We start from the raw sequence: 107,063 nt of genomic DNA on the forward strand, positions 1-107,063 counted from the left end.
TCTGGTGAATGAAGCAGCGACTTCCGAGGCCAGAGAACTGATGAAGTACTTGGCGGAGCGTTATAGAAAAGGGATACTGTCGGGTCAGCAGGATTACGGCAATCTGAACTGGATTAATGAGAATACAGGCCGCAAGCCGGCGGTGATCGGATTCGATCTCATGGATTATTCTCCATCAAGGACAGAACGCGGCGCAATCTCCCAGGAAATTCAGGATGCGATGGCATGGCACCGGCAAGGCGGAATTGTGACATTGTGTTGGCATTGGAATGCACCTACTCATCTGATTGTTGAACCAGGGAAGGAATGGTGGCGCGGTTTTTATACCGATGCGACCACCTATGATCTTGCATCAGCGCTGGCTCATCCTGAGTCGGAAGAGTATACCCTATTGATTCGGGATATCGATGCTATTGCAGTACATCTGCAAGAACTAAAGGACGCTGGGGTGCCTGTGTTATTCCGGCCGCTTCATGAAGCGGAAGGAGGCTGGTTTTGGTGGGGAGCCAGAGGACCTGAAGCTGCCATGCGGTTATATCGCCTGCTGTATGATCAATTGGTCAACACGTATGAGCTGGGTAATCTGATCTGGGTCTGGAATTCCGAAAAGCCGGAGTGGTATCCGGGTGACGATGTAGTGGACATTGTGAGTGTGGATGTGTATCCAGAAGCAGGCGATCACAGCCCAATAGCTGAACGTTATGATAATCTGCGTGCACTGGTGAATGACAGCAAAATCATTGCCTTAGCCGAGAACGGCTCCATTCCTGATCCAAAGCAAATGAAAGAGCAAGGTGTGCATTGGAGCTGGTTCTGTACCTGGACGGGAGAATTCTTAAAGGGTGGTAATCATAATACCGTGGCGTATTTGAAGGAAGTATATAATAGTGAAGAAGTAATTACGCTGGATCAATTACCGAAGTGGAGTTGGAGAGAGGGCTGTAATTTGAACTTATATTAACTTGAAAACAAGGGGTGTCCCAAAAGTCATGAACATGACGGTGGACGCCCCTTGTTCGCGTTAATTTGGCCTAACGAACCTGACACATGTCATTCGCTCTCATTTACACCGTTCTGAGATGTAACGAATCCCAGAGACGTTATTTTATCAATGAGGTGTCGATTTTTAGCTCAGATGCTTTGTTTTCACCGAAATAACGTCACTGAAGTTCGTTAAAATTGGCATACCTTGAGAATCGGACGTTTAAGGTGCGCTAGGTTCGTTAGCACGTTGCAAGTTTGGCGCATTCCGCTAACCTGCATTATTGGTTAGCATGGCACTGATTTTTGGAAATAAAGCCTCATTGGAAGTAAACAGGATGTAGGATTGATGGGTTGTGCGAATTAGAATTGTTTCGGAAGCGCCATACGCTGCGCCGATTCGAACGGCTGTAGGCTCACTTCCACCATATGTATCATCAAGGGTAACTGCTTTAATATCTGAGATGGGAATTTCTATTTTGGAAAGCTGCCAACGGATGATTAGTTGATTCTCGACTTGCTGTACTCTGATTCCTAACATAATAAAGCCCTCCTTATATGCCTTAGCATATGAAGTAATCTCTCTTATATTAGTTTATCATTTGTTGGTTAATATTTCCTTAATAATAGCGAATCTTGCGAATGAAGTGCACTGTGTGAATTTCATCCAAACGAATTATTTTGCTGCTGATATTTTCACTACTGTTGACATGGATGTACATTATGAGTAGATGTAAGCAGTTGTTATGTATCTGAATAAGACCTAGAATGTACGAATAATAAACTCTGGCATTTGTGAATGAGTGTGTATTTACATCGTTGAAAAAGAGGCGGGATCCGTATGCCAGACCTGAACGCGTATCATTATTTTGAAAAAAATGTTGGACCATTCCGTAATCTCTCCAGTCTGTCCGAACAGGATGCAGAAGCGGTTGCGCAGCGTATCCGGCAGGAAGGTCGGAATTTTTCCAGTCAGCGTTCAGCAGATTACATGATGATTCGAAGAGAACTTGAGCTAAAAGCGTACGAACAGTTTATCTCAAAAGGTGGGAAACCGACCAACCGTTATCCTCACTATATGACCCTGGGTGCATGCGCGTGGTTGGAATCATGGTATACCGAACCGGAATGGGTCACGATTTTATGGGAGGATCTGCCTGCTGATTCCGTAAGTTTCACCTACGGCGATTTGTTTCCAACGATGCGTTATATGGACGATAAACCTTACCGTAAACAGATATACACGAAAGATGAAATTCTGGACCTTATCCAATCCTACGGATGGCCTCAGGAATGGAATCGACAGGGTGATCTCGGACCGGAGCGTTATATCGAAGTACAGGTGTGGAGTGAGGAAATCATCAGACCATATCGTCAAAGGTATTGACAACACCACCGTATCCGAATATTCGCCCTGCCGTGTACAATGGGGAGAACGAGTCTTAAACCTAACCATAGAAGGGGATGCTTGAGATGCATGATCAGCTGCCAAAGAAACCTTCTTCTTCCTGCTGCTCTGCAAGCCGGGGCGGCAAGCTGGAGGAAAAGAGCTTGTCAGAGGAAAAGGCTACATCGATAGAGGCTGTTGGGGACAAGCCATCCATCCATACCAGTTCTATAGCCGATTTCACGATAGCTCTAACCGATAGAGTAGAGGAGAAAGAAAGTATTCGTATTGAAGGTGGACGTTTTCTGATGGGCACGAATGACCCTGAAGCTTTTGAAGCAGACGGGGAAGGTCCTGTCAGGGAGGTTCAGGTAAAATCCTTTTATCTGGATGGCTGTACGGTAACCAACGCGGAGTTTGCACAGTTTGTACGTGAGACGGGGTATCGGACTGAGTCAGAGCGGTTTGGCTGGTCTTTTGTTTTTCATCTGTTCGTATCTCCGCAAATGGCGACTCAAGTTCGAAATGTGGTACAACAGACACCATGGTGGTGGGTAGTTGAAGGTGCTGACTGGGCTCATCCCGAAGGACCCGATTCTAATGTAAACGATCGCGCTGATCACCCGGTTATTCATATCTCCTGGAATGATGCCAATGCCTATTGCCGCTGGGCGGGTAAACGTCTGCCCACAGAAGCGGAATGGGAATACGCAGCACGGGGTGGTCTGATTCAGAAGAAATATCCTTGGGGCGATACGTTAAGGCCGAATGGACAACACTATTGCAACATCTGGCAGGGAGTATTTCCAACGAAAAATAATGCAGCCGATGGTTATGCAGGCACCGCTCCATCCCAATCGTTCCCTCCGAATGCATACGGACTGTACAATATGTCAGGCAATGTGTGGGAGTGGTGCGCAGACAACTACGTAACGGATCATGAGAAGTCTACAGTCGTTAATACGGAACTATCTTCCAATGAAGAACGCAAGGTGTTAAAAGGCGGTTCCTACTTATGCCATCGTTCCTACTGCAATCGCTATAGAGTGGCGGCGAGAATCCCCAACACGCCTGATACATCTACTGGGCATATCGGTTTCAGATGCGCAGCGGATGTATAGCTTGTTGGTTTGTAAAAATTAAGACACAGGGTGCTTCACCCGAATGAGTAACCCGAACAGACCCAGTACGGCAAAGGCCAGAAACGCAGTGGTATTGGAGAACATTTCAATGGTATAGCCCGCTATCGATGAACCAAGGAACTGACCTGCACCGAGCGCGAGAAAAGCAAGGCTGATCCCGATGGACGTATTTGGATGAAATAGTCTGGTCGCCCACACAATGAATACACTGGTCAGAAAAATATAGGTACTGCCAAACATAACGGCTGAGACCAGGCTGGCGGCCATCGATGGAAGAAGGATAATGCCAAGTGAAACAGACAAGAGCAGAAGGCCTATTCGATAGGACCATCCAATCCCAATGCGTTCAATAATACGGCCCGCACACCCGCCGAGAATCCCCATAATCCCCATCACAATCCAGAACAGTACGGCTTCCGAATCGGAGGCCCCTTTTTCGTCCGTAAGGAAGTTTCGGGCAAATGTCCAATAGATCGCAGAACTAATGCCTGTCAGAAGGGAGGCCATGAGCAGAGCTACACCCGGTTTGGTTGGCTTCATGCAAGCCCAGAGCGACTTGGTACAAGGCTCCGTTTTGCGTGTGGAAAGAACACGTCTATTCCACACCACAACCACTACACCGAGAACAGCGAAGAAGATGTAAGTCAACCGCCAATATTCGGTGAACAGCCAGTAGATGGGACCGGATACGATGATGCCAAAGCTGGTACCTGTATTAATCCAGCTGTTTCCTCTGGCTTGCTGCTCAGGCGCAAGCTCAGCGTAGACAGTGTTACCCAATGCAGGGGAGGCCAAGCCTGTACTTAATCCGGCGAGAAATACGCCTATTGTGAGAACAAACGCGTTTGGAGACAAGGCAATGCCCAGTAAACCGAGTACAGCGCTAACACCCGCTATTTGAATGACATGATAGTGCCCCATACGATTAATAAGGAGAGGAGCGCTAAGCAAGGATAGGCAGTATGCAATGTAGGTTGCGGAATTGATTGCTCCGGACTGGGCATCGTCCAGTTGCAGTGCTTCCGAAATTTCCGGCATAAACAGCCCGTAGCTGAATCTCCCGAATGCATAACATACAGCAATAAGTGCAATCCCTGGGAAAATTACTTTTTTCATTAAATCCACCGCCTTTTAGATAGAACGATCATTATATTTTCTTTGAAATAAAAAAGTGAGTTGAAATACTAACTCACCCAGTGTGGGACTATTTGAAACTATTCTGCGTCATGTGAACGAGTTCCCGACACACATTATTTACATTTTCTGTCTCGGCGAGCGCGGTGGAACCCTCCAGCAGCAGGATAAATTGCAACACTGCACGGTCGCTTGCGGCAGGATCAAGATTTTTAATCAGGGTCATCACATGTTTCTTGTGCGCATTAACGGTTTGTACAATGACGTTATTTGTATCTCCGCCAAATTCCTCCTTGGCACGCAAAAACAAACATCCTCTTGACTCATGCTCCATCAACCAGCGTGCATGGCCTTCAGCCAGATTGAGGAATACGGGCTGCGCTTTATTGTCGGCGTACTGCCGAAGTTGTTCCAGATAGCGCTGTTCGCGCCGTCGTAGTACTTCTACAATGAGATCATCCTTGGATTCGAAGTGATTATATAACGTCATGATGGCAATCCCGGCATCTGTGATAATTCGCTTCAAGCCAATGGAGTGGAATCCGTGAAGGTAGAACAATTCCTCCGCCACGTTCAACAGCGTTTCCTTTTTGCTGCTCATAAGGAATAAGACCTCCTTCCAGAATAAGATAGAACGATCATTATACTTCTAAAATATAGAAAATGGCTCACATTGTCAAATGCTGTGAACCATTTCAATTTCCATTTGGTGAAGAGCTTCTACCCATTCTGCTGGGCATCCGGAATCTGTGATTACCATGGATATTTGTTCCAGAGGTGCAATCTGGGCAAAGGTGGAGCGTCCAAACTTGGTATGATCAGCGACCAAAATGGCTTCCTCCGCACGCTCCATCATTTTACGGGAGATGAGTGCCTCCTCCAGCACATAATCTGTGATCCCATCCGTTAACGAAACGCCGCCTGCTGAGATGAATGCCTTGTTGACTTTGAATCGACTCAGCAATTCATGAGTAATAGGTCCGGTAGAGGCTTGAACGACCGGAGTGACTTCTCCTCCGGCGAAAATGATTTTGCCTGCAAATTCCTCCAGTGCACAGGTGAGAATGGGAACGGAGTTGGTAATGACGGTTACCTGAGAACGATGTCGCAACTGCCGCATGATCTCCAGTGTTGTTGTGCCATTGTCCAGCATAACGGTCTCTCCATCCTCTATCAGAGCGGCGGCTGCCACGCCAATGGCCTGCTTTTCGTTCAGTTGAAGCTGCGCACGCTTTTGAAAAGGGGCTTCGGTCATTCCCGAGCGCACACGTACAGCGCCTCCGTAAACTTTGCGTAATTCGCCTTCCTTTTCAAGTCGATCCAGATCCCGCCGGATCGTTTCCGTAGATACCTGAAACAGATCCGCCAGAACCTGTACCTGAACCTTGCCCTGGGTAGCAAGCTGGATAAGAATGGTGTGTCTGCGTTCTTCATACGTTAAAGACATGGGTTGTGCCTCCTGAAGTTTCGATCAAAGTTTTATATATTTTAGAGTTGTGAGATAGTGTGGATTGTTGTTGTTTTAATAGTTTAAGTTGGAGAGAAGTCCTTGTCAATTTCGAAATGGTAATCGAGGTGCAAATAAGGTTTGGATCCTGTTCTTAATATGTATTGACAGTAATATGATGTGACGATAAGATCATATGAAACAACTTAAAACCACAACAAACAACATTATATATTTTGGTCCATAGTACATGGATCATCAGGGAGGAAAAAGGGTGAAACGTCAGCTTGCTTTTCAAGAAAATGGAACTTTTAAAATCGTACAATTTACAGATCTGCACTGGAAGGACGGGCGATCTGAAGATCTTCGGACCCGGCAATTAATGAGAACGATAATTGAAGGGGAACAGCCCGATCTGGTTATATTTACAGGCGATGTCATCTACACGGGACCGGTTGATCCTGGCAAAAAGGAATGCGAACATCCGGAGCAGGCATTCCGGGATGCTGTGTCGGTGGTGGAAGAGCGTGGTATTCCTTGGGCTTTTGTGTACGGCAATCATGATACAGAGAATCGGATTACCCCCGATGGATTAATGGATGTCATTCAGCAGCATGCACATACTGTGACGGAACGTGGGCCGCGTGAGATTGCAGGCTTGGGCAATTATACACTGGAGATTGCCGGAGCGGATGGCAGTCCGGCGGCCGTGTTGTATTTACTCGATTCGGGGAACTATTCCCAGATTGAGTCGATTCCGGGTTATGGCTGGATTCAGCCCAATCAGATCCAATGGCTGATATCTGAATCCACACGCGTCAATCCCGGCCGCAGCCGCGGGGATAAGCTCCCAGCCTTGGCGTTTTTCCATATCCCGATTCCTGAATATCAGTCCATGTGGGACACGCAGATCTGTTACGGCAGCAAGTACGAACCTGTTTGCTCTGCCCAAGTGAACTCGGGTCTGTTCTCTGCACTGCTGGAGATGGGCGATGTGATAGGGACCTTTTGCGGACATGATCATGTGAATGATTTTCAGGGGACGTACCATGGTATACGTCTCTGCTACGGGCGTTCGAGTGGACACAGTACATATGGGAGGGAAGGCATGCTGCGCGGAGGTCGGGTCATTCATTTGCAGGCGGGACAACGCAGCTTCGATACCTGGCTTCGCTTGGAGGACGGCTCTGTTGTGAGGGAACAGCCAGAACATCAACCTGAGAACACTTCGGCACAATAGAAAATATAGAAGAGCAAGGGATTAGAGAGGAACGTTTTGATTATGATTTTACCTATAGTTCTGGTGCTCGCTTCCGGGATGGCTCACGCGGTCTGGAGTATGTTCACCAAACGCAGTTTAAACAAAAGCGTGTTTTTATGGTCCATCATGATGATTCCGACCGTGATTCTCCTGCCTGTGCTTATCGTAGAGTTGGTGCGTGAACCTTTATCCATGCCAGCCTATGCACTACTCGTGTTATCGATGGCGCTGCAAGCCTTGTATTCCTGGCTGCTATCGCAGACCTACGAATTGGGCGATTTGTCGCAGATTTATCCGATTATGCGGGGAACGAGCACCTTGTTGGTGCCATTGATCGGCGTTGCTTTTCTGGGGGAAACGTTGTCTCTATTCGGATGGATGGGTATTGCCTGCATGATTGTAGGATTTACGGTGCTTAGTGGTGTGGGAAGCAGAGATGGCAAATCGGGCTCAAGGGTAACAGGATCAAAGCCGGTTCTGATGGCCTTATGTGTTGGCTTATGTACAACCAGTTATGTGTTCGTGGACAAATTGAATCTGGAGCATATTTCACCCTTGTCCTTACTTGAAGTGACGAACATTGGATTTGTTGCCGGGTTGACTCCAGCGTTGCTCGCTTCCCGCCAACTGCGTCAGGAATGGAAGAAGAACCGATCAACCATTATGTTGGGAGCGTTGCTGAATCCGGGCTCGTACCTGTTATTCCTGTTTGCATTACAGCAGGCACCGATGGCGAGATTGGGCCCGCTTCGGGAAGTGGGGACGGTATTCGCGGCCTTCCTCGGTATTTTGTTACTGAAAGAACAGCAGGGGAAGAAGCGTATTCTTTGTTCCATCGTTATTTTTGGCGGCATATTACTGATTGGCATGTGGGGTTAATGGAATTCTAGTAGGCTCAATCCCTTATTTGATCTCCTCATTCAATCCCCTCAGGGTAAATGATCTTAAGAAACATCTGTTCAGATGAGCTTAAGGTGACTCCTGAGGGGATTTGTTTATTTTATTGAGGGTACTCAAACATGATATATTGGAACAAGCAGTGTTTCGGTAAAGTGAAGTGAGCAATGGTAGCTCTACAATTAAAAAGACAAAGTAACAGGGAGAGACGTTATATGCTGCATGAGGAAAAGTTGATTCAGGCGATTACGGAGCATGGACAATTCATGCACGACCTGCTGCGGGTTCGCAGTCTTGAACTGCCTCAGTGTTACATAGGTGCGGGGTATATTCGCAATTATATCTGGGATATGCTTCATGGTTATCCTCTTCGCGAACTGCACAGCGATATTGATGTTGTTTACTATGATACGGAAGATATGCGTGAGGAGCGGGATCAGCTGCTGGAACAAAGGCTTCGTGAAGAGACAGGTAATTTGAAGTGGTCGGTGAAAAACCAGGCTAGGATGCATCTGCACAATGGAAACGAGCCATATCATTCAACAGAAGATGCTCTTCGATATTGGCCAGAAATCGTCACTGCCATAGGTGTAAGGTTAGATAATCAGGATCAGGTGGATATCTGTGCCCCGCATGGGTTGGAGGATCTGTATACGTTAATCGTACGCCAAAGTCCGTTTTTCACGGATGCAGACTATTATAATCAGCGTGTAGAGAAGAAGTGCTGGCAACAACAGTGGCCCAAGCTTACGATTATAAGATCCTGAATCTAGGGCATATAATGGAAGTGAAGGCTCGAGAAGGAGTGTTACTGGATTTATGAAAAAGTTTATACAAGAAAAAGGCCTGATTCTTGATCTTATTTTCGTTGCATGTTTGGTGTTCTTTCTGGTCTTCTGGGGCTGGAACTTCGCGGTGAAGTTTTTTGGCATGATCACTGTAGCTTTTATCGTGCTAAGACGGATTGATTATCAAAAGCATATCCTGCTAAAACGCATCCTTCTTACAGGGTTCGGGATCGCTGCGGTTTCATTTGTCATTATCGAAGCGCTTGTGTTTACTCAGCTTCGTTCGAATGATCCGGAAGAAGCGGATTATGTCATTATTTTGGGGTCGGGCATCAAGGGAACGGAATTGTCATTGACCTTGAAACAAAGGCTAGATGCCAGTCTGGACTATATTCGTAGTCATCCTGATACGCCAGTGATTGTGTCCGGCGGGCAGGGGCCGGGAGAATCGATTCCGGAAGCACTCGCCATGAAAAACTATCTGGTTGATCAGGGGATTAGCCCCTCACAGGTCATTATGGAAGATCAATCGACAAGTACCCAGGAGAATATGGCTTTTTCCAAAAAAATCATTGATGCAACCGGGCTGGAGCATCCCGAGATCATGATTGTCACAAGTGACTACCATATGTTCAGATCCAAGTATCTGGCTGCCAAGAACGGTTACGCCGCCGAATACGGCATCTCGGCTCCTTCACCGGGCTATCTGAAACCGATTAATATGATCCGTGAGTATTTTGCAGCGGTTAAAGCGTTTATCTAGACGATGTTTGCTTCTCCAATAGGAACACGAAAGGCAACCTATGCTCTCCTGAAAGAGTAAGGTTGTCTTTTTGTTATCGTTAAAGTGATTCAAGGATAACCCGCCAAAGCATGATATAATATACGTCATTAATAGAAGAAAGATGTAGGAGTGAATGATCATTACAGCATATAGGTTACCTGCTCTTTATGAGCAAAAGAAAATTTCAGCGCATGACATGGAAGAGATTGTACGTCTGTTGGCACAAGCACCATTATTATATGATGACGGACTGAGCATCCAGGTTCAGGACTTCATGGAAGGATTGGAAATCGAGCTTGAGCATGAGGTACGGCTCGCAGTAATCGAGTTGTATGAACTGGCTGTGCAAGCATGCCGCCCTTTCTCTGATCCATTTGCCTATGAGCAACTTCAGGATGCACTCGGACTACAGGCCGAGCTATGGCAGGAAGAAGTACTGACGCTTGCCGAATGGATGGAATGGTTGGAGCAGATCGGAAAAGGACAAAGAAAACTGCCAGAATACAATTTTACAGCTATGCTGGGAAATCTGCCCGAAGGGTTCATGATTCATGATTTCCATGACGAGCTTCGGTATCAGTTGGAGCAAAACCCAACAAACACATGGGCGATCGAAGAACGCAATCGCTTATACGCAGCATTGGGCGCAAATTAAAATCAAACAAAACGGTCGCAGACGGTGTTAATCCATATATAGCGTACTTGCTTTACCCAGTATGGGGAAATGAGGGGATACCGTGAAAAAGGTTGTGTTGGCGGGTGGAACAGGGTTTGTTGGACAGGATTTTGCCCAAAGATTCATGAAGCTTGGTTATGAGGTGCTCATTATCTCACGTCAGCCCGGTCATATTGCCTGGGAGAACCAGGCTGAAATCAATCAGGCACTTGAAGGTGCAGAATTGCTGATTAACCTGGCCGGAAAATCCGTAAACTGCCGTTACACGGACGAGAACCGCAAAATCATTCTGGAATCCAGAACCCGGACAACCCGCATTTTGGGCGAGTCTGTTCTGGCCTGTAGCAACCCTCCCGAACTATGGATTAATTCGAGCACGGCCACAATATATAGACATGCAGAAGATCGACCCATGACGGAGAAGGAGGGCGAGATTGGCTCCGGATTCTCGGTGGATGTCGCCAAGGCGTGGGAAAAGGCTTTTTTTGAATTCAGTCTGCCGTCTACGCGTCAGATCGCATTACGGATTGCCATTGTACTGGGAGAAGGCGGCGTCATGGAGCCACTGACCAATCTGGTCCGTTTTGGCCTGGGTGGATCACAAGGACCGGGAACCCAGCAGTTTAGCTGGATTCATATAGAGGATTTGTTCCGCATGGTGCTCTATGTTCAGCAGCGTCCGCAACTGGAAGGCGTATTTAATGCTTCTTCTCCGCATCCTGTCACGAACCGCCAGCTTATGGAGAGTCTGAGGCGGCAAATGGGAGTTCGGATTGGACTTCCTTCGCCTCGCTGGATGCTTGAACTGGGAGCGCGATTCATTCGGACCGAAACAGAACTGGTTCTCAAAAGCCGCTGGGTGATCCCCGAGAGGCTTGAACGGGAAGGATTTACGTTCAAATACGATACGCTTGATCTTGCTCTGGCCGAGATTTTGAAGCAGGGGAAATAGTGTGCTTATCCATAGAGGTGTGCTTTCGGTCTGAGTGAGGGTACAAGAATAAGCGCTAACGAACCCTCAACGTCTTAAAAGGCGAATGATTAAGAAATGCCAAGTGTAACGAACCTCAGTAACGTTATTCCGGTACAAAACGGGCTAAGAACCTAAAAATGGATCAAATTAGCGAAATAGCGTCTCTACGATTCGTTAAACCTCAGACCTTTACAAAATAGGGCGAATAGCGTGTGCTAGATTCATTAAACCAAAATAACCTTAAAAAGGGATGTCCCCCGTCATGCTCATGACTGATGGGACAGCCCCTTCTGCCGTATGATTCCTTTTCAAAAAGGAATAAAAAATTGATCGGAAGGTGGTTCTGTCAGCGGAGTGTCAGTCTAAATATTCATTAGTTGAACTTATATCGATCAGTCAGAAGATAGAAAGAGGTAGGTCATATGCAACTTAGAAGAGTGAGGATTGTTGGAACAGGCAAGTATTTACCTGAACAGGAAGTCACGGATGAGGAACTGGATCGCCGTTTGAACGTGCCTGCGGGCTGGGTCAGCAAGGCAACAGGAGTAGGTGTGCGCCATTACGCTTCCGGTGCAGAGACCTCTTCATACATGGGAGCAAGGGCTGCCGAAGCCGCACTTGTGGATGCAGGATTGACGTTTGCAGATATAGACTGTCTGGTGTGCACGAGCGGGACAAAGGAACAACCTTTACCCAGTACAGCGGTATTCATTCAGCAGGCGATGGGGGAGCAGGATTCAGGTGTACCGGCTTTTGACATGGATGCGACCTGCTTAAGTTTCCTGAACGGATTGGATGTTATCTCCTACATGGTGGATGCCGGTCGTTATAAAAGGGTGCTGCTTGTAGCTACGGAGATCGCTTCGAAGGGATTAAATTGGTCGAACAAGGAAAGTGCTGCTCTGTTCGGTGATGGAGCCGCTGCTGTCATAATTGAACGCTCCGCTGAAGGAGAGTCTTCACGGATCGTACATGCCTCGCTGAAAACGTATAGCCGCGGCGCGCGGTTTTCGGAAATCGCAGGTGGAGGTACTCGTCTGCATGCCTCGAATTATATGGCAGATCAACCGGAGCCGTATCTTTTTCATATGGATGGACAGGCCATCTTTCGTATGGCTTCCAGATTACTTCCAGCATTTATTGACGATATGTTGCAAGCGACCGGTAATCAGATGAAGGATTTTCAATTGGTGATTCCACATCAGGGAAGTGCGATGGCGATGCGGCTGATCCGCAAAAAGCTGGGGATAACAGAGGATCGTTTTATGGACATTACACGAAATCACGGTAATACCATTGCCGCTTCCATTCCGATGGGATTGCATGAAGCGATCAAGCAGCAGCGCATTAAGCGGGGAGATCGGGTGTTAATGATCGGTACAGCTGCTGGATTGTCACTGGGAGGACTCATTTTTGACTACTAGATCCACGAAGAATGAACATCAAGCATCAGTATCCTTAAATGTGCTGCTCACGGGCGGCCGGGCCCCGGTAACACTCGATCTGGCGCGTATGCTTCAGCAGGCTGGGCATCGGGTTTACGTCGCGGAGAGCGCGGTGCGTCATTTGTGCAGATTGTCCAGTGCAGTGGAGCGGTGCTTTACGGTCCCATCTCCACGTCATGAAACAGAGAATTACTTGTTAGAGATGGAGCGTCTGGTTCAAGCCTGGCAGATCGACTTGTTGATTCCGATGTGTGAGGAAGTTTTTTATATAGCCCAAGGAACAGAACGTCTGGGCGACCACTGCCGTGTACTCGTTTCGTCTATAGAGCAGCTGCATGAATTACATCATAAATATGATTTTATCCAGCTTGCAGAGTCGCTTGGTCTTTCGGTTCCGGATACCCGCCTGATCAACAGTCGGCAGGAATGGTTGGAAGCACAGCCTGTTCTGGAAATGGAGGGAGAGTGGGTATGGAAGCCCGTATACTCCCGCTTTGCTGCCAGAGTTCGTATGCCGATATCCTCCACAGCAGACTTTGATGGAGGAGCATCAGATAAGAAGAAATATACGGGTAATATGAAGCAGTACCGTTTACAAAACGGTCCTCCTGGTGACGCGGAAATATCCTCGGCTTCCCCTTGGGTTGCACAGGCCTACGTTGCCGGGCAAATGTTGTGTACATACAGCGTAGCATACGAAGGTAAAATCGTTGCACATACGACCTACGACAGTCGCTACCGAACGGGCAGCGTGGGGGCGAGTGTTTTTTTTGAACATGTGGAGCATGAAGGAGTTTACGAGTGGGTATGGAAATTTGTGCACGCGACTGGGTTTAGCGGGCAGATTGGTTTTGATTTTATCGAAACAGAGGACGGGCAATTATATGCCATTGAGTGTAATCCGAGGGCGACGAGTGGCATCCATTTGTTTCACCCTGGCGATGGCTTGGTCCGTGCTTTAATTGCACCTGACGAAGACGAGTTGGGGAAAGAAACAAAAGTAGTTACCCCCAAGCAGGGCAGTAAGGCGATGTTAACACTCCCGATGCTGGGGAGTGGATTGCAGCAGCTCTGGGGGAAGGGTTCCCTGGGAGCATGGATAACAGCCTGGCGAGGAACGAGGGATGTGGTGAACCAGAGACACGATGTGAAACCTTGGTTTGAGCAATTTGCAGTTGTACTATCCGCCTGGCGTCTGGCAAGGAAACATAAGCTTTCGCTGACTGAAGCTTTGACTCACGACATAGAATGGAACGGTGAACAACGATGAATAGAGCATTGGTTACAGGCGCAACCGGATGTCTGGGCAGACATCTGGCGATATTGCTTGCTGAGCAAGGCTGGGAAGTTACGGGTATGGGACGCCAGCAAAAGCATGGTGCACAGCTTGAGGCGGCAGGCGTCCGATTTTACAACGGAGATATACGGGATCAGGCAGCTGTGAGTGAAGCCTGTTCGGGTCAAGATGTTGTGTTTCACTGTGCGGCATTATCGTCGCCATGGGGCAAATATCGGGATTTTTTCAGCAGCAATGTGGAGGGGACACAGCATTTGGTGGATCGTTGTATGAAAGGTGGCGTACAGCGATTCGTCCATGTTTCCACGCCGAGCCTATATTTTAATTATAGTCCCCGATATAACATACATGAGAATGACCCCTTGCCAACCAAATCAGCTAATCATTACGCAGCCACCAAACGGCTTGCCGAGCAAGTGGTTTTGCAGGCTCATGCCAATGGACTTCCAACGATCATGATTCGTCCCAGAGCCATATTCGGCCCATATGATCAGACCCTTTTTCCAAGAATCGTTGCAGCAAATGCCAAATCGGGTGTACCTATCATCGCAGGCGGACAGGCACTCATTGACCTGACTTGTGTGGATAACGTGGTGGATGCGCTTTTGTTATGCAAGGATGCCAAGACAGAAGCGCTGGGTCGTGCCTACAATATTTCCAATGGAGATCCGAGACCGTTCCAGGATTTGGTGAGCACATTGTTTGGAATGCTGGAAATGCCTTTACGCCGTCGAAATATTCCATACAGAGCAGCATACGGAGCAGCCGCATTGCTGGAATATGTACACCGCTGGTTCCCTGCCCTGGGCGAACCTCAATTAACACGATATACGGTGGGTTCGTTGTCTATCCCACAGACGCTGGATATTACGGATGCCCGTGAGAAGCTGGGGTATGTGCCTCGGGTGACCATTGATGAGGGGTTACAACAATTTGCAGACTGGTGGAGGGCTGAATCATGCTGACAACAACATCGGTTAAACTTCATTTGGGCGCAGCAGGTTACTGCACACATCCGGAGTTTCTGACGCTGCGTGGTGGAAGTTTACGTCCCGTGGCTTTTCCGGCAGGCTTTGCCTGCATCATTCATCCTGTATATGGTCCAATTCTGCTGGATACGGGGTATAGCTCCCGTTTCTTCAAGGAAACCGCTCACTTGCCAAACGCACTGTACCGTCATATTACACCTGTGGTATATCGTGAAGAAGACAGCGCAGTACATTTTCTGGCTCATTTAGGGCTGAAAGCATCGGATATTCGCTATATCATCCTCTCGCACTTTCATGGTGATCATATTGCAGGTGTGCAGGATTTCCCACAGGCGAAGCTGATCTATCTGCCAAGAGCCTACGATGCGGTGCGTTCACTTGGACCCATTGCGGCTGTAAAGGCAGGCTTTCTGTCCGGACTGCTGCCGAAGGACTTTGATGACCGATCATTGCCTGTTACGAAGCAGCCGGAGCGATGGATAAAAGCGGGGGAGCATTTTCCTTTTTCTGAGGTATACGATATTTTCGGTGACGGCAGTCTGCTGGGTGTTGACGTATCGGGTCATGCGGAGGGCATGATGGGGATTTTGCTCCGTACAGAGGCACATGACTATTTTCTGTGTGCGGACGCGGTGTGGTCGAGTCGTGCTTTTCAGGAACAACGCAGACCTCACCCACTCGCTGGAATTATTATGTCGGATCGTTTGGCGTATCGAAGGAATTTTGACAAACTGGTTCAGTTGCATCAGCAGTTTTCCGAGATTCGGATTGTGCCCAGTCATTGCCGTGAGGCGCTGAATTCTTGGGGCACAGGGGCCGAGGATGTATGAGTAATACACTGCGTATTGTCTATCATTATGCACTCGCACGGGGATTGAGAAACTGGAAAACGCGGACGCAGCTTGAACGCTGGCAGGAACGCCAGATCATTCGGCAAGTGGAGCGGGTTCGTGAAAAGTCACTTTTTTACCGGGAGTGGTGGGGTGATGTTGATGCATCCAACTGGAGAAGCTTTCTGCTGATTGACAAAACAATCATGATGCAGCATTTCGATCGGCTCAACACGGTGGGCATTTCCAAGGACGAAGCGATGGCTCTCGCCGGGGAAAGCGAGGAAACGCGTGATTTTAAGCCATCCGTTCAGGGCGTGACAGTGGGCTTGTCCTCGGGTACATCAGGCAACCGGGGGCTCTTCCTGGTGAGTGATCGGGAGCAGGATGCGTGGACAGGGACAGTGCTGGCCAAGCTCCTGCCTGGCGGACTGTGGAAGCCTGCCAAGATCGCCTTTTTCCTGCGGGCCAACAGTAATCTGTATGAATCGGTGCAGCGGGGCAAGCTGCAATTTCAATATTTTGATCTGCTGGAGCGTGTCGATACCTTGGTTGAACGTCTGGAAATATACCGACCTACCGTATGGGTAGCCCCACCTTCCATGCTAAGAATGCTGGCTGACGCTTATACATCAGGCACATTGACCGCTGTACCGGACAAAATCATTTCGGTTGCCGAAGTACTGGACCCGCTGGATCGCAAGGTACTGGAGCATGTCTTTGGACAGATTGTTCATCAGGTCTATCAGTGCACAGAAGGGTTCCTGGGCGCGACCTGTCGCTTTGGCACGCTGCATTTGAATGAAGACATCGTTCATATTGAAAAAGAGTTCATTGATCCTGCGACTCGGAGGTTCGTGCCTATCATCACGGACTTCTCCAGAACCTCACAGCCGATTATTCGGTATCGGCTGAACGACATTCTGACCGAGGCAGCGGTTCCTTGTTCCTGTGGTTCTCTGTTCACTGCTATTGAGCGGATCGAGGGCCGTTGTGATGACACGCTTTATTTTCCACATCGACAAACGGGTGAAGCCGTACCTGTATTTCCGGATTTTGTGACGCGTGCGGTGATTGCAGCCTCTCCGAATATCGAACATTATCGCGTCGTACAGCGTGGTAACGGGACGCTGGAGATATCGCTTCGGCTCGGAGGAGGAGAAGGGGTGCAGCAGGTGGAGGCCGAAGTACAGCGTGAACTAATGAAGCTGGGTGCGAGGCTGGAATGTAGTGTACCCGACATCCAATTCGTTCCCTATACGTTTGAACCGGGAATTACAAAGCTGCGCAGAGTGGAGAGACAGCTTGAATGAAATGTTGTAATGCCGACTTCTGTTTATATGCACTGCTACATCGCGTGTCGGGAGCTGCGTGTGTATGTGTGAATGCTGATTAATCCACCGAGGGAAGAGGTGAAACAGATGAAGGAACAGAAGATACCAATAGAGGAAGAACATAAAGGGAGCCAGACAATGGATAAATGGAAGAACATTGGCGACAACGCTCCCGTGGCGTTAATTACAGGCACATCAAGCGGATTCGGCATGCTCACGGCGATTACGTTGGCCAAACAAGGATATCGTGTTGTGGCAACGATGCGTGATTTGAGTCGGAATTTAGAATTGGCGAGGCTGGCAGAACAAGCGGGTATTTCGGATCGGTTGCAGTATATTCAGCTGGATGTGACGGATGCTGATTCGGTACAGAAGGCTGTTCAGACGGTACTTCAAAACAATGGGCGAATCGATATGCTGGTGAACAATGCAGGATTTGCACTTGGCGGATTTATTGAGGAAGTATCCATGGACGATTGGCGTAGGCAAATGGAAACGAATTTCTTTGGCTTGGTTGCCGTTACGCGTGCGGTCCTGCCTATCATGCGTGAGCAAAAGCAGGGACTGATTATCAACTTGTCCAGCGTGAGTGGGTTGTCCGGTTTTCCAGGTTATGCGCCGTATGCTGCATCCAAATTCGCTGTGGAAGGTTTCACCGAAAGCTTGCGACATGAGATGTCCTCTTTCGGCGTTCGGGTTGTGTTGGTAGAGCCAGGTGCGTATCGCACGCCTATCTGGAATAAAGGTTTGGGTGAAATCCAAAGGAGCGATGGCTCTCCATATAAAGAGAAGCTGGATGCGATTCTCCGTTATTCCCAGCATGCAGGAGAGAATGCACCTGATCCGCAGGAAGTGGCCGATTTGATTGCCCGTATCGCACGGATGCGTGCACCAAGGCTTCGTTATGCGCTGGGCAAAGGCTCCCGTTTACTTATCATCGGCAAATTGCTGCTGCCATGGAAATGGCTGGAATGGATTATCGCGCGTGGACTGAAATAGGAGCTAAACATGAAAATCAACGCCGGGGGGATTTTTCCATGTTCGAAATTATCGTCGTCATTTTACTTTTGTCGATTGTAGGACTTCTCTTCCGTATTAACAGCAAGCTGCCTGAACGAGATTGGGTAAAAGAAGCGATGGAGCGGGATGCGTCGAAATAAAAACACTGGAGGACTTTCATATGAAAATCGCTTTTGTTTTGTTTGATGGTTTGACTTTTCTTGATTTTGCAGGATTTTATGATGTCATCAATCGGTTGAATTTCTTTGAACAAACCAAAGGGACCACATGGGAAACATGTGCGATGACAGATCAGGTTACGGACGAATCAGGTTTAACGTTGAAGGTGGACCGGGTGAAGCCTGATTTGGCGGAATATGATCTCGTATTTGTGCCTGGTGGCATGGGAACGCGCAAGCTTCGATTTGATGAGGCTTTTGTGGGCTGGCTGAGGCAGGCCGAGAATGTTCCGTTGAAAGTATCCGTGTGCACAGGTTCTTTGCTGATGGGAGCGGCGGGGTTTTTAACAGGTAAAAAAGCAACGACGCATCCCAATGTCTATGATCTGCTTCAGCCTTATGTTTCCGAGGTGATTCAAACCCGCATTGTAAAAGACGGCAATGTGATTACAGCCGGAGGAGTAGCGACGTCCATTGATCTTGGAATCTATGTCGTAGGTCTGCTTGCAGGAGAGGAAGCCGCAGCGAATGTAAAGCTCCAGATCGATTACCCTTATGACATGCAGGGAGTGGTTGAGGAATGAAGGAAGGTCAAAAGGAGGACATGTTCATCCTTCGCAATATACGCAGAGATGAGGCAGAGCACTATTGGCCTTTGCGGCTGGAGGCGCTGAAAAATCATCCGGAAGCCTTCGGCGCTTCGTTTGAAATGTCAATTCAGCTTCCCATGAGTGAAGTACAGGAACGTATACATAATGAAGCTGATGATTATATTCTGGGGGCATATACCGAAGAAGGCATCCTCGCAGCAACGATGGGATTCAAACGGGAACATGGACTTAAGCTACAGCACAAAGGTTATATCTGGGGAGTCTATGTCTCACCGCCATATCGGGGAAGGGAACTGGAAGGCATTGAGCAAATCAATCTCAGTGTGGTTACCACAAACGAGTCAGCCCGACGATTATATGAGCGGTCTGGATTTGAAACCTATGGCATTGAGCGTAATGCGCTGGTCGTTCAAGGGAAGGGTTACGATGAGGCGCATATGACATACTTTTATGCTGAACATTTGAATTTAGGTGATGAGCATGTTAAAACAGGTGGTGACATATGACGGAAGCAGTTCAGCTTGAACTTGACGGCATTTCTTTTGAATTAAAAGAACCTCATTCATTCGAGTGGCTTGCGCGCCTGGGTACCGTATTTCGTGTGTTTGATCAGCAGGATTCCGGCAATTTGTCCTTTGGTGTTCTGGGTCAGGACGGAGAGCGGAAATTCGTGAAATATGCTGGAGCACGCACGATCCATGCGGGTGAGACAGGGACGCCTGCCGAAGCGATTAATTATCTGAAATCATCCGTTTCAATATACGAAGATTTGGCACATGACACATTGATTCAATTAAAGGATTATTTTGCAACGGAACATGGCTACGCCTGTGTATTCAATTGGGTGGAAGGGGAGTGTTTGCATTCCCATTGGGACTTTCCACCCCCAGCCAAATATGAGGACCCGCGTTCCCCCTATTATCGATTCAAACAGCTTACTGTAAAGACGCGCATTCAGGCGATGGAGCAGATTTTGGATTTCCATATCGAAGTGCAGCGGAGAGGGTATGTGGCTGTTGATTTTTACGATGGCAGTCTGATCTATGATTTTGACAAGCAAGCGATGAAAATATGCGATATTGATTTGTATCGCAAGGGTTCTTTTGTGAATACGATGGGACGGATGTGGGGTTCATCCCGCTTTATGTCTCCTGAGGAATTTGAGTTGGGTGCGCCAATGGATGGAGTCACGAATGTTTTCAATATGGGAGCAATGGCTTTCTCATTGCTTGGGGGCGAGTTGGATCGTTCGTATGCCAGTTGGGATGGTGGAGAAGCGCTGTACCAGGTGGTTATGCGTGCGGTAGACCCTGAGCGGGCAAGTCGTTATGCGTCGGTTGCTGAATTAGGTGCTGCATGGAAAAAAGCCGTGCTGCATGAAAAATAAGATACACGGAATGGTTGTCTCACTCGTAAAATCCTCTCGTATAATACCCATACGCAATTGTGCACATTGGATTCGTAACTGCACGTAATATACCGTATAATGGAAATTAATGAGGGGGTATTGGCAATGTGCAAATATACGATGTCAGGAATAATACCTGAATTTCAGCAGCATGAAGCTGGAAAAAGAAGTGTAGGTGAACCAATATTGCAGAAACTAGTTCGGCAATTATGAATCCTATATCGAACCTTTCACCCATGGATATGATGAAAATCCAGGCAGATACACTGTATACGATGGACGATCAGAAACGTCTGGTAAGTATTAATGAACCGGATGGCGTGCTGGCTCCAGCCTTATTTATCGGGATAACTTCTATCGGGCAATGCTCCTATTTTCATGAGCAGTTGCCGTTCACTCTGATTGAGGAGCTAGGCTGTGACACTGAGCTTCCGCTCGATATTTCGAAGCTGATTCGGAGAGTAGAGACGTTTAAGCCCGTGAAGAGTGTATGGATGGGCCCGGCTTATGTCTTTCCCGAGAAGTGTGGCGAATGGCATCCAAATGTTCAGATTATAGATAGTCATTGTTCTTTTCTGCTGGCAGAGCATTTTCCTGAATTAATAGAATGTCTACATGAAAAAACACCCGTTGCCGCTTATGTCATGGAGGATTCAGCAGTCGCTGTATGTTGTTCAGCCCGTGTATCCAAACGGGGTGCCGAGGCAAGTCTCTATACCGCGCCTGGTTTCAGAGGGCATGGTTATGCAGTGGAGGCGGTGAAGTGCTGGCAGCATCATGTTAAAAAGGATGGGCGCATTCCGATCTATAGTACATCTTGGGACAATGTAGCTTCGCAGACTGTTGCCCGTAAGCTGGGACTAATCCAGTTTGGTGTGGATTTCAGCATCACGACTTCGTCATAAAATATGAATTCATGTATGTTAAATGAAGGGCATCAATCCGTTACGTTGAAACCCGGAATTATGAGGGGGTGCTGCAGCAATGATTAGGGCCTTTGTACAAAAGGACCTGGAATATGTCATCGAAGCGCATATCCGTATCTATCGGGATGAGTATAATTATGATCATAGCTTTGCCGAGTATATTAAGAATGCCGTAAATGAGTTTAAACGCTCCGGCAATTACGCGAGAGAAATGGTATGGATTATTGAGCTGAATCAGACAGCTTCTGGCTGCATTGGTCTGACTCAATTGGATGAACAGACAGCTCAATTGCGTTGGTTCCTCATTGAACCAAAAGCCCGTAATTGCGGCTGGGGACGCCAGCTTATCGAGCAGGCTGTCCATTTTGCAAGAGAAAAAGGTTATGCATCCATCATCTTATGGACCAACGAGTCTCTGTCGGGGGCACGTAGATTGTATCGATCATTTGGGTTTGAAGTGGTTGAAATCCGGAAACAGGTCCTGTCAGGACAGGAGTTAACGGAAGAAAAATGGAAGTTGATTCTGGAACAAGGGCAGGAGTGATTCCATGATTAGCAAACGTATTGCGAGCGGCACGGTATTGCTATGTATTGCATGGATGTTGGTAGCATGCTCGAATCAGACGCAAAGTCAGGACGTAAGCTTGAAGATTGATAGCAACCTTCAGCAAATCCTGAATGGTCCTGAGATGATTCTGACCAGTAGTAATCCAGGTGATTATATAGGCGCTAACACAGAGGCATATGTTCAAATTCTGAATACGGGTGAAGAGGGGCTGAACGTCCTGATTCAGCAGTTGGACTCAAGTTCGCACGACGGCCTTAAGGAATGGATCATGGCTCAGGCCAGTACTGAGCTGCTCGGAGAACGTAATCCCGTTGAGCACTGGAAAAGTGGAAAAGACTGGCTCAGCCAGTATAAAATGAAGGTAGAATAATGATAATGATTCATCATCGTTAGTGTATGATTTACAGCGAAAGTAGTGGAGGGAACGGAATCGATTCTGAAGAAGCGGTAGCGTTCGCCTTTGTCTCCGAATTTGCACATTTATAAAATATATCAAAAAAATTTGGAGACAACAGCGATCGAAAGAACGATCCGTAACCGAAACGATCACCGCAGGTCGTCAAGCGTTAACGACTGTGATGACCCGGAATAACATAACTCACCTCCCAGTCATCATGAGCAGGAATGAGAGGTTCCAGGAACCTGAAATAATACGTTATAGAGGTGAAACCCTTGAAGAAGAAAATTGCATTTTTTGACTCGGGAATCGGTGGTTTAACCGTCTTGCATAAGGCTTTGCATCAATTCCCTGAAGAATCGTTTCTGTATTATGCCGATACATTGCATGTTCCATATGGGACCAAGTCAGCGGATGAGGTTAGAGGACATATTTTCAATTGTGTGGAGGCTATTGTTCAGGAAAATGTGCAAGCGATCGTGATTGCCTGCAATACAGCGACCAGTCTGACCGTGAAGGATTTGCGTGCCAGGTATGATATCCCCGTTATCGGGATGGAGCCTGCTGTGAAACCGGCTGTGGAGATGAATCGAAAAAGCGGCAAAAGGGTGCTTGTATTTGCTACAGCCCTGACCTTGAGTCAAACCAAATATCATGAGCTGGTATCCCGTGTGGATGATCACCACAGTGTCGATTCCATTCCATTGCCTGAACTGGTGGAATGGTGTGAACAGCTGGATTTTGATCCACAGAAGATTGCGTCGTATTTCCGTCTCAAGCTGGCAGATCTTGATCTGGACTTATACGGTACAGTGGTACTTGGCTGCACGCATTATCCGTTCTACACATCCATTCTTCGTACGGTTCTGCCAGATCATATTCAGATTATTGATGGCAGTACGGGAACGGTTAACCGCTTGAAACAGCTTCTTGGGTTGGCAGATCAACAGGGCATGTGGGCCGAGGATAACGTTACTTTTCTTAGTTCGTCTGGCCGTTTGGAAGACCGGGAGAACATGCATATTGCACTCCAATATCTGGAGAAGCATCGAATGTAAGTTGAATCAACAGGAGGTGAGGGTCGATGCAGTCTATTTATCTCATCCGTCATGCCCAAGCAACCGGGCAAGAACCGGATGCAGAGCTTACAGATGAAGGACTTCGTCAGGCAGAAGAACTTGCTGAGATGTTGGCGGACCACCCTATACAATACATTGTGTCTAGTCCGTGGAAAAGGGCGCTTCAGACCGCAGCGCCACTGGGCAAAACCGTCCTGCAACATATACATACGGATGAACGTCTTCAAGAGAGGGTGCTTAGTACCCTTCATCTGGATAACTGGATGGATGTGCTTGAACGTACATACAAGGACGAGGACTGGATGGAAGAAGGGGGCGAATCTTCCCGTTTCGCAACAGCTCGTGGTCTTGAAGTTTTGGACGAGTTGTGGCGTCGACCTGAGCATGGCGGGGCTGTGATTACACACGGCAATATGCTATCTCTGCTCATTCGAAGCCATGATGCATCCTTTGGATTCGAAGAGTGGAAAAGTCTAACTAATCCTGATGTATATGTTCTAGAGAAACAGCAGGGTGATGAAGTCACACACAGCATTCGCCGTATATGGCGAAGATAAACATAAAGAGAGTGCTCCAGCGATGTGTAAGATCGGCTAGAACACTCTTTTCCGTTTACGATGTTGGTTCTACAAAGCGGCAATTAATAACATGATCCAACCGGCCAAGAATGCTACTCCGCCCAGCGGTGTGATCGCACCCAGTTTTCGAACTCCAGTTACACTTAGGGCATACAGGCTGCCCGAGAACAAGAGAATGCCGGCGAATAGCAGCCATCCGGCCAGTATAACAAGGGAAGATTGCTCCAGCTGATCAGCGAGCAGTCCAAGCAGGATGATTCCGAGTCCGTGAGCAAGATGATACTGGACACCGGTCTCGTATATTTTGATCATATCAGCAGACAATCTGCGTTTGAGCGCGTGCGCACCGAATGCTCCGAGGGCAACAGCAAGAAACATCATGATACTTCCGAGTATAACCAGGGTCTGCATGTGTCTTGTCTCCTTTTAAATGGGTATTAAGCAGTACAACAGAATTTGCAGCCAAATTGTTTTTACGTTTACAGTTTGCGCAATTGGATGCGCTGAATGGAATGGTCGGCTTCCTTTTTCAAAATCAGTCTGGCTCGTCCTTTGGTTGGCAGGATGTTTTCGTGCAGATTTTTGGCATTGATATCTTTCCAGATCTGACTTGCCGTAAGAACAGCCTCATCTTCTTCCAGATTGGCGAAACGACTGTGGAAAAAGGAATTCTCATTCTGAAACGCTGTATTGCGCAGCAGCTTGAAACGCTCAATGTACCAGTGACGGATATGCTCTTCTTCCGCATCGATATAGATGGAAAAGTCAAAAAAATCACTGACCAGCAGTGGAGTTTCCTTTTTGACCTGGAGCACATTAATTCCTTCAATAATGAGGATATCCGGCTGACAGATGGCGTTCTCCTCACCTGCAATGACGTCATAGGCAAGATGGGAGTAGACGGGAGCCATCACTTCAGGTTTGCCTGATTTGACATCACCCATAAATTGAATCAGTGACTTGATATCGTAGCTTTCCGGGAATCCCTTCCGGTTCATGATACCTTTCTCTTGCAGCACGGCATTGGGATATAGGAAACCATCCGTTGTGACCAGATCCACCTTGGGATTTCCTTTGCCTCTAGCCAGCATAGCCTGAAGCAGACGGGCCGTTGTACTTTTGCCCACGGCAACACTGCCCCCAATACCGATAATGTAGGGAGCGTGATGTGCTTCTTTTTTCAAAAAAGATGCCGTTAAGCGGTTTAGCTCTCGTGAAGCTCCTGCATATAAGTCAATAAAGTGGGTAAGAGGTAGATAAATATCCTCAACTTCTTGAATGGATACCTCTTCATTTAATCCCTTTAGCTGTTCCAATTCCGCTTTCGTTAGTGGAAGAGTGGTCTGATATTTTTTCAAGTCAGCCCATTCCTTGCGGTTAAACTCGGTGTAAGGAGAGTATAAATTCATGAGATCCCGCTTTCTGTATGTAGTGTTATGTTGGCACAATCTTTAGTGTACCAAATTTCAGGGAACTGACAACACCTTTACATTGATGCTTCCTTTGTATATTCCCTGAAAGTTGAATGAAAAGCAACTTATAGGAAATTGTAAACCAAATTATGTTAAAGTCAACGTATACCATGCGGGAGGGTGACAGCAAATGATCGTATATGAGAGAGAGCATGATTTTGTTTTGACCGCACAGCATGAGCATGGACTAGTAGCCGGAGAAATGGCTTCCCATTGGAAAACGGAATTGTTAACGGATGAAGCGCATCGGGAAGATCTGATTCTTGCCGCAAGAGAGCATGATCGGGGATGGATTGAACTGGATGCGGCGCCATTCTGGAATGATTATAGTCAGATCCCATATTCTTTTCGTGATTTTCCGCTACGTCCGCGATTTGTATTTTACCGTAAAGGTATTGAAGAGGTTCGTGAGAAAAACCTGTATGCCGGGCTGCTGTGCAGCATGATGTACACAGAATTGTTTCAAAACAATCTGGGTGCTAACACCAATGACGATGAAGACATCAGGGAGTATCTGAATGATGAACGGGAGCACCAGTTACGTTGGGAACAGCAGCTTGGTGGTGGTGAGGCGTTGAAGCTCAGGCTGAAAAATGATGTGGAAATCATGCTTTTCTGTGATCAACTCAGTCTGTTTCTCTGTATGGAGGAGCCGGGCACACCTGCTGCACGTTATGATTTTTTCGCCGAAGGACTCGGCTGTACCTTCGATGCCTGTTCAAGGCAACCCATTCATGCCGAGTGGCTCTCCAATGAGAAAGTTGGATTATCTTTTGTGCCGTTTGATGAGGAATTTACGGTCAGTATGCCTTACAAATCGGTGCCGAAAGCGAGTATCCGTAAATTCGGTCTGCTGCAGGCTTATCGCCGTGCCGAGTGGAAAGAACGTCGAGTGTTAATTACAGGCATGAGCTAAATATCGCCTATTCCATATCCGATTTAAACAAAATAGTGCATATGTATAATGAGGCGGGCTCCCGAAATTTTCCGGTGTCCGTCTTTCGTATGTGTTTATCATTGAAGCAGGAAAATCTATCTTCATCCCAGAAATAAATTTCAAGGGATTAGGTTTATATCAGGCAAGTGGGGGGATGAACATGGATACTAGAACTGAAATTCTAACGATGTGTATGGTGTGGGACAAACAGAATGATCAGGTATTATTAATGAATCGACCGGACCGGAAAGGATTTCCGGGATATATTGCTCCAGGAGGGAAAGTTGATTTTCCGGAAAGCATTGTGGATGGTGCCGTGCGAGAAGTTAAAGAGGAAACAGGGCTTGTGGTGAAAGAAATTACATATAAGGGTCTTGATGAATTCTGTGATCCGGAGCAAGGATTGCGTTATATGGTATTCAACTATCTGGCTACTTCTTTTGAGGGGGGGCTACTGAGCGAACCGCCTGAAGGCGAACTGTTGTGGGTGTCTTTAGGGCAAGCGCTAGAGCTACCTATGCAGGATTGGTTTGCGGAACGTTTGCCACGTTTTTTTCAAGCAGGGACATTTGAGCGGAGTGTGATCTGGGAGAAATCAACGGGGCGTACACTGAAAGAGACATTTATGCTGTATAGCGATTCGGTTCTTGAACAGAGTAAAGTGGAATAATTCAAAACGCTCAGGAGGCGGAAAAAATGACGGGATACCAGCATGCATTAGAAGGATATATTGCAGCGACAAATACACATCAGTTTGATGAGGTAAACAAATGGTTATCACCGGATGCCGTATATTGGTTTACGGGAACATCTTGTACTACGCCTGACGACATTCGGGCTTATTTTGAAAACGCTTGGGAGACCGTCAAGGAAGAGGTATATCGTGCAGAAGATGTCACGTGGATTACGACAGGCGAAGAGCAGGCGGTCTGTATTTATACCTATCACTGGAAAGGAATGTATCAAGGGGAGCCGGCTTCTGGAAAAGGTCGGGCTACTAATGTATTTGTTACAGACATCAACGGAGAATGGAAATTAATCCATGAGCATTTAAGCACGGGTGAGTAACGTGAGGAAGTGAAATAGAACGCGTTGTGTTTTTATTACAGATGACTTGATTAAAGCAAAAAAAATGTGGCTGTATTTAAATCTTGTCTCATATGTTATCAGCCAATTCTGTATATTTATATCCAGATATTATGATATAATGAAGTTTACTTTTTAAAAGGAGATGACTTGCTATTATGGAGATTACATTTCGTGAATCGCTGGAGGGAATAGGTATCGACCAACTTAGCGGGAATTTTTTCGAAGGTTGGCCCAACCCTCCGTCTACGCCTACGTTCCTGAAGATGCTGGAACAATCCTATGCTGTTGAACTGGCTGTTGATGAAGCTACTGGGAATGTGGTGGGCTTTATTCAAGCGATCTCAGACGGAATTCTCAGTGCATATATTCCTCTGTTGGAAGTGCTTCCGGAGTATTAGGGTAAGGGGATCGGATCAGATCTCATCAAGCGTATGTTCAAGCGTTTGGGTGATCTCTATATGATTGATCTTTTGTGCGATAACGAACTTCAGGATTTCTATGAGAAACAAGGTATGCAAAAAGCATCTGGCATGGTGATTCGTCATTATCACAATCAAGCTGGAGTGGTAAATTGAATAGCTAATAGATTTAGGTGAACTAGATGGATGATATAAAGCCTACAAATGGTTTCGAAGTAACCCGGGGTTATAAAAAGTGAAAAATATGAATTTAGACCCAAACCTTTATAGACGGAAGGTTGTTATATATTTGGTGATCTAGCCATACATAGGCTTCTGCAAACGGGACGTAAATGAATATGTACGAGGAAAAGGTGGAGATTGGTGTGAAATTGTCGTTCCGGATTTTGGACTGGGAAGAAGAAAAACCTTATGGGCTTTTATTAATGGCTGATCCGTCCAAAGCCATAGTTGACGAATATCTGAGTCGCGGTGTTTGTTTTATCGCTGAATATGAAGGAGAAATGGTAGGAGAGTTTGTCTTGCTGAAGACGCGTCCAGAGACAGCAGAGATCGTTAATATTGCCGTACAGGAAGAATTACAGGGACAGGGCGTTGGCAAACACATGATCAAGGAAGCGATAGAGGCCGCACGCAGGCTCGGTTGTCGAACAGTAGAAATTGGGACAGGCAACTCAAGCTTTCATCAGTTGAAGCTGTATCAACGCTGTGGGTTTCGCATTATAGGGGTCGATCGGGATTTCTTTGTGAAACATTATGAAGAAGAGATTATAGAAGATGGCATTCGCTGCGTGGATATGATCCGTTTGGCGCTGGATCTTGAAACCGTTGTCGAGGAGAACAAGAAGTGAAAATAGTTCGACTGAAATCAGAAGATTGTCGCAGTATCACCGCTTATGGCAGTAAGGGAGCGGAGATTACGCCGATACTCCGAAGCACTTCAGCTTGTCACGTAGCCCAATTGAAACTGTCTGCAGGAGGAAGTGTGGGTTTGCATCCAGCGGTGGGTGAGCAGTTGTTTCTGGTGCTTGAAGGGGAAGGTTGGGTGGAAGGCGAGACAGGCGAACGGGTAGTAGTCCGATCGGGAGAAGCCGCGTACTGGACCAATGGAGAGAATCACCAATCCGGCTCGGAGACAGGGTTAACTGCATTGTTGATTGAGGGTGAAGAACTAATTGTTCGGTTATCGCTAGAGTCGGGAGACTCTGAAGATAGGGGCTGATGATTTGAGTGTATGGGTCATTGTTATTATGGGAGCAATATTTGCTCCCTCGTTCTATCAGATGAATAAGCGCATTCGTAGATTGGAAGAGCAAGTTAGGCATCTTTCAGACGAGAGGAAGAACCTTTAAGTGGATCGGTACACACACATGGGGGTATACGGTTTAGTCACTTGGGAGCAAAAGGTCCTGTTAATACGTAAGGCAAGAGGAGCCTATATGGGGAAATGGGATTTGCCTGGAGGAAGGTTGGAGTTTGGTGAGCAACCGGAGTTCGCCCTACATCGTGAGATCGAAGAGGAGACGGGCCTTTCCGATCTACAATTGGTGATTCATTCTGCGGAGTCGAATGTACTAGAGTGGACGGACGAAGGCGAGCCGGAAGAGCTGCACCATATTGGGATTCTGTACGATGTATATTTGACAAGTGAAAGTAGACCCTCTGAGATCAAAAGGGAACCGGATGGCGAAGATTCACAGGGCGCACAATGGTTTACTTTGGAAGAGGTCGGAGCGTTATCGTTGACACCATTTGCAGAGAGTATGATTAAAAATTTTGATAGAAATTTATTTTGATTTAAATTTTAGGACTGGTCAAATGGAACAGAATCGTTTATTCTGTGATAGATAGATTACAAATTTTTCAATTGAATAGGACTGACACCTTAAAGCATAAGGCTATGAATCTGCGGATTCGTGGCCTTTTTTTGTGTTTTTACAGGTGAATTGGGTCTTAGGAAGGGGGGGTTGCATGCCTTGTAGTGATGGGGATTGCTGAAAAATAATACCAAAAGCCTAGATTTGCATGGTAGAATATTGATGATTATTACAAATTTAGGTTTTGGTTTGAAAAGTAGTACGAGCTCTGAAGAAGCAGAAGTTTGCCCCATACTAAGGTACATAGGAGAGTGAGTAGATTGAAGAAACAGATGAGATTAACTGGTAGGAAATCAAAAAGGAACGTATTGATCGTCGGTTTGTTGACAACGGCATTGATGGCAGGAACGCTGCTGAACAATGGAACCGTGGGTCTGGTATCTACTGTGGATGCTGCTGCAGGCACGAGTGGAGGGGGCACAACGGCTTCTGCGCTTACGAAGTTCAAAGATATCAAAGGGCACTGGGCGCAAGCTACCATTGTCAAAGCCTATGATAAGAATCTGATTTCCGGCTATCAGGATGGTACATTCCGCCCCAATGCCAAAATCACCCGTGGTGAGTATGCTACACTTCTCAGCCGTGCAACCAGCTTGGAAAAGGTACAAGGAGAGAATCCTTTTGCTGATCTCAAGGGACACTGGTCTGAATCAGCTGTGTCACAGTTGGTGGGCCAAGGCTTCATTGATGCTGGTGATTATCCGAAAGGGTTCAATCCGAATGCCGAGCTGACGCGCTACGAGATGATGAAATGGATTGCGAACGGACTGATCAAATCGGGAACCAGTTTCCAGGATGCTTTTGACGACACTCGAGATACGCTGCTACCTACCCCAGAAGTGAATCGGGGAACGATTCGTGCAGAGCAAATTCCTTCTCTCGCACTTGTCCGCGGGACCGGCATTGTCGGTGGATTTGAGGACGGTTCCCTAAAGCCTGCTGATCCAACAACGCGAGCTGAAGTGTCTGCCATTTTGCTGCGTTATATGGATGTGGAAGGTACGGATGCAGGGAAGTACAGTGATCTGAATGAAATGCGTGAGGTTGGCACAACGGGGACGAATTTAACGACGGTTAGTAATTATTTTTATACTAAAAATTCTGTTACGGTTAGTGAACTATCTAAGGGAGATATAACTCTCTCTAATAATTCTGGCATACTTCGACTGCATCGAATTATTGTAGTAGATGTTACTAAAGGCAAGCCGAAAGGGGTTTACTCATCACTGTTTATTGGCCCCGACTCCATTCAGTTTCCAGGAAGCTACATGACATTTGCCGATATATCGTTTACATCCAATATAGAAAAATCAAACCTCTTGGCCTTTAGCGGTGGTCTAGACAGTGCATTTTTAAGATTTAATCGTATGGATGTTAAACATGCCGAAAAAAATGGATTCATAACTATTCCAGAGATGTCTAGTAATCTTATAAAGAAAGATGTTAAAAAACGTTTTTGGACATCCTCTGTGCTCATGGCTAAAGGTGGATCTTATTATTTAAAAGCTAACAATAATGATTTAGTTCAAATTCAGAACATGTAGTTTCTTCAAGGCGGTGAGTGAGTACTGAAACCCCATTATAAAGTAATGTTAGTGTTTATCGTTATGTTCTTAACAGTAGGAGCTATGGGTACATTTTATCTTCCAATTGAAGCAGCTATCAATGATCCGTATGGTCCAAAATCAATGAAGAGTCCATCATTCTTGACCGTACAATCTGCACCAAGAGTCGCTAATCCAGGTGTTTATTGGTATCAGCTTGATGATGGAAGTTTTAAAGCTGATCATACTACAGGGCCTACTTTTTCTAGAAACATGAATCCCTTGTCTTGTTCGTCTCCTTATCCTGACGAAAAAGATATACCCAATGAAGTTGACTTTTCCAATTGGCCTGCTACTCAATGGAATGAATATAATGGATATCCTATAACTCCATCAGTTCTTAAGTCTGTAAGAATAAAAAGCGTTACTTATCAAACTAGACTACAGCAAAATTCCTATACAGGAATAGGAGAAACAGTCATACGAAGAGATAGTACTATTGTAAAAATTAACACAAAAACAGGTGGGAATCACTCGGTAAGTGATCGAACAGAGTTCGAAAATGGTGGTAAAACTAATCAAAATTGTGTGAAGCAAGTAGTAGCCTACCATACTCCAATGGATATCATCTGGGAAGGCGATCTAGAAGAAGAAAAGGAAATTGACGTAACCCCAGATTCCACTCTATCGGTTGGACAAACCAAACAGATGGAAGCCAAAGTTAAGACGAGAAACTACGGTGCAACGAAATACAGTGAAGGCATCGACGTAAGTCGTCGTGAAGCCGAGACCACCTGGTGGTCATCTGATCCGAGTATTGTGAGCATTGAACCCAAAACAGGAATGGTTAAGGCTGAAAAGCCGGGTACTGCCTTTGTACGTGCAATTTGGAACAACGGTACATATCTCATCTCGGACACTGCGGACATCACGGTAACGTCCGAGCCGGGACTTACAGTGAATCTGCCAAACGCCTGTAAGGCAGATACGTCCACACCGCTACAAGCCAAAGCTATCCTGACCAAATCAGACCTTTCTGTTCATGAGCTTACCGCTCATTCCAAACTGACCTGGCAAAGCTCCAATCCGGCAGTAGCGACCATAGGTGCAGATGGGAAAATGACGATCAAGGGCATCGTCGGCAGTACAACTATCACCGCGCGATTTTTGGACCCTGCCCAGCAGTTGGATGAACAAGGGACGCAGATGTTAGATGTAAAGGATTGCACAGGCAATGGAGGAGACGGGGGAACTGATCCAGGTAACGGTGGTGTTGTGGGTTGCCCCGTGACCATCAGTCCACCTAATAAAGGAGCGTTGATCGAATCAGCTGCCATGGACCCCTCCGTCCGGGGCGTGCTGAAGGCTGATGATCGGGGAGCTGAGAAGTTTGATGTCACCCGAGGCATCCCGACTTCTGAAGATCTCTATGCTAATGTCATGGCTAAAGGATACTTGTTCCAGCACCGTTGGGTGAACATGACGGGAACAGTGACTTATACGGTCAACGTAAAAAAGAAGTATCACAAAACATGGACGATTCCGGGCAGAGCCTCGACAGGACCGAATGATCCAGGCACACCTCCAGAACCTAAGGAACTCGACGTTCCTGGGGACAAACCAATGCAGGTCATTCGACAATATAGTTATTGGCAGATTGATAATTTGGAAGTCTATCAGTTAAATCAATCTACGATATCCAATTATGCACTTGGTGGCTACGGTGGTACAGTAACACTGACTCCAAACGGATATACACCGCCGACCTTACAATCGGCTAATGATGATGCAATAACCGCACATGTGAAACCTGCACCTTGCAAGGAAATCGATCTTGGCACTGAAACTGTTCCAGGCGGTTCCACTGAACCGGCTACACCAGTCGAAACATCATTGTTCCAATCCAAAGCGGAGGCTGAGGTCAAAGAGAACACTGTAAATAATGACAAGGTCATGTTTAACGGTGCCACTGTGATGGATCCTGCTCCGATGGATAAGACTGCTCCCCGACCTGGGACAATCCCTCAGCCTGGCATAATCGGTGACAACGTGCTGTACCAAAATCGTTTAACTGTTCAGAATACACTGGTCAACAAGGCGGACCAACCGACAACGGGCGAGATCGCATATGGCTTGATTCCTGGCAACATTAAAGGCGGTCAGGATCAGAAGTTTTCTATTCAAGGGATCAATTCTGTCACGGTGCACACACCTGTCGTTAACTACGCATGGGTGTCTGATGATCAGCCGCATAACCAGAAAACGGTGCCTGATCCGACCAGCTCGGCGCTCATTTTGGAACGACCGTTTATCGTACGCATCCCGACTTCAGGACAGCATCTGGACGTAAGCAGTTACCCGGGTTATGGCAATAGGGACTACGCCAAGTATTTTCGCATCAAGCAGATTCGGTTTCCCTTTGATGTTTATAACGCCGATAGAAGTCAGTTCATTCCAGCCAAGACCTGGGTGGACATTCCGGTCAATCAGCTGGATACTGTTTTCTATCTTCCAGTATGGGTGGATGAAGGACATTACCGAATTGAATTTCGAAATATTGCAGAAAATGCTCCTTCGACATTCACTGAACAGCAGGATGCCAATACGAATCTGACTCATCATGTTGCGGCGGATACCGTTCCGGTGGAGGTTATTGGGCGATTGTATGATTTTCACGTTACGGATATCGCCGATTTTAATTGGGAGAACGTTTTTCGCCAGCAGCTAGGAAGTTCGGAGCCGACAGGGGCAAGCTACTGGACAGGACTTAACAGTATTGATGGTGATCCGAGAGGTAATCTGGCACCGTTTGTGTTACCTGTTCGCCCAGGCAGTCATCCTGTGCAGGGTTTCAGTAATGTAGCCGTGAAAACAGGTTACCATGTCAAATTCGACCTGAAAACAAAGGGCAATATGTTTGGCAAACAGGATGGTGTTCGGATTACACCAACGTTCTACTTTGTGAGCAAAGTTGGCTCTTCCAGACAAGAAGTCGATCTATACTATCACCGCGGTCAAGAACGGCTTATCCGGATAGGATCGGCACAGGATCTGGAAAAACGGTTTGTTGTCCTGAACTCAAGGTTGCGTAATGTACCCGGTACGGAATTGGGTGATACGGCGCGTTATCAGTATACTTATGAACTGACCGCAGATGAGCGCAATCAGAGTTCGCTCGCTGACTATATGGTTCGGCTTGTAGATCAAACCTCTCACCAGAAGACGTGGGTAGGCCGCTATGATTGGATGATTCTGCCCGCCTCCATTCGCACACTGATTGGACCAAAGGAGGACATTCCTTCCGGTGTTAGTGTGGACCGAGCGAATGCGGCGATCCAGCGTTGGTACGGGGAATACAGCCTGCCTGCAGATGTTTACGCCGTGCCAAAGGGAACCAATCTCGAATCGCTCGCCAGACAAAATCAACTGGATGAAAAGGCTTCTGTATTTCTGAAGGACGGATATATCGTGGTCAACTTCAATATCGAGACACTTCGGGATGGAAATACAGAAGCTCCACACCTGCAATATATTTATGCGCCACTAATGAATCAGTGGCAGATGGAAGGTTTCAACAACAGTCCTGTAGACAGTCAGGGCAGAACTTGGCCTCTGAAGGATGGCGATGTGGTCTTTTACCACGCCGATCAGTCCAGCAGGAACGATTTTCAGTCTCAGGTGCCACATTAAACGACTGACATCAGTGCTGGTTGGAACATTCAACAGATCTAAAGTCTGTCTGCATAAAAACAATAAATCAAAAAAAGAAGCCGCCCGGGGTGCTTTTACGCATTACAGGCGGCTTTTGGCTTATAACAATCAATTGCAATAAATGCCCAATTTTTTTGTTGAATACCAAACCAATTGGTTAATATTTAACTTGACGGTTTGTTTTTGAACATTATGGACCACAATTCTATATAAAGGAGGATCCGAGGGTACATTTGTGGGTCGGAAATGTTCTAATTATTCGATTCATCTAATTTATGCATCAATTGAACTAAAAATAGGAAATGCTCCTGAGCGCAAAAGTTTATAGAATAGATATTAGAACACGGACTTCAATTCATAAAGTTGAGGAAGGTGAAACCCTCGAACGGATCAGGACAGTATTCGACATCTGTGCGACGGTATATATAATCATCAGTTTACTATGATTTTGAAAACGCAGACAAACCTTGACGGGAGCGTCGGAACAACGTTACTACCACCAACAGCACGATTATTGGACTTCATGAAAAATTTAGCTTAAAATGTTGAACGAACGCAAATTACGGCTTAGTCAATGATTTCCGTCAAAAACTTATGACTAAATCAAGACGGAGGGAACGTCGATGACGATCGAGGAAGGCAACAAGAAACCCTGGGAAAGTTATTATGGCCCGAATATGGGATACGTACAGGAACAATATGAATTATACTCCCAAGACCCGGGTGCAGTTACACCGGCTTATCGGGAATTATTTGAACAATGGGGTGCACCGCCGATGTCTGGCAGGGATGCACATACAGCCTCGTATTCTGGCAACGCCCAAAAGGCTTCCGGAAGCGTGGATATTAAATTATTACAGAAAGCGGTTACAGCTGGGAAGCTGGTAATGAATATTCGTACGTATGGTCACCTTGCGGCCGATATTGATCCACTTGGGATCAGTGAAGATTCAGATACGTCCCTGCTTGAACCGAAGCATTTTGAATTAAATGAAGAAGATTTGAAAGCTCTGCCCGCTTCCCTGATCTGGGAAGGTGCAGATGGACAGACAGTGACAGGATTGGATGCCATCCAGCGCCTGCGGCAAATATATACCGGTCCTATCGCTTATGAATTTAGCCATGTGCATGAAGTTCATGAGCGGGAGTGGCTGAACCGCCGTGCAGAATCTCGTACTTCGCCGGCACCGCTTAATCCAGAGGAGCGTAAGGCTTTGCTGGAACGTTTGGTTGAAGTGGAGCAATTTGAAGATTTCCTTCACAAAACATTTGTTGGGCAAAAACGTTTCTCCATTGAAGGTAACGATGTGCTAGTTCCTATGCTGGATGAAGCAGTTCGAATTATGGCACACGCAGGTTCAAGCCATATTTTGATGGGGATGGCTCACCGTGGTCGATTGAACGTACTTGCTCATGTACTGGGCAAGCCGTATAGCAAAATTTTCTCTGAATTCCATCATTCTCCGAACAAGGATTTGGTTCCTTCCGAAGGGTCAACAGGAATCAATTACGGTTGGACGGGGGATGTCAAATATCATCTGGGTGCAAACCGTTATGTTAAAGACGGTGAAACAGTACAAGCGCGCCTTACCCTTGCCAATAATCCAAGTCACCTGGAATATGTAAACCCGGTTGTACAGGGCTTTGCACGTGCAGCACAGGATGACCGCCGTGATCCGGGATATCCGAAGCAGGATGTAACCAAAGCGGCAACCATTCTGATGCATGGTGATGCGGCTTTCCCTGGGGAAGGAATTGTAGCGGAAACACTCAATTTCAAAGCATTGCCTGGTTACCAAAATGGCGGAACGATTCATATTATCGTGAACAACCGTCTTGGATTCACAACAGATAGCGGCGATTCACGCTCAACGTACTATGCGAGTGACCTTGCCAAAGGATATGAGATCCCCATTGTGCATGTCAATGCAGACAATCCGGATGCATGTATCGCAGCTATTCGTATGGCAGCAGAATACCGTAACCTGTTCAAAAAGGACTTCCTGATTGACCTGATCGGTTACCGTCGTTATGGTCATAACGAAACGGATGATCCGGAAACAACACAGCCGACAGTGTATGACAAAGTGAAAGCTCATCCAACGGTTAGCCACTTGTATCAGGATCATCTGAAAGAGGAATCTGTAATCGATGATGCTTCTATCAACAGCATTCGTGAGGCTGTGACGAACCGTTTAAAAGAAGCTTACGAGCAGATGAAGAATAATGAAGTGCATGAATATTACCAACGTCAAATTAGCGAGCCAGAAGCAGTATCGGTTATTCCAACTGCGGTACCATTGGAAAATCTGCGGGCAATTAACGCAGACTTGCTGAAATGGCCAGAAAATTTTAATGTATATCCGAAGTTGCAGCGCATTTTGCAGCGCAGAAGCACTTCTCTGAACGAAGGTGAGAAAGTAGACTGGAGTCTTGCAGAGACGCTTGCGTTCGCTACTATTCTTGCGGATGGCAAACCGATCCGGATCAGTGGACAGGATGCAGAACGTGCAACGTTTGCCCATCGGAATCTGGTGTTGCATGATTCCGAGAACGGAGCGAAATTCTGCCCACTGCATAATCTGCCGCAGGCAAGAGCATCCTTTGCCATCTACAATAGTCCGTTGTCTGAGGAGTCTGTAGTTGGTTTCGAATACGGATATAACGTATATTCACCAGATACGCTCGTAATTTGGGAAGCTCAATTCGGGGATTTTGCCAACTGTGCACAGGTTATTTTTGACCAGTTCGTATCTGCAGGCCGTGCCAAATGGTCTCAGAAATCCAGTCTGGTCATGTTGCTTCCGCACGCGAACGAAGGTCAGGGACCTGAGCATACAAGTGCTCGCCTGGAGCGTTTCCTGCAGCTTTGTGCAGAAGACAATATGACGGTTGCGAACTTGTCGAGCGCATCGCAGTATTTCCATCTGCTGCGTCGTCAGGCTTCCTTGACCGAAACAGAGGATGCCCGTCCGCTGGTTATGATGTCGCCGAAAAGTCTCATTCGTAATCCACGTGTTGCTTCACCTGCTACAGAATTCAGCGAAGGCAAGTTTGAGCCGGTGCTGGAGCAAGCAGGATTGGGCACGAAGCCGGATCGCGTAGAGCGCATTATTTTGTGCAGTGGTAAAATTGCTATCGATCTGGAAGATGCTTTTGAGAAAGATAAAGCGGATTGGTCTTGGCTTCACATTATTCGTGTTGAACAGCTGTATCCGTTCCCGGCGGAAGAAATCAAGCGCGTACTCGCACGTTTCAGCAAGTTGAAAGAGCTGGTGTGGGTACAGGAAGAAAACAAAAACATGGGTGCCTGGACATACATGGAGCCTCGTCTTCGTGAAATCGCGCCAGAAGGCACAACCGTTAAATACGAAGGTCGCCCGGAACATGCGAGTCCTTCCAGCGGTTATCAGCTTGTGCATGGCATGGAACAGCAACAGATCATTACATCCGCGTTGAAGCAAACGACGAAGAATAATATTCCACTGGGGAGGTAACAGCTGTGAGTGAAATTAAAGTACCTGCAATGGGCGAGTCGATAACCGAAGGAACCGTATCCAGATGGCTGGTCAAAGAAGGCGAAACCGTTAATCAGGGTGATGTTCTTCTGGAGCTGGAAACGGATAAAGTAAATATTGAGATTAGTGCTGAAGAGAGCGGTGTGCTTGAGAAAATTATTCGTCAGGAAGGCGAGACTGTAGAGATCGGTGAAACGATCGGGACACTCTCGGCAGGAGCAGGAGGAGGAAGCGGCGCGTCCGCTTCCCAACCGGCAGCATCCGAGCAGAAACAAGCGGCTCCTGCACCGGAAGCTCCAACTCCGCCACCAGCACCCGTTGCTGCGGCACCGGAATCTTCAGATAGCAGCTCGAAGACAGCTTCACCGTCTGCACGCAAACTTGCACGTGAGCGTGGCATTGAGCTGGATCAGGTACAGAGCAAGGATCCAATTGGCCGGGTTTATCAGGATGATGTGAAAACTCACAACACTCAGGCTGCCGCTCCTTCAGCGCCTCCTGCCAAAGCGCCTGCGGCAGCGCCTAGTGCTCCTGCAGCTGGAGGTTCTACTTTTACCAAACCAGTGGAACGTCAACGCATGTCTCGCCGCCGTGCTACCATTGCGAAACGTCTGGTAGAAGCGCAACAGACTGCAGCGATGTTGACTACTTTTAATGAAGTGGATATGACGGCCATCATGGATGTTCGTAAACGCCGTAAGGACAAGTTCAAAGAGAAACATGAGATCAATCTCGGCTTCATGTCCTTCTTCACCAAAGCGGTTGTAGGCGCATTGAAAAAGTTCCCAACCATTAACGCGGAAATTGATGGCGAAGATGTTGTACTTAAAAAGTACTATGATATCGGTATTGCGGTATCTGCCAAAGAAGGCCTTGTCGTACCGGTTGTACGTGATGCAGATCGTCTTGGCTTCGCTGAGATCGAGAAAAGCATCGCTGACCTGGCGTCCAAAGCTCGTTCCAACACGCTGGCGTTGTCTGATCTGCAAGGAGGAACCTTCACCATTACCAATGGCGGAACGTTTGGCTCCCTGTTGTCTACACCAATTTTGAATACACCTCAAGTGGGTATTCTGGGTATGCACAAAATTCAGCTTCGTCCAGTAGCGATTGATGCAGAGCGGATGGAGAACCGTCCGATGATGTATATCGCCCTGTCTTATGATCACCGTATAATCGATGGTAGCGAAGCCGTACGTTTCCTCGTGACGGTGAAAGAATTGCTTGAAGATCCAGAGTCTTTGCTGATCGAAGGGTAATCCATTAACACTCCAAGCGTACTTGCCATTTTCATATATCTAACAGAAAAGCCCCTGAACGCGGAGCACAGTGTAAGCTGTGCTCCAGTTCAGGGGCTTTTGTCATTGTAAAAATCGCATCATATTAGATGGAATCGGCGTTCTCGGCATTTGTTGTAGAATGATGGGGACTCTGTTCAGGCATATGCCTTTCAAGCCACTCCACGACATGTTGGGCTACTTCAGTCCGATTCGTCTCGTGCAGCATTTCGTGGCGTCCACCTGGATAAAGGCGGTATTCGACATCTTCTAGCTGAAGCTCCCGATATTGGGAGACCAGGTTAAGCACTCCTTTACCATGAAGGCCAACTGGATCTTGTTCACCCGAGAAGAGATATACAGATTTATCCTTGGGAATACGTTTCATGTTGCTTGGCAAGTGAATGTCCAGCAGCAGTTTGAAAAAGTCACGGAAAAACCCTGCGGAGCAGACGGCTCCACACAAAGGGTCATCGATGAATCGCTTGACCTCTTGAGAGTCCCGAGACAGCCAATCAAACGGTGTTGTTGCCGGACGGAAAGAGCGGTTAAAACCACCAAATACGAGCGCATTGAGCAGCATACTTGGATGACTAGCCCCTTGAACGCTACATTGCAAGAGGGCCAATCTCTCTCCAATCCGAAGCAGACCACGTTTGCCATTGGTACCGGACAAAATAAATGCATGGTAACGCTCGTGGCCAGCATACATGAGATGCTGTACTAAAAACGACCCCATGCTATGCCCCATTAGAAAGAGGGGCACATCAGGGTTTTCTTTGGCGGCAACTTCGCCCAGATTCATCATGTCACTCCCCATCCAGCGGAAAGCATCGGGGCCGGCATTACCCAACAAATTCAAGTTTTCTACCGTTTTGCCATGACCACGATGATCATTCGCGTACACAGCGAAGCCGTGAGAGGTGAGTTGTTGGGCAAATTCAGCATATCGGGCAGCGGTTTCGCTCATGCCATGTGCAATCTGGACCACACCTTTAACGTTGCACTCCGAATCGGGAAGCCAGCGGTACACATGAATACGGGTACCTTCATCGCCAACCAGGCTAAAGGCAGATTCCTGCATCTCGTGTAAAACCTCCTTCACAGGTCACATTAAAGCCAATTAAGTTCAAGGAAGTAACCTTGAATAGAAGATATTTAATTATTTGGATTAAGGCAAATAAGAGCGAAGAACAGTGGTGTTGCCATCCAGCGTATAGGAGCCCAGGTTCGCAGGTAGTAAGTAGCATTGTCCTGCTTTCAGTTCAATCTTATCTGATTCTGCGTTACCCCACTCCAGCGTTCCACTACCTTCACAGACCACAAGAATAGTGAAGCTTTCCGCACTTGTAGAGAGCTCCCAACGTTTTGTGACAATCCCTTTTTCCACTACAAAATAAGGGCATTCCGCAAGTTTCAGCCACTCACCTGGAGTCGCGTCGTTGGTTTTCATCGTTGTGGCACCAGCGCCCTCATAAGCTGTTACATTCAGTGAATCCTCAACATGCAGCTCACGCGGTTTGCCATCCAGACCCGGACGATTGTAATCGTAAATCCGGTAGGTTGTATCCGAGTTTTGCTGGATCTCAGCAACAACGACACCTGCACAGAGAGCATGTACCGTTCCAGCAGGGATAAAGAATGTATCTCCAGCTTCAACAGGAACCTGACGAAGGGTATCCATCACTGTACCGTTCTCAAGCGCTTCCTTCAGTACCGCACGATCAACGCCTTCATTTAAGCCATAAATGATGTGTGCTCTCGGTTTGGCGTCCAGCACATACCACATCTCCGTTTTGCCAAGTTCGCCGGGAGGCAGAGCCTCGTAATCATCAGTTGGATGAACTTGTACAGACAGATCGTCGTTGCAGTCAAGCAGTTTGATCAGAAGGGGGAAACGTCCGCCCTTTTCCGATACACCTTTGGTTCCAAGCCATGCTGTGCCCAGTTGTTCACGAACTTCATCGAGGCCTTTTCCAGCAAGTGCTCCATTTAGTACTTTGGTTGTACCATTGGGATGATCTGCGATCATCCAGCCTTCTCCAATATGTCCTTCAGGCGGCGTCAGGCCGAATTGCTCCAGCGCACGGCCTCCCCATACACGTTCTTTGAACTCTGGTTGAAATTGCAGTGGGTATGGCGTAGACATTCCTAATCTCTCCTCTAGTATATGAAATGGTGGATCGCTTTAATCAATCATGACCGCGTAGCTGGCATGAATGTAACAGTGAATACGGTTGCACGTCTTTATGTAGAACACAAATCGCATAAATCCATGCAAGATTACTTTGTTGCGATTGTGTCTAGTTTATTGTATTTGTGGAGTAAAGGAAATTATTTTTTCTCAATGCCAATCAAAAAAGGGGAAGCCTTACGCTGCAATTGGCGATAGATGACTACCTGTGCCTGCTCTACAGGCAGAGCAGAGGACCATTCCATTACCGCATCTGCTTCCTCTGATCCTCCATCATGACCTGGATACAGCACAACGGTAATAATGCCCCGCGGACGGAGCAATTCCAGGGCGGACTGGAGTGCGGCAATGGTACTGTCTGTTTTCGTGATAATGGTGGAGTCCGCACCTTCCGAAGGCAGGTACCCCAAGTTGAACATGACAGCACCGACATTACCCTGCCATGTATCAGGAGCGGCTTCAGCCATTCGATCATGGCTTAGTTGAAGCAGGGAGATAGAGCCTAATTGAGTACTGTCCTCTTGTTTGCGAATACGGGCTTGTGCCAGGGTAAGTGCCTCGCTCTGGATATCGAAACCAATGACCTGACCACGTTTACCCACTTGTTGTGCCAGAAACAGAGTATCCGCGCCTGTGCCTACCGTTGCATCAATAGCAAAATCTCCAGGTTGTAGACGGGAAGAAATCCACTGATGAGCACAGCTTAAAACCGAAAGAAAGCCCATCTTACGCCCCCCTCCAGTATTTTCCTTGCCATGAATCCCGCTCACGCAGCTCACGATCAATGGAATTCAATACTTCCCATTTGTTCATGGACCACATCGGTCCTATCAGCAAATCACGCGGCGCATCCCCTGTAAGGCGGTGTACAATCATTTCGGGTGGCAGCATCTCCAGCGTATCGACGATCAGTTTAATATACTCGTCCTGCTCCAGGAAACGAAGAAGCCCAGCTTCATACTGCTTCACCATTGGCGTTTTGCGCATCAGATGAAGCAGATGAATCTTAATCCCCTGCACATCCATATTGGCAACAGCCCGTCCGGTATCCAGCATCATTTCATGGGTTTCCTGCGGCAGTCCATAAATGATATGTGTACACACCCGAATATTCCGTTTGCGCAGCTTCGCAACGGCTTCCTCATAACATTGAGTATCATGAGCACGATTAATTAGGGTTGACGTGGACTCGTGAATCGTTTGCAGCCCCATCTCAACCCATAGGTAAGTGCGTTCATTCAATTCAGCCAAGTAATCAACGACGTCATCCGGTAAACAGTCAGGGCGAGTGGCAATGGATAGACCGACTACGCCGGGCTGTTTCAAAATTTCTTCAAAGTATTCACGCAGTTCCTCAACAGGAGCGTAGGTGTTGGTATAGGCTTGAAAATAGCCAATGTAGTGGGCTGTAGGCCATTTCAGATGCTGTTTATCCCGAATGGTATTAAATTGGGTGACCAAATCATCTCGTCTGCTACCGGCGAAATCACCCGATCCACGAGCGCTGCAAAATGTACAACCACCTTTGGCGATGGAACCATCTCGGTTCGGGCAGGTGAAACCGGCATCCAGCATCACTTTGAAAACCTTGTTGTTAAACTCGTCTCTCATTTCGTAATTCCACGTATGGAATCGTTTATCTCCCCATAGAAGAGGAGGTTGTAGTGAAGGTGCATTCATCTTCAGGGTACTCCTTTGGCTTACCTAATGGCTTGCTTATTATATACCTAATTCGACTCTTTTTGAACTTTTACCATTGTATCAAAAAACTCAAAAAAAGGGGAATCTAGTCGCAAAAATAGGCCGTAGAAACGTGGTTTTATCCTTGCTATAGTTTACACATTATGTTATATTTAAACCAACGTCAGACACCATCTAATGGGTACTATTCATCATAGCATTTGAATCAATGTTGACGTCATGGACCATACTATACCGTGAGGTGATATGAATGAATTCCCAAGTCAAAAATAATGTTTCTGTAGAACTGACGGCAGAAGAAGCTCTGGCTTTGACAGGTGTTCGTTTCAATGGCAATCCGAAAGTGAAAGCGGCTGCAAGACAAAAAGTTCGTGATGCTTTCGAAAAGACATTTGATTTTTCACACCAAGATAAGGTAGACTATGAACTATTAAAGTAGTTGGACCCCAATTCCAAATAAATCGAAGAGGGAATCTTTGAGATTTGCCCCAAAGTGGCAGATCCGAAGATTCCTTTTTCATTGCTCTTTACAATTCGCCGGTTCTTCGGCAAAATGATTCTGAGACAAGTATGGATAAACGGAGGAATAAGATGCGTTTACGTGGCAGAAAAGGGATTCGTGAAAATCTGGAGCAACAGGTCGATCTCGTTGTTCTTGATCCCAAACAGTACAAAGGAAAATGGTCTGAACTGTTTGGTAATGACCATCCGATTTTTGTGGAATTTGGTATGGGTAAAGGTCAATTTATCAGCCAAATGAGTTATAAATATCCGGAATATAATTTTATCGGTATTGATATGTATGACGAACTGGTGCGTCGTGCCAGCGAGAAGGCTCGGAAAGCATGGAGTCAGGCGGAAGTGGAGACACCTCCCAACCTGAAGCTCGCCCTGGCCAATATCGAACAGATCGAGGAAGTATTCGAAGAGGCGGAATTGGAACGGATTTATCTGAACTTCAGCGATCCATGGCCAAAAGCCAAGCATGCACGTCGCCGTTTGACACATCCGCGCTTCCTCAAGAAATACACAGAGCTGCTTAACACAAAAGGACAAATCCATTTCAAAACAGATTCGGAGACATTGTTTGATTTCTCTCTCAATGCGATTGCCGATTTTGGTTTGCAAATGACCAATTTGTCCCTGAATCTGCACCGCGATGGATTGAATGAAGAGCATGTCATGACAGAGTATGAGCAGAAATTCATGGGCAAAGGCATGAACATTCACCGGGTTGAAGTCATCGTTGGTGAAGAGGCATTGCGCGAGTATCAACAAATCCGTTTGGACAAGTATAAAGTTCGGGAAGCTACGGACGAGTCTGGCGAAGATCAAGAGTAATATATTATAAAAAAGCGTGATATGGATCTGGCTACCTGGTCATAGCCCCGTCAAGTAGACAATAAAAAAAGAGAAATTTTATTAAGCGGCGACTTTTTCCCGGAATTCAATCGGGGAGAGGTCGCCAAGTTTGTTTTGGAAACGTTCCTTGTTGTAAAACGAAATATACTCCGTAATTTGGCTCCTTGCTTGCTCCAGATTTTGAGGTTTTTCCAGGTACAACTTCTCCGTCTTTAAGTGGGAGAAGAACGATTCAATACAAGCATTGTCATAGCAGTTCCCACGCCGAGAATGGCTTCCTGTGAGCTTCTTCTCTTCAAGCAACTTGGCATAACTCTGTGTTGTATACTGAAACCCTTGGTCTGAATGGAGCAAGGAAGGTCCACACTTCAGTTTCTTCACCGTGTCCGTAACGAGTTTTAAGTCATTTCGCTCGGAGAGTTCCCAGGCTATAATTTCGTTGTTGTACAGATCCATCACGACTGAGAGATAAGCAAAATCATGTCCAATCCGGACATACGTAATATCCGTCACGAGCTTCTGCAGAGGAGCTGCCGCCGAGAATTCTCGATTTAAGACATTACGGAACAGAACTGACGGTTTCCGGCCAGCAAATGGACGTTTCTTGCGAATCACGGAACGAATCTGAAGTTCTCTCATTAAGCGGCGTACCTTTTTATGATTCACCACGAGGCCTTCCTTTCCTAACGCGGTTCGCATACGTTTATAGCCAAAATAAGGACGAAGCCGGTGAATGCCTAAAATATGTGCTTTTAGATCCGCGTCCCGATCTGCTCGTTTCTCTCTGAAGGCAGCGTTTTTCTTCCATTTGTAGTAACCTGCACGTGAAATTTCAGCCATTTTACACAGCCAAACCACGGGTACCGACTTGCTTATTTCTCGAACGGACTGGCACCGGGCTTCGAAATCCAGCTTCCCTCTCCTTGCAAATTCGGATTGAGCTTTTTTAGATATTCTACCTGCGCTTTCAAATAAGCATTTTCTTCTTCTGCACTACTAAAATGCTTCTTCGTCCAACGTCCCCGGTAATCCTCAAAACTCTCTCCGTTTTGGTTTTTACGAACCCATGTAATAATCTGGCTCTCGCTCTTAATCCCAAACTTCTCCATAATCTTACTGTACGCCCAACCTTCTTCCACTCGCAGACGAACGGCCTCTTTCTTCGTTTCTTCGCTATATCGATTAAAGGTTTGGCCTTTCTTTGCTGACATAACAAAAATCCCCTCCGGTATCCAGTGTTTGAGTTCATTGTAACATGTCCTCTTTTTTCACTGTCTACCATGAGGGGATAATACCAACCAGACTCTCATATCACGCTTTTTTGCTATTTTGAACGAACTAGCCTCATGAAAAGCTTGTGGTTCTTAGGTTTACTGCGACTAAAGCTCCGAATGAAGATCCTTGCGGCGATAATCGTTGGGAGTAACCCCGTTGAATTTCTTAAACATCCGATAGAAATAAGAACTGTTGGTGAATCCGGTTTGCTCGGCGATATCAGCCACAGAGTTTTCCGTCTCAATGAGCAGATATTGCGCTTTGGCTATGCGGGTCTCGTTAATGACATCGGTGAGTCCTTTTAACGTCAGTTGTTTATAGAGTCTGCTGACATATATGGGTGACATGGTTAGTTCATCCGCAATTGAGGTCAGACAAAGATTGGTATCTGCGTAATCTCGTTCAATAATGCAGTTGATTTTGCGAATGAGTTCTTCATGTTTGAGCGTTCGCTTTTCCTCTACTTTGGATCCAAGCTCGTCGAACATGCGATAGAAGTGTGCGTGAACTTCGCTGAGATCCTCTGCATCATGAATCGGCAGCATCGAACGGTCGGATATGGATTCAAGTGTGAGCTGGTTGTTCTTTTTGAGTGTGTTTCGTACATGATTCAGAGTCATGGTCAGATGAGACAGAGCCAGTTGAAATACGGTAAACGGATAGGTTGCCGTTTCACTCACGATGTCGGCATAGACCTGCTTGGCTTCTCCTGTTTTGCCTGTCATCAGGCAATCAATCAGCTGTCTTTCTTTTCCAACAGGGAAAGCATACTCTTTGGCATGATACGCCATAATGTCCGACGTATAGATCAGGCATCCAGGACCCATGAACAAACGGTGAAGCGAAGCCTCTGCCGATCGGGTGTAAGAAGCAATACTATTTTCCAGTGAATCTTCCGCTGGTCCGATGGTAAAAGAAATGGAGCATCTCAGATGTGTCATCACGGCAGCCTGCATCATGCGCAGCAGCTCCTCAATGGAGCCTTGGTCATTATCAGCTTCATTCTGAATTTTGTCATTAAAGATAAGGGTGATCAGATCTCCTCCCATATCCACCGCTTCGGTGTGATAGTTGAGGTCAGCCGTTTCGGTGCAAATGTTCATCATCGCGTATTTTACAAGTTGGACTTCATCACGGTAGGTATCACTGAAGTCGGTAAAATGATCAATCCGCAGCAGTACCAGTCTGGTTAGACGATGAACATCAACAGCAGAGCCGTAGAACTTCATTCGTTCCTCCAGCATGCCTCCTGTTACCGTTTCCCGTCCTTGCAAAGCCCCGCGCAAAAAATCCTGTCGCAAAAGATGCAGACTGCCGCGACGCTCCGCTTCCATCACACGCATACGGACAAGCACTTTATCAATGGGATGATATAGCTTCCATGAAACGAGGTAGGACAGCAGCACTCCCGCAATTAATAGCCCAAGACAAAAGAGAACGGTGTGTGTTCGCATATGACGAATATCTGTGGTAATCAGGTCATAGGGCGTGATTCGTACATAGCGCCATCCAAGGTTATCAGGGGCGGTGTAGGTAATGAGAGACTTCTCCCCATCAACCTCAGCGGTAAAGTAGGCGGACTGCTCCGTATTTTGCAGGATTGGCTGTATAAATGTTTCATTGGACAGGTCTTTCATCAACGCCCGATCACTGAAATCGGACAATAACTGTCCCTGTTCATTGATAATAAACGTTTTCCCTGGCTGATCGACTGAGTTCATATTGGGACTGAGCCAGTCGTCCTTGATATTTACAACAACCGCATAATTCAGTGTGGCATTGTCATTGATCGTGTCATAACAGAGGTATGTATAGCTGCTGACCTGAGTTTCCTCGGTCGAGCCCACTTGGTATGTACGCGGAATGGGGACAAAAGGCTTGTAATCATGGAACCGGTCGAGGATGCTTGTAATCCCTTTATCGTCAATTTCCGAGATGGACTGTTGTCCATTTCGAACTTCATTGGAACTGATAAAGAACTCATCATTTTTGGAGTTATATACATAGATGGATTCGATAAAAGGGAGGGACATGCGATAGTTGTCGAGTTGTTCCATCGCTGGCGTAATTTCATAGATACTCGGGTTCGAATAGAGCAGCAGAGCAGAGATGGTGTAATCCTGATAAATCTGATAAGACAGTGATTTGGCGGTCTCGGTCATCTTGGAGACTTCGCGACTGGTCTGAGTGAGACCATTCATATCTGTGCGGTAGACCTGACGAAGGGCAATACGATTATAGTTGACGTACAAAATGGTAGAAGCCACAAGCAAGGTGGCAACGGTGCTAACAATAATGCCGATGAGAATCCGTGCAAACACCTTCTGGCTGTCCTCTGAACGTTTACGCATGACCTTTCCTCCCGTGGACCTCCAGTTTTGGATGAACAAAGTTAGACTTCATAGCGAAGGATAAAATTTCATATGTGGGCGTAATGAATCACGGATGTATCTAGAATTATATATTATGTATGCGTTTACATCAACGACAGACGGCATGCTATGCCCGATTTCCTTAGCTAAAGTTCAACTTTCGCTGTATTGTTCACTAGGTTCAACCTATGCACGATATCAACTTTTGTGAACGCTCAGACATTCATTTCAGTGTTCGTTCATATTGTTCATATTCCATTTCGCAGAATCGTTCATAATCCGGCCGAATGATTCAGTATCCGGTAGCGCTTAGGGCATCTACAATAAAAACAGAGCTCCACTGCGCGCCGCGCCGTAAGAAATTCGGGAGGGATCGAGCCATGCTCAAAGAATTGAACAAAAACAAAATCATGTTCCTGATGCTGCTGCCTACACTGATCTTTTTTCTGATTAACTCGTATTTTCCGATGGTCGGCATCTATTATGCGTTTACCCGTTATGATTTTGAAGGTGGTTTGTTCGGCAGTCCATTTGTGGGCCTGGAGAACTTCAAGTTTCTGTGGCAATCAGGAATGCTGCTGAAGCTAACAACCAACACCGTGGGGTACAATCTGGCCTTCATTATATTGGGAAACGGGCTAGCGATCTTCTGTGCGATTTTGCTCAGTGAAATTCGGGGGAAAGTGTTTAAAAAAATATCGCAGTCGGTCATGTTTTTACCGTATTTCATCTCGTTTGTACTATTAAGTGTAATCGCTTACAACATGTTCAACTATGAATCCGGTTTTGTGAACACCGTACTCAAACGTTTTGAAGCAGGTCCAATTGATATTTACAACACACCCTGGATCTGGGTGTTTCTGATTATCATTTTTTATCTATGGAAAAATCTCGGGTACAGCATGGTCATCTACCTTGCAGCCATTACAGGCATCAGCGATGAGTATTACGAGGCGGCTCGCATTGACGGAGCTAACATCTTTCAGCGCATTTGGTACATCACCGTACCGATGCTAAAACCGACCTTTGTCATTCTGTTGTTATTCTCGCTTGGGAGTATTATGAAGGGGCAGTTTGATCTCTTTTACCAACTCATTGGAAATAACGGGGTCTTATATAACGCTACAGACATCATCGATACGTATGTGTACCGTTCCCTGAAAGTAACGTTTGATATCGGAATGGCTACCGCGGCGGGTCTGTATCAATCGCTGTTTGGTTTTATCCTGATCATGACCGTGAACTATATCATCCGCAAAGTCAATGAGGACTACGCCTTGTTCTAGGACGCCCGCAGGGCAGAAGGGAGAACCACCATGCATACACGTGCCAGAGATTCCGAATTCACCTTGTTGTTTCAAGTCATCGCTTACAGCGTGATCCTTATTCTTTCCTTAATCTGTATCGTGCCATTTCTTTTGATTTTATCCGGCTCCTTCAGCAGCAACGAATCCATTGTGAGAGATGGTTATCACCTCTTTCCCACCGATTTTTCCCTGGAAGGTTACAAGATGGTGTTCAAATTTCCGACTCAGGTGCTCAAAGCCTATGGCGTGACGGTCTTTACAACTGTTGTGGGAACGGCCCTTGGACTGTTTCTCATTACGATGGCGGGATTTGTACTGCAACGCAAAGATTTCAAGTACCGGAACGCCTTCTCGTTTTTCATCTACTTCACAACCCTATTTGGTGGGGGATTGGTACCTTGGTACATCATGCTGGCAAATTATTTCAATCTTACGGATACATATACGGTGTTGATTTTTCCGGGACTGATGACACCATTTCTCATTATCCTGATGAAAAACTTCATTCGTTCAGCCGTTCCGGATGAGCTGATTGAGTCAGCCAAAATCGATGGAGCGAACGACTTTCGCATTTATTTTAGCGTAGTGCTGAAACTGGCGATGCCCGGCATTGCCACTGTGGGGTTATTTCTGGCACTGGGATACTGGAATGACTGGTTCACATCATCCTTGTTCATTAACAACCCAGACATGTACCAGCTGCAATTCTACTTGTATAACACGATGAACACGATTACCTTCATTGACCAGATGGCCATTGGTACCGGAATAACACTCAGCCAGGATGTACCTACCGAATCGACGAAAATGGCCATGGCTATTGTGGTTACTGGCCCCATCTTGTTCCTGTATCCATTTGTGCAGCGCTACTTTGTTAAAGGGCTTACCATTGGTGCGGTAAAAGGTTAGAACGTGCACGCGCTGTGAGGGCAGATCGCTGAAATAGTTGTCTGCCTGTCTGAACCACGGCGAGTCTGCGCTAACATATAAGGTTGACCACAAAAAGGGAGGATGCGTATGCGTAACAAAACAATTCGGCACCTGTCGATGGTACTTGCCCTGATGCTGTTCGCCGGGGTGCTTGCCGCATGTAATAACGGTTCGGGGGGATCGACGCAAGGAAGTGAGCAGGGAGGCTCTTCTGAAAACAAAGGGGAGAAGGTGACGCTGCAATTTTATATGCTTGGTGACGCACCCAAGGATCTGCCTGTGATTGAGTCGGAAATTAACAAGCTGGCTGAGGCTGATCTGAACGTTAATGTAAAATTTAATTATACGTCCTGGACAGACTGGGATCAAAAATATAAACTGCTGCTGTCTTCCGGTCAACCAATTGACCTGATCTTTACAGCGGATTGGACGTTTTATCAGTCCTATGCAAAAAAAGGAGCATTCCTGCCACTGGATGAACTATTGCCTAAGGCAGCACCAACGCTTAAGGCTTATGTACCTGAGGATATGTGGAAAGCGGTAACAGTCAATGACAAGATCTATACTGTGCCCTCTACATGGACTGAGTATGTAACGGAGGGTATTGCGTACCGTGAGGATTTGCGTGAGAAGTACAATTTGCCCAAACCGGAATCTCTGGAGACCCTCGAAGCCTATCTGGAGGGAATCAAAGCCAATGAACCAAATATGATTCCAATCGCGGATAGCAATGCAAATCATACCCATGGTATTCGTCAATTGACATCCAAGCTGGTGAATACAGCAGGTCAGCTCCCTTATGGTCTGGACATCATGTACGATGCACCATCCGATATCACTTCCTATTGGGGATCTGCACAGCATCTGGAAGATCTGAAAACGTACAAACGCTGGATGGACAAAGGCTTTTTCCCGAAAAACGTGCTGAATGTAAAGGATACGTCCAACTCCTTGCTGCAAAATGGCAAATCGGCTGTTGTTCTGTCGGGAGAGAACCCGAACAAATTTAATGCGGATGTGATTAAGGTCCAGTCCACTCACCCGGATTGGAAGCTCGGTTATTTCCCTTACCCGAATGCGAAAGGATTTGCACAACCCGTTCACCCGATTCACAATGGTTTTGCAATTCCACGCAGCAGCAAAAACCCGGAGAAAGCACTCGCATTCTATGAGAAACTGGTTATCGACAAACGTTACAACTGGCTGACCGAATATGGCGTGGAAGGTAAAAACTTTGAAGTGCAGGACGGCTATTATAAAATGGTGGGCGATGCCCAGAGCAATGGATTTCCGCGTGAAGGCATGAATGGCTGGGCTTGGCGTAATCCGGAATTCATGCTCTATGATAAGAGCTTTGATGATGTGCTGGCTATTTTCAAAGAGCTGGACAAAATGAAAAAGCCGGATATTTACACCGGATTTGCTGAGGATTGGACGCCATACCAGGCCGAGAAGGCCGCACTGGAGCAGGTAGAGAAGCAGTATCTGTATCCGCTGAATGTAGGATTGGTGGACGATGTAGAAGCAGGGCTGAATACATTTATGGAAAAAGCCAAACAGGCAGGCCTTGAGAAGATCCAGAGTGAGTACACCAAACAGTGGCAGGATTACTTGAAATCAGCTGGTATTCAATAGTTTGTACTTTCTTCATATTAAAAAAAAGGTGCCTTCGATTCGAAGGCACCTTTACTGTGTACATGCAGGCTTGTTTGAAGCCGTTACAGTCCGGCTTGGTCTGCCGAGTAGGGACGCAGGTCCAGAAGGTCGATAATACTTTGTGCGCTCTGCATGGGGTGATACTTAGCAATCTGTGCCATGTGGCGTTTGCGTTTGCGAACAATGTCAGAGTAGTTATGGACCAGTTTATTCATCCATTTTACAACAACATCAAGGGAAGTTATGGGCTCCCCCAAACCTCGTGCGGTGAAATACTGGACATTTTCTTCTTCCTGGCCTGGTATGGGATTATGGAACAACATCGGGATTCCCTTTGCCAACCCCTCGCTGCATGTCATTCCTCCCGGTTTGGTGATCAGGAGATCGGATACTTCCATTAATTTGTCCACCTCATTGGTGTACCCGATGATATGGATATTCTCTTTTTGATACAACGGATTTTGCTCCATGCTGATTCGGCTTTTGTCATTGCGCCCAAGGCAGAAAATAATCTGAACATCCGCATGCCAGCGTGTCAATAATTGGTTGACTACTTCATCGCTGAGCATTCCCCAGCCCCCGCCCATTACAAGCACCGTAGGCATGTTTTTCAAATTAAATTTGCCACGGATTTCATCCCGTCCGGGATGTTCCCAGAAATTGGGGTGGATTGGGATGCCGGTAACCCGAATTTTGTCTAAAGATACACCCCGCAGCATTAATTTGGACTTTACCTCATCTGTAGAAACAAGATACAGGTCTACTTCTGGACTAATCCATGTCCCATGCGCGTCATAATCGGTGATGACTGTACAGAGTGGAACCTGTACCCCTAGACGTTTCAGTCTGGAAATGACGGCACTGGGAATAGGGTGTGTGCATACGATAACATTCGGACGAAGCTGACGCACAATACTGCGTGTATGGGTATAAAACAATTTATGCAGCGCGAGTGTAGTCAGCCGGTTTAAGGATTTTTTATATTGATGCCTGTATACATACCCGATGAGCTTGGGCTGATTAATGACCGTCTTTTTGTACGCTGTAATAATGAGTGGCGCAACTCTAGGGTTCAGAAAACTTCCCAACTCAAGCACTTTGGTCTGCAGATTCGGCGAAAGTTTTCGCAAACTGCTGGACAGTGCATAAGCGGCTTGAGTATGACCTGCGCCAAAGCCTTCAGATAATAGTAATACTCTTTTTTTCTCCACGCTTGCTTCACCTGTTCCTGCTAGGTTTTCCTTAGTCTAACATATTCACGTTATGTCCATAAAGCAACTGTTGCAAGTGCGACTAAAGTACCGATCGTAGCACCTGCAAGCACATCTGAGGGATAGTGCAATCCCAGGTAAATTCGAGAAAATCCGACAATTAATGCAACAGGGAGTAACATCAGCAACAGGAACGGCTCCATTGTCATAAAAGGGACCGTCACCGAGAATATGGCGGTAGTATGCCCTGAAGGGAACGAATGGTCCGTCAGGGGATTGCGGAACGTAATCGTATCCGGCAAGGCCAGATAAGGCCGAATGCGTGGATACAGCTTTTTGGCGATGGCTACGGGAATGTGACTAACCGCCAGAGCGATGCATGCCTGAAGTCCTGTTGTGCTCCAAGGAGCTGGAGCCAGAAGCCAGATCAGTAAGGATACTGCGATAGAAGAAGTTGCTCCTCCCAGATGGGTGAAATAATACAGCCAAAAATTCATAAATCGATTATGAAGTCGACCATTAATCCACATAAATACATTTCGATCATACTCTTGAAACTTTACGAATAAACGGCTCATATTGGCCTCCTGCCAGTCAGGCCCCGTGTTGGCGGCAGTATTTCCGGTAAATTGCTGTGTCCGGTTTCGTCCTGATTAGTATATAACCGTTTTTCGTGAACTTGAGGTTATTTCAGGTATATGTTTATCATATTTTTAAATGTTGTCCTTTTCAAGAAGAACACATGTGAAGAAGGTAAAATTCATGTTAAAGAGTGGTTAAGAACCCAACTTAACTTTTTGACTTGGACGATCTAAAAAAGATACAATGATTCAACATGGCTGAAATGCGGTTAAAAAATTGTGAGTTTAAGACTGAACTTTTTGAGGTCTGTTTACGTTATTTGATATAGAGCCTCTGTCGATATGGATCAGCCTGATGAAAAAAGCAGGGACTTTAGAAATAAAAATCAAGTAAACGGCTGAAAATAAGATATAACAGGCATGAATGCGAGGTTGGAGTATCACAAAGTGCCTATTCAGCGTTTAAAGTTCACATTTCTGCTTCAGGAAGTGGAATTGCGGTTTTGACAAATGGCTGAAAAGAATACAAAATCGATAAAGCAGCCAACTGGCAATCAACCATGCTTGAAACATTGTCTGAAATATTTGCGTAGTAAACAAAAGAACAGGGTCATATTCTGCGCGTCACAAAAAAATAAAAGTGCAGAATCCAGGAAGAGAAATGATGTAAAGTAATCTGGTTTTGAAAAAAAGGGGGTAACAGAGAACGATGTTGGACGCTATATTCGTCACGATGCAGGTCATTCTGGCACTGCTAGCCGTGTACCAATTCACGTTTTCGCTGTTCGGTCTAATTAAGAAAAAGAAAAAGAAACACTATCCGGCGACAAAGTCATTCGCTGTACTCGTCGCAGCGCACAATGAGGAACAAGTTATTGGTGCGTTGATGGAGAACTTGAAACAACTGGATTACCCGGAAGATCTGTATGATGTGTTTGTCATTTGCGACAACTGTACCGATGGAACGGCTCAAATTGTAAGACAGCATGGACTGAATGCTTGTGTACGTACCAATGCTGATCTCAGAGGTAAAGGGTATGCCATCGAATGGATGCTTAAATACCTGTGGAAATTGCCACGTCAATATGATGCAGTCGTCATGTTTGACGCGGATAACCTGGTTGACCGTAACTTCTTGCTTGAGATGAACGACGACTTGTGCAATGGTTCGCGTGTTATTCAGGGATACATTGATACGAAAAATCCGGAGGATTCCTGGATCACTGCAGCATATGGTGTATCGTACTGGTACATCAACCGTCTGTGGCAGCTGTCCCGTCATAATTTGAATATGGCGAATTTCCTCGGAGGTACGGGGATGTGCTTCGAGACGAACCTGCTCAAGGAAATTGGCTGGGGCGCTACAAGCCTGGTTGAGGATCTGGAGTTTACAATGCGCAGTGTTCAACGTAATGTGTATCCTGTCTTTAACTACGATGCCAAAGTATTTGATGAGAAGCCGTTAACATTTAAGGCTTCCGCACGACAACGCCTTCGCTGGATGCAAGGTCACTTTACCGTCGCGCGTAGATATTTCTTCCCGCTGCTGTGGCAAAGTATCAAGGAAAGAAGCTTGGTGAAATTTGACCTTGCTGTGTATGGCGCAAACGTGTACGTTGTTTTGCTTACGTTCCTGATGACAGCTGTATTGTGGGTGGATACAGCGATATTCAGTGGTCCGCATATCGCAAACATATACGGGTACTTCCCGCTTTGGGTAGGATTCGTAGCGATTGGTCTGAACATCCTGACATTCCTGTTATCCATGGCGCTGGAAAAGGTTACTTTTGCCAAAGTGTATCTGTACCTGATCTTGTTCCCGATTTACCTTCTTTCTTGGTATCCAATTACGTTCTACGCGTTCTTTACGCAGAACAACAAACAATGGAGCCATACTCAACATACACGTGTTGTACGTTTGGATGAGGTGCAGAGCAAGCAGGGGTAATGGATTATTAACTTGGACGAAAGCCTCTCTGTAAAAAACATTGTAGATATGTTGACAATCGTTCTGCAGGATGTTATAGTATTCAAGTGCGTTAAATGAATAGCTATGGAATCACAAGTAGAAGTCCGACTTCTCACCTGATCAACAAACATGTTGGCTGGTCAACGATCCCAATAATTTATGAAGTGTTTACTCATGAAGAATTGTGTTGATTACAGGGATGTCGGTAGCTTAACCGGCATCCCTTTTATTTTTTTGTGTAACTGGATATTCAAAATGACCTGGAGGTGGACGGTTATTAGTAAAGATCACATGATTAATGATGAGATTCGGGCGAAGGAAGTACGCCTTGTCGGAGCTGAAGGAGAACAAATTGGGATCACGCCGATTCGGGAAGCACTGCAAATGGCGATTGACCTGAACTTGGACCTGGTCAATGTGGCACCACAGGCTAAACCGCCGGTATGCCGCATCATGGACTATGGCAAATTCCGCTATGAGCAACAAAAGAAAGACAAAGAAGCCCGTAAGAACCAGAAAATTGTTGATATTAAAGAAGTATGGTTCCGTTCCAATATTGAGGAGCATGATTATCAAACGAAGCTTCGTAATGTAGTTAAGTTCTTGAAAGAAGGCGACAAGGTAAAATGTTCCGTTCGTTACCGCGGACGTGAAATTGCGCATGCCGCTATTGGTCAACGGATTTTGGAGCGCGTTAAAGTGGAAGTTGCAGAACTCTGCACCATCGAACGTCAACCAAAATTGGAAGGCCGCAGTATGATCATGATTCTGGCTCCTAAAGCCTGATAACATTGAAGGAGGAAACACAAAATGCCTAAAATGAAAACACACAGCAGTTTGAAAGGACGCTTCAAAATTACCGGTTCCGGTAAAGTCCTGCGTTACAAAGCTCACAAAAACCACTTGCTTTCCCACAAATCAAAACGTGCTAAGCGCGTTCTGAACGGTAACCCAGTTATGGCTGCCGGGGACGTAAGACGTTTGAAACAAGGTTTGGCTAACTTGAAAGGCTAACTTGAAATAGTACATTCCGTATGGGGGATCGGCCTAGGCCGTACACATACCACGGATACATTTAATATTTATTGGGAGGTTCTTTAATATGGCAAGAGTAAAAGGCGGTTTTGTAGTACGTCGTCGTCATAAAAAGGTTTTGAAACTGGCAAGAGGTTACTTCGGTTCCAAACACCGTATTTTTAAAACAGCTAACGAGCAAGTAATGAAATCCCTGGTTTACGCATACCGTGACCGTCGCAACACCAAACGTAACTTCCGCAGACTGTGGATCGTTCGTATCAATGCTGCAGCACGTATGAATGGTTTGTCTTACAACAAACTGATCCATGGATTGAAACTTGCTGGTGTAGACATGAACCGCAAAATGTTGGCTGATCTGGCCGTTAACGACATCAATGCGTTCAACTCTTTGGCTACTGTAGCTAAAGGCAAAATCAACGCTTAAAATTGCTTATTCAAGCCGCCGTACCTATGGCGGCTTTTTTTACGGCTTAAAGAATGATCTTGCTAAAAGGGCCGTTGTGCGAAACGAATATGCTGCAGTCTGTAAGGACACACTGAAAGCATATAACTTGCGAATAACAGGCCGTGATAATACATAAAATACGAACGGTGAAATAATGCAAACAAAAACAGGGCGAATCCACTTTTTACTGGGAGGCGTGATAAGTTTTTGTTATATAATATCACATCGTTGTAACGTTAGTGTGTTAAACCGTTAAAATATTAAGCGCTTTCAATAAAAAAAGAGCAAAAATAAGTGAGATTTGGTGATGAAACATCTGGATTTTACCACGGGTTGAATGTATAATCACCTCTGTAGGCTAGTCCTAAAATTTTCTCTTCGAGTCATAATGTTCGGTTTTTCGACAGGTGACACAATCGTTTAGGGGTAAGAATGCGCTTTTAATGTCGAAGAAACCATACATTCTGCATAAAAGCCATATTATCGATCTGTTGAGCCGTTCCATTTTGGCCTGGACAGGAATTAGGTATATATCATTAAGGGGGAACAAGAGAAATGAAAAAGATGCTCAGCTTGTCTTTGGTCATGTTGCTGGCAGTATCGGTTATGCTCGCAGGTTGCGGTAGCAAACCGAAAGAGGAAACAAATGCCGGCGGAACTACAGGTGGCGAAAACACTGAAGCTAAATCCGATTTGAAAATCGGTATGGTTACTGACGTAGGTGGAGTTAACGACAAATCGTTTAACCAATCCGCTTGGGAAGCTCTGCAAGCAACTGAAACTGAAACAGGTGTAGCTGTTAAATACCTGCAAAGTAAATCCGATGAAGAGTACATTCCAAACCTGAACGAGTTCGTTAAAGGTGGATATGATCTGACTTGGGGTATCGGTTTCCAATTGGCTGATGCAATCAAGACTGTAGCTGAACAAAATCCTGATTCCAAACTCGCGATCATTGACAGTGTTGTTGATGCTCCTAACGTTAAATCGGTGACATTTGCTGAAGAAGAAGGTTCTTACCTGGTAGGTGTTGTAGCTGGTCTGACAACTAAATCCAACAAAGTAGGTTTCGTTGGTGGTATGGACAGCCCGCTGATCAAAAAGTTTGAAGTAGGTTTCAGAGAAGGGGTTAAAGCTGTTAACCCTAAAGCTGAGTTCATTTCTAACTACACAGGTGCTTTTGATAAGCCTGACCTGGGTAAAGCAGCAGCTGCTACAATGTACAACCAAGGCGTAGATATCATTTTCCACGCTTCCGGTGCTACGGGTAATGGTGTGTTCAACGAAGCAATCGCTCGTAAGAAACAAGGTCAAGATGTTTGGGTTATCGGTGTAGATAAAGACCAATCCCTGGAGTTTGGTGATGATGTAACACTGACTTCTATGATCAAAAAAGTTGACGAAGCTGTTAAGCGCGTAAACGCAGAAGTTATTGATGGAACATTCAAAGGTGGAGCTGAGAATCTGACTTTGAAAGAAAACGGTGTAGGTATCGCTGATACTTCCACGAAAAATGTTTCTGCTGATGTACTTGCCAAAGTGGACGAGTACAAAGAAAAAATCATCAACGGCGAAATCAAAGTTCCTACAAAATAATTGGATTTAGCCTGTAAAAAAATAATCATCGAGGCCGGTCTTGACCGGCCTTATGATTGTCAGAGTAGGAAAATTTGCTCAAGTCACCATAACAATTGTACAAGCATGCAAGACGAGCTTTGGGGAAATCCCATAGCGAAAGCAAGAAGACTTCGTATCAACGCTCCGGTAGGAGCTTTTCTTAAGATTATGGAATGCATAAGTTTCAGTGAAACTGAAGGATTCGATAATCCTAAGAAAAAGTACCGCTAAGAAGCGGTCATCTTCCTTGAATAAACGTCGATAGACGTTTTTCTTACGTTTGCGGAACCACACTATATCAGGTATAAGGGTGATTACATGGGTGCAGCAACCCCCGTCGTTGAGTTGAAACAAATCACGAAGCGTTTCCCAGGCATTGTTGCCAACGACGCCATCAGCCTTCAGCTTCGTAAAGGCGAGATCCATGCTCTACTGGGCGAAAACGGCGCTGGTAAATCAACGTTGATGAATATTGTCTTTGGTCTCTATCAGCCGGATGAAGGTTCCATTGAAGTGAATGGCAAGCCTGTCATCATCGACAGCCCTAACAAAGCAATCGATCTTGGCATCGGCATGGTGCATCAGCACTTTAAGCTTGTACAGCCGTTCACGGTAACAGAGAACATTATTTTGGGATCTGAACCAAGGAAGGGTCTCAACATTAATTATAAAAAAGCTGCTGCTGAAGTGCAGCGTCTGTCTGAACAGTATGGACTCAAAGTGAACCCGCATGCCAAAATTCATGACATTTCCGTCGGAATGCAGCAACGTGTTGAGATTGTAAAAACGTTGTATCGTGGTGCAGACATTCTGATCTTTGACGAGCCTACTGCTGTATTAACACCTCAGGAGATTAAAGAACTGATGGTGATCATGAAAAAGTTGGTGGCCGAAGGCAAATCCATTATTCTGATCACACACAAACTGAAAGAAATCATGGAAATCTCCGATACGGTGACAATCATTCGTCGTGGTAAAGTGATTGACTCCGTTACAACATCAGAAACGAATCCGAATGAGCTGGCAGAAAAAATGGTTGGTCGCAATGTTACTTTTAAAGTGGATAAGAAGCCAGCTACACCAGGAAACAATGTACTGGAAGTCAGCAAATTGACTGCCAAAAATAAAGAGGGTATCTCGGTTCTGAACGAACTCAACCTGAATGTACGTGCAGGAGAGATTGTAGGAATCGCAGGTGTTGATGGTAATGGACAGAGCGAACTTATTGAGGCTCTTACCGGACTGCGTAAAGTAGATAGCGGTTCGATTCGCCTTGAGGGTAAAGAACTGTCTAATCATTCTCCGCGCCATATTTCGGAGTCGGGTGTAGCCCATATTCCGGAAGACCGGCACAAACATGGACTTGTCCTTGATTTTTCTGTGAGTGAAAATATCGTCCTGGAATCGTATTATAAATCTCCTTATACCCGTAAAGGATTCCTTAACTTCGATGCGATCAAGAAGCAAGCGAAGCGTCTTGTCGAGGCATTTGATGTGCGTACACCAAGCATTGAAACAAAAGCCCGCTCCTTATCGGGAGGGAACCAACAGAAAGCCATTATCGCACGTGAGGTTGATAAGAACCCTGAACTGCTTATTGCTGCCCAGCCAACTCGTGGTCTGGACGTAGGTGCTATTGAGTTTGTTCAAAAACAATTGATTGCACAACGTGATCAGGGCAAAGCGGTATTGCTGATCTCATTCGAGCTGGATGAAATTATCAACGTATCCGACCGAATTGCTGTCATCTATGAAGGACAGATCGTGGGCGAGGTGCTGCCGGAAGAAACCAATGACAGGGAGCTCGGCTTGATGATGGCGGGCAGCACCCAAAAGAGAGGTACTGTGCATGAGTAACGTATTGAAATGGTTTACCCGTGATTCATTTATATTACCTATTGTAGCCATCATTATGGGTCTGATCCTGGGTGGTATTGTCATGCTGATCGGCGGATACAACCCGATTGAAGCCTACAGTGCACTGTTTACGAAGGTTTTCGGAGACATGTACAACTTTGGTGAAGCGGTCCGGGAAATGACACCGCTGATTATGACAGGACTTGCATTTGCATTTGCGTCACGTGCAGGGCTGTTTAATATCGGGGGAGAAGGACAATTTCTCGTCGGTATGACTGCCGCGACTTTTGTAGGCGTAAAGTTTGCAGGTCTGCCAATCTACATTCATGCTCCACTGGCCTTGATTGCCGGTGCGGTATTTGGTGGTCTGTGGGCAGCAATTGCCGGTTACCTGAAAGCAGCGCGTGGGGTTAACGAAGTTATCAGTAGTATCATGCTGAACTGGATTGGTCTGTATCTGGCCAATCTGATCGTGCGCCAATTCCTGCTGTTAAAAGGGGAAAATCGTTCGGTCGATATCAGCGATACTGCATCGATTAGTCTGACATGGCTTTCCGAACTGATGGGCAACTCTCGTGTTCACATGGGGACATTGATTGCTCTTGTCATGGCTGTGCTCTTTTATATTTACATGTGGAAAACCAAACAAGGGTACGAGATTCGTGCCGTAGGATATAACCCGAATGCTGCAGAGTATGCGGGTATGCATGTCAATCGCAATATTGTAAAAGCCATGTTTATCAGTGGTATGCTTGCAGGTCTTGGCGGTGCATTCCAGGTACTTGGAGTGTTCCAATACCAGACCGTTATGTCGGGCTCACCAGGAACAGGTTTTGACGGCATCGCGGTTGCACTGATTGGTTTGAATCATCCGTTTGGTGTGTTGCTGGGCGCGTTGTTGTTCGGTACGCTCACTTATGGATCTGCGGGAATGAGCTTTGCTGCGGATGTACCGCCCGAGATTATTCGGATTGTTATCGGTTCGATTATCTTCTTCATTGCGGCACAAGGCATCGTGCGCTGGGTACTTAAACCGTTCTATTCCAAGCGCAAGAAAGAGAAGGTGTTGTAGATGGACTTGTTGACAATTGGGCAAATTATCAATACGACGCTTGTCTTTGCCACGGCATTGATTTTTGCATCACTGGGCGGAATCTTTTCGGAAAAATCAGGTGTGACCAACCTTGGACTTGAAGGTTTCATGGTATTTGGTGCCTTTGCGGCGGGAATTGCTGCGCACTATGCTCAAGAAGCCGGTATGGGAGGAACGACATCTGCCTGGATGGGGATTTTGTTCGCGGTTGTGCTGGGCGTAGTGGTTTCGTTGATCCATGCGGTTGCCTCAATTACATTTAAGGCGGACCAAATTATAAGCGGTATCGTAATCAACTTCCTGGCAGCAGGAAGCACACTTTATTTGGTGAAACTGCTGTTTGAAGGATCAGGCGATTCGCCACTGGTACAAGGTTTCAGCAAGTTTGATGTGCCACTGTTAAAAGATATTCCTTTGCTTGGGGAAGCTTTCTTCAAGAATGTCTACCCGACAACATATCTGGCTATTCTGTTCGTTTTTCTGACTTATTACATTATGTTTAAAACCCCATTCGGCCTTCGGCTTCGCTCGGTTGGTGAACACCCAAGTGCTGCGGATACCGTGGGTGTTAAAGTGCGTCGTTACCGTTATGTTGCGGTGATGATCAGTGGTGCGCTGGCTGCTATCGGTGGAGCTGCAATTACGCTGACTACGACAGGCACATTCTCTCATAATACGGTTTCCGGTCAAGGTTACATTGCGATTGCAGCAATGATCTTTGGTAAGTGGAATCCGATCGGTGCCTTTGGGGCTGCTGTGTTCTTTGGTTTCTCGCAAGCGATTCGGAACTACGTACAGCTGTTCGAATGGTCTCAAAGTATTCCCCAGGAAATTATTTATATGCTGCCATACCTGCTCACCATCATCGTGCTCGTTGCGGCTGTCGGGCGCTCGTCTGCTCCGTCTGCACTCGGGGAACCGTATGATCCGGGGAAAAGATAACGACAGAAATGATGTTTTCCCACCTCATTCTTTACTTCAAAAGGTTCGCCTCGTGCGAACCTTTTTTGTGTTTTATAAGAAAAAAAGCGAACTGCCAAGATGCTTGACGGTGACGGGGAAGACACCCATATTTTCATTTAGGGACAAAGAAACAGGCGAAGCCGGCTCTGGACGAATACACTGTTTTGAACGATCCGAGGAGGAGGGGAAAGTATGAAACAACAAGTTACGCGTGATGAAGCGATGAAATTAATAGGCAAAAATATTGTTGCGATCAAAAAAGACGGTACTCGGGTGACCGGGAGGCTGTTGAAAGTATCGGGCAATAAATTGGTGCTGAAACGCTCAGTTGGCAAAAAAGTACGCACCAAAGCCATTTTGCCATTGGTATTATTTGATCTGCTCGCCATCGGTACGCTGCCTTATGCTTACGGCTCTGGTCCTGGATTCGGTTTTGGTCCAGGTGCTGGTCCGGGATATGGCCCGGGACCAAAACCAGGCCCAGGGTACGGACCGGGATTTGGTGGTGGATATGGACCAGGACCTGGATATGGACCCTACGGACCACGGCCACCAGGCTTTTTCTAAACCGATTTATAATGTTTTTTCCAACTCGTAGCAGCGGCTTAACATAATGTATCGAATCGTGCTATATCCATTTTTTTGGTAAAATCGAAGTCCTTTTGTATTGCCTTCGTCAACCATCACTTTGGATCTTTTGCAACCTCGAGATGCCGCAAAGTTTTCCGCTTTGAGCAGCAAAGTCTGGCCGTACCTTTTTCGCTGTTCTTTTGGGGCAACAGCCATCATATCCACATACAGCAGTTCGCCGTGCATGAGAAAATGGATGAATGCGACAGCTTCGTTGTCAGGATTCGGTGAGACAACAAAGGTCATGCCCCTGTTCATTCGCAGGGGTATTTCTTTGCGAATTTTATTGATTTCACTTTCACTCATATGAGATAGAGGAACAAGTTGAGAGTCAATCAGCCTCATTATGGCGGCATCATCCAGCTTGGATTTACGTTGCCGAATCACCATCGGAAGCCTCCTTTCAGGACCAGTCGTGCTGCTCGTATATCCTATGCCTGAGGCGAGTTGAAAGGTGACTGAATGAAGCGCAGGTATTGGGGTAACGTTAAATATTGGGGATGAAGGATTAGGGACGTTCTGAATTTTTATACAAAAGGGGTATTGACTTATCGGTTGGAGGAATCATATAATGTTCCTAACATTTAACGAGAATATTTCATCGGCTATGAAGAGGACGAAGTTTTAAGGGCTCTTTTGCTCAGAGAGTGGCTGGAATTGCTGAAACCACCACCATTATCCCTTATATACGAGCTCACCTCGGAGCTGTTTTCCTGAAAAGCATTGGATGTCACTCCATTGGGTTATTAGGGAAAATCGTATGTCTGCGTTACAGACAACAGGTATGGAGAACGGGTATGTCCGTTTGGTCTATCATTTTTTGTACCTGGTAAGGTCCGTTATTGCGAAATTTCGGACAAAGTTGGGTGGTACCACGGAAGCAATAACCTTTCGTCCCTCGCAAGCATGAACTTGTTTGCAGGGATGGAAGGTTTTTTTTGTAACTTTAAATGTCAGAATGATGTAAATTCCGAGAGGAGGATGACTGATGGGAGCTCAAATTCCAGAAGTACGATCGACAGATGAATTACGTGAAAAATGGATGAAGCCGGAGGTCATTAGCGGTTCCGAAATTCTGCTGAGAAGCTTGTTGCTGGAAGGTGTAGAGTGTGTTTTTGGTTACCCGGGCGGCGCAGTGTTGTACATTTACGATGCGATGTATGGTTTCGAGGATTTCAAGCACGTGTTAACCCGTCACGAACAAGGCGCCATTCATGCAGCTGACGGATATGCACGGGCGAGCGGAAAAGTGGGTGTCTGTATCGCTACCTCCGGACCTGGAGCAACGAATCTGGTTACGGGTATTGCAACAGCGTATATGGATTCCGTACCACTCGTAGTCATTACGGGAAATGTCATTTCCAGTCTGATTGGCTCTGATGCTTTCCAGGAAGCGGATATTACCGGAATCACGATGCCAATCACCAAACATAGTTATCTGGTAAAAGACGTAAAAGATTTGTCCCGTGTCATTCATGAGGCATTTCATATTGCGAATACAGGACGTAAAGGTCCCGTATTGATCGACATTCCGAAGGATGTATCGGCTAACAAAACGTTGTTTGAACCCGTGACTGAACCTGTTATATTGAGAGGGTACAACCCACGGACAGTACCGAACAAACTTCAGGTTGATCGTCTGGCTCAGGCGATTCAGGAAGCAGAGCGTCCGATGATTCTGGCAGGCGGCGGTGTAGTTTACTCCGGTGGACACGAAGCGCTGTTCGAATTTGTGGAAAAGACAGGCATTCCAATCACAACTACACTTCTTGGACTTGGAGCATTCCCGAGTGGTCACGAATTGTGGACCGGGATGCCGGGGATGCACGGAACATACACTTCCAATCAGGCGATTCAAAAATCGGATTTGCTGATTAACATCGGAGCACGCTTCGATGACCGGGTAACAGGCAAGCTGGACGGATTCGCTCCACATGCCAAAATTGTGCACATTGACATTGATCCGGCTGAGATTGGCAAAAACATTGCAACGGACATTCCAATCGTTGGTGATGTGAAGACGGTTCTGGAAATAGCGAACAAAGAGGTTCAACGCGCTGGACGTGCAGACGCATGGAGAGACCAGATCAAACAATGGAAACAAGAGAAACCTTACAGCTACACAGATTCAGAGGAAGTATTGAAACCGCAGTGGGTTGTGGAAATGCTGAATGATACAACCAAGGGCGAAGCAATCGTGACTACGGACGTTGGCCAGCATCAAATGTGGGCAGCACAATATTACAAATTCAACCAACCGCGTTCATGGGTAACTTCCGGTGGACTGGGAACGATGGGTTTTGGATTCCCTTCTGCAATCGGTGCTCAAATGGCCAACCCGGACAGACTTGTTATTTCCATTAACGGTGACGGCGGCATGCAGATGTGTTCTCAGGAACTTGCGATTTGTGCCATTAACAACATCCCGGTGAAGATTGTTATTATCAACAATCAGGTGCTTGGAATGGTACGTCAGTGGCAAGAGATCATCTATGAGAACCGTTACAGTCATATTGATCTGGCAGGAAGCCCTGATTTTGTAAAACTTGCTGAAGCTTATGGGGTAAAAGGATTGCGTGCAACCAACAAGGAAGAAGCTGAGCGTGCTTGGCAAGAAGCCCTGGATACACCAGGACCGGTCGTTGTTGAATTCGTAGTTCGCAAGGAAGAAAATGTTTATCCAATGGTTCCGCAAGGAGCGACAATCGATCAAATGCTGATGGGGGATGCTGAGGAATGATTAGACATACGATTTCGATATTGGTCAACGATCAGCCTGGCGTCCTGCAGCGGGTATCAGGGTTGTTCGGTCGACGGGGATTCAACATTGAGAGCATCACGGTGGGTCAATCCGAGGAACCGGGTTTGTCCCGGATGGTCATTGTGACAATCGGTGATGACAAAACGCTGGAACAGATTGAAAAGCAACTGTACAAAATCATTGATGTCATCAAAGTGGTTGATTTCAGTCTGAAACCGATGGTTGCCCGTGAACTTGCATTGATCAAGGTAAAGGCAGAGCCATCCGAACGTCCAGAAATTCTGGGTGTGGTGGAGACATTCCGCGCCTCTGTTGTAGATGTTGGTCCAGGCAGTCTGATTGTACAGGTGGTCGGAGATACGGATAAAATTGATGCGATGATTGAATTGCTTAAGCCCTATGGCATTCGCGAACTGTCACGTACAGGAATAACTGCATTGGTACGAGGTAACGTATAAACAGTCATATTGAAAAAGAGCATGGTCTGATGCTTATCAATGGAACGACAAAGGTATGTTAGCAGCACGGATTTGAAATATACCGTTAATCTTAGATGAGGTGCCAGTCCCGTACAAGTTGCAATTTAACATTTTAGTGATGTAACGCTTGACAATATAGCCACACACCCGCATTAACGGGCGGGTGTCTGAACGGATCGGATCAGACCAGAGACGCTATAGCAGGAAAAGCGTGCCGGTCCCTTGAGACACCCGCTCATTAATGAAGGGTTCTTTACAATACAAAGGAGGACTTATAAACATGCCAGTAACTACTTATTATGAACAGGATGCAGAGCTTAGCGTATTGAAAGGAAAAACGATTGCGGTCATCGGTTACGGTAGCCAGGGCCATGCCCAAGCTCAAAACCTGCGTGACAGTGGATTGAACGTAGTCATCGGACTTCGTGAAGGTAAATCTTTTGACACTGCAAAAAATGACGGATTTGAAGTTCTGTCCCCGGCTGAAGCAACTAGCCGTGCAGATGTAGTTCAAATTCTGCTCCCTGACGAAACACAAGCATCTGTATACAAAAACGAAATCGAACCAAACCTGAAAAAAGGCGCAGCATTGCTCTTCTCCCACGGTTTCAACGTTCATTTCGGTCAAATCGTTGCTCCAAAAGACAGCGATGTATTGCTGGTAGCTCCTAAGTCCCCTGGCCACATGGTACGTCGTACCTACGTGGAAGGTTTCGGTGTACCGGGCCTGATCGCAATTGAGCAAGACGCAACAGGTAAAGCAAAAGATATCGGTTTGGCTTATGCCAAAGGTATCGGTTGCACGCGTGCAGGGGTTATCGAAACTTCCTTCCGTGAAGAAACAGAAACAGACCTGTTCGGTGAGCAAGCTGTTCTGTGTGGCGGTGTAAGTGCCCTGGTAAAAGCTGGATTCGAAACGTTGACAGAAGCGGGTTATGCTCCTGAAATGGCATACTTCGAGTGTCTGCACGAATTGAAACTGATCGTTGACCTGATGTATGAAGGTGGACTTGCAAGCATGCGTGATTCCATCAGTAACACAGCGGAGTACGGTGACTATGTAACTGGACCTCGTGTGGTAACTGAAGATACGAAAAAAGCAATGAAAGAAGTCCTGACAGATATCCAACAAGGTAAATTTGCACGTGACTTCATCCTGGAAAACCAATCCGGCCGTGCGTTCCTGACAGCAACTCGTCGCAACGAAGCTGAACACCCAATCGAAGTGGTTGGCGGACAATTGCGTGAGATGATGCACTGGATCAAGAAGTAACATCGGCTTTAAGGTAATCAAGTAAACTTACAGCTTTAACCGGGAATAGCGGCCGTGCATATGCGTGTGCCGCTATTACTGGTTTAGAGGAACATAAAATACAAGTCTAGGAGGTGCGAGGCGTGCGTAAAATCTATGTATTTGACACAACGCTGCGTGATGGAGAACAATCCCCGGGGGTCAATCTGAACACTCGTGAAAAGGTGGAAATTGCGCACCAGCTCGAGCGGCTTGGTATTGACAGGATGGAAGCCGGTTTCCCCGCGGCCTCTCCAGGCGATTTGGCTGCGGTTAATGCAGTAGCCAAAGCGGTCAAAAATGTTACCGTCATTGGCTTGTCCCGCTCCAGAGAGCAGGATATCGATGCGGTGAAAGAGGCGTTGAAGGGCGCTCAAGACCCGTGTATCCACATCTTTTTGGCAACTTCCCCCATTCATCGCCAGCATAAATTGCGGATGGACAGAGTTCAAGTTCTCGATACAGCTCGGTCAGCCATCCGCTATGCGAAGAATACTTTTTCGAAGATTGAATTCTCTTTGGAGGATGCAGGTCGGACCGAGTATGATTTCCTCGTTGAGATGGTGAATATGGCTGTGGAAGAAGGCGCAGCTGTTGTAAATATCCCGGATACCGTTGGCTATCTGAGCCCATACGAATACGGAAACATTTTCAAACATCTCAAGGAAAACGTACACAACATTGATAAGGTGCAGCTGAGTGCACACTGTCATAACGACCTGGGGATGGCAACTGCCAACACACTCGCAGCGATTCTGAACGGAGCCGATCAGATTGAGGGCACCATCAACGGCATTGGTGAACGTGCAGGTAATACCGCGATTGAAGAAATTGCCATGGCACTGGAGACACGTCAGGAATTTTTCCAGGCGAAAACTACGCTGCAGCTTTCTGAAATTGCTCGGACCAGTCGTCTCGTGAGTCGTTTGACGGGTATGGTTGTGCCTGGGAATAAAGCGATTGTTGGTGCGAATGCGTTTGCACACGAATCCGGAATTCACCAGGATGGCATGCTGAAGGAGAAAACAACCTACGAAATTATGACGCCAGAGACCATCGGTCTCAAGGAAAGCAAGCTCGTATTGGGTAAACACTCGGGACGTCATGCCTTCCGTGAGCGCTTGATTGAGCTAGGTTATGAACTGGAAGATGAAGCATTGAACCGTGCTTTTGCCCAATTCAAAGATCTGGCTGATAAGAAAAAAGAAGTGACAGATGAGGATTTGCTGGCGGTCATCGAAGAGAAATTGCAGGATGCACCTGAAGTGTTTAAACTGGAATCCATCTTTGTGACGTATGGTGATGAATCCATTCCAACGGCTAAAGTTCGTATTGCAACACTTGAGGGTGATACGGTGGAACAAAAAGCTGAAGGTAATGGGTCTGTTGATGCCATTTATAATGCTATTGACCAAGTGAGCGGAGAAGAGGTAACGCTATCCGACTACTCGATCAAATCGGTTACGCATGGTAAGGATGCATTGGGTGAGGTTCATGTCGTACTTACTCAAAACGAAATATCTGTACAAGGACGTGGCGTAAGTACCGATATTCTGGGTGCCAGTGCACGTGCTTATGTAGATGGCTTGAACAAATTGATAGAGAAACGCAAGACTTACACGAATCGCGTTAATGTGAACCTGTAACATATCATTTGCAGCAAGCAAAGCTCTTCATTGGACTGGAATTCGTCTGGCTGGAGAAGCTGAGATGGAGTTCCCATCCGGGGTGTGTCAGTGCAGTGAGGTACATAAAAAGTCTGACCCTCAACATGTGAAGGTCAGACTTTTTTTGTTGTCATATCATAGGATAATTGATTTATATATAGAGCATTTTTCGTTAAAAAGATGTATTCAGTTTAAGCCGTTAAGCTTTTACCAAGCATATGCATTCGGAGCTTGTCCTCCCGGACCCGGAAAGATTTCATCCAAACGTTTGAGGACCGCTTCATCCAAAGTAACATCCAAACATTTGAGTGCCGTTTCAAACTGCTCCAGCGTACGGGGCCCAATAATGGGTGCGGTAACTGCCGGATTAGCAGCAACCCAGGCCAAAGCTATGGTATCCTGTGGTTCGCCGAGTTCACGGCAAAGTGCCGCGAATTGTTCCAGCTGCGTTTGATGGGACTCAATCCGTTCAGCAATGCCACCACTGCGTGTGCCTTCCAGCTTTTGGAGCGCATTACGTCCGAGTAACCCACCATCAAGCGGACTCCACGGAATAACGCCAAGGCCCAGCTCTTTCGCTGCGGGCAGCACTTCGAGCTCAGGCAAACGGCAGTTGAGACTGTATTTATGCTGCTCGGATACAAGCCCGAGGAAATGACGATTCTTGGCTTCACTTTGAGCAACGGCAATCTGCCACCCAGCAAAGTTGCTTGAACCTACATAACCAATTTTGCCCTGATGAACAGCGTTCTCAAATGCGCCCCACAGCTCGTCCCACGAAATAGCAGGATCAACATGGTGCATCTGGTAGAGTTCAACATGATCGGTTTGCAGGCGGCGGAGGGAACCTTCCAGATGACGTCTGATTTTGTAAGCGGAGAGACCGGCATCGTTGTTTGGACCGTCTGTATCATCGTGCATGGAGCCATAGACTTTGGTCGCCAGAACGACTTTTTCACGTCTGCCGCCGCCCTGTTTAAACCAGCGTCCAATGATCTCCTCGGTGAGACCCGAATTTTCGCCCCAGCCATAAATGTTAGCGGTATCAAAAAAGTTCACACCGGCATCGAGTGCCGCATCCATGATACGGAATGCCTCTTTTTCGTCTGTAGCAGGCCCAAAATTCATTGTGCCGAGACAGATCCGGCTGACTTTAAGACCTGATTTTCCCAAGTACGTGTATTGCATGATTGCAATCCCTCCTGAGTTACCTGAATTTGTCTTCAGGCTTTATTTTAACTCAGTCAGAGGTACAGAACAACCAATCCAAAACCACTTATAGGCAAAAACTATTATAGTCATAGATTGTATATCTTGGTCAAATGACCTCTGAATATGATACAAAAGAGAGAGTTATAAATGACACGTTAATTATTGAAGCGAACAATCGAATGAATCGATATAAGGAGTGGACAACCCATGGCAGACGTGAAAAAAATTGCAGTAATCGCAGGCGACGGAATCGGTCCTGAAGTTGTAGCCGAGGCAGAAAAAGTTCTCAAACGTACGGAGGAAGTGTTCGGATACCGTTTTGAGACAGAGCATGCACTGTTTGGTGGAATCGCCATTGATGAGAAAGGTACACCGCTTCCTGAAGAAACACTGACCGTATGTAAAAGTGCGGATGCCGTGCTGCTTGGAGCCGTTGGCGGTCCAAAATGGGACAACAACAGCAAAGAATTGCGTCCGGAAACAGGCTTGCTTGGCATTCGTAAAGCGCTCGGACTGTTCTCGAACCTGCGTCCGGCCGTCGTATTTGATTGCTTGAAGGATGCTTCCACCTTGAAACCGGAAGTGCTGGAAGGTACGGATCTGATGGTCGTGCGTGAGTTGACCGGAGGAATCTACTTTGGTGAAAAGTTCAGACGTGAAGGTGCACAAGGCGAGGAAGCCGTAGATACATGTGTATATAATGTAACCGAAGTGGAGCGCATCGTTCGTCAGGCGTTTGTAATTGCTCAAGGACGCAGCAAGAGGCTGGCTTCTGTAGATAAAGCCAACGTGCTCGAAACTTCCCGTCTTTGGAGAGAAGTCGTTAACCGTGTAGCACCGGAATATCCGGATGTTGAAGTGGAACATGTACTTGTTGACAACTGTGCAATGCAGCTGCTGCGTCGTCCATCCAGCTTTGACGTAATCGTGACTGAAAATATGTTCGGAGATATCCTTAGTGATGAAGCAGCGATGCTGACAGGTTCGATCGGCATGCTGGCATCCGCATCGCTGGGTGAAGGCAGCTTTGGTTTGTATGAGCCAGTACACGGTTCAGCACCGGATATCGCAGGTCAAGGACTGGCGAATCCGATCGCAACAATCCTTTCGCTGGCATTGATGTTCCGTACAACCTTTGGTTATGCGGAAGGTGCTGACGCAATTGAAGCAGCTGTGTCTGATGTGCTGAATGCAGGACATCGTACGAGTGACATCGCTGTAGACAAGAGCAAAGCAATTAGCACGACGGAAATGGGCGATCTGATCGTCGCGGCAATTCAGAAACAGGCGTAATAATAGGAATAACAGAACAGCTCTTTGCTCCGATCCGGGATTGCAGAGGGCTGTTCCTTTATGATTTTTGCCACGAAAAATCCTTATTTATAATTATTATAAAAAAACAACGATTATAATCTTGACTTTGAGAAGTCCGGATGATAACATTTTACTTGTACTTGTTATCAAGTAACAATATTACTTTAATTAGAAGAAAAACGTTCACGTTTTTCTTAATGATGAGCATTCAACTTGAGTGCTTACATAATCCCAAAGGAGGAATTGTTAGTTATGGCAGAACGTTTGGTTGGTAGACCCGCACCGGATTTTGCAATGGAAACAGTATCGGGAGATGGACAAGACTTTGGTTCCGTAAAACTGTCCGATTATCGTGGCAAATGGCTCGTATTTTTCTTTTATCCTTTGGATTTCACTTTTGTGTGCCCAACTGAAATTACAGCTTTGAGTGATGCTGCTGAGCAATTCAAAGCTTTGGATACTGAAGTTCTTGGCGTGAGCGTTGACTCCGTACACAGCCACAAAGCTTGGATCAACACACCTAAAGACAGCAATGGTCTGGGTCAATTGAACTTCCCATTGGCGTCCGATATCACGAAACAAGTTGCTAAAGATTATGGCATTCTGATCGAAGAAGAAGGCGTTGCACTGCGCGGCCTGTTCATCATTGATCCAGAAGGCGAATTGAAATATCAAGTGGTTAACCACAATGATGTAGGCCGCAGTGTTGAAGAAACACTTCGCGTACTGCAAGCTCTGCAATCCGGTGGATTGTGTGCAATGAACTGGAAACCAGGCGACAACAACCTGTAAGCCTGATTTAACTTGAACGTTTGTAGTTCAAGCCCTCATCCCTCATGGGATTGAGGGCTTTTTGCACCCTTTTGCCAGAATATAAGCCTTATAGGAAGAAAATTGTTTAAACAGGGACGTCAACGTGGTAATGATGTAATAGAAGAATGCCTTCATTTTATCTTTGGAAAGAGGAATCGAAGGGCCTTAAGGCGAATAGGGTATGGAAACCCGGTAAATATTCCGGTGCTCTGCATTTATAATTTGTACATGAATGTGATACACTGATGGAACTATTCCTTTTTTGGAAGTGCTTGAAGTGTACGGGACTGCTGTCCATTAAAAAGTCTCGGCACGTTATAAGGAGGGTGAACAAAAATGAGTTACTGTTGTGGGGCAAGTATGGTGGGAACAAAGGGCACGCTGAAGCATTACCGCACCCAGGTTCATAATGTTCCCCTGCTGTTTTGTCCGGTATGTCACCGGGTAGAAGTGCATTATAAAGTGGAAAATGAATATGAAATTTTGGCTGAATATGCGCATGGAGATGGTGCGTCGGAGATTGATTTTCAAGATTACGTGACGGAAGATGAAGATGCGATTTTTGAAAATTGCGTGAATCGTGAAAGCGAGGATGCTATGGTCATTGTACAGCGTCAGATCGACATGTCTCTGGATCTGCTTCGGCTTGCCAAGGAAATGAAGGATGAGAAATGGGAAAGCGAACTCAAGCGTCGGTTAGCCGTCATGAGTCAGCGCAGACTCAAAATTCAGCATAACAAGAGTGGACTATAGATTGAATTGAATTATTTAAAATTTAAACTATACGAACGAAGCTGATTCGCCAATAAAGCGAAAAAGCTTCGTTTTTGTTGTATGGAGAAACTAATTCACGGTTTTTCTTAAAATAATTTCCATTCGACACTTTCTCCGATTGACTCCCTTCTATAAACTTGTCTATGATAAAAACAGACTTGCAAAAGAGGCGGAGCAAAAAATGTTCGTGTTTGGGAATAGGAGAAGCTTAGAATGGAACAGACGTATAATGTTTTCCGGATCGACTCTTGGTTACCCGGAATAGACCAGCTTGGGTTCCGGACATGCCATCCATATTTTCGGCTCAGCCCCCTAATGAAAGGGCACCGGTAATGAATATAAAATCGGCCCTTCCTGTTTCTGTGATGATATGATGTCCGAATGGCAAGTTTATCATTTACGTGAAAAGGAGGAACCTGACATGATTAGTGAATTTCAGGATACAGTGCCTCGACCAACGAATGGATTCCCGCCTGTACATCTGGATAACAACAAGTATGAGAATGTCCTGGAGCATCTGGATAGCGGTATTATGTTGTTTGACAGTAATGGTGTACTGACGTTTATTAACGTTCAGATGGCAAAATTGTTGGAGCTTCCTAGAAGTTTGTTGAGCGGCTGCACCCTGATGCAAATGCTGCATCATCCACAGATGAGCCGATTCAAGAAAAAGAAAATTTTACGGATTTATCGGGAAACCATCTTTCATCGTAAGCGCTATCATGAATTGATTGACGAGTATGGCAGGCATTGGTTAGTTACAGTAACGTACGGGGATCAGATGGATGGAGACTTCCTATTCAGTGTGAAGGATGTTTCCGATTATAAACAGATTGAGCAGACCGCTTATCAAAATGACAAACTTGCAATGTTGGGGCGGATTTCGGCATCTATTGCCCATGAAATCCGCAATCCTTTGACGGCTATCCGCGGATTTATCCAGTTGCTTCGGCCCCATTTGTTGCAATTGGGGAAAGACGAGTACGCTCGAATCATTCTAACGGAGATTGACAGGGCGAACGACATTATCTACGAATTTCTGAATTCCTCGAAACCGTCAGCTCCTCAGAAGACCATTATGTCTGTTAACTCTTTGCTCAAAGAGGTGGTCCTGCTGACAGAAAGCGAAGGATTAATGAAGGGATGCGAGATTACCCTGGATGAAGCTGAAGTCCCGTTAAATGTGTCCATTGATGTCAAACAGATTAAGCAGGTAATTTTGAATATGGTCAAAAATGCGATGGATGCCATCGAGGATGTGGGCGAAGAGCACGCAGGTATGATTCGGATCTCCACGGGAACCGAGAACAAGTATGTGCAGATCTCCATTGCCGACAATGGACAGGGAATGGACCACAACACGCTTGTACGCTTGTTTGACCCATTTTTCACCACTAAGGAGAGCGGGACGGGGCTGGGACTTTCCGTGAGTTACCGCATTATTAAGAATCACGGAGGCAACATCTCAGTGGATAGCAAAAAAGGGGAAGGTACCCGGTTCATCATTATGCTTCCCTTGGTGTAAAGGCAAAAGCAGAACGAACAGGAATTGGCTACCCGCCGGTTCCTGTTGTTTTTTGTTAGGACGATTAGGGTTATAGTTAGAATGAATGCGAATACATATGCTCAATTCACGGGAGGAAAAACCAATTATGAATATCCAGGGAATGGAACAAATGAACAAGCAGCTAATGGATCATGTAGGGAAGATCATTGTGGGGAAAGACCAAACGATTGAGCTTGTGATGACAGCCATCATTGCTTCAGGACATGTTCTGCTGGAGGACGTGCCAGGTACGGGGAAAACCATGTTGGCAAAATCGGTAGCCTCTTCATTGAATTGCACCTTTCAGCGTATTCAGTTCACACCGGATCTGTTGCCCTCCGATTTGACGGGTATTCATTTCTTCAACCAAAAGGAAGGCGACTTTGAGTTCAGACCTGGCCCTCTGTTTGCCAATTTGGTGCTGGCCGATGAGATCAACCGGGCTACACCGCGTACTCAGTCGAGTTTGCTGGAGTGTATGGAAGAACGGCAGATTAGTATTGATGGTTCGACCAGACAGCTGGAGCGACCATTTATCGTCATTGCTACGCAAAACCCGGTAGATAACCAGGGAACCTTCCCTTTACCGGAGGCACAGATGGATCGTTTTATGATGAAGATTCGAATGGGCTATCCAAGCAGTGAAGAAAGTGTGGAAATTCTGAGACGTACGGTAGCGAGCCGTTCTGTTGCTGATCTGTCCGCGATCATTAGTCGTGAGCAATTGCTTGAGGCGCAGAACACGTATACATCGGTCCAGATTGACGAAGATCTGTTGCGCTATATTATTCATCTGACAGAAGCTACGAGGCAGCATCCCGAGCTTTCACTTGGCGTAAGTCCACGTGGAGCTCAGGCATTGCTCAAGGCAAGTCAGGCTTGGGCTGCATTACATGGCAGAGACTTTGTGCTCCCTGATGATATTAAAATATTGGCAGAGCCTGTCCTCGCCCATCGACTTGTATTCCGCAACCGGGTGAGGCAGCAAGAGGGCTTGGCGGAACGCATTATTCAGGAACTTTTGAGCCAGATTGAAGTGCCGACGGAGAATCTTGCTGCAGGCAATGGGCGATAACTTATGGCATTACTATGGCTTGTCATTGTTGGAGGTATTGTTATTGGAGTACACGGCATATGGTTTGGACGTCCCGCTTTACGCAAGCTGAAGTATACCCGACAGTTCAGCAAAACACGCTGTTACGCCGGAGATGAGCTGGAGATGGTAGAGACCATTGCGAATGAAAAACGAATTTCGGTTCCATGGCTTAGACTTGAAGCTATGATGCCCGTATCATTTGTATTTCGATCCGGCTCGGGCATGGATATCAGTCAGGGAGATATTTATCAGAATCATAAAAGTATCTTCACTTTGAAACCGTTTACTCGTATTACCCGCAAGCATCCTTTTGTATGCAGCAGACGTGGGATATATACGTTGAACACCGTGACAATGACCGGAGGGGATTTGTTTGGCCTTTGGCGTACCTCGAAGCCAATCCCCGTTCATCTGTCCATGGTTGTATATCCTTCACTTGTTCATGCGGAGGATCTGCCTGCGATCTATCAGGTATGGCAGGGTGAGGTTGAGGTATCCCGTTGGATTGTCGAAGATCCCTTTCTGATCCTCGGGGTACGTCCCTATGGTGCGGGTGATCCGATGAACCGTATTCATTGGAAAGCGAGTGCACGTACGGGAGAATTGCAGGTGTACAAGCAGGGATGGACTGCGGACCCTCAATCCTGGATTGTGGTCAACATTCAGGAGTCTGCGGATATGTGGAGTGTCGTTACCCGCCCGGAGATGATCGAACGTGCACTCCGTTATGCGGCAACTGCAGCGGTAGATGCGATCGGAAGAGGGTTGCCCGCAGGATTTGCTCATAATGGCTACCGAGTAAGTGGAGGGCGTGAACCATTACGAATTGAGCCGGATTACGGCAGTCCACATCTGGAAATGCTGCTGGAAGCTATGGCGGAGACGGAGTTAAAATGCATGGTTCCCATGGAGCAGTTTCTGAGTGATGAAGTAGAACGCAATGAAGATGCCCAGCAGGTTCGCAGTTATCTCTTAATTACGTCCTATGTATCTCCAGCCATGGAGCATGAAATTGCGCGTTTGCATGAGCAAGGACACCGTGTGACCATACTCCCGGTAGAGGGTGGGAAAAGCGATGCTAAGGCGGTGAGTGCATGAATGATGCCAACAGTACCAGTACCAAAGAAAGAGCGCTTTTATCCATGTCGGCCGTTCTGTTGATCGGCTTATATCTTTATCCGCTTCTGACCCTAACAGCCCTTTATGCAACCGGACCTTTGGCGTATATACTAATGAGTATCTTTGTTGTAGCTGGTTGGTTAGGTCAGTGGGTGCAGCACAGGTTACCAACCATTAGCGAAAAAAACACTTTTATTCGATGGGGTGCAGCGTTGGTTATGGGGGTGCTGGTCTCATTAGTTATTGCAATAGTAGGCGTTCTTCCGCTACCAGATTTGCTCACGGCAGTAGTATGGGGTGTGATCTCAGCCTATATTGGGTTGAATTTTCAACCTGTCTTCCGTTCGATTTTGATTTGGCGCTTGCAGATTTGGGGTGTGGTCAGTGCAATTGTGCTCAGTGGGGCAGCCAACGGGATTGAATTCATGCAACCCCTCCTGATGTACACCGGAACCATTTATACAGCGGGAGTCATCAGTTTTGCTGGATGGTTGGTAGGTCAGTACAGTGTGCAGCTGGATCGGGCGACATTAAATGATGGCTCAAGAAGGATTGTGCTGCGTGAGTTTGCCCGGGCGAATCACCAGCGTCTGTTATGGATGCTGATTGTGATCGCAGGGATCGGCGCTTTTCCCAGTCTTGTTGCCTGGCTAGGTCCACTGCGTGACCGTCTGCTTGCATGGATCAGAGGATTAATAGGTTCGAATTCCAATCAGGAGCCTCTTACTCCGTCTACAGCTCCAGATGAACCGCCGATGCTACCTGAAGGAATGGAACAGCCAGGGGAACCCTCTATTTTCTGGGATATCCTGGGTTGGATCGTCATGGGGGCTGTTGCCGTTGTTATTCTGTGGCTTATCCTGCGTCTGGGGCAAAAGGCCATAAATAAACTTTTGGAGCGTTTCAAAGGGCTGCTGCAGCCAGGTCAGAAGAAGGTAGAACCCAGGACGGAGTATGTGGACATCAGCGAAACGTTAGAGGCGCCGGCAAAAACGCGCAAATCCTGGTTCCGCAAGAAGGAGCCGCTGCCCTCCCAGGAAGCTGAACGTGTTCGATACTATTATCGGAAGTGGATCGACAGAGCTGCACACCGGGGGGTGGATATACAGCGTGCACATACGCCACTGGAGGCTGCGGAGACGATTGTTCAGCACGGAGCTAGAGAAGATGAACAGAGGCTCTCTGCGATGCTGCCAGATACCTATAACGCTGTGCGCTATGGAAAGAAATCTCCAGAAGATTCCGAGATGAGTGAGATGGATCGGATATGGAAATCTTATCGAAGTAAATAAGTCGGGAATCCCTTTACTTTTCTTGTTACGTTCAAGTATCATGAGAGGAATACACAAGTTGGTCAGAAAAGGAGCAGACATTAATGAAGACAAATCATTGCAAAATTGTAGATTGTACAATCCGTGATGGCGGATTGGTAAATAACTGGGACTTTAGCGTGGACTTTGTTCAACAGCTCTATGCTGGATTGAATGAAGCTGGCGTTGATTATATGGAAATTGGATACAAAAACTCACCTAAGCTCTTGAAAGGTGCGGAAGAAGCAGGACCATGGCGTTTTCTGAATGATGACTTCCTGCGCAAAGTTATTCCTCAAAAAGGCAACACCAAATTGTCTGCACTGGTTGACGTTGGACGTGTGGACGAGAATGACATTCTGCCGCGCAGCGAAAGCATGCTGGATCTGATCCGTGTAGCCTGCTACAGCAAAGATGTAGATAAGGCTCTAGCCCTGGTTCAAACGTTCCATGATCGTGGATATGAAACAACGCTGAATATTATGGCATTGTCTAATGTTATGGAAAATGAACTGCTGGAAGCATTTGAACTGATCAAGGAAAGCGCTGTGGATGTTGTATACATAGTAGACTCCTATGGTAGCCTGGATCATAACGATGTGAAATACCTGGTGGAGAAGTTCAAGACTCATCTGCCGAACAAACGTCTTGGTGTTCATACACATAATAACATGCAGCTCGCCTTCTCCAACACATTGGTAGCAGCAGAGCTTGGCGTTGAACTGCTGGATGCTTCCGTATACGGCATGGGACGTGCTGCAGGGAACTGCCCGACTGAACTGCTCGTTGCTCATCTGAAAGGCACGAAATACAATCTGCGTCCAGTCCTTGGTGTGTTGGAGCAATTGATGGTCCCTCTCCGTGAGAAGGAAGAATGGGGTTACATTTTGCCTTACATGATTACAGGTACGTTGGACGAGCATCCTCGCTCCGCGATGGCACTGCGTTCGTCCGAAGACAAAGACAAGGTTGTTGATTTCTATGATAAATTGACAACACCAGAAGTGAGTTTTGACAAATAAACAGATTGCATCATTGTTGAATTGGGCTTCCAGTGAACCAGAGCTGGATCTAATACATCTATAACTTTAGCGCATTAGCGTTTTAAGTCGAATGGTGCACGTAATACGAAAATTAGTCTAAAATACAGTTGCAAATTCAAAAAAAACATGAACTCCGATGGGGAGTTCATGTTTTTTTAGTTCTTATTGCCTTGTTTTTCTACATATCTATGAATAAATATTCCTAGGAGTGCTCATTTTTTTGTTCACGTCTGCGGAAATAAATGTTATTATGTACCAGATAGCATGTATTCACATGTGACTTGAACGTTGGTAGATATAATAAAATGTCGAATATTGTAACAAAGTAGATTTATATCGTTAATGTTATTTCAGGATAGGTGATCCCGGGAAGGAAAAACACGGCATGAAGGCTAATCAGCAAGATCAGAGAAAAATAGGTTGGGTCGCGATAGGCGGCTTATTGTGTTTCCTCGCAAATCAATGGTTTCGTTCCTCTGCAAGCTCTGATCTGATCATATCGGGTTACTCGGTTTTGACACTCTTGGGTGGATTCGCTGCGGCAGCGGCCTGTATCGGCATCTATAATCAAAGCTGGTTATTCCAGACTCAAAGACTGACCCTCCGAAGGGTCCTTATGACAACGTTGTTTTTATTGATTGGTTTATTTGAATTGGTTCACATCGTTTCTTTTGCGGAAGAGATGCCAAATGGTGCGATGATGGAGTCGGAGTTCTCGCTGAAGATGATGTCGCTTGGATCTCTTGTTTGTGCGGCAGGTTTGCTGTTCATATATGCAGTCAGCGAGAGGGAAATTGCGTTACCGCGCAAATTTTTACTGTTCGGCGGAACGCTCGGTATTTTTATTGTTTTGTATACATTGGCTATTCAGGAATGGGCTGTACTTCCGAACTTGCTGGAGGGGAATGTGCTTGGCGGCATGTTTACCCGATTTCATTTCCTGGTCGGCATTCTGTATAGCGTGACTGCGGTCATGTTATTCATTCAATGGAAAAAAGGAAAAGATCGTGATCTATCTACCGTACTTTGCGCAATCCTCTGTTTTTTCTATGGAGAATGTTACTTTGTTTCGGCTACGAAAATTAATGATCTCAATCTGTTGCTGGGTCTATTAAGCAATTGTTTTGGCTATTTCTTCATCCAGAAGGGGCTATATTCGTCTGTGGTGGATACGCCTTTCCTCAAGCAGCAGGTGGCTGAGGCAAAAATGAACTTTATTGCTCACCATGATGATGTGACAGGGCTGCCCAATCGCCGTCGCCTTTCTCAACGACTGAAAGTGATGATGGATGCAGCTATGGTAGAGGAGCAGCTTGTCGGAGTGTTGGTATTAAATATTAACCGATTCAAAACAATTAATGATTCATTGGGCCAACAGGCGGCTAACCGTGTACTTCGTCAGGTAGGTCAGCGTTTGAAGCATTCTTCGCTCCCGGGAGAGGAAGTATTCGGACTGGGAAGAGATGAATTCGTACTCACGATGACAGATTTCAGCACAACAGATACGGCATTGCGGCGGACAAGATCAATCTTGCAGCTGTTCGAAAAACCTGTAACTGTAGATGGAAACGAGTATCATCTCACGCTGGGTATTGGTATGGCAATATTCCCGCATGACGGGGACTCACCGGAGGAGATCATTCAGAATGCGGATACGGCGCTGCATAATGCCAAAGAGCAGGGAATGGAGCTAAACCGATATGCCCATGCAATGCAGATGAAAGCCCAGGAACGTTTGCAGCTTGAGAATGATTTGCGCAAAGCGCTGGATCGCGGGCAATTCTATCTGGTGTATCAGCCGCAGGTCAATCTGGAGAGTGGCTTAATAGTGGGTATGGAGGCTTTGGTACGCTGGCAGCATCCGCTAAGAGGGTCAGTATCCCCTGCGGAATTTATTCCTCTTGCTGAGGAGAGTGGGCTGATCGTACCGCTTGGAGAATGGGTACTGCGTGAGGCATGTGCTCAGAATAAACAATGGCAGGAAGCGGGTTACCGCAAGCTGTGTGTGTCGGTTAACTTGTCCATGAGGCAGTTCAGGCACTCCCATCTGCTGGATAACATCAGCGGCATTCTCAAGGAAACGGGCTTGGAACCGGTGTGGCTTGAACTGGAGATTACCGAGAGCATGACGTTTGATAAAGATCGGGCCTTTGAACAGTTACGTAAAATTAAAGAAATTGGTGTGCACATCAGTATTGATGATTTTGGCACCGGGTACAGCTCGCTGCATTATCTGAAAGATCTGCCGATTGACCGCCTCAAGATTGACCGTTCCTTTGTCAATGAAGTGATGGAGGACAGTAACAACGCGGCGATTGTATCGACCATAACATCGATGGCGCATCACTTGCAGTTAAAGGTAACGGCTGAGGGCGTTGAAAATGAGGACCAGCTTTCGTTCCTTCGCGATCAGCATTGTCATGAGGCTCAAGGGTATTTTTTCAGCAAACCGATTTTGCCAGCCGATTTTGAAAAAAAGTTTTTGAGAGATGTGGATAAACCCACAGGTTAAGGATAGGCAGGGGCGTGGACACGCTTCTGTCTTTTTAATTTTCCGTAACGGGGGAGGGAGAAATAGTAAAAAGAAGTTGCAAGCGTTGGATGATCATGGTATATTAATTTTGTAAAATTCATGTTAATGTTCCCCGGAACTTGACGGGACGTAGCTCAGCTTGGTAGAGCACCTGGTTTGGGACCAGGGGGTCGCATGTTCAAATCGTGTCGTCCCGATCGTCATTCGCGCGGGTGTAGTTCAATGGTAGAACTTTAGCCTTCCAAGCTAATAGCGTGGGTTCGATTCCCATCACCCGCTTAACTAATGCAACACCTGAAACCCTTGTGGAAACAAGGGTTTCTTCTTTTTTTTCGAAGTTAGTGTATTCCTAGTCGCGTTAGGAGGGAGAATATTACTGACTCCAAATTCAAGACCTTTGCTTTTTCCCCATCATCTGGTACAATAACGGAGAAATCGATACTACACATGAATGAGAGGTAACCATACGTCCCATGAAGTAAAACACATGAATTCAACCCCAGTAACTGCAGAGAGTGTATTGACGCAGTCAGCCAAAGCGGCTGAGCAATGAGGGGATTCGTGTGTCCAAATTCAGCTATGGGATCAGGTATGGAAACAGGCAGGCTGTTCTGGCTTGTGTGTACCCTTTTAGGGTTATTTGTTCATGCCATGGGTATCTTATGTTTGTTTTTTGACGCTTTATCCAATCCTGAATTGCCAGACCGCCGGCTGATGCCAGCGGTTTTTTTATTTTGAATTGCAGGAAGGATGAGGCCTCATGATGACAATGGTACGCCTACATGAAGTATCGAAAGAGTGGAACGGGAATGAATTATTCGCAGGATTGAATCTGGAAATAAATGAAGGCGAGCGGCTCGCCATTCTGGGCCGCAACGGGTGTGGCAAGACGACCTTGTTACGCATCATTCTTGGAGAAGAAGATGGCGGTGGACGAATCGAACGCCACGTTCCGCAACAGGAGTGGGGATTCATGCGTCAGCGCTCCTTGATCAAACCGGAGACGAATGTGCTTGATGCCGTCCGTCAGGAAAGTGGACGGATCTACGAGGTGAAGCGTGACTTGGAAGAGTTGGAACAGCTTATGGGCAAGAGTGGAGCGGCAGATGAGCAGCGGCTGCTTGAAGCTTATACAATAGCGATGGAACAATATGAGCAACTGAACGGGTATATGTGGGAGACTGAGGTAGAGAAGGTGCTGACACGTCTCGGGTTATCGTCTGACCATTGGAGCAGGCCGTATCATTCCTTGAGTGGTGGTCAAAAAACGAAGGCTCGTCTCGCGGGATTACTGGTCAGTAAACCGAAATTTCTGATTTTGGATGAACCGACGAATCATCTGGATGAAGAGAGTATGCGCTGGCTTGAAGAATGGCTGTCCACCTATGCAGGAACATTATTGTTTGTCTCTCATGACCGGACCTTTATAGATCAGGTTGCAACGGGTGTGATTGAGTTTAGCCCGGGTGCCCTGACCAAATATAAGGGGGGTTACACGAATTACAAAGACCATAAGGAACGTGAATTGCGTGAGCAGGAAGCAACCTATCGCAAGCAGGAACTGGAACGGAAAGCGCTAGAAGAGACGATCCGCAATTATCAGCAGTGGTTTCATCAGGCACATAATTCAGCGACTGATGTGGAGGTCAAAATCACCCAGAGCTTTTACAAAGCCAAAGCCAACAAGAACATTTCCCGCTACCATGCCAAGCAAAAGCAACTGGAGCGGCTGGAGAAAGAGCGGGTGGATAAACCTCGTGAAGCTGCGAAATTGAACATGGAGCTGCAAGTGAACACGCTGGCTGCCCGCCAGCTCCTTGCACTGGAAGATGCCAGTTTTGGTTATCCGGGAAGCCCGACATTGCTTCGCAATCTCCGGATTGTGGTCGAACGCGGAGATCGTCTTGCTGTACGCGGTCCCAATGGCACAGGCAAGACAACGCTGCTCAAGCTGATGATTGGGGAGTTGGAACCTTCGCAAGGCAAGGTGACACGTCATCCGCAGCTAAAGGTTGGTTATTTTTCGCAAGAGCTTGAGGGATTACCGGAAAGTCAGACGCTTCTGGACAGTTTGCTTAGTCTTCCATCCATGACACAAAGTGCTGCACGCACCATTCTGGGATGCTTTTTATTTTCGAGAGATGATGTGTTCAAACGTATTGGGGATTTGAGTATGGGGGAGAAGTGCAGAGTTGCATTCCTGCGTTTGTACTTCGGTGGAGCCAACTTGCTGGTGCTGGATGAACCGACCAATTATCTGGATATTGACACACAGGAAGTGATGGAGAATATATTGAAGCAGGCATCCGGAGCACTGGTGCTCGTATCCCATGATCGTATGCTGACCAAAGTACTCGCTAACCGCTTGCTTGATCTGGAGCCCGGTGGAAAGGTTACACTGTTTGACGGTGGAGTGGAGGACTGGGAGCAATCCATCAAATTGCGAGAATCCGCCCTTGAGATTCGGGAGTCAGATGATGAACGGTTACGGCTTGAAATGCGTTTGTCTGAGTTGTTATCTCCTATGAGGAGTGCGAGCAATGAGATGTTGACTAATCCTAATGATGTAATTGAGCGGACGGCTGAAGTTGCCGAAGTTCGCGAAATTCAACATCGTTTGAAACAGCTGCGCGAGCTGAGAAAACACAAGTAATCCATTGATTAAGCTTTTGTCGTTTTGCTTTTGGGCTTAACGATGGATCAAGCGGCTTTACGGCTTGCTATTTCGAGCGATTTTGCATATAATAATGGACGATCATCAGTAAATTTGAAGTTTTTTTCTGACATGAAAACGTGATGATGGAGACAAGTAAGCAGTGCCTCTGGACAGGGAGGAAGCGCCGTAGATTGAGAGCGTTTCTGTAGAACAAGGCTGCTGAAATTCACTCCGGAGCGGTTCCCTGAACCATATCTTGCGATCCATCGCAGGAGTTAGTAGGGGGTAACGGTTAACGGTCGTTATTCCGTATAGAGTGAGGCAAACATGTTGCAGGCCGGAAGGGCCGGGCAGCACTGATTGTCTAACAAGGGTGGTACCACGGTCTTTTCGTCCCTTCAGGGGAGAGAAGGCCTTTTTTTGTTGCATTAACACCACATAAAGGGGGCATTTACACATGAAAGAACGTTTGGAGGCATTAAAGATCGAAGCGCTGGAACAACTGTCCGGCGTAAACGATCCACAGACGCTGAGTGATCTGCGTGTAAAGTATTTGGGGAAAAAGGGTGCACTGACTGAGATTTTGCGCGGTATGGGTGCGCTTAGTGCAGAGGAACGTCCGGTGATTGGTCAGGTCGCCAATGATGTTCGTGGCGCAATTGAAGAGGTCATCGACAGCAAGCAGGAGCAGTTCCAGAAGGAAGAGACAGCGAAACGTCTGCAATCCGAGAAAATTGATGTGACCCTGCCCGGACGTCGCGGACGTCAAGGCGGACTGCATCCACTGACCAAAGTGGTACAGGAAATCGAAGATATTTTCATCGGTATGGGATATCGTGTAGCAGAAGGTCCTGAGGTTGAGATGGATTATTACAACTTCGAGGCATTGAATCTGCCGAAGAATCACCCGGCGCGTGATATGCAGGATTCCTTCTATGTGACAGAAGACCTGTTGATGCGTACGCATACGTCACCGGTTCAAGTTCGTACCATGCAAAGCATGAAAGGTGAAGTGCCAGTTAAAGTCATCTGTCCGGGTAAAGTATACCGTCGGGACGATGACGATGCGACGCATTCGTTCCAGTTCAATCAGGTTGAGGGTTTGGTCATTAGCGAGAATATTCGCATGAGTGACCTGAAAGGCACCTTGCTGCAATTCGTACGCGAAATGTTCGGTTCACACACTGAAATTCGTCTGCGTCCAAGCTTCTTCCCGTTCACCGAGCCGAGTGCTGAAGTGGATGTCACTTGCGTGCAATGTGGTGGCAGTGGCTGCCGGGTATGTAAACAGACGGGCTGGCTTGAGATTTTGGGCGGCGGTATGGTTCATCCGAAAGTACTTGAGATGGGCGGTTATGATCCGGAGAAATACAGTGGGTTTGCATTCGGAATGGGCGTAGAGCGTATCGCCATGCTGAAATATGGCATTGATGATATTCGTCATTTCTACAACAGTGATATGGCGTTCCTGAAACAATTTGGACGCCTGTAATTACCGAAGTAGCATACAGGGCGAACGCCCTTCATTTGCAACACCAATTCATAGATTAGGAAGTGAACGTCCATGAGAGTATCGACAGATTGGCTGTCTGATTATATTGCGCTGGAAGGCGTGGAACCGCAGGAGTTGGCAGAGAAAATCACCCGTGCGGGGATTGAGATTGATGTAGTAGAGAACCGGAACCAGGGCGTGAACAAAGTGGTTGTCGGTTACGTGAAGAGCAAGGAGAAGCATCCTGATGCCGACAAGCTGAATGTATGTGTAATTGATGCCGGACAGGAAGAAGATCTGCAGATCGTATGTGGTGCGAAAAATGTGGATGCGGGTCAAAAGGTAGTCGTTGCCCTGGTTGGAGCGAAGCTCCCTGGTGGACTTGATATCAAAAAAGCCAAGCTACGCGGTGTTGTATCCCTTGGCATGATCTGCTCTGCGAAAGAATTAGGCATGAACGACAAATTGCTGCCGAAGGACCAACAGGAAGGCATTCTTGTTCTACCTGCACAAACGGAAATTGGCACACCAATCAGCCAGGTGCTTGGTCTTGATGATCATGTGCTTGAACTGGATCTGACACCGAACCGCTCCGACTGTCTGAGCATGCTTGGTGCAGCTTATGAAGTGGGTGCCATTCTCGGTCGTGAAGTGAAACTGCCTGATCCGACTCAAAAGTTGGTGGAAATCGGTGATGCGGCTGCGAACCATATCTCGGTTGAGATTACAGCTGGCGAACAATGCAGTCATTATGCAGCCCGTTATGTAACAGGGATCAAGCTGGGAGCTTCCCCGCAGTGGATGCAAAATCGTTTGATGGCTGCTGGCATCCGTCCGATCAATAATATCGTCGACATCACGAACTATGTCATGCTGGAATACGGACAGCCGCTGCATGCTTTTGATGCAGATAAGTTGGAGAAGGGCCATATTGAAGTGCGAATGGCCAAAGAAGGCGAAACGATCGTGACGCTGGATAGCCAGGAGCGCAAGCTGGAGCCGCATATGCTGCTCATTACCGATGGCGTGAAACCGGTAGCCATCGCGGGTGTAATGGGTGGCGAGAATTCCGAGGTAACGGAAACCACTGTGAATCTGTTGCTGGAATCCGCCAAGTTTGATGGCGGAACTGTTCGGAAAACGTCGCGCCAACTGGGGCTGCGTTCCGAAGCAAGCATGCGTTTTGAGAAGGAAGTCGACCCGGCTGCTGTTATTACAGCATTGGACCGTGCGGCTGAGTTGATCCAGCGTTATGCAGAAGGCGAAGTTCATCAGGGAATTGTGGAAGCAGGAACAGCTGCTGCGGATAAACGTGTTGTACAGCTGTCGCTGGAGAAACTGAATCGCTATCTGGGAACCGAGTTGTCCCTGCTTGAAGTGAAAACCATTTTCGCTCGTTTGCACTTTGCATGTGGTGATGCGCAGCAGGGTCTGCTGGATGTTGAAGTGCCAAGCCGCAGAGGGGATATTACACTTGATGTGGATCTGTTTGAAGAGGTTGCCCGTCTGTACGGATACGACAATATTCCAACCACATTGATTGAAGGACCAACGACACCGGGTGCTTATACGCGTTCGCAAGCGATGCGCCGTACCATTCGTGGCCTGTTTGCAGGTAGTGGCTGGCAGGAAATGATCAGCTATTCGTTCGTACACCCGGATAAAGTTTCCTTGTTCCCTGCTCTGACAGAAGGCAGTAAAGCTGTGAAGCTGGCTATGCCAATGAGTGAGGATCGCAGTGTGCTTCGCAAAAGCATTTTGCCGCAAATGCTGGATGCAGCGGTGTATAACATGAACCGCAAGCATGATTCACTGGCTGTATTCGAAGTGGGCAGTGTGTTCTTTACTGAAGAAGAGAAGCTGACGAAGCAGCCGCATGAAATTCCGGTCCTGAGCTTGTTGCTCACAGGAAACCGTGCATCCCAGCAGTGGAATGTAGGAGCAGAGAAAGTGGACTTCTTCGATCTGAAAGGTGCACTTGAGAACCTGTTCGCCTATGTAGGTCTGGAGCAGCGTATTCGCCTGATGGCAAACAGTCCAGAAGGTTTCCATCCTGGGCGCTCCGCATCGGTATATTTGGAAGCAAAAGATGGTGGAGAAGGCAAATTGATTGGTGCGATGGGGCAATTGCACCCTGAACTGCAGCAGCAATATGATCTGAACGATGTATACCTTGCTGAGATCGGGCTTGAAGCCATCTATGGTGACGCTGATACGGATATCCGTTATCGTGAGCTTCCACGTTTCCCTGCAGTTGAGCGGGATATCGCGGTTGTTGTGAGTAAAGATATCGAAGCTGGGGATATGCTGCGTGCGATTCGTGAATCTGCCGGTGAGCTGCTGCAAACCGTACAGGTATTCGACGTGTTCACAGGCAGCAAATTGGGTGAAGACAAGAAGAGTGTAGCGATGGCTCTCGTTTATCGCAATCGTGAACGCACATTGACAGATGAGGAAATTACCGAGGTTCATGCTCGTGTTGTTGCTCGTCTGGAGGAGCAATTTGGAGCCGAATTGCGTAAATAGAACATAAGTCAATTTTTTGAACAAAGATTAGCAGGAATTGCTTGAAGTCACATCGAATCCTTAGCATTAGAGGATCGATGTGACTTTTTTGTGATTACAGCTTAGAATCAACATACAGACTTGAAGGAGGGCACAACTGTGACTACACCTGATCGTACACGCGTCACCGTAGAGATCTACGGGACTTCCTATAAACTGGTTGGCAGCAGTGCCGACTATATGAAACAAGTAGCTAACCTGGTAGATGAGCGTATGAGCGCGATCTCCAAGCAAAATTCCCGTCTGGATACTCCGCGTATTGCGGTGCTGGCGGCTGTACATATGGCTGAACAGTCTCTTCAGACTCATGAAATTCGGAATGAACTGAAGATGCTTACTGGAGAACGTACAGAACTGAGAAACGAATTGAACCGGTTGAACGCCATACAAAATGAACATCAACAGGAATTGGAACGTCGTGACCAAGCACTCGCTGAAGCAACGAAGCTTAAAGCTGAGGCGGAACAGACCATAGCGAAGCTCCAGAAGGATCAGCAGGCAGAAATAGCCAAGCTGAATACATTGCTGGAGCAGGAACGCACTCAGGCAGCGGGTCGTGAGCAAAAGCTTCAGGCCCAAACTGCTGCGCAGCTGAAAGCGGCGGAAGAAAAGACGCAGGCGCGTCTGAAAGAAGCAGAAGAAAAAGCAGCAAATCAAATCAAGAATGCACAGACGCAGGCGGCAGCCCAGCTGAAGGAAGCACAGACACGTGCAGCAAATGAGTTGCAGCAAGCCCAAGCCAAAGCGGCTGCACAATATAAGGAGCTGCAGGATAAGACGGCAGCTCAACTGAAAGAGGCAGAAGCACGGGCTGTGGCAGAACGTCAAAAAATTGAGGTTCAGGCCGCACAGCAAGTACAAACGGCGAAGGAACAAGCAGAAGCTGCAATTTTGTCTGAATTGGAACAAGCCGAGGCCCAATTGCAAAAAGTTCAGGAAGAAGCCCAGCTTCAATACCGTGAACTTCAATCCGAGATGGAACAGCGTATACAGCAGGCTGAGCAAGCTGCCGTGAATCAGGCTCAACAGCTGACTGAAAAGGCAAAAGAAGAACAAGCCGAACTGCAGCAGCAAGCAGAGCAGAAGCGACTGGCTGAGATAGAGCAGCTGAAATCAACGTTCAAGGAGTCATCCGAACAGGCGGAACTGGAGTGGATGGAAAAAGAAGCGGCTTATGAGGAGCAGCTTCAACAAATCCATGAGGCAGCCCAGACTCAAGCGAATGAAGCTTTGGTAACTGCTGAGGCTTTGCTGCAAGAAGAACGAGGCAAGCTAAAGCAGCAGTTGGAAGAAGAACGTAAACAGGCCAAATTGCGCTTAACAGATGTTGAAGGCCAATTAGCCGAGGTGCGTAAGCAGCTCAAGAATGCTCAAGAGGTTGTTGTGGATCAGGAGCAACAGCTCCAACACGAGCGTAATCAAACGGAAACGTTGCGCAGTGAACAAGCCGTATACCAACAGGAGCAGGATGTTCAGCTTCGTCGAATTACGGAATTGGAGCAGCAGCTGGAACAATTAAAAGCAGATAGTGCTCAGCTGACTGAACAGCTTCGTAACACAGAAGCTGAGGTAGAGCAGTCCCGGGAAGCGGAGCAGCAGTGGAAACAGCAGTATAATGAGACCGTTGAACGTGAATCTTCTCTGACAGCACAGCTGCGTAAAGTACAGGAACAGCAAGGCCAGCTTGAACAGGAGATCAAGAAACTCCGTGAAGCTGAAGTGAAGTCCGAGGATGAGCAGCGCAGGCTGCAAAAAGTGCTTGAGCAGGCTCATGCGGCAGTACGGACATTGCAACATGAACTCGGCACACTGACGCAGAGCGAGCAGTCCTGGAAAGAGCAGGCTGAACAGCGCCTGATCGAAATCGGTGAACTGGAGACGCAGGTACTCGAAGCTGCGGAACAGAATGAAACGCTGGAGTCTGGTGTACAGTCCCTTCATGATGAATTATCTGTCGTTAAAGAAGAAGCTCGTCACGCCAGCGAAGAAGCTGAACGTTATATTGCGCAAGCAGGTCGTCTGGAGCAGCAGTATAAAGAGCTTGATGGTGAATTGAATGAAGCACGTGAAGAACTGAACAAGCTGCAGGATAGTTATAAACAAATCCGCAAGGATTATGGTGATGCACTGCAGCGTGAAGAGGACTATACTCGCAAGCTGAATGAAATGAGCGAAGAAAAGACAGAAATTGTGCGTGCGCTTGAAGAATCCAGGCAGAATGCCAATCAGCTATCTGCGCGGATCGATAAGCAAGGCAGCTTGCTGACTCAGACAGAAGAAGAAGCACTTGAGTGGCAGATTAAGCATGAAGAATTGTCTGCCAAACAGGCAGAACTCTCCTCACGCCTGCAAGAGCTCACTGCTCGGGAAGTTGAGCTGAGCTCCAGGGCAGAACAAGCAGAACAACATGCGGAACAACAAGAGAAGGTTTGGCAACGGCGTGCGGATGAATGGGCGGCTCAGGAGCAATCCTGGCAGGAACGATGGGCTGCACTGGAGAATGAAGTGAATCTTTGGCAGAAAGAAAGTGCTGCCAGTGTGGAGAAGGTAGAAGAGCTGGAGCATGAACGGCAACAGCTTGACAAGCAGCGTGCAGAAGCGATTGAAGAAAAGCAGACGATGGAGAATGAACTGCTGGAGATCGGTGAGCGGTATGAAGTTGCGGCTAACCAGCTGCGTTTGCTGCAAGTTGAACGTGAGATGGAGCAGGAGAAGGCGGAGCAACTGAATACGGATTACCGCCAATTGCGGGATGAATATACGAAATTGCAGACGGAATATAACGAATGGATTGAATTGATTGAGCAGGATCAGACCTAGCTGATGATTACGTCATAACTGGAATCCTGGACAGCGCACTCTTGTACAATTTGTTATAATGAAGAAAGAGCTCCCGTCGCTACGGGGGCTCCTTGTCTTGAACACTATTCTTCAACAATAATTTTGGAGATCATACTGCCGTGACCGCTCCCGCAATAGACAGAACAGGACATTTCAAATTCCCCTGCTTTGTCAGGAGTAATCACTTTGGAACTGTTCTGGGTGTCCAGCCGAAGGTTCAGCTCGGGCACGAGAACGCCATGGTTACCATTTGTATTTTCATAAACAATCTTAACCGGGACACCTTTTTTTAAGTGGTATTCAGGTTGGTCAAATTCATAGTTGCTTGCTTTGATTACCAGTTCTTCGCTTGCAGTTACACCCGAATCTGACTCGCTGTTTGATCCTGCGGATTGTCCAGTTCCACCACATGCAGCAAGAACCAGGATCAGCATACAGGCTGCAAGCCATGCCATGCCTTTTTTCATGATGTGCCTCCTTAAAAAGCGTGATATGGATAAAATTTGAATGATTGCTCCAGTCATCATACCGCAAATTGACGATGCCTGTACATGCTGCCTATGTCGTTTTTTTGAACATCAGTATGCTTATAACCCCAAAAAAATAAACCTCGTCAGGCGTTTAAGCCATCAGAGGTTTAGGGGAAGCCTATGGAGAGTAGATACGTTGAGCCTATGCGTGATCTTTGGATCTTCTTCCAGCATCAAAAGGGGTGGAAACCGGGATGAACAAATCAATAATCCCGATGACCAATGCAGCCAGAACGGCACCAAGCAGGCTGACATGCACATGATCTACGATATATTGACCAATCCAGATCACCAGTGCGCTGACGATGAAGCCGACAATACCGCGGCCAAAGGGATTGACCCTTTTACCGAAGATGCCTTCAACAACCCAGCCAAGCAGAGCGATAACCAGAGCTAGCATCAGGGCGCTCCAGAAGCCACCAACGGCGAACCCGGGTACGATCCAGCTGACGACCATCAATACAATTGCGGCGATGATAAATCGCACGACATGTCCCAGAAAATTCATGGTGTTATACCTCCTTTATTCAGATCATATTGAGAATTGTACATCCAGTTCAATTCGAGGTTGCACAATCCTGACACCTGTAGTTTGTGGCGCTTTGTCCCAAGTTATGTGTGGAAGGATTCGTTAAATAGCGAAAGAAAGTTTCTTTCGTTATAATACAGTTATAGTTTGGAAGGAGTTGTACACTTGGACACGAAAATTTTACACACATTGGAATATCGCAAAATTTTAAATACATTGCAAAGCTTTGCCCAGACTACGATGGGAAAAAAGAAAGCGGACCAATTGGAGCCGATCAGTGAACTGGAAGAAGTCAAGAGACTGCTCCAGCAAACGGATGAAGCTTTTAGGTTTGACCGTCTGAAAGGCTCTCCATCTTTTGGGGGAATTGTGGATATTACCGCATCCATCAAACGTGCCGAAATCGGAGGCACGTTGAACCCGCATGAGCTGCTGGGAATTTCCAACACCACCTTGGCAGCACGTCGATTGAAACGCCAAATCGCTGCGCTCCACGATGATGAAAAGGTGGAATCGATTTTTTATATCAGTGATCAGTTATCTGAGCAAAAAGCGCTCGAAGATGCGATTCGTATCTGTATTGACGACAATGCCGAAGTCTCAGATAGTGCGAGTGTTACACTAGCGCAGATTCGGCGTGAATTGCGCGGAGGTGAATCCCGAATTCGCGAGAAGCTGGATTCCATGATTCGTTCTTCGACGGTATCCAAAATGCTGCAGGACCAGCTGATTACCATTCGGGGAGACCGTTTCGTGATTCCCGTGAAATCGGAGTATCGCTCGTACTTTGGCGGGATTGTACATGATCAATCCGGTTCGGGAGCAACGCTGTTTATTGAACCTGAATCCATCGTTGCGATGAATAACAAATTGCGTGAAACCCGAATCCGGGAAGAGCGCGAAATTGAAGTGATTTTGCAGAAATTGACGGCACTTGTCAGTGAACAGGCAGAGTGGTTATTATATGATGTTGATCTGCTGGGATCTTTGGATTTTATTTTTGCCAAAGCACGTCTTGCCCGTGAATTAAAGGCCACCTTGCCACGCATGAATGATCGCGGATTCATCAAACTCAAGAAGGGGCGGCATCCGCTGATTTCGATTGAAAATGTAGTGCCCACCGATATTGAACTTGGCAACGATTATACATCCATTATTGTAACGGGTCCTAACACGGGTGGTAAGACGGTAACGCTCAAGACCATTGGATTACTGAGTCTCATGGCGATGTCTGGTTTGTTCGTTCCGGCCGAAGACGGCAGTCAGCTATGTGTATTTGATGCAATTTACGCGGACATTGGTGACGAACAAAGCATTGAACAGAATCTGAGTACGTTCTCCAGCCATATGACGAACATCATTCGGATCTTGAAAAACATGACGACCAAAAGCCTGGTGCTGCTCGACGAACTTGGGGCAGGTACTGACCCGGCAGAAGGGTCTGCGCTGGCAATCTCCATTCTGGAGCATATGCATCAGACCGGATGCCGCATGGTAGCAACAACGCATTACAGTGAGTTGAAAGCTTACGCTTATGAGCGTAAAGGTGTTATTAATGCCAGCATGGAATTTGATGTCAATACACTGAGTCCAACCTATCGACTACTCGTAGGTGTTCCGGGACGGAGTAACGCGTTCGCAATTGCGGAGCGACTGGGTCTGCCAGGATACATTCTGGATTACGCCCGTGGCGAAGTGAAAGAGGAAGACCAGCGCGTCGAGCATATGATTGCTTCCCTGGAAGAGAATCGGCTTACTGCTGAACAAGAACGTGAAAGTGCGGAGCGTCTGCGTCAGGATATGGAGAAATTGCGCAGCCGTCACCAAGCCGAATTGGAGAAGCTGGAACAGCAGCGTGACCGCCGTATTGAAAAAGCGGAAGAAGATGCCCGCAACATTGTGGACAAAGCCAGAGCGGAAGCAGAGAAGATTATAGCCGATCTCCGTCAGCTCGCTATGGAAGAAGGCGCATCCGTGAAGGAGCACAAGCTGATTGCTGCCCGCAAACAACTGGATGAAGCAGAACCGGAGAAACGCAAGAAGACCATTAAGCGTGCTGCAACGGCAACGAAGTCCCGGGCCATCGGCCCAGGCGATGAAGTTCTTGTCTACAGTTTGAATCAAAAAGGTCATGTGGTGGAGATGTCCGGCAGCAGGGATGCCATGGTTCAATTGGGGATCATGAAAATGAAAGTATCCTTGAATGATCTTGAATTACAGCAGTCTGCACCAGCAGATTCCAAACCGAAGCAGAAACCGGTAACGGGTGTGAAACGAACTCGCGATGACAATGTGAAAAGTGAACTGGATTTGCGGGGCACGAATCTGGAAGAGGCCTTGATGGAGACAGACCGCTTTATCGATGAAGCGTTCCTTGCTAATCTGGGTCAGGTCTATATCATTCATGGTAAAGGAACAGGAATTTTGCGTTCCGGTATTCAAGATTACCTGCGTAAGCATAGACATATAAAAAGTTACCGGCTGGGCAATTACGGAGAAGGCGGAAACGGTGTGACCGTCGCAGAATTGGAATAGCCCGACCAAGAATCAAAGATATTCTGCCGCCTGAGTGTCTTCAGGCAGCAGAATGGGGAAGGGGAAACGATGAGTGAAAGGGACGATAGACCAATTGCTGTCTCATCCCTTGGGGATGGTGCTCGGATTTTTCTCCGTAGCGATTATGGAGCTGCTTGTATTTCTTGCCTGCTTTGAACTGGTGACCAAGTACAAATGCTGGAATGAAATCAAGAAGGGTAATGTGGCGGTTGCAATGGCTACAGGAGGCAAGATCTTTGGGATCTGTAATGTACTTCATTTCTGCATTCAGGCCAAATCGTCGGTGTATGAAGCTATGACGTGGTCAATTGTAGGATTTGTTCTTCTGCTCATTGCTTATTTTCTATTCGAGTTTCTGACACCGGTGTTCTCTATTGACAAGGAAATTGAAGCGGATAACCGGGCCGTTGGATTGATTTCCATGATTATTTCCGTCTCGTTGTCATTTGTTATTGGCGCGAGCATCATGTAGGGGGACCGTTCATGAAAATATTGATACGGATTCTGTTTGCTGCGTCGATTGTATTCTTTGCCATAGGCATCATTTATGTGTTGAACACATGATTATTTGAAAGAGAAAGGTTGATTCAATATGGAACCAACAGTATGTCCATGGTGTCACACCGAGATTGTATGGGATGAGGAGCTAGGTCCTGAAGAAGAATGCCCCTACTGTCACAATGAATTAAAGGGATATCGTACTCTAAACATCAGCATCGGTGATGAAGAGAACGATGAAACAGAGGAAGACATTTATGATATGGATGATGTCGTGGACGATGAACAAACTACGGATCTTGCCAGCCTGTGGGGAGATGAAGTAGAGCTGAAATTGCCGGAGCTTCGTACATTAACGAAGTATGCGGATGAGGGAAATGATTTGATTCAATACGAAGAAGGCGTGGAGAAACAACTTGATTTGCAAGAAGAGGTACCAGAATGCCCGCACTGTCGTGAATTCATGATTCTCACGGGTACACAAAAGGCAACCAAGGATACGTTTAATCCTGTTGCCAATGCCGTTTCTGGTACGGACTCGTTGCTGGATGCGCCATTCGAAGTGCAAATGTATGTATGCTCAGGCTGCTTCCAGGTGCAATATAATTTGGCCGAAGATGATCGTCTGCGGCTGATCCAGAATTTGAGTGCGCGCAAATAAGGGAGTATAACGTTCCGAAAATATAATATTCCGGGAAATTCATCATGTTTTCCTTCTGCTTGGGGCACGTTAACCCTGAGACCTGCCTGTGAAGTGCTGACTTCAGGTGGAATAAGGAGGGAGCAGATGAAGATTTCTCTGGGACGACAATCCATTCTGCTACTAGGCGTGAATGGATTGTTTGTGTTAGCCGGAGCTTTGTCGGGGACGTTTCTGAATGTGTATCTGTGGAAAAGTCGTCCGGACTACGCCATGCTCGGGTGGTTCACTATAAGCCAACAAATTGCACTTGGACTTACGTTCTGGCTCGCGGGGAAGTGGGTCAAGGAGCATAACAAAATGTATGCTTTGCGATTAGGCACTGCTTTGTCGGGTGTATTTTACATGCTTGTATTATGGGCGGGACCCAAAGCAGTTGACTGGATTTGGCCTTTGGGGATTCTACTCGGATGTGCACTTGGGTTGTTCTGGATTGCGTTTAATGTTGTTTATTTTGAGGTGACTGATCGGGAAAATAGAGACCTATTCAACGGTTGGGTGGGTTTACTGGGTTCCATGACAGGCATCATCGGTCCTTGGTTCTCAGGTCTTATTATTTCACGAATGGCTGACAATACGGGCTATCGCCTTATTTTTACAGTGTCGTTGGTGATCTATGTAATTGCCGTCGTGTTCAGTTTTTTTCTGAAAAAAAGGGAGGTCAGCGGCACATACCGCTGGTCTGAACCATGGCGACAGTTATCTGCCAAAGATAGTCCATGGAGACCGCTTGGCATGGGATTGTTTGCGCAAGGCGTACGAGAAGGTGTATTTGCCTTTCTGATTGCATTGCTCGTCTATATAGCTACGAAGCAGGAATATAAGCTTGGGCAGTTCTCACTAATTACCTCTGCCGTAGCTCTGGTGAGTTATTGGGCCGCAGGAAAATGGTTTAAGCCGCAATACAGGTCTAGGGGAATGTTGGCCGGAGCGATATTGTTGTTCATCGTATTGCTTCCTCTGTTATGGAAGGTTAGCTATGGTACGCTTTTAATTATGGGAATCGGGTCAGCCTTGTCGATGCCGCTGTATATTTTGCCGATGATTGCGGCAGGATTCGACCTGATGGGAACGAGTGGCGAAAATGTAGAGAAAAGGGTTGAACTTGTCGTATTAAGGGAGCTGTGTTTGATGGTCGGCCGTTTATTCGGCCTTGCTGTATTTATTCTGACGGTCATGAATGGCCCTTCATTACAAACGCTAACCTGGCTTATTGTGGCGCTTGGGGCTTTCCCGCTTATTGGCTGGATATTCATGCGTAAAATGTTAGTACAACCGGATCAGCAAAAATCTTCTGCATAGGAAAAGGGTACAGTCCAGGGATTTGATCCTGAGCTGTACCCTTATTTATTAAGATTTGCTTACACAGGAGTAGGCTTACTCGTTCTCGTTAATGAGAAAAGCTCCATGTCGTCATTCCGGACTCCTGTAACAGCGTCGGCCAGAATAGAAGCGGCGAACATGCTGTACACTGTTCCGTTCCCGCCATAACCCTCGAGAAAATAAGAATGCGGGTAATCGGGATGTGGGCCGATAAACGGAAGGCCGTCATTGGTATTTCCGAACACGGCACCCCAGGCATAATCAACTTCAAGACCATCCAACGGGAAATAAGAGCGAACTTCTTCCAGGAGTGTATCTCCCCGGTGTTTTGCCCGAATCTCGCGCTGATCTTCCCTCGGTGTCTCTTCATCCAGTCCGCCAGCAATAATCCGTCCGTCTGGTGTTGTTCTCATATACAGATAAGGGCGTGCTGTCTCCCAGATCAGACTGTGCTCATGCCATTCTTTCAGGTCTGGCAACGGCTTCGTTGCAATAGCGTAGGTGGTTTGCAGGTAGGCTCCTTGATCCCTTTTGATGGCCTGTGTCTCATAACCGGCAGCAAAAATAACCTTACTGGCCCGGATTCTCCCACTTGAAGTATAACAAAGCACACCATCATCATCGAATTCACAATGAATCATCTCTGTCTGTCCGTAGATTCGTGCTCCACGTTTGCTAGCTGATTCAAACAGGGCATGAACAAAGCGATACGGGTTCACTTCGGCATCCCCCAACGTATAAAGTGCGGCAGGTTTGCTGAAGGGAAAATGGTCGCTAATTTTGTCGGAATTCCACAGTTCAGCTTCAAAGCCATAGCGCTTCAACGTTTGATATTCTTTCTCCAACATGGCTACATCATCATTGCTGCTGGAAAAACAGAGACTGGTCCGCGGAATAAACCAGGGATCCGTATCTAGCCTTTCCGCAATTTGTGTGAGCTGCTGCATGGCTTCACGACATAGTTCATAGAATCGCACGCCTGTTTTTTCGCCAAAGGTATGAATGCATGAGGTTAATGATTTGTCGTTCGTGTATTGTAGAAGACCTGTATTGGCAGAGCTGCTGCCATGGGCAATCTCCCTTTTATCAATGACAACTGTGTTAACACCACGCTCCGTGAGCAATTCGGAAGTCAGTGCGCCCCCCATACCACCGCCGATGATCAGGCAGTCACAGGAGATGTCGGTTTGGAGCGGGGGATAGGTGGAATTTGTATTAAAAGTGGAAGGCCAGAAAGGTGTGCCATAGACCAGATCCATGAGAAACATCTCCTTTGTGATTAACGTTTGTATACTTTTGAGTGACCGGGTTAACAATAATTGCGCATAAACTTTATGCCGAGGAGGTCAACGAAACATGCAGAATCAATCCATGCAAGCGCTGAGTCCGAAAGAGTTGAATTATATCGCGGATTCGATATCCAATGAAGAACTGCTAATCAAGCAGTGTGCAGCCACAGCTTCGATCTCACATAATCCGCAAATTCAACAAGCACTGAACCAGTATGTTCGCTCCCATGAACAGCATCTGAACATCCTTGTTAATGCTCTTCAGCAGCATCAGTCCATTGCCCCAACACAGGCTCAGTAAATCCAATTGAATCTAACGTTTAGGAGGAAATCGTGTGTACTCACAATCCATGTCTTCCAATGGCAATTTTATGCAGGAGAAAGACTTGCTAAAGTCGATTCTTGCAGATTTAAGACGAACTTCGCGCGAATATACGACAGCAACAACAGAATCTTCATGCCCGATGACTCGCAGAATGTTTACAGACCTGACCAACGATACCCTAAGGCTGCAAGGTGATCTGTTTAATCTAATGCAGCAAAACAACATGTATTCTGTCTCTTCCAAAGCACTTCGCCAAGATGTGGATAAGCAGATTCAGTCTGCTCAGCAGACCCAACAGAAGTGTCAGCAGTTCATTCAGGAAAAGAACACCCAGAACAGTGCTTATAGCCAGGCACCCAATGTACCTCAGCATCAACCGAATTACGGTAACCCTTATTACATGTAACCTTTGTAATTATGGTTTGAAGCAGGGACTGTCACAGACCATACCACCGCTTGCCCGAATTCAGGGCGGGCGGTTTTTGTCTTTGCATGATCGTTGAATTCATGTAATATAAGTATTAATTCATTTTCAGGAACCTGGATGACGCTGGAGGGAAAGACATGAAGGATCTGAACGATCTGCAATTAAAAGTTCTGGATTTGTTGAAGGAAGACGCGAGAAGGACTCCCGCACTGCTGTCGACGCTGTTGGGGGAGTCGGAAGATAAGATCAAGAACGCCGTGGCACAGCTTGAACAGGACCATGTTATTGTGAAATACGCAACCGTTGTGAATTGGAGCAAGATCGATGATGAGAAAGTAACAGCCTTGATCGAAGTGCAGATTACGCCTGAGCGTGGTCGTGGCTTCGAAGGAATCGCGGAACGCATTTATCTGTATCCGCAAGTGAAATCGGTATATCTCATGTCAGGTGCATACGATCTGCTCGTAGAAGTAGAAGGTGGCAACCTGCGTGAAGTCGCTAATTTTGTTTCGGAGAAATTGTCTCCGATTGACTCTGTACTTTCAACGAAAACGAATTTTATTCTTAAAAAATATAAGCAGGACGGGATTATTTTTGAAGACCATCAGGAAGACAACCGTCTCATGATCTCGCCGTAAAGGAAGATGCGTCATGATAGTGAATGAACAGACAACAGGAAACAACAAGAAAATGACTTCGTATCTGGCACCTTTGGTTCAACAGATACCGCCATCCGGCATACGTAAATTTTTTGATCTGGTCGGCGACAACAAGGATATCATCACACTGGGTGTAGGTGAACCGGACTTTGTAACACCATGGCATATGCGTGAAGCTTGTGTGTATTCACTCGAAAGAGGCATGACCAGTTACACTTCCAATGCCGGTATGCCGAAACTGAGAGAAGCCATTAGCGAGTATCTGGACACTCAGTTTGATACCAAGTATGATCCTAAGGATGAGATTATCGTTACCGTTGGTGGCAGTGAGGCCATTGATCTGGCCTTGCGTGCATTAATCGTACCTGGAGACGAAATTCTGATTCCCGAACCTTCCTATGTGGCATATTCTCCAATTGCTTCAATTGGTGGAGGTATACCGGTTGGTGTAGAGACGTATGCGAAGGATCAGTTTAAACTGACTGCGGAGGCGCTGGAAGCAGGTATTACACCGAAGTCCAAGGTGGTTATCCTATGTTATCCGAGCAATCCAACAGGTGCTATTATGACTTATGAAGAATGGCTGCCTATTGCTGAAGTGATCAAAAAGCATGACCTGATCGTCATCGCGGATGAGATTTATGCAGAGCTGACATATACGCAAAAACATGTTAGTTTCGCTTCAATTCCGGATATGAAAGAACGTACCATTTTGGTTAGTGGATTTTCCAAGGCTTTTGCAATGACCGGCTGGCGAATCGGGTATATGTGTGGACATCCTGAACTGATTGCAGCCATGCTCAAAATTCATCAATATACGGTGATGTGTGCACCTGCCATGGGACAGGTGGCTGCACTTGAGGCATTGACGAATGGTTTGGGTGAGAAGGACAGAATGGTCGAATCCTATAATCAGCGCAGACGCCTTATCGTACAGGGTTTTCGGGAGATTGGACTGGACTGCCATGAACCCCAGGGAGCATTTTATGCATTTCCGAGTATTCAGAAGACAGGGCTGAGTTCAGATCTGTTTGCCGAGCGTCTGCTAACGGAAAATAAGGTGGCGGCTGTTCCAGGTAATGTATTTGGTCCACAAGGTGAAGGGTTTCTTCGTTGTTCCTATGCAACATCCGTGACCCAATTGAATGAAGCATTGGAACGAATCGGAAACTTTGTTTACAAACTGCAAAAAGAGGGTTAATAGGGATTAGAAGCTTAGAACAGATGTGAACGTTCTTCAAACTAGAAAAAAATAACTTTCTTTTACAAAATATTGTGATATAATTTCAATTTGAAATAAGTTTTTCTTGTATTTGGAAACTAATTTTTCCAAGGAGGGGTTGGCTTTGTTTTGTGTTGAATATGATTTACCGACTAATCGTGGGCATTATTTGGCAGAAGGCGATCATGGCGACCGATGGTCGGTGAAACCGGATCACGCATCTTTGCATAACGTTTCCTTGGAAGATGAGATCCATATGCTTCGCCTCAAGATGGAACAGATATTTCTGGAAGAGAAATCATTCACATCCGATATTGTAATTGAAATTAGCAGTTTGCTAGATTTGAAGATTAATGAATACATGAAGGCTAATCCGATTAAAGGAAAATAATTTTTTGTTGTATCGAAACGTTACGTATACTCGATTTGAAGAAGACCCGGAAAGGGTCTTTTTTTTTGATCTATGAACAGATTGCTTTGGATAGGAAGGGTTATTTTTTTGCGTGGAACAATTGTGATATATTGTACATAGGAGACTAAAGGGGGAACTGGAATGAAGAGATTTTGGGGGCTTGCCGCAATCATTTCTATGATTTTTCTACTTGCTGGCTGTGGCGGTAAGGACGGTTTTACAATTTTTATCATTGACAACCAAGGAAATCCATCCGTGATCTCGGAGCAGTTGCAAGCTAATTTGCAGCAGAAGTTGGGTGAGGAGCCCAAGGTAGAGGTAATCACCAGTGCGATGTATGATGTTCAGAAAATTATGGTAGAGTATGCGGCAGGTGGACATGATATTTTCATTTTGCCTGAGGCTGATATGAAGCAGTACGGAAGTAATGGCTCCAATATTCCGCTTGATGATACATTTAATCCAGAGAAGTATGAACGTGGTGTATTTGAAGGCGGGGTCCTGGTGGAGAAGGGCGAAGGGGACGATGGTTCAGATATCAAGACAGAATCACATCTCTATGGCATTCCGCTGGAAGACATGCAAATGTTCAAAGATGTAGATTATGCTGCGCAAAATCTGTTTGCTACCATTCCGGTGTCAGCGTCCAATGTCGAAGAATCCAAGAAAGTGCTGAAGGCGCTGACAGAATAAATGCAATCTAGTATGGCTACTGAAGGAGGGGAGCGGATTGCTAATTACGGTCACAGGCGGCATAGGCAGTGGTAAAACCCGATTTGCGCTTCGATACGCAGCCCGGATTAGCCGGGAGGGCATTTATTTATCCACTGGTGATCATGATCCCGTGATTCCCGAATTGCCATCCGCTCATTATCGTGCCATCCAGGCTGGAAACGGCCAGCACCTTACGGAGGTGCTTCACCAGATTAATCGGGAATCCAATCTCTTCCTTGCAGATCAGCGAATCGTTATTGTAGATAGTCTGACAGCATGGATGGCAGCAGGGTTCAGGGCAAGTGATGATCTGGATCAGCAGCGTTCACAGACGCAGCTGTTGCTGGATGCCCTTCTGTCTTACCAGGGAAAGCTGCTCGTGATCACCAACGAAATGCACGGTTCGCTGTATCCTTCAGAGGAAGAACGGATTTTTGCGGCAAGAATGGCGTCGGTTAATCGGGCGTTGCAGGCGCATTCGGAACAGATGTACCTGCTGGTATCTGGCTTGGCTGTTGATCTCAGAGGTCAAGGGCTGCGATATGAAGATTAGCAGTATTCATAACATCAAAACGATGGACGAACCTAGAAAAACCTCCGTAACCACAAGTTGTGGTGCGGAGGCTTTGTTTTATGCCAAAAAGTATGCGTGTAAATCTCTTTATTTCCGTGTTTTATTTCGTCTGATCCACCAGATTATACAGCCAACAACAATAATCGCCAGCAATACATATACGACGAGGGAGTACACGTCCATAAAGTGCAGAATACTCTCCCATGACGCTCCAAGCGCCGCACCAACTGAGACGAGAATGATATTCCAGGCCAGTGTTCCAATGGTCGTGAAAAGTAGGAATAAACCAAATTTCATGTTGGACATACCGGCAGGAATCGAGATCAGGCTGCGAACAAGGGGAACCATGCGACAGAATAGTACGGTCCACATTCCATATTTGTCAAACCATGCATCGACACGGTGGATATCTTCTTTTTTGATCCGCAGTATATGACCCCAACGTTCTACAATCTTCTCCAGTCGATTGACATCAATCAACAGTCCGATTCCATACAGAATGACAGCCCCAAGCACAGAACCAATGGTAGCCGCAATAATGACGCCAGGAAGGGTCAGGCTGGTGTAGGTGGTCATGAAGCCGCCAAATGGTAAAATGATTTCGGAGGGGATGGGGGGAAATACGTTTTCAAGAGCAATAATAAGTGCAATGCCTATGTAGCCGTATTGTTCCATGAAATCGGTTATCCAGTTTTGCATAATCGTCTCCTCTACTTTTGGTTTGCAAGAATTTGGCGTATACTCGGCAGAGTACGCCAATTCATATATACGTATGAAGGATCTCACTGGTTTCTGAAAATAATAGCATTCCCGTAATCATAGCAGGTCAAGTATACTGATTAAGTTAAAGTTAAGAAGGGCATGCATTTATATTTAACCCCAGCGTTCTGCCATGCGAATGATATTAACAATAGGAGGGATTACAATGGGCATATATACACGAACAGGTGATGAGGGACAGACCTCGGTCATTGGAGGACGGGTCATCAAGGACGATGACCGAGTTGAAGCTTACGGGACAATTGATGAGCTGAATTGTTTTGTTGGGCAGGCCATCAGTTTTATTGATCAAGCCAATGGAGAGTTTGAAGATTTGCGTGAACATTTGCTCGAAATTCAGCAAGAATTGTTTGATTGCGGGTCTGATCTAGCCTTTGTAAAAATTAGCGAAACCAAATATAAAGTACGGGATGAGATGGTCACCCGGCTTGAACAATGGATTGATCAGTACGATGCGGAGAATCCGAAGGTAGAACGGTTTATTTTACCTGGGGGAAGTCTGCTCTCTTCAACATTACATGTTTGCCGTACGGTATGTCGCCGTGCTGAGCGCCGCGCCGTTACACTCGGACAGCATACGGATATCAACCCTTCCGTACGACGTTATTTGAACCGTCTGTCTGATTATTTCTTCGTTGTTGCACGGACTGCCAATGCGAGACAACAGGTAGCGGATATTGAGTATGTGCGGAGCAAAAAAGTATTCCGTCGCAAAGACAACGAATGAGCGATTATTATTCACCACTGACTTACACCGTTCCCGAACATGAAGAGGGTTGGCTGCTGAAGACTGTGCTTCAGCGTCGTTTGCAGGTTTCGCGCAAGCTCCTGTCGAGACTCAAACTCACGGAGCAGGGAATTATGTTGAATGGCGAGCGGGTATACATCAGCGTCAAAGTTAGTGCGGGTGACGTTCTGGAAGTCCGGATGGAACAGGAGGAGTCTGATGATATTTTGCCTGAGCCAATCCCCTTTACGATACTGTACGAAGACGAGCACTTGCTTATTGTGAACAAGGATTCCGGTGTCATCGTGCATCCAACACATGGGCATTACACAGGTACATTGGCGAACGGGGTAGTCCATTATTGGAAGTCCAAGGGCGAGCGTTTTCGCTTCAGACCGATTCATCGACTGGATCAGGAAACTTCGGGTGTGCTGGCAATCGCGAAAAATCCATATGTGCATCAGCATGTGTCTGAACAGATGATTGCAGGAACGGTGGACAAAAAGTATGTTGCCTTTGTGCACGGTAGTCCTGCCCAAGAAGAGGGAGCCATCGATGGCTCGATCGATCGTGATCCCGCAGAGCCCCATCGTCGAATCGTTACACCTGACGGATATGCAGCAAGAACGTTATACACGACAGTCGCCCGATGGGCGGCAGGCAGCGCTAGCGCAGTGAACCTGAAGCTGGAGAGCGGCAGAACTCATCAAATACGGGTACATATGACATCGATTGGCTGCCCGTTAATCGGGGATCGGATGTATAAGACTCTTCCCGTACATGAGATCGATGAGCAGACCATGGCTGTTCGGGAGGAACGAGACTCTTGGATTGACCGTCAGGCATTGCATGCATGCGAGCTGTCGTTTGACCATCCCATTTTGCAGAAACGGATGACGTTCCATGCCCCTTTACCCGCTGATATGGCGGCATTGGGGGCACGCCTGGATGTTGAGGCATCTCCTAGAGAAGCATTATAAAATACTGTGAATCGGCCTGTGATTTGCGCTGTGTAGCATCTCAGTGCACGGTGCCCTGCTGTCTAGCAATGGTTTTAGTTAGATGAACCTATGTGAGGGATGCAACCGCACCCGAACAAAATGCCGTAGGCTAAGGTCTTAAGGTCTTAAG

At 46.6% G+C, this 107,063-nt stretch carries 99 protein-coding genes and 2 tRNA genes (1 of these 101 cut by a window edge); 81 read left to right on the forward strand and 20 right to left on the reverse strand.

Annotated features, from left to right (window positions below; genetic code table 11):
- A protein-coding gene (locus P364_RS0100725) for a glycosyl hydrolase (protein ID WP_081717880.1) crosses the window boundary here: on the forward strand, positions 1-961 show its 3' portion. Its footprint begins 26 nt before the window's first position; only the last 961 of its 987 coding nucleotides appear in the window; the start codon falls outside the window, past its left edge; it ends in the stop codon at positions 959-961.
- Between the two features lie 291 nt (positions 962-1,252).
- Here the strand turns inward: P364_RS0100725 and P364_RS0100730 are convergent, their stop codons facing one another.
- Complete coding sequence (locus P364_RS0100730; protein WP_024628257.1) at positions 1,253-1,522, reverse strand: SunI/YnzG family protein; 270 nt, start codon at positions 1,520-1,522, stop codon at positions 1,253-1,255.
- Between the two features lie 300 nt (positions 1,523-1,822).
- Here P364_RS0100730 and P364_RS0100735 point away from each other — a divergent pair, with 300 nt between their 5' ends.
- Positions 1,823-2,368 carry a hypothetical protein gene (locus P364_RS0100735; protein ID WP_024628258.1) on the forward strand — a complete coding sequence of 182 codons (546 nt, stop codon included), beginning with the start codon at positions 1,823-1,825 and terminating at the stop codon, positions 2,366-2,368.
- A gap of 86 nt (positions 2,369-2,454) precedes the next feature.
- On the forward strand, positions 2,455-3,489 hold the full coding sequence (locus P364_RS0100740; protein ID WP_024628259.1) for a formylglycine-generating enzyme family protein: 1,035 nt from the start codon (positions 2,455-2,457) through the stop codon (positions 3,487-3,489).
- 18 nt (positions 3,490-3,507) lie between these two features.
- On the opposite strand, the gene P364_RS0100745 is transcribed toward P364_RS0100740, so the two are convergent.
- The 3 genes from P364_RS0100745 to P364_RS0100755 form a co-directional block, all read right to left on the reverse strand.
- A complete protein-coding gene (locus P364_RS0100745) occupies positions 3,508-4,626 on the reverse strand; it encodes an MFS transporter (RefSeq protein ID WP_024628260.1) in 1,119 nt (372 codons plus the stop codon).
- A gap of 88 nt (positions 4,627-4,714) precedes the next feature.
- Positions 4,715-5,245 (reverse strand): TetR/AcrR family transcriptional regulator, encoded by a 531-nt coding sequence (locus tag P364_RS0100750; protein ID WP_024628261.1) that lies wholly within the window; start codon positions 5,243-5,245, stop codon positions 4,715-4,717.
- 75 nt (positions 5,246-5,320) lie between these two features.
- Positions 5,321-6,091, reverse strand: coding sequence for a DeoR/GlpR family DNA-binding transcription regulator (locus tag P364_RS0100755; RefSeq protein ID WP_024628262.1), 771 nt, complete (start codon positions 6,089-6,091; stop codon positions 5,321-5,323).
- 274 nt (positions 6,092-6,365) lie between these two features.
- Here P364_RS0100755 and P364_RS0100760 point away from each other — a divergent pair, with 274 nt between their 5' ends.
- The 21 genes from P364_RS0100760 (at position 6,366) to P364_RS0100865 (ending at position 24,089) form a co-directional block, all read left to right on the forward strand.
- On the forward strand, positions 6,366-7,331 hold the full coding sequence (locus tag P364_RS0100760; protein ID WP_024628263.1) for a metallophosphoesterase family protein: 966 nt from the start codon (positions 6,366-6,368) through the stop codon (positions 7,329-7,331).
- Between the two features lie 42 nt (positions 7,332-7,373).
- Complete coding sequence (locus P364_RS0100765) at positions 7,374-8,231, forward strand: DMT family transporter (RefSeq protein ID WP_236642155.1); 858 nt, start codon at positions 7,374-7,376, stop codon at positions 8,229-8,231.
- 233 nt (positions 8,232-8,464) lie between these two features.
- Positions 8,465-9,016 (forward strand): nucleotidyltransferase family protein, encoded by a 552-nt coding sequence (locus tag P364_RS0100770; RefSeq protein ID WP_328285942.1) that lies wholly within the window; start codon positions 8,465-8,467, stop codon positions 9,014-9,016.
- A 52-nt stretch (positions 9,017-9,068) separates the two neighbouring features.
- Positions 9,069-9,800: a YdcF family protein gene (locus tag P364_RS0100775; RefSeq protein ID WP_024628266.1), complete on the forward strand. Its 732-nt coding sequence runs from the start codon at positions 9,069-9,071 to the stop codon at positions 9,798-9,800.
- 154 nt (positions 9,801-9,954) lie between these two features.
- Positions 9,955-10,476 (forward strand): hypothetical protein, encoded by a 522-nt coding sequence (locus P364_RS0100780; protein ID WP_024628267.1) that lies wholly within the window; start codon positions 9,955-9,957, stop codon positions 10,474-10,476.
- Positions 10,477-10,558: 82 nt separating this feature from the next.
- On the forward strand, positions 10,559-11,449 hold the full coding sequence (locus P364_RS0100785) for a TIGR01777 family oxidoreductase (RefSeq protein ID WP_024628268.1): 891 nt from the start codon (positions 10,559-10,561) through the stop codon (positions 11,447-11,449).
- Positions 11,450-11,892: 443 nt separating this feature from the next.
- Positions 11,893-12,894 carry a beta-ketoacyl-ACP synthase III gene (locus P364_RS0100790; protein ID WP_024628269.1) on the forward strand — a complete coding sequence of 334 codons (1,002 nt, stop codon included), beginning with the start codon at positions 11,893-11,895 and terminating at the stop codon, positions 12,892-12,894.
- The gene (locus P364_RS0100795; protein ID WP_024628270.1) at positions 12,884-14,185 is read left to right on the forward strand and encodes an ATP-grasp domain-containing protein; all 1,302 of its coding nucleotides are present in this window, start codon (positions 12,884-12,886) and stop codon (positions 14,183-14,185) included. The genes P364_RS0100790 and P364_RS0100795 overlap by 11 nt, the downstream gene beginning before the upstream one ends.
- The gene (locus P364_RS0100800) at positions 14,182-15,177 is read left to right on the forward strand and encodes an NAD-dependent epimerase/dehydratase family protein (protein ID WP_024628271.1); all 996 of its coding nucleotides are present in this window, start codon (positions 14,182-14,184) and stop codon (positions 15,175-15,177) included. The genes P364_RS0100795 and P364_RS0100800 overlap by 4 nt, the downstream gene beginning before the upstream one ends.
- Entirely contained in the window at positions 15,171-16,031 is an 861-nt protein-coding gene (locus P364_RS0100805; RefSeq protein WP_024628272.1) for an MBL fold metallo-hydrolase, read from the forward strand. Before P364_RS0100800 ends, P364_RS0100805 begins: the two co-directional genes overlap by 7 nt.
- Entirely contained in the window at positions 16,028-17,344 is a 1,317-nt protein-coding gene (locus P364_RS0100810; RefSeq protein WP_024628273.1) for a F390 synthetase-related protein, read from the forward strand. The genes P364_RS0100805 and P364_RS0100810 overlap by 4 nt, the downstream gene beginning before the upstream one ends.
- Before the next feature lie 159 nt (positions 17,345-17,503).
- Positions 17,504-18,364: an SDR family oxidoreductase gene (locus tag P364_RS0100815; protein ID WP_024628274.1), complete on the forward strand. Its 861-nt coding sequence runs from the start codon at positions 17,504-17,506 to the stop codon at positions 18,362-18,364.
- A 38-nt stretch (positions 18,365-18,402) separates the two neighbouring features.
- A complete protein-coding gene (locus P364_RS38445) occupies positions 18,403-18,525 on the forward strand; it encodes a hypothetical protein (protein WP_256984806.1) in 123 nt (40 codons plus the stop codon).
- Positions 18,526-18,545: 20 nt separating this feature from the next.
- Positions 18,546-19,127: a DJ-1/PfpI family protein gene (locus P364_RS0100825; protein WP_024628275.1), complete on the forward strand. Its 582-nt coding sequence runs from the start codon at positions 18,546-18,548 to the stop codon at positions 19,125-19,127.
- A complete protein-coding gene (locus P364_RS0100830; protein ID WP_029880628.1) occupies positions 19,124-19,660 on the forward strand; it encodes a GNAT family N-acetyltransferase in 537 nt (178 codons plus the stop codon). Before P364_RS0100825 ends, P364_RS0100830 begins: the two co-directional genes overlap by 4 nt.
- Positions 19,657-20,541: a serine/threonine-protein kinase gene (locus tag P364_RS0100835; protein ID WP_024628277.1), complete on the forward strand. Its 885-nt coding sequence runs from the start codon at positions 19,657-19,659 to the stop codon at positions 20,539-20,541. The genes P364_RS0100830 and P364_RS0100835 overlap by 4 nt, the downstream gene beginning before the upstream one ends.
- A 257-nt stretch (positions 20,542-20,798) precedes the next feature.
- Positions 20,799-21,467: a GNAT family N-acetyltransferase gene (locus P364_RS0100845; RefSeq protein ID WP_161634236.1), complete on the forward strand. Its 669-nt coding sequence runs from the start codon at positions 20,799-20,801 to the stop codon at positions 21,465-21,467.
- A 79-nt stretch (positions 21,468-21,546) separates the two neighbouring features.
- Positions 21,547-22,032: a GNAT family N-acetyltransferase gene (locus P364_RS0100850; protein ID WP_024628279.1), complete on the forward strand. Its 486-nt coding sequence runs from the start codon at positions 21,547-21,549 to the stop codon at positions 22,030-22,032.
- Positions 22,033-22,036: 4 nt separating this feature from the next.
- The gene (locus P364_RS0100855) at positions 22,037-22,426 is read left to right on the forward strand and encodes a hypothetical protein (protein WP_024628280.1); all 390 of its coding nucleotides are present in this window, start codon (positions 22,037-22,039) and stop codon (positions 22,424-22,426) included.
- 302 nt (positions 22,427-22,728) lie between these two features.
- Positions 22,729-23,511 (forward strand): glutamate racemase, encoded by a 783-nt coding sequence (gene murI / locus P364_RS0100860; protein ID WP_029880629.1) that lies wholly within the window; start codon positions 22,729-22,731, stop codon positions 23,509-23,511.
- A gap of 26 nt (positions 23,512-23,537) precedes the next feature.
- Positions 23,538-24,089: a histidine phosphatase family protein gene (locus tag P364_RS0100865; RefSeq protein ID WP_024628281.1), complete on the forward strand. Its 552-nt coding sequence runs from the start codon at positions 23,538-23,540 to the stop codon at positions 24,087-24,089.
- 69 nt (positions 24,090-24,158) lie between these two features.
- On the opposite strand, the gene P364_RS0100870 is transcribed toward P364_RS0100865, so the two are convergent.
- A complete protein-coding gene (locus tag P364_RS0100870; protein WP_024628282.1) occupies positions 24,159-24,521 on the reverse strand; it encodes a DUF423 domain-containing protein in 363 nt (120 codons plus the stop codon).
- A 68-nt stretch (positions 24,522-24,589) separates the two neighbouring features.
- On the reverse strand, positions 24,590-25,519 hold the full coding sequence (gene coaA / locus P364_RS0100875) for a type I pantothenate kinase (protein ID WP_024628283.1): 930 nt from the start codon (positions 25,517-25,519) through the stop codon (positions 24,590-24,592).
- A 193-nt stretch (positions 25,520-25,712) separates the two neighbouring features.
- On the opposite strand from coaA, the gene P364_RS0100880 reads away from it, so the two are divergent.
- The 11 genes from P364_RS0100880 to odhB all read left to right on the forward strand — a co-directional run bounded on the left by P364_RS0100880 (position 25,713) and on the right by odhB (position 39,936).
- On the forward strand, positions 25,713-26,498 hold the full coding sequence (locus P364_RS0100880; protein ID WP_024628284.1) for a DUF3891 family protein: 786 nt from the start codon (positions 25,713-25,715) through the stop codon (positions 26,496-26,498).
- A 175-nt stretch (positions 26,499-26,673) separates the two neighbouring features.
- Positions 26,674-27,189: an 8-oxo-dGTP diphosphatase gene (locus P364_RS0100885; protein ID WP_024628285.1), complete on the forward strand. Its 516-nt coding sequence runs from the start codon at positions 26,674-26,676 to the stop codon at positions 27,187-27,189.
- A gap of 26 nt (positions 27,190-27,215) precedes the next feature.
- Positions 27,216-27,587 (forward strand): YybH family protein, encoded by a 372-nt coding sequence (locus P364_RS0100890; protein ID WP_024628286.1) that lies wholly within the window; start codon positions 27,216-27,218, stop codon positions 27,585-27,587.
- Between the two features lie 176 nt (positions 27,588-27,763).
- Positions 27,764-28,006 (forward strand): hypothetical protein, encoded by a 243-nt coding sequence (locus tag P364_RS38560; RefSeq protein ID WP_328285943.1) that lies wholly within the window; start codon positions 27,764-27,766, stop codon positions 28,004-28,006.
- Between the two features lie 353 nt (positions 28,007-28,359).
- Positions 28,360-28,878, forward strand: a complete 519-nt coding sequence (locus P364_RS0100900; protein WP_081717881.1) for a GNAT family N-acetyltransferase — start codon at positions 28,360-28,362, stop codon at positions 28,876-28,878.
- Positions 28,875-29,249, forward strand: a complete 375-nt coding sequence (locus tag P364_RS0100905) for a cupin domain-containing protein (protein ID WP_024628288.1) — start codon at positions 28,875-28,877, stop codon at positions 29,247-29,249. Before P364_RS0100900 ends, P364_RS0100905 begins: the two co-directional genes overlap by 4 nt.
- A 130-nt stretch (positions 29,250-29,379) precedes the next feature.
- Positions 29,380-29,823, forward strand: coding sequence for an NUDIX domain-containing protein (locus tag P364_RS0100910; RefSeq protein WP_024628289.1), 444 nt, complete (start codon positions 29,380-29,382; stop codon positions 29,821-29,823).
- Positions 29,824-30,164: 341 nt separating this feature from the next.
- Positions 30,165-31,448, forward strand: a complete 1,284-nt coding sequence (locus P364_RS34970) for an S-layer homology domain-containing protein (protein WP_024628290.1) — start codon at positions 30,165-30,167, stop codon at positions 31,446-31,448.
- A 618-nt stretch (positions 31,449-32,066) separates the two neighbouring features.
- Entirely contained in the window at positions 32,067-35,138 is a 3,072-nt protein-coding gene (locus P364_RS34975) for a DUF5704 domain-containing protein (RefSeq protein WP_024628291.1), read from the forward strand.
- 644 nt (positions 35,139-35,782) lie between these two features.
- Complete coding sequence (locus P364_RS0100925; RefSeq protein WP_024628292.1) at positions 35,783-38,656, forward strand: 2-oxoglutarate dehydrogenase E1 component; 2,874 nt, start codon at positions 35,783-35,785, stop codon at positions 38,654-38,656.
- Between the two features lie 5 nt (positions 38,657-38,661).
- Positions 38,662-39,936, forward strand: a complete 1,275-nt coding sequence (odhB, locus tag P364_RS0100930) for a 2-oxoglutarate dehydrogenase complex dihydrolipoyllysine-residue succinyltransferase (protein WP_024628293.1) — start codon at positions 38,662-38,664, stop codon at positions 39,934-39,936.
- A gap of 124 nt (positions 39,937-40,060) precedes the next feature.
- Here the strand turns inward: odhB and P364_RS0100935 are convergent, their stop codons facing one another.
- The 4 genes from P364_RS0100935 to P364_RS0100950 form a co-directional block, all read right to left on the reverse strand.
- Complete coding sequence (locus tag P364_RS0100935; protein ID WP_024628294.1) at positions 40,061-41,038, reverse strand: alpha/beta fold hydrolase; 978 nt, start codon at positions 41,036-41,038, stop codon at positions 40,061-40,063.
- Positions 41,039-41,125: 87 nt separating this feature from the next.
- A complete protein-coding gene (locus P364_RS0100940) occupies positions 41,126-42,103 on the reverse strand; it encodes a type I phosphomannose isomerase catalytic subunit (RefSeq protein WP_024628295.1) in 978 nt (325 codons plus the stop codon).
- Between the two features lie 185 nt (positions 42,104-42,288).
- A complete protein-coding gene (locus tag P364_RS0100945; protein WP_024628296.1) occupies positions 42,289-42,873 on the reverse strand; it encodes a class I SAM-dependent methyltransferase in 585 nt (194 codons plus the stop codon).
- Between the two features lies 1 nt (position 42,874).
- Positions 42,875-43,828 carry a TIGR01212 family radical SAM protein gene (locus P364_RS0100950; RefSeq protein ID WP_024628297.1) on the reverse strand — a complete coding sequence of 318 codons (954 nt, stop codon included), beginning with the start codon at positions 43,826-43,828 and terminating at the stop codon, positions 42,875-42,877.
- A gap of 271 nt (positions 43,829-44,099) precedes the next feature.
- Between P364_RS0100950 and P364_RS0100955 the strand changes: the two genes are divergently transcribed.
- Together P364_RS0100955 and trmB are read left to right on the forward strand one after the other, a co-directional pair.
- The gene (locus P364_RS0100955) at positions 44,100-44,288 is read left to right on the forward strand and encodes a hypothetical protein (protein WP_024628298.1); all 189 of its coding nucleotides are present in this window, start codon (positions 44,100-44,102) and stop codon (positions 44,286-44,288) included.
- Between the two features lie 152 nt (positions 44,289-44,440).
- The gene (gene trmB / locus P364_RS0100960; protein WP_024628299.1) at positions 44,441-45,190 is read left to right on the forward strand and encodes a tRNA (guanosine(46)-N7)-methyltransferase TrmB; all 750 of its coding nucleotides are present in this window, start codon (positions 44,441-44,443) and stop codon (positions 45,188-45,190) included.
- Between the two features lie 81 nt (positions 45,191-45,271).
- Here trmB and P364_RS0100965 read toward each other — a convergent pair.
- Positions 45,272-46,422, reverse strand: a protein-coding gene (locus P364_RS0100965; protein WP_152532655.1) for an IS3 family transposase whose coding sequence is annotated in 2 segments (ribosomal slippage) — positions 45,272-46,161 and positions 46,161-46,422 — 1,152 coding nt in all. Because the reading frame shifts where the segments join, the coding sequence is not laid out codon by codon here.
- 168 nt (positions 46,423-46,590) lie between these two features.
- Positions 46,591-48,837: an AraC family transcriptional regulator gene (locus P364_RS0100975; protein ID WP_024628302.1), complete on the reverse strand. Its 2,247-nt coding sequence runs from the start codon at positions 48,835-48,837 to the stop codon at positions 46,591-46,593.
- Positions 48,838-49,238: 401 nt separating this feature from the next.
- Here P364_RS0100975 and P364_RS0100980 point away from each other — a divergent pair, with 401 nt between their 5' ends.
- The 3 genes from P364_RS0100980 to P364_RS0100990 all read left to right on the forward strand — a co-directional run bounded on the left by P364_RS0100980 (position 49,239) and on the right by P364_RS0100990 (position 52,730).
- Positions 49,239-50,144 carry an ABC transporter permease gene (locus P364_RS0100980; RefSeq protein ID WP_024628303.1) on the forward strand — a complete coding sequence of 302 codons (906 nt, stop codon included), beginning with the start codon at positions 49,239-49,241 and terminating at the stop codon, positions 50,142-50,144.
- Between the two features lie 30 nt (positions 50,145-50,174).
- Entirely contained in the window at positions 50,175-51,074 is a 900-nt protein-coding gene (locus tag P364_RS0100985) for a carbohydrate ABC transporter permease (protein WP_024628304.1), read from the forward strand.
- Between the two features lie 102 nt (positions 51,075-51,176).
- Complete coding sequence (locus P364_RS0100990; protein WP_024628305.1) at positions 51,177-52,730, forward strand: ABC transporter substrate-binding protein; 1,554 nt, start codon at positions 51,177-51,179, stop codon at positions 52,728-52,730.
- Between the two features lie 83 nt (positions 52,731-52,813).
- Here the strand turns inward: P364_RS0100990 and P364_RS0100995 are convergent, their stop codons facing one another.
- Entirely contained in the window at positions 52,814-53,962 is a 1,149-nt protein-coding gene (locus tag P364_RS0100995; RefSeq protein ID WP_024628306.1) for a UDP-N-acetylglucosamine--LPS N-acetylglucosamine transferase, read from the reverse strand.
- A 50-nt stretch (positions 53,963-54,012) separates the two neighbouring features.
- On the reverse strand, positions 54,013-54,540 hold the full coding sequence (locus tag P364_RS0101000) for a phosphatase PAP2 family protein (RefSeq protein WP_024628307.1): 528 nt from the start codon (positions 54,538-54,540) through the stop codon (positions 54,013-54,015).
- A 712-nt stretch (positions 54,541-55,252) separates the two neighbouring features.
- Here P364_RS0101000 and P364_RS0101005 point away from each other — a divergent pair.
- The 9 genes from P364_RS0101005 to P364_RS0101045 all read left to right on the forward strand — a co-directional run bounded on the left by P364_RS0101005 (position 55,253) and on the right by P364_RS0101045 (position 64,092).
- Positions 55,253-56,491, forward strand: coding sequence for a glycosyltransferase family 2 protein (locus tag P364_RS0101005; protein ID WP_024628308.1), 1,239 nt, complete (start codon positions 55,253-55,255; stop codon positions 56,489-56,491).
- A 312-nt stretch (positions 56,492-56,803) separates the two neighbouring features.
- The gene (infC, locus tag P364_RS0101010) at positions 56,804-57,298 is read left to right on the forward strand and encodes a translation initiation factor IF-3 (RefSeq protein WP_024628309.1); all 495 of its coding nucleotides are present in this window, start codon (positions 56,804-56,806) and stop codon (positions 57,296-57,298) included.
- Positions 57,299-57,322: 24 nt separating this feature from the next.
- The gene (rpmI, locus tag P364_RS0101015; RefSeq protein WP_017689665.1) at positions 57,323-57,526 is read left to right on the forward strand and encodes a 50S ribosomal protein L35; all 204 of its coding nucleotides are present in this window, start codon (positions 57,323-57,325) and stop codon (positions 57,524-57,526) included.
- 88 nt (positions 57,527-57,614) lie between these two features.
- A complete protein-coding gene (gene rplT / locus P364_RS0101020; protein WP_017689664.1) occupies positions 57,615-57,974 on the forward strand; it encodes a 50S ribosomal protein L20 in 360 nt (119 codons plus the stop codon).
- Positions 57,975-58,550: 576 nt separating this feature from the next.
- Positions 58,551-59,591, forward strand: a complete 1,041-nt coding sequence (locus tag P364_RS0101025; RefSeq protein WP_024628310.1) for a BMP family lipoprotein — start codon at positions 58,551-58,553, stop codon at positions 59,589-59,591.
- 339 nt (positions 59,592-59,930) lie between these two features.
- Complete coding sequence (locus P364_RS0101030; protein WP_024628311.1) at positions 59,931-61,469, forward strand: ABC transporter ATP-binding protein; 1,539 nt, start codon at positions 59,931-59,933, stop codon at positions 61,467-61,469.
- Positions 61,462-62,541 carry an ABC transporter permease gene (locus P364_RS0101035; RefSeq protein ID WP_024628312.1) on the forward strand — a complete coding sequence of 360 codons (1,080 nt, stop codon included), beginning with the start codon at positions 61,462-61,464 and terminating at the stop codon, positions 62,539-62,541. Before P364_RS0101030 ends, P364_RS0101035 begins: the two co-directional genes overlap by 8 nt.
- Entirely contained in the window at positions 62,542-63,504 is a 963-nt protein-coding gene (locus P364_RS0101040) for an ABC transporter permease (RefSeq protein ID WP_024628313.1), read from the forward strand. It abuts the gene before it with no gap.
- A gap of 213 nt (positions 63,505-63,717) precedes the next feature.
- Positions 63,718-64,092: a hypothetical protein gene (locus P364_RS0101045; protein ID WP_024628314.1), complete on the forward strand. Its 375-nt coding sequence runs from the start codon at positions 63,718-63,720 to the stop codon at positions 64,090-64,092.
- A gap of 6 nt (positions 64,093-64,098) precedes the next feature.
- On the opposite strand, the gene P364_RS0101050 is transcribed toward P364_RS0101045, so the two are convergent.
- Complete coding sequence (locus P364_RS0101050; protein ID WP_024628315.1) at positions 64,099-64,542, reverse strand: GNAT family N-acetyltransferase; 444 nt, start codon at positions 64,540-64,542, stop codon at positions 64,099-64,101.
- Between the two features lie 601 nt (positions 64,543-65,143).
- On the opposite strand from P364_RS0101050, the gene ilvB reads away from it, so the two are divergent.
- From ilvB to P364_RS0101070, 4 genes are all read left to right on the forward strand, one after another.
- Positions 65,144-66,895, forward strand: a complete 1,752-nt coding sequence (ilvB, locus tag P364_RS0101055; protein WP_024628316.1) for a biosynthetic-type acetolactate synthase large subunit — start codon at positions 65,144-65,146, stop codon at positions 66,893-66,895.
- Positions 66,892-67,374: an acetolactate synthase small subunit gene (ilvN, locus tag P364_RS0101060; RefSeq protein WP_024628317.1), complete on the forward strand. Its 483-nt coding sequence runs from the start codon at positions 66,892-66,894 to the stop codon at positions 67,372-67,374. Before ilvB ends, ilvN begins: the two co-directional genes overlap by 4 nt.
- A 301-nt stretch (positions 67,375-67,675) precedes the next feature.
- Positions 67,676-68,668, forward strand: coding sequence for a ketol-acid reductoisomerase (gene ilvC, locus P364_RS0101065; RefSeq protein ID WP_024628318.1), 993 nt, complete (start codon positions 67,676-67,678; stop codon positions 68,666-68,668).
- A gap of 122 nt (positions 68,669-68,790) precedes the next feature.
- The gene (locus tag P364_RS0101070; RefSeq protein WP_024628319.1) at positions 68,791-70,332 is read left to right on the forward strand and encodes a 2-isopropylmalate synthase; all 1,542 of its coding nucleotides are present in this window, start codon (positions 68,791-68,793) and stop codon (positions 70,330-70,332) included.
- 228 nt (positions 70,333-70,560) lie between these two features.
- Here P364_RS0101070 and P364_RS0101075 read toward each other — a convergent pair whose 3' ends face one another.
- On the reverse strand, positions 70,561-71,541 hold the full coding sequence (locus P364_RS0101075; protein ID WP_024628320.1) for an aldo/keto reductase: 981 nt from the start codon (positions 71,539-71,541) through the stop codon (positions 70,561-70,563).
- A 231-nt stretch (positions 71,542-71,772) separates the two neighbouring features.
- Here P364_RS0101075 and leuB point away from each other — a divergent pair, with 231 nt between their 5' ends.
- The 15 genes from leuB to zapA all read left to right on the forward strand — a co-directional run bounded on the left by leuB (position 71,773) and on the right by zapA (position 92,646).
- The gene (leuB, locus tag P364_RS0101080) at positions 71,773-72,858 is read left to right on the forward strand and encodes a 3-isopropylmalate dehydrogenase (protein ID WP_024628321.1); all 1,086 of its coding nucleotides are present in this window, start codon (positions 71,773-71,775) and stop codon (positions 72,856-72,858) included.
- A gap of 273 nt (positions 72,859-73,131) precedes the next feature.
- On the forward strand, positions 73,132-73,671 hold the full coding sequence (locus P364_RS0101085; RefSeq protein ID WP_024628322.1) for a peroxiredoxin: 540 nt from the start codon (positions 73,132-73,134) through the stop codon (positions 73,669-73,671).
- Between the two features lie 357 nt (positions 73,672-74,028).
- The gene (locus P364_RS0101090) at positions 74,029-74,445 is read left to right on the forward strand and encodes a hypothetical protein (RefSeq protein WP_024628323.1); all 417 of its coding nucleotides are present in this window, start codon (positions 74,029-74,031) and stop codon (positions 74,443-74,445) included.
- Positions 74,446-74,887: 442 nt separating this feature from the next.
- Complete coding sequence (locus tag P364_RS0101095) at positions 74,888-75,991, forward strand: ATP-binding protein (RefSeq protein ID WP_024628324.1); 1,104 nt, start codon at positions 74,888-74,890, stop codon at positions 75,989-75,991.
- Positions 75,992-76,118: 127 nt separating this feature from the next.
- Positions 76,119-77,087 (forward strand): AAA family ATPase, encoded by a 969-nt coding sequence (locus P364_RS0101100; RefSeq protein WP_024628325.1) that lies wholly within the window; start codon positions 76,119-76,121, stop codon positions 77,085-77,087.
- Between the two features lie 3 nt (positions 77,088-77,090).
- On the forward strand, positions 77,091-78,206 hold the full coding sequence (locus P364_RS0101105) for a DUF58 domain-containing protein (RefSeq protein ID WP_024628326.1): 1,116 nt from the start codon (positions 77,091-77,093) through the stop codon (positions 78,204-78,206).
- Positions 78,203-79,519, forward strand: a complete 1,317-nt coding sequence (locus P364_RS0101110; protein ID WP_024628327.1) for a DUF4129 domain-containing protein — start codon at positions 78,203-78,205, stop codon at positions 79,517-79,519. Before P364_RS0101105 ends, P364_RS0101110 begins: the two co-directional genes overlap by 4 nt.
- Positions 79,520-79,602: 83 nt before the next feature.
- On the forward strand, positions 79,603-80,559 hold the full coding sequence (locus P364_RS0101115) for an aldolase catalytic domain-containing protein (protein WP_024628328.1): 957 nt from the start codon (positions 79,603-79,605) through the stop codon (positions 80,557-80,559).
- Between the two features lie 406 nt (positions 80,560-80,965).
- Positions 80,966-83,092, forward strand: a complete 2,127-nt coding sequence (locus P364_RS0101120) for a bifunctional diguanylate cyclase/phosphodiesterase (RefSeq protein WP_024628329.1) — start codon at positions 80,966-80,968, stop codon at positions 83,090-83,092.
- 144 nt (positions 83,093-83,236) lie between these two features.
- Positions 83,237-83,310, forward strand: a tRNA-Pro gene (locus P364_RS0101125).
- Positions 83,311-83,321: 11 nt separating this feature from the next.
- Positions 83,322-83,392, forward strand: a tRNA-Gly gene (locus P364_RS0101130).
- Between the two features lie 481 nt (positions 83,393-83,873).
- Positions 83,874-85,766, forward strand: coding sequence for a ribosomal protection-like ABC-F family protein (gene abc-f, locus P364_RS0101135; protein WP_024628330.1), 1,893 nt, complete (start codon positions 83,874-83,876; stop codon positions 85,764-85,766).
- A 460-nt stretch (positions 85,767-86,226) separates the two neighbouring features.
- A complete protein-coding gene (gene pheS / locus P364_RS0101140) occupies positions 86,227-87,261 on the forward strand; it encodes a phenylalanine--tRNA ligase subunit alpha (protein WP_024628331.1) in 1,035 nt (344 codons plus the stop codon).
- A gap of 72 nt (positions 87,262-87,333) precedes the next feature.
- Positions 87,334-89,787 carry a phenylalanine--tRNA ligase subunit beta gene (gene pheT, locus P364_RS0101145; RefSeq protein WP_024628332.1) on the forward strand — a complete coding sequence of 818 codons (2,454 nt, stop codon included), beginning with the start codon at positions 87,334-87,336 and terminating at the stop codon, positions 89,785-89,787.
- A gap of 138 nt (positions 89,788-89,925) precedes the next feature.
- Positions 89,926-92,646 carry a cell division protein ZapA gene (gene zapA, locus P364_RS0101150; RefSeq protein WP_024628333.1) on the forward strand — a complete coding sequence of 907 codons (2,721 nt, stop codon included), beginning with the start codon at positions 89,926-89,928 and terminating at the stop codon, positions 92,644-92,646.
- Positions 92,647-92,750: 104 nt separating this feature from the next.
- Here the strand turns inward: zapA and P364_RS0101155 are convergent, their stop codons facing one another.
- Both P364_RS0101155 and P364_RS0101160 read right to left on the reverse strand, forming a co-directional pair.
- Positions 92,751-93,134, reverse strand: coding sequence for a cytochrome c oxidase subunit II (locus P364_RS0101155; protein ID WP_024628334.1), 384 nt, complete (start codon positions 93,132-93,134; stop codon positions 92,751-92,753).
- Positions 93,135-93,339: 205 nt separating this feature from the next.
- Positions 93,340-93,705 (reverse strand): phage holin family protein, encoded by a 366-nt coding sequence (locus P364_RS0101160; protein WP_024628335.1) that lies wholly within the window; start codon positions 93,703-93,705, stop codon positions 93,340-93,342.
- Between the two features lie 186 nt (positions 93,706-93,891).
- Here P364_RS0101160 and P364_RS0101165 point away from each other — a divergent pair, with 186 nt between their 5' ends.
- The 4 genes from P364_RS0101165 (at position 93,892) to P364_RS0101185 (ending at position 98,782) form a co-directional block, all read left to right on the forward strand.
- Complete coding sequence (locus P364_RS0101165) at positions 93,892-96,261, forward strand: endonuclease MutS2 (RefSeq protein ID WP_024628336.1); 2,370 nt, start codon at positions 93,892-93,894, stop codon at positions 96,259-96,261.
- A gap of 73 nt (positions 96,262-96,334) precedes the next feature.
- The gene (locus P364_RS0101170; protein ID WP_024628337.1) at positions 96,335-96,754 is read left to right on the forward strand and encodes a DUF350 domain-containing protein; all 420 of its coding nucleotides are present in this window, start codon (positions 96,335-96,337) and stop codon (positions 96,752-96,754) included.
- Between the two features lie 120 nt (positions 96,755-96,874).
- Entirely contained in the window at positions 96,875-97,441 is a 567-nt protein-coding gene (locus tag P364_RS0101180; RefSeq protein WP_024628338.1) for a hypothetical protein, read from the forward strand.
- A gap of 126 nt (positions 97,442-97,567) precedes the next feature.
- A complete protein-coding gene (locus P364_RS0101185) occupies positions 97,568-98,782 on the forward strand; it encodes an MFS transporter (RefSeq protein WP_024628339.1) in 1,215 nt (404 codons plus the stop codon).
- A 59-nt stretch (positions 98,783-98,841) separates the two neighbouring features.
- Here P364_RS0101185 and P364_RS0101190 read toward each other — a convergent pair whose 3' ends face one another.
- Positions 98,842-100,062, reverse strand: coding sequence for an NAD(P)/FAD-dependent oxidoreductase (locus tag P364_RS0101190; RefSeq protein ID WP_024628340.1), 1,221 nt, complete (start codon positions 100,060-100,062; stop codon positions 98,842-98,844).
- A 97-nt stretch (positions 100,063-100,159) separates the two neighbouring features.
- Here P364_RS0101190 and P364_RS0101195 point away from each other — a divergent pair, with 97 nt between their 5' ends.
- From P364_RS0101195 to P364_RS0101225, 7 genes are all read left to right on the forward strand, one after another.
- On the forward strand, positions 100,160-100,393 hold the full coding sequence (locus tag P364_RS0101195; RefSeq protein ID WP_024628341.1) for a hypothetical protein: 234 nt from the start codon (positions 100,160-100,162) through the stop codon (positions 100,391-100,393).
- Positions 100,394-100,427: 34 nt separating this feature from the next.
- A complete protein-coding gene (locus P364_RS0101200; RefSeq protein WP_024628342.1) occupies positions 100,428-100,823 on the forward strand; it encodes a spore coat protein in 396 nt (131 codons plus the stop codon).
- A gap of 158 nt (positions 100,824-100,981) precedes the next feature.
- Positions 100,982-101,482 (forward strand): Lrp/AsnC family transcriptional regulator, encoded by a 501-nt coding sequence (locus P364_RS0101205; RefSeq protein ID WP_024628343.1) that lies wholly within the window; start codon positions 100,982-100,984, stop codon positions 101,480-101,482.
- Between the two features lie 13 nt (positions 101,483-101,495).
- Entirely contained in the window at positions 101,496-102,704 is a 1,209-nt protein-coding gene (locus P364_RS0101210) for an aminotransferase class I/II-fold pyridoxal phosphate-dependent enzyme (protein ID WP_024628344.1), read from the forward strand.
- A 190-nt stretch (positions 102,705-102,894) separates the two neighbouring features.
- Complete coding sequence (locus P364_RS0101215) at positions 102,895-103,116, forward strand: aspartyl-phosphate phosphatase Spo0E family protein (RefSeq protein ID WP_173405202.1); 222 nt, start codon at positions 102,895-102,897, stop codon at positions 103,114-103,116.
- 162 nt (positions 103,117-103,278) lie between these two features.
- Positions 103,279-103,830: a hypothetical protein gene (locus tag P364_RS0101220; RefSeq protein WP_024628346.1), complete on the forward strand. Its 552-nt coding sequence runs from the start codon at positions 103,279-103,281 to the stop codon at positions 103,828-103,830.
- A gap of 37 nt (positions 103,831-103,867) precedes the next feature.
- Positions 103,868-104,404 (forward strand): bifunctional adenosylcobinamide kinase/adenosylcobinamide-phosphate guanylyltransferase, encoded by a 537-nt coding sequence (locus tag P364_RS0101225; RefSeq protein ID WP_024628347.1) that lies wholly within the window; start codon positions 103,868-103,870, stop codon positions 104,402-104,404.
- 108 nt (positions 104,405-104,512) lie between these two features.
- On the opposite strand, the gene P364_RS0101230 is transcribed toward P364_RS0101225, so the two are convergent.
- On the reverse strand, positions 104,513-105,124 hold the full coding sequence (locus P364_RS0101230) for a DedA family protein (protein ID WP_024628348.1): 612 nt from the start codon (positions 105,122-105,124) through the stop codon (positions 104,513-104,515).
- Between the two features lie 226 nt (positions 105,125-105,350).
- Here P364_RS0101230 and P364_RS0101235 point away from each other — a divergent pair, with 226 nt between their 5' ends.
- Positions 105,351-105,932 (forward strand): cob(I)yrinic acid a,c-diamide adenosyltransferase, encoded by a 582-nt coding sequence (locus tag P364_RS0101235; RefSeq protein WP_024628349.1) that lies wholly within the window; start codon positions 105,351-105,353, stop codon positions 105,930-105,932.
- On the forward strand, positions 105,929-106,912 hold the full coding sequence (locus P364_RS0101240) for an RluA family pseudouridine synthase (protein WP_024628350.1): 984 nt from the start codon (positions 105,929-105,931) through the stop codon (positions 106,910-106,912). Before P364_RS0101235 ends, P364_RS0101240 begins: the two co-directional genes overlap by 4 nt.
- The last annotated feature ends 151 nt before the right edge of the window (positions 106,913-107,063 follow it).

Source organism: Paenibacillus sp. MAEPY2 (assembly GCF_000499205.1).
Lineage (GTDB): Bacteria > Bacillota > Bacilli > Paenibacillales > Paenibacillaceae > Paenibacillus > Paenibacillus vandeheii.

Bases quoted from the DNA above. Each gene is read 5' to 3' on its own strand.
- P364_RS0100730 (WP_024628257.1), bottom strand. From the start codon at position 1,522: ATGTTAGGAATCAGAGTACAGCAAGTCGAGAATCAACTAATCATCCGT.
- P364_RS0100735 (WP_024628258.1), top strand. From the start codon at position 1,823: ATGCCAGACCTGAACGCGTATCATTATTTTGAAAAAAATGTTGGACCA.
- P364_RS0100740 (WP_024628259.1), top strand. From the start codon at position 2,455: ATGCATGATCAGCTGCCAAAGAAACCTTCTTCTTCCTGCTGCTCTGCA.
- P364_RS0100745 (WP_024628260.1), bottom strand. From the start codon at position 4,626: ATGAAAAAAGTAATTTTCCCAGGGATTGCACTTATTGCTGTATGTTAT.
- P364_RS0100750 (WP_024628261.1), bottom strand. From the start codon at position 5,245: ATGAGCAGCAAAAAGGAAACGCTGTTGAACGTGGCGGAGGAATTGTTC.
- P364_RS0100755 (WP_024628262.1), bottom strand. From the start codon at position 6,091: ATGTCTTTAACGTATGAAGAACGCAGACACACCATTCTTATCCAGCTT.
- P364_RS0100765 (WP_236642155.1), top strand. From the start codon at position 7,374: ATGATTTTACCTATAGTTCTGGTGCTCGCTTCCGGGATGGCTCACGCG.
- P364_RS0100770 (WP_328285942.1), top strand. From the start codon at position 8,465: ATGCTGCATGAGGAAAAGTTGATTCAGGCGATTACGGAGCATGGACAA.
- P364_RS0100775 (WP_024628266.1), top strand. From the start codon at position 9,069: ATGAAAAAGTTTATACAAGAAAAAGGCCTGATTCTTGATCTTATTTTC.
- P364_RS0100780 (WP_024628267.1), top strand. From the start codon at position 9,955: ATGATCATTACAGCATATAGGTTACCTGCTCTTTATGAGCAAAAGAAA.
- P364_RS0100790 (WP_024628269.1), top strand. From the start codon at position 11,893: ATGCAACTTAGAAGAGTGAGGATTGTTGGAACAGGCAAGTATTTACCT.
- P364_RS0100800 (WP_024628271.1), top strand. From the start codon at position 14,182: ATGAATAGAGCATTGGTTACAGGCGCAACCGGATGTCTGGGCAGACAT.
- P364_RS0100805 (WP_024628272.1), top strand. From the start codon at position 15,171: ATGCTGACAACAACATCGGTTAAACTTCATTTGGGCGCAGCAGGTTAC.
- P364_RS0100810 (WP_024628273.1), top strand. From the start codon at position 16,028: ATGAGTAATACACTGCGTATTGTCTATCATTATGCACTCGCACGGGGA.
- P364_RS0100815 (WP_024628274.1), top strand. From the start codon at position 17,504: ATGGATAAATGGAAGAACATTGGCGACAACGCTCCCGTGGCGTTAATT.
- P364_RS38445 (WP_256984806.1), top strand. From the start codon at position 18,403: ATGTTCGAAATTATCGTCGTCATTTTACTTTTGTCGATTGTAGGACTT.
- P364_RS0100825 (WP_024628275.1), top strand. From the start codon at position 18,546: ATGAAAATCGCTTTTGTTTTGTTTGATGGTTTGACTTTTCTTGATTTT.
- P364_RS0100830 (WP_029880628.1), top strand. From the start codon at position 19,124: ATGAAGGAAGGTCAAAAGGAGGACATGTTCATCCTTCGCAATATACGC.
- P364_RS0100835 (WP_024628277.1), top strand. From the start codon at position 19,657: ATGACGGAAGCAGTTCAGCTTGAACTTGACGGCATTTCTTTTGAATTA.
- P364_RS0100845 (WP_161634236.1), top strand. From the start codon at position 20,799: ATGGATATGATGAAAATCCAGGCAGATACACTGTATACGATGGACGAT.
- P364_RS0100850 (WP_024628279.1), top strand. From the start codon at position 21,547: ATGATTAGGGCCTTTGTACAAAAGGACCTGGAATATGTCATCGAAGCG.
- P364_RS0100855 (WP_024628280.1), top strand. From the start codon at position 22,037: ATGATTAGCAAACGTATTGCGAGCGGCACGGTATTGCTATGTATTGCA.
- P364_RS0100865 (WP_024628281.1), top strand. From the start codon at position 23,538: ATGCAGTCTATTTATCTCATCCGTCATGCCCAAGCAACCGGGCAAGAA.
- P364_RS0100870 (WP_024628282.1), bottom strand. From the start codon at position 24,521: ATGCAGACCCTGGTTATACTCGGAAGTATCATGATGTTTCTTGCTGTT.
- coaA (WP_024628283.1), bottom strand. From the start codon at position 25,519: ATGAATTTATACTCTCCTTACACCGAGTTTAACCGCAAGGAATGGGCT.
- P364_RS0100880 (WP_024628284.1), top strand. From the start codon at position 25,713: ATGATCGTATATGAGAGAGAGCATGATTTTGTTTTGACCGCACAGCAT.
- P364_RS0100885 (WP_024628285.1), top strand. From the start codon at position 26,674: ATGAACATGGATACTAGAACTGAAATTCTAACGATGTGTATGGTGTGG.
- P364_RS0100890 (WP_024628286.1), top strand. From the start codon at position 27,216: ATGACGGGATACCAGCATGCATTAGAAGGATATATTGCAGCGACAAAT.
- P364_RS38560 (WP_328285943.1), top strand. From the start codon at position 27,764: ATGGAGATTACATTTCGTGAATCGCTGGAGGGAATAGGTATCGACCAA.
- P364_RS0100900 (WP_081717881.1), top strand. From the start codon at position 28,360: ATGAATATGTACGAGGAAAAGGTGGAGATTGGTGTGAAATTGTCGTTC.
- P364_RS34975 (WP_024628291.1), top strand. From the start codon at position 32,067: ATGGATATCATCTGGGAAGGCGATCTAGAAGAAGAAAAGGAAATTGAC.
- P364_RS0100925 (WP_024628292.1), top strand. From the start codon at position 35,783: ATGACGATCGAGGAAGGCAACAAGAAACCCTGGGAAAGTTATTATGGC.
- P364_RS0100935 (WP_024628294.1), bottom strand. From the start codon at position 41,038: ATGCAGGAATCTGCCTTTAGCCTGGTTGGCGATGAAGGTACCCGTATT.
- P364_RS0100940 (WP_024628295.1), bottom strand. From the start codon at position 42,103: ATGTCTACGCCATACCCACTGCAATTTCAACCAGAGTTCAAAGAACGT.
- P364_RS0100945 (WP_024628296.1), bottom strand. From the start codon at position 42,873: ATGGGCTTTCTTTCGGTTTTAAGCTGTGCTCATCAGTGGATTTCTTCC.
- P364_RS0100950 (WP_024628297.1), bottom strand. From the start codon at position 43,828: ATGAATGCACCTTCACTACAACCTCCTCTTCTATGGGGAGATAAACGA.
- P364_RS0100955 (WP_024628298.1), top strand. From the start codon at position 44,100: ATGAATTCCCAAGTCAAAAATAATGTTTCTGTAGAACTGACGGCAGAA.
- trmB (WP_024628299.1), top strand. From the start codon at position 44,441: ATGCGTTTACGTGGCAGAAAAGGGATTCGTGAAAATCTGGAGCAACAG.
- P364_RS0100975 (WP_024628302.1), bottom strand. From the start codon at position 48,837: ATGCGTAAACGTTCAGAGGACAGCCAGAAGGTGTTTGCACGGATTCTC.
- P364_RS0100980 (WP_024628303.1), top strand. From the start codon at position 49,239: ATGCTCAAAGAATTGAACAAAAACAAAATCATGTTCCTGATGCTGCTG.
- P364_RS0100985 (WP_024628304.1), top strand. From the start codon at position 50,175: ATGCATACACGTGCCAGAGATTCCGAATTCACCTTGTTGTTTCAAGTC.
- P364_RS0100990 (WP_024628305.1), top strand. From the start codon at position 51,177: ATGCGTATGCGTAACAAAACAATTCGGCACCTGTCGATGGTACTTGCC.
- P364_RS0101000 (WP_024628307.1), bottom strand. From the start codon at position 54,540: ATGAGCCGTTTATTCGTAAAGTTTCAAGAGTATGATCGAAATGTATTT.
- P364_RS0101005 (WP_024628308.1), top strand. From the start codon at position 55,253: ATGTTGGACGCTATATTCGTCACGATGCAGGTCATTCTGGCACTGCTA.
- infC (WP_024628309.1), top strand. From the start codon at position 56,804: ATGATTAATGATGAGATTCGGGCGAAGGAAGTACGCCTTGTCGGAGCT.
- rpmI (WP_017689665.1), top strand. From the start codon at position 57,323: ATGCCTAAAATGAAAACACACAGCAGTTTGAAAGGACGCTTCAAAATT.
- rplT (WP_017689664.1), top strand. From the start codon at position 57,615: ATGGCAAGAGTAAAAGGCGGTTTTGTAGTACGTCGTCGTCATAAAAAG.
- P364_RS0101025 (WP_024628310.1), top strand. From the start codon at position 58,551: ATGAAAAAGATGCTCAGCTTGTCTTTGGTCATGTTGCTGGCAGTATCG.
- P364_RS0101030 (WP_024628311.1), top strand. From the start codon at position 59,931: ATGGGTGCAGCAACCCCCGTCGTTGAGTTGAAACAAATCACGAAGCGT.
- P364_RS0101035 (WP_024628312.1), top strand. From the start codon at position 61,462: ATGAGTAACGTATTGAAATGGTTTACCCGTGATTCATTTATATTACCT.
- P364_RS0101040 (WP_024628313.1), top strand. From the start codon at position 62,542: ATGGACTTGTTGACAATTGGGCAAATTATCAATACGACGCTTGTCTTT.
- P364_RS0101045 (WP_024628314.1), top strand. From the start codon at position 63,718: ATGAAACAACAAGTTACGCGTGATGAAGCGATGAAATTAATAGGCAAA.
- ilvB (WP_024628316.1), top strand. From the start codon at position 65,144: ATGGGAGCTCAAATTCCAGAAGTACGATCGACAGATGAATTACGTGAA.
- ilvN (WP_024628317.1), top strand. From the start codon at position 66,892: ATGATTAGACATACGATTTCGATATTGGTCAACGATCAGCCTGGCGTC.
- ilvC (WP_024628318.1), top strand. From the start codon at position 67,676: ATGCCAGTAACTACTTATTATGAACAGGATGCAGAGCTTAGCGTATTG.
- P364_RS0101075 (WP_024628320.1), bottom strand. From the start codon at position 71,541: ATGCAATACACGTACTTGGGAAAATCAGGTCTTAAAGTCAGCCGGATC.
- leuB (WP_024628321.1), top strand. From the start codon at position 71,773: ATGGCAGACGTGAAAAAAATTGCAGTAATCGCAGGCGACGGAATCGGT.
- P364_RS0101085 (WP_024628322.1), top strand. From the start codon at position 73,132: ATGGCAGAACGTTTGGTTGGTAGACCCGCACCGGATTTTGCAATGGAA.
- P364_RS0101090 (WP_024628323.1), top strand. From the start codon at position 74,029: ATGAGTTACTGTTGTGGGGCAAGTATGGTGGGAACAAAGGGCACGCTG.
- P364_RS0101095 (WP_024628324.1), top strand. From the start codon at position 74,888: ATGATTAGTGAATTTCAGGATACAGTGCCTCGACCAACGAATGGATTC.
- P364_RS0101100 (WP_024628325.1), top strand. From the start codon at position 76,119: ATGAATATCCAGGGAATGGAACAAATGAACAAGCAGCTAATGGATCAT.
- P364_RS0101105 (WP_024628326.1), top strand. From the start codon at position 77,091: ATGGCATTACTATGGCTTGTCATTGTTGGAGGTATTGTTATTGGAGTA.
- P364_RS0101110 (WP_024628327.1), top strand. From the start codon at position 78,203: ATGAATGATGCCAACAGTACCAGTACCAAAGAAAGAGCGCTTTTATCC.
- P364_RS0101115 (WP_024628328.1), top strand. From the start codon at position 79,603: ATGAAGACAAATCATTGCAAAATTGTAGATTGTACAATCCGTGATGGC.
- P364_RS0101120 (WP_024628329.1), top strand. From the start codon at position 80,966: ATGAAGGCTAATCAGCAAGATCAGAGAAAAATAGGTTGGGTCGCGATA.
- abc-f (WP_024628330.1), top strand. From the start codon at position 83,874: ATGATGACAATGGTACGCCTACATGAAGTATCGAAAGAGTGGAACGGG.
- pheS (WP_024628331.1), top strand. From the start codon at position 86,227: ATGAAAGAACGTTTGGAGGCATTAAAGATCGAAGCGCTGGAACAACTG.
- pheT (WP_024628332.1), top strand. From the start codon at position 87,334: ATGAGAGTATCGACAGATTGGCTGTCTGATTATATTGCGCTGGAAGGC.
- P364_RS0101155 (WP_024628334.1), bottom strand. From the start codon at position 93,134: ATGAAAAAAGGCATGGCATGGCTTGCAGCCTGTATGCTGATCCTGGTT.
- P364_RS0101160 (WP_024628335.1), bottom strand. From the start codon at position 93,705: ATGAATTTTCTGGGACATGTCGTGCGATTTATCATCGCCGCAATTGTA.
- P364_RS0101180 (WP_024628338.1), top strand. From the start codon at position 96,875: ATGGAACCAACAGTATGTCCATGGTGTCACACCGAGATTGTATGGGAT.
- P364_RS0101185 (WP_024628339.1), top strand. From the start codon at position 97,568: ATGAAGATTTCTCTGGGACGACAATCCATTCTGCTACTAGGCGTGAAT.
- P364_RS0101190 (WP_024628340.1), bottom strand. From the start codon at position 100,062: ATGGATCTGGTCTATGGCACACCTTTCTGGCCTTCCACTTTTAATACA.
- P364_RS0101195 (WP_024628341.1), top strand. From the start codon at position 100,160: ATGCAGAATCAATCCATGCAAGCGCTGAGTCCGAAAGAGTTGAATTAT.
- P364_RS0101205 (WP_024628343.1), top strand. From the start codon at position 100,982: ATGAAGGATCTGAACGATCTGCAATTAAAAGTTCTGGATTTGTTGAAG.
- P364_RS0101210 (WP_024628344.1), top strand. From the start codon at position 101,496: ATGATAGTGAATGAACAGACAACAGGAAACAACAAGAAAATGACTTCG.
- P364_RS0101220 (WP_024628346.1), top strand. From the start codon at position 103,279: ATGAAGAGATTTTGGGGGCTTGCCGCAATCATTTCTATGATTTTTCTA.
- P364_RS0101230 (WP_024628348.1), bottom strand. From the start codon at position 105,124: ATGCAAAACTGGATAACCGATTTCATGGAACAATACGGCTACATAGGC.
- P364_RS0101235 (WP_024628349.1), top strand. From the start codon at position 105,351: ATGGGCATATATACACGAACAGGTGATGAGGGACAGACCTCGGTCATT.
- P364_RS0101240 (WP_024628350.1), top strand. From the start codon at position 105,929: ATGAGCGATTATTATTCACCACTGACTTACACCGTTCCCGAACATGAA.